At 68.2% G+C, this 112063-nt stretch carries 110 protein-coding genes and 8 pseudogenes (2 of these 118 running past the window's edge); 66 read left to right on the top strand and 52 right to left on the bottom strand.

The features are described from left to right. Together rnhA and BN118_RS01095 are read right to left on the bottom strand one after the other, a co-directional pair. Positions 1–225 carry the 5' end (the start) of a ribonuclease HI gene (rnhA, locus tag BN118_RS01090; RefSeq protein WP_010931354.1) on the bottom strand. 243 nt of this gene lie to the left of the window's left edge, so only the first 225 of its 468 coding nucleotides appear in the window; it begins with the start codon at positions 223–225; the stop codon falls past the left edge of the window. A gap of 42 nt (positions 226–267) precedes the next feature. Next, positions 268–1038, bottom strand: a complete 771-nt coding sequence (locus tag BN118_RS01095) for a methyltransferase domain-containing protein (protein ID WP_014905420.1) — start codon at positions 1036–1038, stop codon at positions 268–270. Between the two features lie 20 nt (positions 1039–1058). On the opposite strand from BN118_RS01095, the gene gloB reads away from it, so the two are divergent. From gloB to BN118_RS01115, 4 genes are all read left to right on the top strand, one after another. After that, entirely contained in the window at positions 1059–1859 is an 801-nt protein-coding gene (gene gloB, locus BN118_RS01100) for a hydroxyacylglutathione hydrolase (protein WP_010927090.1), read from the top strand. A 10-nt stretch (positions 1860–1869) separates the two neighbouring features. After that, complete coding sequence (locus BN118_RS01105) at positions 1870–3279, top strand: transglycosylase SLT domain-containing protein (protein WP_010931356.1); 1410 nt, start codon at positions 1870–1872, stop codon at positions 3277–3279. A gap of 94 nt (positions 3280–3373) precedes the next feature. Further along, entirely contained in the window at positions 3374–4159 is a 786-nt protein-coding gene (gene fabI / locus BN118_RS01110; protein ID WP_003814739.1) for an enoyl-ACP reductase FabI, read from the top strand. 239 nt (positions 4160–4398) lie between these two features. After that, positions 4399–5415: an IS110-like element IS1663 family transposase gene (locus BN118_RS01115; protein ID WP_014905421.1), complete on the top strand. Its 1017-nt coding sequence runs from the start codon at positions 4399–4401 to the stop codon at positions 5413–5415. A 107-nt stretch (positions 5416–5522) separates the two neighbouring features. Here BN118_RS01115 and BN118_RS01120 read toward each other — a convergent pair whose 3' ends face one another. Then, positions 5523–5915, bottom strand: coding sequence for an OsmC family protein (locus tag BN118_RS01120; RefSeq protein WP_003814742.1), 393 nt, complete (start codon positions 5913–5915; stop codon positions 5523–5525). A gap of 137 nt (positions 5916–6052) precedes the next feature. On the opposite strand from BN118_RS01120, the gene BN118_RS01125 reads away from it, so the two are divergent. Further along, the gene (locus tag BN118_RS01125) at positions 6053–6733 is read left to right on the top strand and encodes a tellurite resistance TerB family protein (protein WP_003814743.1); all 681 of its coding nucleotides are present in this window, start codon (positions 6053–6055) and stop codon (positions 6731–6733) included. A gap of 4 nt (positions 6734–6737) precedes the next feature. Here the strand turns inward: BN118_RS01125 and BN118_RS01130 are convergent, their stop codons facing one another. The 4 genes from BN118_RS01130 to BN118_RS01145 form a co-directional block, all read right to left on the bottom strand. Further along, positions 6738–7709 carry a tripartite tricarboxylate transporter substrate binding protein gene (locus BN118_RS01130; RefSeq protein WP_023994844.1) on the bottom strand — a complete coding sequence of 324 codons (972 nt, stop codon included), beginning with the start codon at positions 7707–7709 and terminating at the stop codon, positions 6738–6740. Between the two features lie 95 nt (positions 7710–7804). Continuing rightward, positions 7805–8755: an IS481-like element IS481 family transposase gene (locus BN118_RS01135; RefSeq protein WP_014905422.1), complete on the bottom strand. Its 951-nt coding sequence runs from the start codon at positions 8753–8755 to the stop codon at positions 7805–7807. 98 nt (positions 8756–8853) lie between these two features. After that, positions 8854–9759: a carboxylating nicotinate-nucleotide diphosphorylase gene (gene nadC / locus BN118_RS01140; protein WP_003814746.1), complete on the bottom strand. Its 906-nt coding sequence runs from the start codon at positions 9757–9759 to the stop codon at positions 8854–8856. A 101-nt stretch (positions 9760–9860) separates the two neighbouring features. Then, positions 9861–10829 (bottom strand): NUDIX hydrolase, encoded by a 969-nt coding sequence (locus tag BN118_RS01145; RefSeq protein WP_003814748.1) that lies wholly within the window; start codon positions 10827–10829, stop codon positions 9861–9863. Between the two features lie 304 nt (positions 10830–11133). Between BN118_RS01145 and BN118_RS01150 the strand changes: the two genes are divergently transcribed. From BN118_RS01150 to BN118_RS01185, 8 genes are all read left to right on the top strand, one after another. Further along, positions 11134–11367 (top strand): hypothetical protein, encoded by a 234-nt coding sequence (locus BN118_RS01150; protein ID WP_003820674.1) that lies wholly within the window; start codon positions 11134–11136, stop codon positions 11365–11367. 227 nt (positions 11368–11594) lie between these two features. Further along, positions 11595–12956: an aromatic ring-hydroxylating dioxygenase subunit alpha gene (locus BN118_RS01155; protein WP_014905423.1), complete on the top strand. Its 1362-nt coding sequence runs from the start codon at positions 11595–11597 to the stop codon at positions 12954–12956. A gap of 58 nt (positions 12957–13014) precedes the next feature. Next, a complete protein-coding gene (locus tag BN118_RS01160) occupies positions 13015–13653 on the top strand; it encodes a hypothetical protein (protein WP_003814756.1) in 639 nt (212 codons plus the stop codon). Next, positions 13653–14522 (top strand): branched-chain amino acid ABC transporter permease, encoded by an 870-nt coding sequence (locus tag BN118_RS01165; protein WP_014905424.1) that lies wholly within the window; start codon positions 13653–13655, stop codon positions 14520–14522. The genes BN118_RS01160 and BN118_RS01165 overlap by 1 nt, the downstream gene beginning before the upstream one ends. Beyond that, on the top strand, positions 14519–15481 hold the full coding sequence (locus BN118_RS01170) for a branched-chain amino acid ABC transporter permease (RefSeq protein ID WP_010931615.1): 963 nt from the start codon (positions 14519–14521) through the stop codon (positions 15479–15481). The genes BN118_RS01165 and BN118_RS01170 overlap by 4 nt, the downstream gene beginning before the upstream one ends. After that, on the top strand, positions 15478–17076 hold the full coding sequence (locus tag BN118_RS19345; protein ID WP_014905425.1) for an ATP-binding cassette domain-containing protein: 1599 nt from the start codon (positions 15478–15480) through the stop codon (positions 17074–17076). The genes BN118_RS01170 and BN118_RS19345 overlap by 4 nt, the downstream gene beginning before the upstream one ends. Further along, positions 17073–18296: a YlbE family protein gene (locus tag BN118_RS01180; RefSeq protein ID WP_014905426.1), complete on the top strand. Its 1224-nt coding sequence runs from the start codon at positions 17073–17075 to the stop codon at positions 18294–18296. Before BN118_RS19345 ends, BN118_RS01180 begins: the two co-directional genes overlap by 4 nt. After that, entirely contained in the window at positions 18293–19438 is a 1146-nt protein-coding gene (locus BN118_RS01185; RefSeq protein ID WP_003814767.1) for an ABC transporter substrate-binding protein, read from the top strand. Before BN118_RS01180 ends, BN118_RS01185 begins: the two co-directional genes overlap by 4 nt. 15 nt (positions 19439–19453) lie before the next feature. Here BN118_RS01185 and BN118_RS01190 read toward each other — a convergent pair whose 3' ends face one another. After that, positions 19454–20368, bottom strand: a complete 915-nt coding sequence (locus tag BN118_RS01190; protein WP_010931613.1) for a LysR family transcriptional regulator — start codon at positions 20366–20368, stop codon at positions 19454–19456. A gap of 68 nt (positions 20369–20436) precedes the next feature. On the opposite strand from BN118_RS01190, the gene BN118_RS01195 reads away from it, so the two are divergent. The 4 genes from BN118_RS01195 (at position 20437) to nudC (ending at position 24372) form a co-directional block, all read left to right on the top strand. Further along, positions 20437–21282, top strand: a complete 846-nt coding sequence (locus BN118_RS01195; protein WP_010931612.1) for an MDR/zinc-dependent alcohol dehydrogenase-like family protein — start codon at positions 20437–20439, stop codon at positions 21280–21282. Continuing rightward, positions 21279–22583 carry an amidase gene (locus BN118_RS01200; protein WP_014905427.1) on the top strand — a complete coding sequence of 435 codons (1305 nt, stop codon included), beginning with the start codon at positions 21279–21281 and terminating at the stop codon, positions 22581–22583. The genes BN118_RS01195 and BN118_RS01200 overlap by 4 nt, the downstream gene beginning before the upstream one ends. Next, entirely contained in the window at positions 22580–23524 is a 945-nt protein-coding gene (locus BN118_RS01205) for a PDR/VanB family oxidoreductase (protein WP_003814776.1), read from the top strand. Before BN118_RS01200 ends, BN118_RS01205 begins: the two co-directional genes overlap by 4 nt. An 80-nt stretch (positions 23525–23604) precedes the next feature. Then, positions 23605–24372, top strand: coding sequence for an NAD(+) diphosphatase (gene nudC / locus BN118_RS01210; RefSeq protein WP_014905428.1), 768 nt, complete (start codon positions 23605–23607; stop codon positions 24370–24372). 24 nt (positions 24373–24396) lie between these two features. Here the strand turns inward: nudC and BN118_RS01215 are convergent, their stop codons facing one another. Continuing rightward, positions 24397–25101, bottom strand: a complete 705-nt coding sequence (locus BN118_RS01215) for a TetR/AcrR family transcriptional regulator (protein ID WP_014905429.1) — start codon at positions 25099–25101, stop codon at positions 24397–24399. Between the two features lie 290 nt (positions 25102–25391). Here BN118_RS01215 and BN118_RS01220 point away from each other — a divergent pair, with 290 nt between their 5' ends. From BN118_RS01220 to BN118_RS01265, 10 genes and pseudogenes are all read left to right on the top strand, one after another. Next, the gene (locus BN118_RS01220; protein WP_010931607.1) at positions 25392–26585 is read left to right on the top strand and encodes a CaiB/BaiF CoA transferase family protein; all 1194 of its coding nucleotides are present in this window, start codon (positions 25392–25394) and stop codon (positions 26583–26585) included. After that, the gene (locus BN118_RS01225; protein ID WP_010931606.1) at positions 26582–27586 is read left to right on the top strand and encodes an NADPH:quinone oxidoreductase family protein; all 1005 of its coding nucleotides are present in this window, start codon (positions 26582–26584) and stop codon (positions 27584–27586) included. The genes BN118_RS01220 and BN118_RS01225 overlap by 4 nt, the downstream gene beginning before the upstream one ends. Before the next feature lie 52 nt (positions 27587–27638). Further along, on the top strand, positions 27639–28604 hold the full coding sequence (locus BN118_RS01230; protein WP_010931605.1) for a Bug family tripartite tricarboxylate transporter substrate binding protein: 966 nt from the start codon (positions 27639–27641) through the stop codon (positions 28602–28604). A gap of 1 nt (position 28605) precedes the next feature. After that, positions 28606–29379, top strand: coding sequence for an enoyl-CoA hydratase/isomerase family protein (locus tag BN118_RS01235; protein ID WP_010931604.1), 774 nt, complete (start codon positions 28606–28608; stop codon positions 29377–29379). Between the two features lie 586 nt (positions 29380–29965). After that, a pseudogene (locus tag BN118_RS01240) lies at positions 29966–30875 on the top strand (ABC transporter ATP-binding protein). A 27-nt stretch (positions 30876–30902) separates the two neighbouring features. Continuing rightward, the gene (locus BN118_RS01245) at positions 30903–31955 is read left to right on the top strand and encodes an ABC transporter substrate-binding protein (RefSeq protein ID WP_003814795.1); all 1053 of its coding nucleotides are present in this window, start codon (positions 30903–30905) and stop codon (positions 31953–31955) included. Then, complete coding sequence (locus tag BN118_RS01250; protein WP_010931601.1) at positions 31952–32749, top strand: ABC transporter permease; 798 nt, start codon at positions 31952–31954, stop codon at positions 32747–32749. Before BN118_RS01245 ends, BN118_RS01250 begins: the two co-directional genes overlap by 4 nt. Before the next feature lie 61 nt (positions 32750–32810). Next, the gene (locus BN118_RS01255; protein WP_003814799.1) at positions 32811–33602 is read left to right on the top strand and encodes a GntR family transcriptional regulator; all 792 of its coding nucleotides are present in this window, start codon (positions 32811–32813) and stop codon (positions 33600–33602) included. 53 nt (positions 33603–33655) lie between these two features. Continuing rightward, positions 33656–34705, top strand: a complete 1050-nt coding sequence (locus tag BN118_RS01260; protein ID WP_014905430.1) for an ABC transporter substrate-binding protein — start codon at positions 33656–33658, stop codon at positions 34703–34705. 180 nt (positions 34706–34885) lie between these two features. After that, positions 34886–35878, top strand: a complete 993-nt coding sequence (locus BN118_RS01265) for a Bug family tripartite tricarboxylate transporter substrate binding protein (protein ID WP_010931599.1) — start codon at positions 34886–34888, stop codon at positions 35876–35878. A 12-nt stretch (positions 35879–35890) separates the two neighbouring features. Here the strand turns inward: BN118_RS01265 and BN118_RS01270 are convergent, their stop codons facing one another. Next, a complete protein-coding gene (locus BN118_RS01270) occupies positions 35891–36721 on the bottom strand; it encodes a GntR family transcriptional regulator (protein WP_010931598.1) in 831 nt (276 codons plus the stop codon). A 138-nt stretch (positions 36722–36859) separates the two neighbouring features. Here BN118_RS01270 and BN118_RS01275 point away from each other — a divergent pair, with 138 nt between their 5' ends. From BN118_RS01275 to BN118_RS01335, 14 genes and pseudogenes are all read left to right on the top strand, one after another. Next, positions 36860–37810, top strand: a complete 951-nt coding sequence (locus tag BN118_RS01275; protein WP_005012808.1) for an IS481-like element IS481 family transposase — start codon at positions 36860–36862, stop codon at positions 37808–37810. Positions 37811–37941: 131 nt separating this feature from the next. Continuing rightward, on the top strand, positions 37942–38943 hold the full coding sequence (locus tag BN118_RS01280) for a Bug family tripartite tricarboxylate transporter substrate binding protein (protein ID WP_227914924.1): 1002 nt from the start codon (positions 37942–37944) through the stop codon (positions 38941–38943). Positions 38944–39012: 69 nt separating this feature from the next. Continuing rightward, positions 39013–40353 carry an acetate--CoA ligase family protein gene (locus BN118_RS20605; protein WP_227914921.1) on the top strand — a complete coding sequence of 447 codons (1341 nt, stop codon included), beginning with the start codon at positions 39013–39015 and terminating at the stop codon, positions 40351–40353. A 69-nt stretch (positions 40354–40422) separates the two neighbouring features. Next, complete coding sequence (locus BN118_RS20610; RefSeq protein ID WP_257792206.1) at positions 40423–41073, top strand: acetate--CoA ligase family protein; 651 nt, start codon at positions 40423–40425, stop codon at positions 41071–41073. Positions 41074–41119: 46 nt separating this feature from the next. Beyond that, positions 41120–41854 (top strand): enoyl-CoA hydratase/isomerase family protein, encoded by a 735-nt coding sequence (locus BN118_RS01290; protein WP_014905432.1) that lies wholly within the window; start codon positions 41120–41122, stop codon positions 41852–41854. Positions 41855–41929: 75 nt separating this feature from the next. After that, complete coding sequence (locus tag BN118_RS01295) at positions 41930–42910, top strand: tripartite tricarboxylate transporter substrate binding protein (RefSeq protein WP_014486055.1); 981 nt, start codon at positions 41930–41932, stop codon at positions 42908–42910. A gap of 460 nt (positions 42911–43370) precedes the next feature. Next, positions 43371–43970 carry a cupin domain-containing protein gene (locus tag BN118_RS01300; RefSeq protein WP_003807865.1) on the top strand — a complete coding sequence of 200 codons (600 nt, stop codon included), beginning with the start codon at positions 43371–43373 and terminating at the stop codon, positions 43968–43970. Between the two features lie 68 nt (positions 43971–44038). After that, a complete protein-coding gene (locus tag BN118_RS01305) occupies positions 44039–45031 on the top strand; it encodes a Bug family tripartite tricarboxylate transporter substrate binding protein (RefSeq protein WP_003807867.1) in 993 nt (330 codons plus the stop codon). A 49-nt stretch (positions 45032–45080) separates the two neighbouring features. Continuing rightward, positions 45081–46670: a rhodanese homology domain-containing protein gene (locus tag BN118_RS01310; RefSeq protein WP_014486054.1), complete on the top strand. Its 1590-nt coding sequence runs from the start codon at positions 45081–45083 to the stop codon at positions 46668–46670. Positions 46671–46710: 40 nt separating this feature from the next. After that, positions 46711–47607: a LysR family transcriptional regulator gene (locus tag BN118_RS01315; RefSeq protein ID WP_014486053.1), complete on the top strand. Its 897-nt coding sequence runs from the start codon at positions 46711–46713 to the stop codon at positions 47605–47607. Beyond that, a complete protein-coding gene (locus tag BN118_RS01320; RefSeq protein WP_014905433.1) occupies positions 47604–49310 on the top strand; it encodes a thiamine pyrophosphate-requiring protein in 1707 nt (568 codons plus the stop codon). Before BN118_RS01315 ends, BN118_RS01320 begins: the two co-directional genes overlap by 4 nt. 167 nt (positions 49311–49477) lie before the next feature. Next, positions 49478–50656 carry a CaiB/BaiF CoA transferase family protein gene (locus BN118_RS01325; protein WP_019247259.1) on the top strand — a complete coding sequence of 393 codons (1179 nt, stop codon included), beginning with the start codon at positions 49478–49480 and terminating at the stop codon, positions 50654–50656. A gap of 77 nt (positions 50657–50733) precedes the next feature. Continuing rightward, positions 50734–51300, top strand: a pseudogene (locus BN118_RS19350) (enoyl-CoA hydratase/isomerase family protein); the annotation flags it as partial. Between the two features lie 169 nt (positions 51301–51469). Beyond that, positions 51470–52171, top strand: a complete 702-nt coding sequence (locus BN118_RS01335) for a Bug family tripartite tricarboxylate transporter substrate binding protein (RefSeq protein ID WP_014486050.1) — start codon at positions 51470–51472, stop codon at positions 52169–52171. On the opposite strand, the gene BN118_RS01340 is transcribed toward BN118_RS01335, so the two are convergent. Both BN118_RS01340 and BN118_RS01345 read right to left on the bottom strand, forming a co-directional pair. Next, positions 52098–53081 carry an IS481-like element IS481 family transposase gene (locus tag BN118_RS01340; RefSeq protein ID WP_014486049.1) on the bottom strand — a complete coding sequence of 328 codons (984 nt, stop codon included), beginning with the start codon at positions 53079–53081 and terminating at the stop codon, positions 52098–52100. The genes BN118_RS01335 and BN118_RS01340 overlap by 74 nt on opposite strands. A gap of 87 nt (positions 53082–53168) precedes the next feature. After that, positions 53169–53417 (bottom strand): annotated as a pseudogene (locus BN118_RS01345) (NAD(P)H-dependent oxidoreductase); the annotation flags it as partial. A gap of 121 nt (positions 53418–53538) precedes the next feature. Between BN118_RS01345 and BN118_RS01350 the strand changes: the two are divergent. Next, positions 53539–54462: a LysR family transcriptional regulator gene (locus tag BN118_RS01350; RefSeq protein ID WP_010929840.1), complete on the top strand. Its 924-nt coding sequence runs from the start codon at positions 53539–53541 to the stop codon at positions 54460–54462. 8 nt (positions 54463–54470) lie between these two features. On the opposite strand, the gene BN118_RS01355 is transcribed toward BN118_RS01350, so the two are convergent. Continuing rightward, positions 54471–54869, bottom strand: a complete 399-nt coding sequence (locus tag BN118_RS01355; protein ID WP_003814626.1) for a type III secretion system chaperone family protein — start codon at positions 54867–54869, stop codon at positions 54471–54473. Positions 54870–55110: 241 nt separating this feature from the next. Here BN118_RS01355 and bopC point away from each other — a divergent pair, with 241 nt between their 5' ends. Further along, positions 55111–57090: a type III secretion system effector BopC gene (gene bopC / locus BN118_RS01360; protein WP_014905434.1), complete on the top strand. Its 1980-nt coding sequence runs from the start codon at positions 55111–55113 to the stop codon at positions 57088–57090. A 25-nt stretch (positions 57091–57115) separates the two neighbouring features. Here bopC and BN118_RS01365 read toward each other — a convergent pair. Then, positions 57116–58405, bottom strand: a pseudogene (locus BN118_RS01365) (sensor histidine kinase); the annotation flags it as partial. Positions 58406–59002: 597 nt separating this feature from the next. Between BN118_RS01365 and BN118_RS20615 the strand changes: the two are divergent. Next, on the top strand, positions 59003–59566 hold the full coding sequence (locus BN118_RS20615) for a site-specific integrase (protein WP_227914919.1): 564 nt from the start codon (positions 59003–59005) through the stop codon (positions 59564–59566). Here BN118_RS20615 and BN118_RS01375 read toward each other — a convergent pair. The 10 genes from BN118_RS01375 to BN118_RS01425 form a co-directional block, all read right to left on the bottom strand. Beyond that, positions 59563–59763 (bottom strand): helix-turn-helix transcriptional regulator, encoded by a 201-nt coding sequence (locus BN118_RS01375; RefSeq protein ID WP_010926403.1) that lies wholly within the window; start codon positions 59761–59763, stop codon positions 59563–59565. The genes BN118_RS20615 and BN118_RS01375 overlap by 4 nt on opposite strands. Positions 59764–59875: 112 nt before the next feature. After that, the gene (locus BN118_RS01385; protein WP_023853043.1) at positions 59876–60238 is read right to left on the bottom strand and encodes a hypothetical protein; all 363 of its coding nucleotides are present in this window, start codon (positions 60236–60238) and stop codon (positions 59876–59878) included. Beyond that, positions 60228–61412: a hypothetical protein gene (locus BN118_RS01390; RefSeq protein ID WP_041166122.1), complete on the bottom strand. Its 1185-nt coding sequence runs from the start codon at positions 61410–61412 to the stop codon at positions 60228–60230. Before BN118_RS01390 ends, BN118_RS01385 begins: the two co-directional genes overlap by 11 nt. 36 nt (positions 61413–61448) lie before the next feature. Then, positions 61449–61976, bottom strand: coding sequence for a hypothetical protein (locus tag BN118_RS01395; protein WP_010929847.1), 528 nt, complete (start codon positions 61974–61976; stop codon positions 61449–61451). Positions 61977–62033: 57 nt separating this feature from the next. Further along, positions 62034–62681: a YqaJ viral recombinase family protein gene (locus tag BN118_RS01400; RefSeq protein WP_010929848.1), complete on the bottom strand. Its 648-nt coding sequence runs from the start codon at positions 62679–62681 to the stop codon at positions 62034–62036. Beyond that, entirely contained in the window at positions 62678–63664 is a 987-nt protein-coding gene (locus BN118_RS01405) for a recombinase RecT (protein ID WP_014905436.1), read from the bottom strand. The genes BN118_RS01400 and BN118_RS01405 overlap by 4 nt, the downstream gene beginning before the upstream one ends. A 3-nt stretch (positions 63665–63667) precedes the next feature. Then, entirely contained in the window at positions 63668–63850 is a 183-nt protein-coding gene (locus tag BN118_RS01410) for a hypothetical protein (protein ID WP_010926410.1), read from the bottom strand. Further along, positions 63847–64224, bottom strand: a complete 378-nt coding sequence (locus BN118_RS01415; protein WP_010926411.1) for a hypothetical protein — start codon at positions 64222–64224, stop codon at positions 63847–63849. The genes BN118_RS01410 and BN118_RS01415 overlap by 4 nt, the downstream gene beginning before the upstream one ends. A gap of 67 nt (positions 64225–64291) precedes the next feature. After that, positions 64292–64417, bottom strand: coding sequence for a hypothetical protein (locus BN118_RS21000; protein WP_019247982.1), 126 nt, complete (start codon positions 64415–64417; stop codon positions 64292–64294). A 40-nt stretch (positions 64418–64457) separates the two neighbouring features. Beyond that, entirely contained in the window at positions 64458–64937 is a 480-nt protein-coding gene (locus BN118_RS01425) for a hypothetical protein (RefSeq protein WP_014905437.1), read from the bottom strand. 137 nt (positions 64938–65074) lie between these two features. Here BN118_RS01425 and BN118_RS01430 point away from each other — a divergent pair, with 137 nt between their 5' ends. Then, positions 65075–66025: an IS481-like element IS481 family transposase gene (locus BN118_RS01430; RefSeq protein WP_010929577.1), complete on the top strand. Its 951-nt coding sequence runs from the start codon at positions 65075–65077 to the stop codon at positions 66023–66025. A 45-nt stretch (positions 66026–66070) separates the two neighbouring features. Here the strand turns inward: BN118_RS01430 and BN118_RS01435 are convergent, their stop codons facing one another. Next, positions 66071–69442, bottom strand: coding sequence for a molybdopterin-dependent oxidoreductase (locus BN118_RS01435; protein WP_227914916.1), 3372 nt, complete (start codon positions 69440–69442; stop codon positions 66071–66073). A gap of 156 nt (positions 69443–69598) precedes the next feature. Continuing rightward, complete coding sequence (locus tag BN118_RS01440; RefSeq protein WP_010929801.1) at positions 69599–70003, bottom strand: RidA family protein; 405 nt, start codon at positions 70001–70003, stop codon at positions 69599–69601. A gap of 143 nt (positions 70004–70146) precedes the next feature. Here BN118_RS01440 and BN118_RS01445 point away from each other — a divergent pair, with 143 nt between their 5' ends. Next, positions 70147–71133 carry a LysR family transcriptional regulator gene (locus BN118_RS01445; RefSeq protein ID WP_010929802.1) on the top strand — a complete coding sequence of 329 codons (987 nt, stop codon included), beginning with the start codon at positions 70147–70149 and terminating at the stop codon, positions 71131–71133. Here BN118_RS01445 and BN118_RS21300 read toward each other — a convergent pair. The 3 genes and pseudogenes from BN118_RS21300 to BN118_RS01470 form a co-directional block, all read right to left on the bottom strand. Further along, positions 71120–72083: pseudogene (locus BN118_RS21300) on the bottom strand (Bug family tripartite tricarboxylate transporter substrate binding protein). The gene BN118_RS01445 and the pseudogene BN118_RS21300 overlap by 14 nt on opposite strands. A gap of 63 nt (positions 72084–72146) precedes the next feature. Further along, positions 72147–73379, bottom strand: a complete 1233-nt coding sequence (locus tag BN118_RS01465; protein ID WP_010929803.1) for a CoA transferase — start codon at positions 73377–73379, stop codon at positions 72147–72149. Further along, positions 73379–73873, bottom strand: a complete 495-nt coding sequence (locus tag BN118_RS01470; RefSeq protein ID WP_010929804.1) for a MaoC family dehydratase — start codon at positions 73871–73873, stop codon at positions 73379–73381. The genes BN118_RS01465 and BN118_RS01470 overlap by 1 nt, the downstream gene beginning before the upstream one ends. 131 nt (positions 73874–74004) lie before the next feature. On the opposite strand from BN118_RS01470, the gene BN118_RS01475 reads away from it, so the two are divergent. Continuing rightward, a complete protein-coding gene (locus tag BN118_RS01475; protein ID WP_014905439.1) occupies positions 74005–74967 on the top strand; it encodes a LysR family transcriptional regulator in 963 nt (320 codons plus the stop codon). On the opposite strand, the gene BN118_RS01480 is transcribed toward BN118_RS01475, so the two are convergent. After that, positions 74945–76198, bottom strand: a complete 1254-nt coding sequence (locus tag BN118_RS01480; protein WP_010929806.1) for a CaiB/BaiF CoA transferase family protein — start codon at positions 76196–76198, stop codon at positions 74945–74947. The genes BN118_RS01475 and BN118_RS01480 overlap by 23 nt on opposite strands. A 121-nt stretch (positions 76199–76319) precedes the next feature. On the opposite strand from BN118_RS01480, the gene BN118_RS01485 reads away from it, so the two are divergent. Then, the gene (locus BN118_RS01485; RefSeq protein WP_005012067.1) at positions 76320–77270 is read left to right on the top strand and encodes an IS481-like element IS481 family transposase; all 951 of its coding nucleotides are present in this window, start codon (positions 76320–76322) and stop codon (positions 77268–77270) included. A 12-nt stretch (positions 77271–77282) separates the two neighbouring features. On the opposite strand, the pseudogene BN118_RS01490 reads toward BN118_RS01485, so the two are convergent. From BN118_RS01490 to apaG, 5 genes and pseudogenes are all read right to left on the bottom strand, one after another. After that, positions 77283–78250: pseudogene (locus tag BN118_RS01490) on the bottom strand (D-2-hydroxyacid dehydrogenase family protein). Between the two features lie 27 nt (positions 78251–78277). After that, the gene (gene dsbC / locus BN118_RS01495; protein WP_010931379.1) at positions 78278–79117 is read right to left on the bottom strand and encodes a thiol:disulfide interchange protein DsbC; all 840 of its coding nucleotides are present in this window, start codon (positions 79115–79117) and stop codon (positions 78278–78280) included. Next, entirely contained in the window at positions 79114–80283 is a 1170-nt protein-coding gene (locus BN118_RS01500; RefSeq protein ID WP_010931378.1) for a UbiH/UbiF family hydroxylase, read from the bottom strand. Before BN118_RS01500 ends, dsbC begins: the two co-directional genes overlap by 4 nt. After that, positions 80280–81569: a murein transglycosylase A gene (gene mltA, locus BN118_RS01505; RefSeq protein ID WP_003815379.1), complete on the bottom strand. Its 1290-nt coding sequence runs from the start codon at positions 81567–81569 to the stop codon at positions 80280–80282. The genes BN118_RS01500 and mltA overlap by 4 nt, the downstream gene beginning before the upstream one ends. Before the next feature lie 42 nt (positions 81570–81611). Next, positions 81612–81986, bottom strand: a complete 375-nt coding sequence (gene apaG / locus BN118_RS01510; RefSeq protein ID WP_003815381.1) for a Co2+/Mg2+ efflux protein ApaG — start codon at positions 81984–81986, stop codon at positions 81612–81614. Between the two features lie 114 nt (positions 81987–82100). On the opposite strand from apaG, the gene rpe reads away from it, so the two are divergent. The 6 genes from rpe to trpC all read left to right on the top strand — a co-directional run bounded on the left by rpe (position 82101) and on the right by trpC (position 87779). Next, positions 82101–82829: a ribulose-phosphate 3-epimerase gene (rpe, locus tag BN118_RS01515; RefSeq protein ID WP_023852620.1), complete on the top strand. Its 729-nt coding sequence runs from the start codon at positions 82101–82103 to the stop codon at positions 82827–82829. Between the two features lie 7 nt (positions 82830–82836). Then, positions 82837–83541 carry a phosphoglycolate phosphatase gene (locus BN118_RS01520; RefSeq protein ID WP_010931377.1) on the top strand — a complete coding sequence of 235 codons (705 nt, stop codon included), beginning with the start codon at positions 82837–82839 and terminating at the stop codon, positions 83539–83541. 263 nt (positions 83542–83804) lie between these two features. Further along, on the top strand, positions 83805–85325 hold the full coding sequence (gene trpE, locus BN118_RS01525; RefSeq protein WP_014905440.1) for an anthranilate synthase component I: 1521 nt from the start codon (positions 83805–83807) through the stop codon (positions 85323–85325). Positions 85326–85380: 55 nt separating this feature from the next. Then, a complete protein-coding gene (locus tag BN118_RS01530) occupies positions 85381–85944 on the top strand; it encodes an aminodeoxychorismate/anthranilate synthase component II (RefSeq protein ID WP_003815390.1) in 564 nt (187 codons plus the stop codon). An 18-nt stretch (positions 85945–85962) separates the two neighbouring features. Continuing rightward, positions 85963–86994, top strand: a complete 1032-nt coding sequence (gene trpD / locus BN118_RS01535) for an anthranilate phosphoribosyltransferase (protein WP_003817833.1) — start codon at positions 85963–85965, stop codon at positions 86992–86994. After that, the gene (gene trpC, locus BN118_RS01540) at positions 86991–87779 is read left to right on the top strand and encodes an indole-3-glycerol phosphate synthase TrpC (RefSeq protein WP_010931375.1); all 789 of its coding nucleotides are present in this window, start codon (positions 86991–86993) and stop codon (positions 87777–87779) included. Before trpD ends, trpC begins: the two co-directional genes overlap by 4 nt. A gap of 20 nt (positions 87780–87799) precedes the next feature. Here trpC and BN118_RS20450 read toward each other — a convergent pair whose 3' ends face one another. The 5 genes from BN118_RS20450 to BN118_RS01560 all read right to left on the bottom strand — a co-directional run bounded on the left by BN118_RS20450 (position 87800) and on the right by BN118_RS01560 (position 90697). After that, complete coding sequence (locus tag BN118_RS20450; RefSeq protein WP_019247413.1) at positions 87800–87958, bottom strand: hypothetical protein; 159 nt, start codon at positions 87956–87958, stop codon at positions 87800–87802. Next, on the bottom strand, positions 87955–88944 hold the full coding sequence (locus BN118_RS01545) for an IS481-like element IS481 family transposase (protein WP_014905441.1): 990 nt from the start codon (positions 88942–88944) through the stop codon (positions 87955–87957). The genes BN118_RS20450 and BN118_RS01545 overlap by 4 nt, the downstream gene beginning before the upstream one ends. Positions 88945–89036: 92 nt before the next feature. Next, positions 89037–89768, bottom strand: a complete 732-nt coding sequence (locus BN118_RS01550) for an SDR family oxidoreductase (RefSeq protein ID WP_014905442.1) — start codon at positions 89766–89768, stop codon at positions 89037–89039. Positions 89769–89804: 36 nt separating this feature from the next. Continuing rightward, positions 89805–90434, bottom strand: a complete 630-nt coding sequence (locus BN118_RS01555; protein WP_003815398.1) for a 2-hydroxychromene-2-carboxylate isomerase — start codon at positions 90432–90434, stop codon at positions 89805–89807. Then, on the bottom strand, positions 90431–90697 hold the full coding sequence (locus BN118_RS01560; protein WP_014905443.1) for a DUF2917 domain-containing protein: 267 nt from the start codon (positions 90695–90697) through the stop codon (positions 90431–90433). The genes BN118_RS01555 and BN118_RS01560 overlap by 4 nt, the downstream gene beginning before the upstream one ends. Positions 90698–90825: 128 nt before the next feature. Here BN118_RS01560 and BN118_RS01565 point away from each other — a divergent pair, with 128 nt between their 5' ends. The 5 genes from BN118_RS01565 to BN118_RS01585 all read left to right on the top strand — a co-directional run bounded on the left by BN118_RS01565 (position 90826) and on the right by BN118_RS01585 (position 95385). Then, positions 90826–91740: a LysR substrate-binding domain-containing protein gene (locus tag BN118_RS01565; protein WP_014905444.1), complete on the top strand. Its 915-nt coding sequence runs from the start codon at positions 90826–90828 to the stop codon at positions 91738–91740. A 41-nt stretch (positions 91741–91781) separates the two neighbouring features. Further along, positions 91782–92768 (top strand): MBL fold metallo-hydrolase, encoded by a 987-nt coding sequence (locus BN118_RS01570; RefSeq protein ID WP_014905445.1) that lies wholly within the window; start codon positions 91782–91784, stop codon positions 92766–92768. Positions 92769–92917: 149 nt separating this feature from the next. After that, a complete protein-coding gene (locus BN118_RS20620; protein WP_019248386.1) occupies positions 92918–93166 on the top strand; it encodes a hypothetical protein in 249 nt (82 codons plus the stop codon). Between the two features lie 15 nt (positions 93167–93181). Next, on the top strand, positions 93182–94336 hold the full coding sequence (locus tag BN118_RS01580) for a DUF1254 domain-containing protein (RefSeq protein ID WP_224019514.1): 1155 nt from the start codon (positions 93182–93184) through the stop codon (positions 94334–94336). 98 nt (positions 94337–94434) lie between these two features. After that, positions 94435–95385, top strand: a complete 951-nt coding sequence (locus BN118_RS01585; RefSeq protein WP_005013747.1) for an IS481-like element IS481 family transposase — start codon at positions 94435–94437, stop codon at positions 95383–95385. Here BN118_RS01585 and BN118_RS01590 read toward each other — a convergent pair. Then, complete coding sequence (locus BN118_RS01590) at positions 95382–96116, bottom strand: GntR family transcriptional regulator (protein WP_010930006.1); 735 nt, start codon at positions 96114–96116, stop codon at positions 95382–95384. The genes BN118_RS01585 and BN118_RS01590 overlap by 4 nt on opposite strands. Positions 96117–96200: 84 nt before the next feature. Between BN118_RS01590 and BN118_RS01595 the strand changes: the two genes are divergently transcribed. From BN118_RS01595 to BN118_RS01610, 4 genes are all read left to right on the top strand, one after another. Then, positions 96201–97946 (top strand): acetolactate synthase catalytic subunit, encoded by a 1746-nt coding sequence (locus BN118_RS01595; RefSeq protein ID WP_010930005.1) that lies wholly within the window; start codon positions 96201–96203, stop codon positions 97944–97946. Then, on the top strand, positions 97943–98695 hold the full coding sequence (locus BN118_RS01600) for an SDR family oxidoreductase (RefSeq protein ID WP_010930004.1): 753 nt from the start codon (positions 97943–97945) through the stop codon (positions 98693–98695). The genes BN118_RS01595 and BN118_RS01600 overlap by 4 nt, the downstream gene beginning before the upstream one ends. A gap of 44 nt (positions 98696–98739) precedes the next feature. Continuing rightward, positions 98740–99696 carry a tripartite tricarboxylate transporter substrate binding protein gene (locus BN118_RS01605; protein ID WP_010930003.1) on the top strand — a complete coding sequence of 319 codons (957 nt, stop codon included), beginning with the start codon at positions 98740–98742 and terminating at the stop codon, positions 99694–99696. An 88-nt stretch (positions 99697–99784) separates the two neighbouring features. Next, positions 99785–100351 (top strand): membrane protein, encoded by a 567-nt coding sequence (locus BN118_RS01610; RefSeq protein ID WP_003818983.1) that lies wholly within the window; start codon positions 99785–99787, stop codon positions 100349–100351. Positions 100352–100358: 7 nt separating this feature from the next. Here BN118_RS01610 and BN118_RS01615 read toward each other — a convergent pair whose 3' ends face one another. From BN118_RS01615 to BN118_RS01640, 6 genes and pseudogenes are all read right to left on the bottom strand, one after another. Continuing rightward, on the bottom strand, positions 100359–101219 hold the full coding sequence (locus BN118_RS01615) for a D-amino acid aminotransferase (RefSeq protein WP_010930002.1): 861 nt from the start codon (positions 101217–101219) through the stop codon (positions 100359–100361). A 29-nt stretch (positions 101220–101248) separates the two neighbouring features. Continuing rightward, entirely contained in the window at positions 101249–101992 is a 744-nt protein-coding gene (locus BN118_RS01620) for an amino acid ABC transporter ATP-binding protein (protein ID WP_010930001.1), read from the bottom strand. Positions 101993–102008: 16 nt separating this feature from the next. After that, the gene (locus BN118_RS01625) at positions 102009–102692 is read right to left on the bottom strand and encodes an amino acid ABC transporter permease (protein WP_003807497.1); all 684 of its coding nucleotides are present in this window, start codon (positions 102690–102692) and stop codon (positions 102009–102011) included. Positions 102693–102699: 7 nt separating this feature from the next. Continuing rightward, positions 102700–103452 (bottom strand): annotated as a pseudogene (locus tag BN118_RS19360) (amino acid ABC transporter permease); the annotation flags it as partial. A gap of 77 nt (positions 103453–103529) precedes the next feature. Further along, on the bottom strand, positions 103530–104444 hold the full coding sequence (locus tag BN118_RS01635) for an amino acid ABC transporter substrate-binding protein (protein WP_014905446.1): 915 nt from the start codon (positions 104442–104444) through the stop codon (positions 103530–103532). 64 nt (positions 104445–104508) lie between these two features. Beyond that, complete coding sequence (locus tag BN118_RS01640; RefSeq protein ID WP_005012067.1) at positions 104509–105459, bottom strand: IS481-like element IS481 family transposase; 951 nt, start codon at positions 105457–105459, stop codon at positions 104509–104511. 122 nt (positions 105460–105581) lie between these two features. On the opposite strand from BN118_RS01640, the gene mtgA reads away from it, so the two are divergent. From mtgA to BN118_RS01655, 3 genes are all read left to right on the top strand, one after another. Next, positions 105582–106310 (top strand): monofunctional biosynthetic peptidoglycan transglycosylase, encoded by a 729-nt coding sequence (gene mtgA, locus BN118_RS01645; RefSeq protein WP_003814960.1) that lies wholly within the window; start codon positions 105582–105584, stop codon positions 106308–106310. Between the two features lie 96 nt (positions 106311–106406). Further along, entirely contained in the window at positions 106407–107585 is a 1179-nt protein-coding gene (gene lptG, locus BN118_RS01650; RefSeq protein WP_010929739.1) for an LPS export ABC transporter permease LptG, read from the top strand. Then, positions 107582–108415: a symmetrical bis(5'-nucleosyl)-tetraphosphatase gene (locus BN118_RS01655; RefSeq protein ID WP_010929738.1), complete on the top strand. Its 834-nt coding sequence runs from the start codon at positions 107582–107584 to the stop codon at positions 108413–108415. The genes lptG and BN118_RS01655 overlap by 4 nt, the downstream gene beginning before the upstream one ends. A gap of 36 nt (positions 108416–108451) precedes the next feature. Here the strand turns inward: BN118_RS01655 and BN118_RS01660 are convergent, their stop codons facing one another. The 5 genes and pseudogenes from BN118_RS01660 to BN118_RS01680 all read right to left on the bottom strand — a co-directional run. Next, positions 108452–109192, bottom strand: coding sequence for a lysophospholipid acyltransferase family protein (locus tag BN118_RS01660; RefSeq protein WP_010929737.1), 741 nt, complete (start codon positions 109190–109192; stop codon positions 108452–108454). After that, positions 109189–110487 (bottom strand): annotated as a pseudogene (locus BN118_RS01665) (dihydroorotase). Before BN118_RS01665 ends, BN118_RS01660 begins: the two are co-directional and overlap by 4 nt. Then, the gene (locus tag BN118_RS01670) at positions 110484–111437 is read right to left on the bottom strand and encodes an aspartate carbamoyltransferase catalytic subunit (RefSeq protein ID WP_003820560.1); all 954 of its coding nucleotides are present in this window, start codon (positions 111435–111437) and stop codon (positions 110484–110486) included. Before BN118_RS01670 ends, BN118_RS01665 begins: the two are co-directional and overlap by 4 nt. 13 nt (positions 111438–111450) lie before the next feature. Beyond that, complete coding sequence (gene ruvX / locus BN118_RS01675) at positions 111451–111852, bottom strand: Holliday junction resolvase RuvX (protein WP_014905447.1); 402 nt, start codon at positions 111850–111852, stop codon at positions 111451–111453. Further along, positions 111845–112063, bottom strand: partial view of a YqgE/AlgH family protein gene (locus BN118_RS01680; protein ID WP_010927118.1) — the 3' portion only. Its footprint extends 387 nt past the window's final position; only the last 219 of its 606 coding nucleotides appear in the window; its start codon lies off the right edge, out of view; the stop codon is at positions 111845–111847. Before BN118_RS01680 ends, ruvX begins: the two co-directional genes overlap by 8 nt.

Here is a 112063-nt window from a genome sequence, read left to right on the forward strand (position 1 = left end):
GATGGTGACGCGGCACGGCCGTTTCAGCGCCCGCAGGCCCTCGATGACGGCCATCAGCTCCATGCGGTTGTTGGTGGTCTGGCGTTCGCCGCCGTGCATGGTTTTCTCGTGCTGGCCGGCGCGCATCAGCACGCCCCATCCGCCCGGGCCGGGATTGCCCTTGCATGCGCCGTCGGTCCACATTTCCACCTGCTGGCCATCGCCGCTACCTTCTAGATTCTGCATAGTGTCCGTATCGGGGCGCGCCGGAATGAAAGTACGGCATTATCACCGGCCCGGATCGTCGGCCTGGCGATTGACCACCACCGAGGCGGCCTGGGCGCGCTTGCGGCGCGTCTTCCAGGCCGGGCCGATCAGGCGCATGGCGGCGACCTTCTTGGTGGCGGTCACCACGTACACGGCGCCGCCCAGGCCCCACCAGCGCTGGCCGTAGCGCTCCATGAAGCGCCAGCGGCGCAGCCACTTGTCGGTGCGGCAGGCGGGCGCGTAGCAGCCGAACCGCCCGCGCTCGACCTCGAACGACAGCAGCTTGAACCAGTCCTTCAGGCGCGGCAGCGCGACCTGCGCCGACAGGGGCAGCGGCAGCCAGGCCTCCATGCCGGGCATGAGATTGCGCGCCCCCCACAGGCTCCAGAGGTTGAAGCCGGAAATCACCACCCGCCCTTCGGGCACCAGCACGCGCTCGACCTCGCGCAGCACCAGATGGGGCGCCTCGGCGCATTCGAAGGCGTGCGGCAGCACCAGCAGATCCACGCTCTGCGACTCGAACGGCAGCGCCTCGGGCGCGGCCGCCACGCAGGCCTGCCAGCCTTGCGCCAGCTCGGGCGGCGGCACGCCGGCCCCCACCCAGGCCTTGAACGGCATGCGGTTGGCGCGCAGCAGGTTGGGCTCGGCCAGCCCCACCTGCCAAGCGTAATATCCGAAGATGTCAGCCACCGCCTCGTCGAACTGGGCCTGCTCCCAGGCCAGGACGTACTGCCCCGGCGGCGTCTGGAACCATTCGGCCAGTTCTACAATCGGCGGAGTTTCTTCTGCCACGCTGTCGATCCCTTTCCAATATGCAAACCGCGCCCCCCCTGTCCGCCGTCGTGCCCTTGCCGGCCTTTTCCGATAACTATATCTGGGCCCTGGCCCATGAGGGCCAGGCCGCCGTGGTCGATCCCGGCGACGCCGCGCCGGTGCTGCGCTGGCTGCGCGCAACCGGCGCCACGCTGCGCGCCATTCTACTCACGCATCATCACCCCGACCACGTGGGCGGCGTGCTAGAATTGGTGCAGGCCACCGGCGCGACGGTGTACGGCCCGGCCGGCGAAACCCTGCCGCACTGCGACGTGCGGCTGGCCGAGGGCGACCGCGTGACGCTGCCCGAACTGGCGCTGGCGCTGGAGGTCCTGGACGTGCCCGGCCACACGGCCGGCCACATCGCCTACACCGGCCGCGCGGCCGGCGTCGAGCGCGTGCTTTTCTGTGGCGACACCCTGTTTGCCGGCGGCTGTGGCCGGCTGTTCGAGGGAACCCCGGCGCAAATGCTTGATTCATTGGAGAAATTATCTGCCTTACCGGCAGATACACAGGTTTGCTGTGCGCACGAGTACACTCTAGCGAACTTGCGCTGGGCGCTGGCGGTCGAACCCGCCAACCGCACCCTGCAACAGTGGTACCAGCGGGCCCAGGAGCTGCGCAACGAAGGGACGCCCACCTTGCCGTCGACGATCGGCCAGGAGCGCGAGACCAATCCTTTCCTGCGCACACCGCATGCCGCCGTTGCTCACGCTGCTGCTGTCTGGTCCGGACGTTCCCTGGCAACGCCCGTGGAAGTCTTTGCGGCTTTGCGCCAATGGAAGAACAATTTCAAGTGATCCACCGCCCATGAGATTTCTCCGCCTCCTGCTACCCCTGTTCCTCGCCGTACTTGCCGGCTGCGCCGGCACCGCAAAACAGAACCAGGCCGCCGGTCCCTCCAGCAACCGCTACATCGCCCAAGACACCTCCCGCACCGTCGATCTCACCAGCCCCCCCAGCGACGCCTGGGACCGCATCCGCCGCGGCTTCGCCATCCCCAACCTGAACACCGACCTGGCCCAGGAGTGGACCGACTACTACGCGTCGCACCCCGAGTCGGTGCAGCGCATGGCCGAGCGGGCCGGCAAGTACCTGTACTTCATCGTCGACGAAATCAACCGCCGCGGCCTGCCCACCGAGCTGGCGCTGCTGCCCTTCGTCGAAAGCGCCTACAACCCCACCGCCCTGTCGCGCTCGCAAGCCTCGGGCCTGTGGCAGTTCATTCCCACCACCGGCCAGCATTTCAACCTCAAGCAGGACTGGTGGCGCGACGAGCGCCGCGACCCGATCGCCTCGACCTACGCCGCGCTCGACTACCTGGAAAAGCTGTTCGAGATGCAGGGCGACTGGTACCTGGCGCTGGCCTCGTACAACTGGGGCGAGGGCTCGGTGCAACGCGCCATGGCCAAGAACGAGGCGGCCGGCCTGAGCACCGACTACCTGTCGCTGAACATGCCCGACGAGACCCGCAACTACGTGCCCAAGCTGCAGGCCATCAAGAACATCATCGCCAACCCGCGCAAGTTCGCGGTGGTATTGCCGCCGGTCGAGAACACCCCGTATTTCGTCGCGGTGCAGAAGAACCGCGACATCGACATCGAGCTGGCGGCCAGGCTGGCCGAAATGCCGCTGGACGAATTCAAGGCGCTCAACCCCGCGTTCAACCGTCCCCTGATCCGCGGCGAGCATGCCCCCACCCTGCTGCTGCCGGCCGACCGGGCCGACCGCTTCAACGCCAACCTGCAGAACTACAAGGGCGACCTCAGTTCCTGGAAGGTCTACCATACGCGCCGCGGCGAAAGCTATGCCGCCATCGCCAAGCGCTTCGGCATCAGCGAGGCCAAGCTGCGCGCCAGCAACGACATCGGCTCGAAACGGAAGGTGGCCGCCGACCAGGCGCTGCTGATCCCGGGCGTGCCCAGCGGAGACGGCGCCGCCAATATCCAGCTGGCGTCGCTGTCGCCGCCGGTGGGCGCGCTGGACAACGTGGGCGAACCGCGCGCCGCTGCGGCGCCGCGCGGCAAGGCGCCGGCGCGCGTGGCCAGCGCGCGCCCCAACGTGCGCACCCACAAGGTCAGCTCGGGCGACACCCTGTTCGGCCTGGCGCGCAAATACGGCACCTCGGTCGGTGCGCTGCGCGCCCTGAACAACCTCAAGGGCAACAACCTGAAGCTGGGCTCGCAATTGCGCATCCCGGGCACCGGCACGCGCGGCTGACCAGGCGCGCCGGCCCCGCGCCGGCGCCCGTCCGCCAAGCCGCTAAAATTCCTACAATAGCGGCCTTTCCGCAAGGCAATCAAAGGACATCAACATGGGCTTTCTCGCCGGCAAGCGCATCCTCATGACCGGGGTGCTTTCCAACCGATCCATCGCCTACGGCATCGCGCGCGCCTGCCGCGACCAGGGCGCCGACCTGGCGTTCACCTACGTGGGCGACCGCTTCAAGGAACGCATCACCGAATTCGCCGCCTCGTTCGGCAGCGACATCGTGCTGCCCTGCGACGTGGCCGAGGACAGCCAGATCGACGCCGCCTTCGCCGAACTGGGCAAGCGCTGGGACGGCCTGGACGGCCTGGTGCACGCCATCGGCTTCGCGCCGCGCGAAGCGATCGCCGGCGACTTCCTCGACGGCCTGTCGCGCGAGAACTTTCGTATCGCGCACGATATCTCGGCCTACAGCTTCCCAGCCATGGCCAAGGCGGCGCTGCCGCTGATGGAAGGCCGCAAGGGCTCGGTCCTGACCCTGAGCTACCTGGGCTCCGAGCGCGTGGTCGCCAACTACAACACCATGGGCCTGGCCAAGGCCTCGCTGGAAGCCAGCGTGCGCTACCTGGCCACCGCCCTCGGCCCGCGCGGCATCCGCGCCAACGCCATCTCGGCCGGCCCCATCAAGACGCTGGCCGCCAGCGGCATCAAGGACTTCTCGTCGATCCTGAAGTTCGTCGAAGCCAACGCCCCGCTGCGCCGCAACGTCACCATCGAAGACGTCGGCAACGTCGCCGCCTTCATGCTGTCCGACCTCGCCGCCGGCATCACCGGCGAAATCACCCACGTCGACGCCGGCTTCTCGACCGTCGTCCCGGGAATGGAAAACTGATCCCTCCGGTGCCTGTCCCCGTAGGGGGACTGGCACCGGCCAAATCCGACCTCCGGTGCCTTGTATCTTTCCTCCGGTGGTGATTAGCTATCACCACCGCGCGCCGATGACCGCGAGTTGGTGCCCAAAGCGAGGACTTTGTGGGACAGATAGCGGCTCGGCAGCGCACTGCTGGGCCGGCGAGACACTGGACGGTATCGTAGGGCGAGGACCCTGTATGTACAAGGCAAGTGGGCGCAGTGGCTGACAGCAGTTTGTTATCTGCAGGAGGCCAAGTCCATGTTTTCATAGGTATTGATGTATCAAAGGCCAAGCTGGATTGCACGTTGCTGACGGCTGAGGCTGACAAGCATAAGACTAAGGTGGTGGTCAACACCGCCGCGGGCGTACAAGCCCTGCTGGCGTGGTGCGCCAAACACGGCGCACAGCCGGCGCAGTTGCACGCCATCCTGGAGCCTACGGGTCTGTATCACGAGCAAGCGGCCACGGCGCTGCCCCAGGTCCGGGTCTCTTTGGTCAATCCCGCCCAGGCCCGGGACTTTGCCAAGGCCTTGGCGCTGCGCTCCAAAAATGATGCGCTCGACAGCTACGTGCTGGCTCGCTATGGACAGACGCTGAGCCCGGCGCTGTGGCACCCGGCGCCCTTGCATGCGCGTCAACTGCGCGCCTTGTTGACGCGACGCGAGGCGCTGAGCAAGGATCTGTTGCGTGAGCTCAATCGCAAAGAGAAGAGCCAGTTCAGCCCCTCGGCGCCCTTGGTCGATGGTTCCATCGACAAGGCCATCGCGTTCTTGCGCGAACAGATCAAACAAATCGAGCGGGCGATCGATCAGCACATCGACAACCACCCCGACCTCAAGCAAGACTGCGAGCTGCTGAACTCCATCCCCGCCATCGGGCCTCAGGCCGGCAACGCCATCCTGGCCGTCATGCACAATCGGCATATCGACTCCGCCCAGAGCCTGGCCGCCTATCTCGGGGTGGTCCCTGTGCAGCGCCAATCCGGCAGCAGTCTGAACAGCTGCGCACGCCTGTCCAAAGCCGGCCCCTCCCAGGTGCGCGCCACGTTATACATGGCGGCCCTGGTTGGGACCCGCCACAACCCCCACATCCGCGCCCTTTACCAGCGCCTGCTCAAAGCAGGAAAAAGCAAAAAGGCCGCGCTGGGCGCGGCCATGAGAAAACTGGTGCATCTGTGCTTCGGGGTCCTCAAAAACCGCATCCCCTACCAGCCCAATTACGCCATGAATGGTTGACTGCCAAGACGGTATCTGTCCCCGCAGGGAGGGTGCCTGTCCCCGCCGGGACAGGCACACTGCTGTACGCCATCGACGCTTGACGGCCAAGACGGTATCTGTCCCCCCTACTCCACCACGATCGTCGACACCTGGATGTCGGTGGCGGTCATGAGTTTGTGCAGGGGGCACTTGTCGGCCACCTTGAGCAGTTCGTCGATCTGCGCGTCGTCCAGGTCGCCATGCAGTTTCAGCTTGGCGGTCAGGCGGTAGATGCCCTTGCGCTCTTCGCTGGCGTCGCGCACCACATCCACGTCCACCGCTTGCAGCGGCAGTCCCTTGCGCTGGGCGTACACCATCAGCGTCAACGCCTTGCAGCCGCCCAGCGCGGTGTCGAAATAGTCGTGCGGGTCCGGCCCTTCGCCCTGCGGTTGCGGCATGGCCAGCGGCAGTTCGTGGCCTTCGGCGGTGGCGGTGTACTGCAGTCCGCCGGGGGTGTTGGCGCGCACTTGGATCGTCATGGGATGTCTCCGTTCAGGCGCGGCCCCGCTGGCTGCGCGTCCAGGTTTTGTACCATGGGCGCCGCCTGACAACCGGCTGAACTATTTGGCAGACCGCCAGTCAGACGGTAATTCCACGCAAGACACAGGAGTCCACATTGAGCGCCCGTCAATTACTCGATCAGTTGTTGCAGTCCGGCCAGAGCCTGATGCAGGGCGCCGGCGCGCAAGCGCAGCAGGCCACCCAGGGCGGCAAGGGTACGTTCCTGGCCGGCCTGGGCGGCGGCGCGCTGGGCGCGGGCGCCCTGGGCCTGCTGCTGGGCAGCAAGAAGGCCCGCAAGATCGGCGGCAAGGTCGCCATGTACGGCGGCATGGCGGCGCTGGGCGCACTGGCCTATCGCGCCTACGACCAGTACCAGCGCAACCAGGCCGGCGGCGCGGCTGCCCCGGCGCCGCAGACCCTGGACCGCCTGCCGCCCGCCCAGGCCGAGCAGCACAGCAACGCCGTGCTGGTGGCCATGATAGGCGCGGCCAAGGCCGACGGCCACATCGGCCCCGACGAGCGCCAGTTGCTCGAAACCGAACTGGCCAAGCTGTCCGGCGACGCCGGCGACCGTGCCTGGCTGGAGGCCGAACTGGCCCGCCCGCTCGACCCGGCCGTCATCGCCCAGCAGGCGCGCACGCCGGAAATGGGGGCCGAAATGTACCTGGCCAGCCTGCTGGTGGCCGACGAGCAGAGCTTCATGGAGCGCGCCTACCTGGACGAGCTGGCGCGCCAGCTCAAGCTGCCCGCCGAACTCAAGCAGCAGCTCGAGGCGCAGGTACCGGCCGCGGCCTGAGCCTTCAGTCGGCGCGCAGCCCCATGCGCGCCGTCAAGGCGGCGAAGCGGGCGATGTCGGCCTGCACCAGCGCCTCGAAGCGTTCCGGGCCTTCGCTGACCGGGTTGAAGCCCAGCGATTCGAGCTCCCGGCGCATGGCGGGTTCGGCCACGATGGCCGACAGCGCCTCGTACAGGCGCTGGATCACCGCCGGCGGCGTGCCGGCCGGCGCCAGCAGGCCATGCCACTGGTCCAGCTCATAGCCCGGCGCGCCCTGCTCGGCCACGGTGGGCACGTCCGGCAGCAGCGGCGAGCGCTGCGCCGAGGTCACCGCCAGCGCGCGCAACTTGCCCGCATGAATGAACGGCGCCGCGCTGGACGCGGTCACGATGCCCAGCGGCACCTGCCGCGACAGCACGTCCGTCAGCGCCGGGCCGCAACCTCGATACGGCACGTGCTGCAACCAGGCGCCGCTGGCCTGGCGCAGCATTTCGCCGGCCAGGTGCTGCGGCGTGCCGTTGCCGCACGAGGCGAACGCCAGCGTGCGGCTCTGCGTGTCCGCCTGGCGCAGCCGCTCCGGCAGGCCGGCATCGCCGGCCGGCTCGGCGGTCACGATCACCGAGGGCACATATGCGACGTTGATCACCGCCGTGAAATCGCGCGTGGGCGAGAAATCCAGGTTGCGGAACACCCCGGGGTTGACGGCGAACGAGCTGTTGACCATCAGCAGCGTATAGCCGTCGGGCCGCGCCTCGGCCACGGCGCGCGCGCCGATATTGCCGCTGGCGCCCGGACGGTTTTCCACCACCACCGGCTGGCCCAGCCGCTGCTGCATGGCGGCGCCCAGCTTGCGGGCCAGCAGGTCGGTGCCACCGCCGGGCGGGAAGGTCACGACAATGGTGATGGCGTGGTCGGGATAGGTGGCCGGCGCTTGCGCCGCGGCCGCGCCGGCGCCGAGCAGGCAGCCGGCCAACAGGATCGAGACTTGTGATTTCATGGTCGTCATGGGTGCAACGGGTCGCAACGCCCCGCATGGCGGGGCGCCGTGGTTGAGAAAACGGAACAGGAAAGGGCCGCGGCCCCGGGAACTGGCTAGCTGCGAACTGTCAATAGGTTGTATTCGTCCAGGTTGAGTCTGGAGATGGGTACAGCGCGCCCGATGCCTTGGTGGGGTCGATGCCAGTTGTAGTGGTGTAGCCAGGATTTCATGGCATCGGCTCGGTGTTGGGAGTTCTGGTAGGTGTGAGCGTAAGCCCACTCACGCAAGGCCGACTGGATGAAGCGTTCGGCCTTGCCATTGGTCTGTGGGCGGTAAGGTCGGGTAAAGCGGTGCTTGATGCCCAGCTCATGGCACAGCGCGGCGAAGGCGCGGCTGCGAAAGGCCGAGCCATTGTCGGTGAGCAAGCGCTGGATGGTCACGCCCAGGCGCTGGTAGTAGGCCACTGCGTCCTTGAGGAACTGGACGGCGCTGGGGAAGCGCTCGTCGGGGTGGATGTCGGTGAAGGCCACGCGGGCGTGGTCATCGATGGCCACGAAGACGAAGTCCCAGCCGGCCCCCTCAACGGTATCGCGTCGGTTGCCCGTGACCCGGTGGCCAGGGCGCTGGATACGTCCCAGCTTCTTGATGTCGATGTGCAGCAGATCGCCGGGGGCCTGATGCTCGTAGCGCACCACCGGCTCGGCCGGCTCCAGGTCGGCCAGGTGCGACAGACCGGCGCGGGCCAGGACGCGGCTGACGGTGCTGGCTGACACGCCCAGCGCCTGGGCGATGCGCGCTTGGGTCAGCCGCTTGCGGCGCAGCTCCACGATAGCCAGCGCCTTGGCCGGCGCAATCGCTCGGGGCGAGACCGTCGGGCGCGAGGACGCATCGGCCAAGCCCGCCTGGCCCTGAGCCAGGAAGCGGCCCAGCCATTTGCGCACAGTCGGCGCGGTGACCCCATAGGCGCGGGCCGCTTCAGGCACACAAACTTGATGGGCGATCAATTGCTGGACCATTTCGAGTCGACGTAGGAAGGTCAATCGGGCATGCTTATGGGTGTTCATCCGGCCGGGCTCCTTGAGTGAACTGGGGGATCGGCGATTTCCAGTTTCTCAAATCCGGTTCGGATGAACCATGCATACAACCTATTGAATCTTCACAGCTAGCTGTCCAGGCCGATATCCAGCACCCGGGCGCTATGGGTCAGCCAGCCGATCGCCATCAGGTCCACCCCGGTGGCGGCCACCGCCGGCGCGGTCTCGGGCGTGATGCGGCCCGATGCCTCGGTGACCGCGCGCCCGTCGACCAGCGCCACCGCTTCGCGCAAGGTGTCCAGGTCCATGTTGTCCAGCAGGACCACATCCACGCCCAGGCGCAGCGCGACGCGCAATTGCTCCAGCGTGTCGACCTCGACCTCGATCTTGACCATGTGGCCGATGGCCGCCCGCGCGCGCTGCACGGCGGCGTCGATGCCGCCAGCGATCGCCACGTGGTTGTCCTTGATCAGCACGGCATCGTCCAGCCCGTAGCGGTGGTTGCTGCCGCCGCCCACGCGCACGGCGTATTTCTGCACCGCGCGCAGGCCCGGCATGGTCTTGCGGGTGCAGGTCACCTTGGTATGGCCGGCGCCGATGGCCGCCACGATGGACGCGGTGGCCGAGGCCACGCCGCTGAGGTGGCAGAGAAAATTCAGGGCCGTGCGCTCGGCCGTCAGCATGCCGCGCGCCGGGCCGCGGATCAGCGCGATCTCGGCGCCGGGCTGCAACTGCGCGCCGTCGGGCAGCAAGGCATGGAATTCGATTTCCGGGTCGACCAGGCGAAACGCCAGGCGCGCCAGGTCCAGCCCCGCCAGCACCCCGGCCTGGCGCGCCACCAGGCGGGTCTGCGCGCGCGCCTGCGCCGGCACGATGGCGTCGGTCGTGATGTCGCCGGCACGGCCCAGGTCCTCCAGCAGCGCCGCGCGCACCAGCGGCTCGAGCATGACCTGCGGCAAGGGAGCGGGCGCCGTACGGAGCGTCGGCGCGGCGTCGATGGCGAGAGGGGCCGCCTGCCCGATATTTATGCTCATAATGAGTATTTAAGGGTCAAAAAAATGGCCACAGGGGCTGTGTTTAATTATGCTATTCCTGAGTATAAAGCGCTGTCAAGCATTTTTCGCCCCCCCGCCGCCTAGAATTGCCGCGCCAGCGGCAGTTTGCTGCCGGCGATGGCGCGCTCGAGCAGCACGTCGCGGCGGAACCGGAACAGCTTGGCCGGGCGCCCCGCCGCGCCGCTGGCCATGCCGCCGGTTTCCTCGACCAGTTCCTGCTGTTCGATGAGGCGGCGGAAGTTCTGCTTGTGCAGGCCGCGGCCGGCCAGGGCCTCGACGGCCATCTGCAGCTGCAGCAGCGTGAATTCGGGCGGCATCAGTTCGAACACCACCGGCCGGTACTTGATCTTGGCGCGCAGGCGCGCAATGCCGGTGGCCAGGATGCGGCGATGGTCGTGCCGCATCGACTGCCCCGCCACCGGCAGGCCCGAGGCGTCCGGGTGGCGCGACTCGGGCACCAGCCCGGCCTCGAACAGCAGCTCGTAGCGCTGCAGGACCATGTCCTCGTTCCAGCCCGCGCCATCCAGCCCGAAGGTCAGGGCGACGCGCTGGCGGCGCTGCGCCCGGGCCGCGGCGTCGGCGCCCGCCCCGGCCCAGGCCAGCAGGCGGGGCGCGATCTCGTCGGCGATGATGGCCGGCCGGCCGGCGCGCCAGTCTTCCCATGGAAAGTAGCGATACCAGTGCTGCCAGCCCACCTGCGCCACGCCGGTGGCGCCGGCCTCGCGCGTCAGGCCCAGGTAGCTGACCGAAATGACGCGCGCTCCGGCCTCGTTGGAACGGTCGCTGTCGGCAAAGGTGTAAAGCTGTTCGACATAGCCCAGCGGGTGATGCGTCTGGGTCTCCACCCAGGCGCGCAGGCCGGCCTGCAGCGAACGGTGCGCCAGTTCGAACGGGCCGGCCGGCAGCGCGCGGGCGTCCTCGGTGGTGAGCACGCGCGGCTCTCCTTGCGTCACCGCCACCAGGACGGCTACCAATTCGGCGGAAACGGATCTGTCGAGTGCGTCGGTCAAGGCGATGGGAATGGGATACGGGAGGCGTGGCGCCGCCACGGCGCAGGCGGCGGGCGACCGGAAGCGTCGCGCCCCGATTATAGGCGGCACAAGCTGCAACAGCCGCTTGCAAAACGCTTGGATACGGGCGGGCGCGCCGGCCTAAGATGGGATGTATGCAGAACCGGCTCGGCTCCTCGCGGCGCCTGTCCCCGCAGGAACCGGGTGCCTGTCCCCACTGGGACAGGCACACCGCTCTACGCCATGACCGGTTGACGGCCAAGACGGTATCTGTCTCAGCGGGGACAGGCACCCGATACAGCCCGCATGACTCGATGACGCACCTGTTTCTGGAGCAGCCATCATGACCAAGACCGCACGCGATTCCCAACCCGCAGACCCGCACGCGCAATCCTGGCCACACCGTCCGGTGAACGCGCGCAAGGGCACGGACGTCATGCCCATGCCCGAGGAAGCCCCCCAGGTGGCCGGCATGCCCCGGCGCGGCCGGGCCATTGCCGAACCCGGCGATCCCGGCGTCATTACGCCCGAAGACGATGTGCTCGACACCTCGCACTTGAGCAACCCGCAACGCTGACGCAAATTCGTGGCTGGATGCGGCGCCGCCGTGCGCGCGCGCCGGCGACCGGCCATCCCCGGGGCACCGCGGCGGTGCTGCTGCGCACCAATATCCGGCGCGCAATCCCCCTTTTCGTGCTGCTTTAAAAAAACGGATCTGGTTGGTTCGTTTTAATTATTTTCGCGCGCCGCGCTTTTTTCCTAGAGTGCATTCCATGTTCCTGCAACCTTCCTATGGCGCGAAACATGGAAAAGAAAATCGTACTCGTCAAACCGTATTCCGCATATGAACGGGACAAGACGCCGGCCGAGAACGCCGACCTGACCCGTGTCGAAAAAGGCTCGCCGATGGGCGAGTACCTGCGGCGCTTCTGGCAGCCCGTGGCGCTATCCGAGGAACTGGGCGAACTGCCCACGGCGGTGCGCATGTTCGGCGAAAACCTGGTGCTGTTTCGCGCTCGCAACGGCAAGCCCGGCCTGCTCGAAAAGCACTGCAGCCACCGCGGCACGTCGCTGGAGTTCGGCATCTGCGAGGAAAACGGCCTGCGCTGCTGCTACCACGGCTGGCTGTTCGGCGTGGACGGGCAGATCCTCGAAACCCCGGGAGACCCGCCCGACTCGCAGCTGCGCTTCAATGTCTGCCACGGCGCGTATCCGCTGCATGAGTACCGGGGCATCATCTTCGGGTATTTCGGCCCGCCGGCGGACAAGCCCGAGTTCCCGGTCTACGACACGTACGACATCCCCGGCGACCGCCTGGTGCCCTACTGTATTACGTACCCGTGCAACTGGCTGCAGGTCCACGAAAACGTGATGGACCCGGCGCACGCCGTGTTCCTGCATACGCGCATCAGCTTCACGCAATTCGCCGAGGCCTGGGGCGAGCTGCCCGAAATGGACTTCGTGCCCACGCCCACCAGCATGATCTACGTCACGTCGCGCCGCTGGGAAGACAAGGTGTGGGTGCGCTCCAACGACATCGTGCTGCCCAACCTGGCGCAGGTCGGCCACATCTGGGAAGACGGGCTGACGCCCAAGGAATTCGCCCGCGTGGCGATCACGCGCTGGACCACGCCGATCGACGACCACACCTGCCGCATCATAGGCTGGCGCCATATGCACCCGGATGCCGACCCGCGCGGCCTGGCCGACGAAAGCCTGTGCGGCGTGGAGACGGTAGATTTCTTCGGCCAGAACGGCGAGCGGCCCTACGCCGACCGCCAGCGCATGCCGGGCGATTACGACGCGCAGATTTCGCAGCGCCCGATCGCCGTGCACGCGATGGAAAACCTCACCCGCTGCGACCGCGGCGTGGCCATGCTGCGGCAGCTGCTGCGGCGCGAGTCGCGCAAGATCGCCAACGGCGAGGCGCCCGCCATCTCGCCGCTGCGCGCCAACGGCGCCACGCCCACCTACGCCCACGACACGGTGGTCAGCATCCCGCCCGCCGACACCGACGACGCGGCCTGCGTGCGCGAGATCGGCAAGGCCATCACCGCCATCGTCGTCAAGGGCGACCACCACGAACAGGCCGATCGCCCGGAACAGGTGCGCGAACGCATCCGCGCCTACGCCGCCGAACAGGCCAGCACCGCCACCTCCGAATGAGGGCCGGCCGCCACGGCGGCCCTCGCATCCCTTCGTCACCCACTACAGGACACCCAAGATGAGCTCACCCGTACATCCCGGCAAAGTGGCATGGACCGGCGACAACCCCGGCATCTACCTGAAGGAGCAGGACGACGGTCCATGGACCGGCCTGGCGACGTATTTCCACATCAATTATTCGCCCTATGGCATGGGCCGCGGCGTGCTGTTGCTGGAGCAGCCCGATATCGCCGCGACCCTGCCGCAGGCCTGCAATGTCTGCATCACCGACAACGAGCCGCTGGCGCGCTATCTGATGAAGGAGTTCTTCGCGCGCTTCAATTCGTTCCGCGTCTCGGCCGGCACCGAGGCGATCAGCTACCTGCCGCTGACCGAGGCGCGCTCGGCCGGCGATACGCGATCGCGCTACCAGGAGATCCTGCGCTCGCGCGATATCGAAGTGGTGCTGACCTGGGACGGCCTGACCGAGCCCTACGCGGTGGACATGCCGCCCGAGAAAGGACCCACCGGCCGCCATGAGATGTACAGCCTGTTCATCGACGCGACCGACGCCAGCATCACCCTCAACGGCAAGCCGCTGCGCGGCCGCGTCACCACACGCAACTTCGACGGCGGCAAGAAGAGCTCCGCATTCCTGGCGTTCTCGGAATCGTGGATGGAGACGCCGTCCGACGGCACCGACAAAAGGACCACATGATGACCGAGTTCCTGCAGTACCTCGTCTCGGGCCTGGTGGTGGGCTGCATCTACGGCCTGGTCGCCATCGGCTTTACCGCCGTCTACAACGTGACCAACATCGTCAATTTCGCGCAGGGCGAGGTCTCGATGCTGGGCGCGCTGGCAACCGCCTCGATGCTGGCGGCCGGCGTTCCCCTGCCGCTGGCCGTGGTCGCCTGCGTGCTGCTGGTCGGCGCGCTGGGCGTGGTGCTGGAGCGCTTTGCGCTGCGCCCGGTGGGCAGCCACGCGATCCGCGGCATCATCATCACCATAGGCATCAGCGTGGTACTGCAGGGACTCGCCGTGGTGACCTGGGGCACCGACGCCCAGTCGCTGCCCGCCTTCTCCGGCTCGACGCCGATCAGCGTGTACGGCGTGTCGATGCAGCCCCAGGCATTCTGGGTGCTGGGCACCAGCGTGGTGCTGATGGCGGTGCTGTACGTCTTTCTCACCCGCACGTACCTGGGCCGCAGCTTCCGCGCCTGTGCGATGAATCCGCAGGCCGCGGCGCTGATGGGCATTCCCTCGTCGGTGATGCGCGGCCTGGGCTTCTTCCTGTCGGGCGCGGTCGGCGCCATCGCCGGCATCATCATCGCGCCCATCGCGCTGATGCAGTACGACAGCGGCGCGGCGCTGGGCATCAAGGGCTTCGTCGCCTGCATCATGGGCGGCTTCGGCAACCCGGTGGGCGCGGCCGCCGGCGGCCTGCTGCTGGGGCTGCTGGAGGCCTTCTCGGCCGGCTACATCAGTTCGGGGTTCAAGAACGCCATCGCGTTCGTCCTGCTGCTGGCCTTCCTGCTGGTGCGCCCCGGCGGACTGTTCGGCGAATTCGACAAGGTGAAGCGATGAAGAAACTTCCACTGGTGCTCACGCTGGCCCTGCTGGCCGCGGTCTACTCCACCGGCAACGCCTATCTGATCAACCTGTTCGTCGTCTGTGCGATCTATGCGCTGCCGGCCATCGGCCTGTCGCTGCTGGTCGGGCATTGCGGACAGATCTCGCTGGGACACGCCGCCTTCGTGGGCATAGGCGCCTACGCCGCGGCCATCGCCTCGCAGCGCTGGGACATGGATCCATGGCTGGCCGTGCTGTTCGCCGCGGCGCTGGCGTGCGCGGCAGCATGGGCGGTGGGCAAGCTGGTGTTCCGGCTGCGCGGCCACCACCTGGCCATGGCGACGCTGGCGCTGGGCATGATCGTCCACACCGTGCTGGTCGAATGGCACGACGTCACCGGCGGCCCCGACGGCATCAGCGTGGCGGGCGTGCTCAAGGTGGGCAGCCTGGAACTGGCCTCGGACCCGGCCTTTTTCGTGCTGGGCTGGCTGGCCGTCATCGTCGCGCTGATCCTGGCCGACAACCTGATCCGCTCGCCCTTCGGGCTGGCCCTGCGCGTGGTGGGCGAAAGCGAGCTGGTGGCCGGTTCCATCGGCATCGCGCCGGCGCGCGTCAAGCAGCTCATCATGATGGCCAGCGGGGCGCTGGCCGGACTGTCGGGGGGCCTCTACACATTCTGGACGGGCTACATCAGTCCGGATCCGTTCAACGTGGCGCTGTCGATCAAGCTGCTGCTGATCGTGGCCCTGAGCGGCTTCACCGGCACCTGGCGCACGCTGGTCGGCGTGTTCTTCGTGGTGCTGGTCAGCGAGGGCATGAAATCGTTCGGCCACCTGGACGTCATCCTGTACGGCCTGCTGCTGATCCTGACCATGCTGTTCCCGGTGCAAAGGCTGGGCAACGCGCTGCGCCACCTGCTCGCCCGCCGGGCCAACCGCGCCAAGGCGCCCGTCATCAAGGCCAATGTCCTATGAATAGCTCCGCAATCATGCTGGACGTCCAGCGCGTGGGTATCCGGTTCGGCGGGCTGCAGGCCCTGGACGATGTGTCGTTCCAGGTCCGCCGCGGCGAAATCCTAGCCCTGATCGGCCCCAACGGCGCCGGCAAGTCGACCCTGCTGAACATCGTCTCGGGCGCGCTTGCGCCCGGCCAGGGCAAGGTCTGTTTCGAGAACGAGGACGTGACCGGCCTGCCCGCTCACGAGGTGAACGTGCGCGGCCTGGCGCGCACTTTCCAGGCCGCCGAGATCCTGACCGCGCTGACGGTGCGCGAGAACGTCATGGCCGCCGGCGTGCGGCGCAGCGGCAGCGGCTTTCTGGCCGGGCTGGCCGGCCTGGGCTGGAAGACGGGCACGGCGCAGACGCTGTCCGAGCAGGCCATGATGCATCTGAAGACGATCGGCATGGCGGCGCTGGCCGATACCTCGGCCGCCCAGCTGACGGCCGGCCAGCAACGACTGCTGGCCGCCGCGCGCGCCCTGGCCTCGGGCGCGCGGCTGCTGTACCTGGACGAGCCCGGCGCGGGCCTGAACAGCGTCGAGAAGGACATGCTGGCGGGCGCGATCGAGCAGATCCGCGCCAACGGCGCCACGGTAGTTTTCGTCGAGCATAATCTCGCCTTCGTGGGCCGGCTGGCCGACCGCATCGTGGTCCTGAACCATGGCCGCATCCTGGCGCAGGGCGAAGCGGCGGCGGTACGCGCCGATCCCGCCGTCATCGCCGCCTACCTCGGCAACACGGAGATCCGCCCGGGCCTGCGCCCCGAGGCCGCCAACGCCGAGGCCGCCACGGTGCTGGAGATCGACCGGCTGTCGGTGCGCTATGGCGCGCTGCAGGCGCTGTCCGATGTATCGCTGCAGGTACGCCAGGGCGAGATCGTGTCGCTGATCGGCGCCAACGGCGCCGGCAAGTCGACCCTGCTCAAGGCGGTGGCCGGACTGCTGCGCCCGCAGGCGGGCCGGATCGCCTTTCGCGGCGCGGACCTGGCCAGCGTGCCGGCCGAGGCCCGCACCGGCGCCGGCATCGCGCTGGCGCCGGAGGGGCGCTCGCTGTTTCCCAGCCTCACGGTGCGGGAGAACCTGATGATGGGCCACTACGCCTGCGTGCGCCGCGGCGGCGTCATGCAGCTGCTGGCGCCGCGGCGCGAGACCGTGGCGGCGATGAACCAGGTCATGGAGGAAATCACCGCGCTGTTTCCGCGCCTGGCCGAGCGCATGCACCAGCAGGCCGGCACGCTGTCCGGCGGCGAGGGCCAGATGCTGGCGATCGGACGCGCGCTCATGAGCCGCCCGCAGCTGCTGATGCTGGACGAGCCGTCGTTCGGCCTGGCGCCGCAGATCGCGCGCGAAATCCTCGAATCGCTGCCGCGCCTGACCGAGCGCGGCCTGACGGTGCTGCTGATCGAACAGAACGCGCGCGCCGCGCTGCAAGTGTCCGACCGCGGCTATGTGCTGGTCAACGGCCGGCTGGTGGCGCAGGACACCAGCGCCAGCCTGCTGGCGCGCAGCGACATCGGCGAGGCCTTCCTGGGCTGGGAAGGCGCCGACACCCCGACCCGGAGGCAGGCATGAATTCCCCCGACACCCTCGATCCGCGCGACGCGGCCGCCTGGCGCGCCGTGACGGCGATGCGCCCCGTGCTGGCGGGGCTGCTGCCGGCGCGCGAGGCCTTCGCGTACCCGCAGCGCACGCTGCTGCACGCCGGCCCGCCCTTGCCCGGCGACGGCGAGATCCCGTGGCCGATGCTCAACTCCATCGTCAACGCGGCGCTGTACGAAGGCTGGGCCGTCGACCGGGCCGACGCGCTGTACGGCGTGCGCACCGGCGCCATCCGGCTGGCGCCGGCGCAGGACCACCGCTGCGTCGTGCCGCTGGCGGCCATCCTGTCGCCCAGCCAGCACGTGCAGGTGGTGCGCGACGCGGCGGGCCGCGCCGCGCCCTGCCATGCCGTGCTCAACGGCGGCAACCGATGGCCGATCCGGCTGGGCCGCCCGGAGACGGAAGTGGCCGAACACCTGCGCTGGCTCAACGGGCCCTTTGCCGAGCAGCTGAGGGCCGGCTGCGAGGCCGGCATCGACCTGGTCGAACTGGCCGACCAGGCCCTGGCCGCGGGCGACGACTGCCATGGACGCACCCTGGCCGGCACGCAGGCGCTGGCGGCCAGCCTGCGCGCGCTCGGCCATGCGCCCGAGGACGGCGCGGTGGCGGACTACCTGGCGCAATCGCCGGGCTTTTTCCTCAACCTCTGGATGGCCGCGTCCAAATGCATGCTGTCGGCGGCCGAAGGCATGGCCGGCAGCAGCCTGGTGACCGCGATGGGCGGCAATGGACGCGAGGCCGGCATCCAGCTGGCCGCGCTGCCGGGACGCTGGTTCAGCCGGCGTTGCGGCGCGCCGCGCGGCGCGCTGGAGCCTGGCCTGTCCGGCGCGCAGCCCTTGCCGGCCATCGGCGACAGCGCCGTGGTCGAGGCCCTGGGCCTGGGCGCCATGGCGATGGCGCATTCACCGGCGCAGCAACAGGCCCTGGGCGCCTACATGCCCGAGCCGGCCGCCGCGCTGGGCGCCGCCCTGCTCGGCCCGGCCCACCCCGCATTCGAACGCAGCCATCCCCGCATGGGGCTGGCCGCGCGCGCCGTCGCCGCCACCGGCAAGGCGCCGGTGGTGGCGCTGGGCATGCTCGACAGCCTGGGCACGGCCGGGCGCATCGGCGGCGGTATCTGGACGGCCGACCCCGGCCTGTTCGCTCACGCACTCGAATTCATGGCGCAGCACCAACAAGGGGAATCACGATGAAACTGTGGAAAATCATGGCGGTCGCGGCGCTGGCCGCCGGCCCCGCGCACGTCGCGCTGGGCCAGGACATCAAGATCGGCGCGCTGCTCGAAACCTCGGGCGCCATCGCCTCGCTGGGGCAGCCCACGCTGGAAGGCGCCCAGCTGGCCATCGACCAGGCCAACGCCGCGGGCGGCATACAGGGCCGCAAGATCGTGCTGGTCAACGTCAACAGCGAAAGCGACAACACCAAGACCGTCTCCGGCGCGCGCCGGCTGCTGTCGCAGGAAAAGGTGTCCGCCGTCATCGGCCCGGTAAGCTCGGGCTCCAATTTCGCCGTGGCCGACGTCATCGAGCGCGCCAAGGTGCCGATGATCGCCAACGGCGCCAGCCGCGGCATCGTGCTGCCGCCCGAGAAGCGGCGCTATACCTTCATCGCGCCGCTGACCGACGAGATCGTGCAGACAGTGATGCTGCGCGACATGCAGGCGCGCCACATCACCAAAGTGGCGATGCTGCACTCGGACGTCGCGTTCGGCACCAACGGCCGCGATACGCTCAACCGCCTGGCGGCCCAATACGGCGTGCAGGTGGTGGCCACCGAGACCTTCGGCCACGCCGATACCGACATGACGCCGCAGTTGACCAAGCTGCGCGGCAGCCCGGCCCAGGCCATCGTGATCTGGGCCACCGGCCCCGGCCTGGCCATCGCCACCCGCAACCATCGCGCGCTGGCCATCGATACGCCGCTTTACCTTACCCACGCCGCCAACGACTTCAACTACCTGCGGCTGGCCGGGGAAGCCGCCAACGACATCCTGCTGCCATCGTCCAAGCTGTACGTCGCCGGGTCGTTGCCGTCCGATGACGCGCAGAAGGCCGGGCTGCAATCGTTCGTGGCCGCCTACACCAAGAAATACGGCAAGCCGCCGGCCACGTTCTCGGGCAATGGCTACGACTCGGCCAACCTGCTGCTGCAGGCCATGCGCGCGGCCGGCAGCGACCCGGCGGCGCTGCGCGCGCAGCTGGAGAAAGGCGAGCGCTACGTGGGCGTGACCGCCATCTACGCCTACGGCCCCGAAGACCACTTCGGCGCCAAGGCGGAAAGCGTGCGCATGCTCACGGTCAGCAACGGCGCGTTCGAACTGGCCGCGGCGCCCTGAGCGCCGGCCGCCGGCTCAGTGGGCCTGGATGACGAGTTCGTCGACCAGCTCCGAGATGTGCTCCACGATCGCGGCGGCGGCGCGCGGATAGTGATAGCGGAACGAATACGCCGCCACGATATTGGGTTGACGCACATGCGATTCGAATGCGCGCGACACGATGCCGCCCATGCCCGGCAGGGCATTGGGCGGACAGAAATTCAGGAGCGAGAAGCCATGGCCGGCCGCCACCATGCCCAGCAGCATATTGATCGACAGCACCGAATGGGCAATGCGCGGAATCGCGCCGTTGGAGCTGAAGGCCGTCAGCATGTATTCGCGCGTGCGCGGCAGGTCGAGCAGGATCAGCGGCTCGGTGTTGAGGTCGCTGGTGGCCAGCGTTTCCTTGGCCGCCAGCGCATGGGACGCGGGCAGCACCACCTGCAGCGGCGCGGCGCGCAAGGCCACCAGCTTGATGCCGGACGGGATCTCGAAGTCGTACAGCACCGCGATGTCGAGCGTGCCCGTGCGCAGGCCCTCCAGCAGGTACTCGTGGTGGCCCTCGAACCAGGCCAGGCGCACGCCGGGCAGATGCTGTTGCACGCGCGTGAGCAAGGGGGGAATCACGAACGGCGCAAAGGTGGTGAGGCAGCCGACGCGCACCTGCCCGTGCAGTTCGCCGCGCCCTTGCAGGCTGCCCAGCCCCCAGGCTTCCTGGAGGATGCCGCAGCACTGCACGGCGAAGGCGCTGCCCTGCTCGGTGAGGATCAGCCCGCGCGCATGGCGGCGGCGAAACAGCTGTACGCCCAGCAGGGCTTCGAGATGCGCGATAGCGGTCGATACCGCGGGCGCCGACACATGCAATGCCTGCGCAGCCTGCTGCACGGACTCGCATTCGGCGGCCGCCAGGAAATACGACAACTGCCGCAACGAAAAATCGGGCGCGCGCAATGCCGTGTCCTACGTGTGCGAAGCAGTCGAAGCCACGTTTCTTCCCCGTTGGATTTCCGGCTGCCGTCATGCGGCGCGTTCCGGAAAATTTGTTTGCCACAAGGTATAGAGGAAGCGCGGCCATGACTATTGGTATTGCCCCGATGCCATCGCCGCGCCTGCGCGTGCGCGTCCAGGCGTGCCTGGGCGATGCCGGCGGGCTGCGGCTGCCCGGCGTTGCGTTCATCGGCAGCGCCGGCCCGGGCCGGCGCGTCGCGGCGCTGGCCACGCAGGCGGCCGCGCCCGGCGCCGATATCGAGATCGATGCCGGCCAGGCCTGGACCGTGGCCGACGGACTGGACGAGCAATCGGCCTTGCTGCTGGCCGTGCTCTGGCCCAGCGCATGGATCGCGCTGGTGGAGATCGGCGGCCTGCGGGCTGGACAGCAGGTGCTGGTGCACGAAGCCGATACGCCGCTGGGCCTGCTGGCCACCGTGCTGGCGCGCCAGGCCGACGCCAGCGTGATCGCAGCCGCGCGCACCGCCGGCGGCATAGCCGCCGCCTTGCGGGCAGGCGCGGCCGAAGGCGTGCTGTACGGCGACCCGTGGCCCGAGCTGGCGCGCGAGCACGGCGGCGCCGACCTGGTCTTCGACCCCGGCGCGGGCCGTTACGCCGTCGCCTCGCTGCCCTGCGCACGGCGCCGCGCGCGCATGCTGGCGCTGGACATGCACGACGGCCCGGCCGGCCCGCCCATCGGCGCCGCGCAATTGCTGCGCCGGCAGACCAGCCTGGCCGCCGCCGGCTGGGACCTCGTGCGCGACGCGCCGGCGCTGCAACGCGCCTGCCGCGCGCTGCCGCCGCACTGGCCGCGCATCGCGGCGCTGCTGCCGCTGCGCCCGCTCTCCCTTTCCACCAGCCAGGAAGCCCTTCCATGACATCCCTGCATCGCGCGCCGCCGCTGTCGGCGCATACCACCCGCGCGGCCGTTCTCGACGGCCACGCCAGCGCCGAACTGCTGGAGCCCTGCCTGGCGGCGATCCGCGCCCACGAACCGGTGGTGCGCGCCTGGCGCGAGCTCGACGTCGACGCCGCCCGCGCGCAGGCGCGCCGCCTGGATACGCACGCCGCGCGCGGGCTGCTGGCCGGCGTACCCATCGCGGTCAAGGACATCTTCCTGACCGAGCAGTTTCCCACCCGCTATGGCTCGCCGATCTACGAGCATGGCATCGCCGGCACCGACGCCGATTGCGTGGCACGCGCGCGCGCCGCCGGCGCGCTGGTGCTGGGCAAGACAGTCACCACCGAGTTCGCCTATTTCACGCCCGGCCCCACCGCCAACCCGCGCGATCCCTCGCGCACCCCCGGCGATTCGTCCAGCGGCTCGGCCGCCGCGGTGGCGGCCGGGATGGTGCCGCTGGCCTTCGGCTCGCAGACGGCCGGGTCGCTGATCCGGCCCGCCTCCTATTGCGGGGTGTTCGCCCTCAAGCCCACGCACGGACTGCACAGCCTGGCCGGCGCCAAGGCCATGGCGCCCTCGCTCGATACGCTGGGTTGGCTGGCGCGCGACGCCGGCGACCTGGAACTGATGCGCTGCGCGCTGGCCGGCGAGGACTACCGGCCGCTGCCGGCCGCGCGGCCGGCCGCGCTGCGCCTAGGCATCTGCCTCACGCACGAATGGCATGCCATCGAACCCGACGGCGCCCAGGCGTTCGCGCATGCGCAAGTCCTGTGCACGGCGGCCGGCGCGCAGCTCGCCCCGCTGGTGCTGCCCGATGCGCTGCAAGGCCTGATGCAGGCCCAGCAGACCATCATGGCCTACGAAGCCGCGCGCAGCCTGGCCGCCGAATGGCGCGACGCGCGCGCCCGGCTGAGCCCGGCCATGCAGGCCCTGATCGAAGCCGGCCTGGGCTGCGACGCGCAGTCCTATGCGCAAGCGCTTGCGCTGGCCGCGCGCGGCCGCGCCCATCTCGAGCACGCCATGCGCGACCTGGACGCCGTGATCGCTCCGGCCGCCCCCGGCGAGGCGCCGCCAGGCCTGGCGCGCACCGGCGACCCCATCTTCAGCCGCGTCTGGACCCTGCTGGGCCTGCCCTGCGTCAACGTTCCCGGCCTGGCCGGCCCCCATGGCATGCCCATCGGCGTGCAACTGATCGGCCGGCCGGGCGACGAACGCCGCCTGCTGGCCGTCGCCGCCGCCCTGCACCGCGTGTTCCATCCGACAGGAGCCCCACAATGAAACTCGTCGTCCGTGCCGTCACTCCCCTGACCGCCGAAATCCGCCACTTCGAGCTGGCCGCGCCCGACGGCGCCGCCCTGCCCGCCTACACCCCCGGCGCCCACCTGAGCGTGCATGTCGTGCTGCCCGACGGCACGCCCGCGCGGCGCGAATATTCGCTGCTGGGCGACGGCTCGGCCACCGCCAGCTACGAGATCGCCGTGCAATGCCGCGAGCCCGCGGCGGGGTCGGCCTGGATGCACCGGCTGGCCCCCGGCGACCGGATCGAGGCCGAGGCGCCCGTCAATGCCTTCGCGCTGGCGGCCGACGCCGCCGAGCACGTGCTGATCGCCGGCGGCATCGGCATCACCCCCATTCTCAGCATGGCGCGCCATCTGCGCGGCGCCGGCGCCGCGTTCACGCTGCATTACGCCGGCCGCGCCCGCGCCGCCATGGCGTTCGCCGAGGAAGCCGCGGCCATGGGCGCTGCCTGCCGCCTGTACCACGACGACGGCGCGCCGCTGCACGAGGCGCTGCCGAACATCCTGGCCGCGCCGGCGCCGGGCCGCCACCTGTATGTGTGCGGCCCGCGCGCACTGATCGCCGATACCGTGGACGGCGCGGCCGCGGCGGGCTGGCCGCCCGCCAGCGTGCACTACGAACTGTTCCAGGGCGCCCTGGCCCTGCGCGGCGACCAGCCCTTCGACCTGGTGCTGCGCCAGTCCGGCATCACCGTGAGCGTGCCGGCCGGCCAGACCATGCTCGACGCCTTGCTGCAGGCGGGCGTCGAACCCCTCTACGACTGCCGGCGCGGCGAATGCGGCATGTGCCTGACCCCGGTGCTGGAGGGCAAGCCGGACCACCGCGACCACTACCTGTCGCCGCGCGAGCGCGAGGCCGGCGACGCGGTGTGCGTATGCGTCTCGCGCGCCTGCGGCGCCAGCCTCACGCTGGACCTGTGAGCCGATCGCGCAGCCCTGTAAACTAGCGCGCACGGCGGCTGCGCGCTCCAGCGCCCGGGCCTGCATGAACGAGGTGTTTCGTGATTTTCATCTTCCGCGGCGATGAGCTGCTGGTGCGCGAAAGCGGTGTGGACCTGCCCGACGGCGATACCTGTGCGCAGGTGGGCGTGCGCTTCGAGCTGATGCAACAGATCTGGCTGACGCACGACCCGCAGCTGCGCACCACGCACGTGGCGCGCGATACCGTCGCGCCGCCCGGCTATGCCTTCCGCAAGCTGCGCGCGCTGCTGTCCGAGCTGGGCGAGCGGGCGCCGCTGGCCGGCCGGGCCTTCCAGATCGCCGAATGGGTGCGCACCCATCGCTACTGCGGCGTCTGCGCCACCCCCATGCAACATGCCCGGCACGAGCTGTGCCTGCAATGCCCCGCGTGCGGGCTGCACGCCTACCCCCGCGTCTCGCCGGCCATGATGGTGCTGATCAAGCGCGGCGAGCACATCCTGCTGGCTCGCCATGCGCGCTACGCCACGGCCCGCTATACGGCGCTGGCCGGCTTCGTCGAAGCCGGCGAAAGCATCGAGGACGCGGTGCACCGCGAGGTGGAGGAGGAAGTCGGCCTGCGCGTGCGCGACCTGCGCTATTTCGGCAGCCAGTCCTGGCCTTTCCCCCATTCGCTGATGATTGCCTTCACGGCCGAATACGCGGGCGGCGACCTGCGCGTCCAGGAAGACGAGATCACCGAGGCGCGCTGGTTCGGCCCGGGCGAGCCCTTGCCGGACATCCCCATGCGCGAGTCCATCGCCGGCCGGCTGGTGCGGGCCAACCTGCCCCCCGGCATGGCGTCCGACTGAGCGCGGCCGCCGGCGGCGCCGGCCTCAACCGCGCGTATCGGCGCGAGCGATGCCCTGGATGGCCTGGGTGGCCAGCTGCGTGGCGACGCGCTGCCGGAAACCCGGGCTTTCGGTCTCGCGCGGCCGGTACCAGACGGTAATCCAGTTGAGAATGCCCAGGATGCCCTTGGCGGCGATCGAATGGTCGGCCTCGGCGAAGTGCCCGCTGGCCATGCCGTCGCGCACCACCTGGCTGAACAGGCCTTCGTAAACATCGCGCATGGCGATGACCTCGGCGAGCGCCTCGCGCTCCATGGGCGTGGTGCTGACGGACTGGTGCAACTCCACGCCCTGCACCGTCACGCGCTGGTAGTAGAGCGAATCCATCATCAGCATGGCGTGCAGGTACGCCATGCGATACAGCTTGGCGCGCGGATCCAGCGAGGCATCGAAGGCGACCGGCACCTGGGCCTTCAGGTTCATGACCATCGCGCACTTGTGGACCGCGAAGAACAGGTCGGTCTTGCTGCGATAGTGGTAGTAGACGCTGCCCTTGGTGGCGCCGATCTGGCTGGCGATCACATCGATCGATGTCGCGGCGAACCCGTAGGTGGTGAACGCCTTGGCCGCCGCATCCAGCAGCTTGCGTTGGACGGCGGGCATGTCGTCATAGTCGATGCCCACCCAATTTTCGAGTTCGGGGGTAAGGAGCACGGCGTCTGCAGGTAGGGTGGTCCGGACCGGGTGCACAGTATAGCGGCAAACTATCGCCGGGCCGGGACGCGCCGATCCTTCCCCGATTCCATTCTATCAGAATACTACCAAGTATCATCTAACCATCATGACCTATCGATAACCATTAGATGACGTACTCGCTTCCATCGATTTTTGTTTTAACTATTTGAATTTAAATATTAATTTTTCACAGGACTGAAACCCGCCAACGCTCTTGCCAAAAATACCCGGAACTAGAATACTAAGTAGTATGTTGATTTTACCCAGGCCGAAACCGGCTCAGGCAACCGGAGAGGGGCAGAGGAATGGACGGACCGTTGAGCGGCGTACGGGTGCTGGACATGACGGCGGCGCTGTCGGGCCCGGTGGCCACCCAGATCCTGGGGGACATGGGCGCCGAGGTGATCAAGATCGAGCCGCCCGAGGGCGACAGCATCCGCGACCTGGGCCCGGCCCGGCATCGCGGCATGGGCGCCATGTTCCTGCACACCAACCGCAGCAAGCGCAGCATCATGCTGGACCTCAATCTGGAAGGCGGACGCGACGCGTTCAGGCGCCTGGCCGGCGCGGCCGACGTATTCGTCTGCAATACCCGCCCCAAGGCCATGGCGCGCCTGGGGCTGGCCTATGCGGATATCGCCGCGCTCAACCCCGCGCTGGTGTACCTGAACATCGTCGGCTACGGCAGCGCGGGAACCCATGCCGACAAGCCGGCCTATGACGATCTGATCCAGGCCGCCGCGGGCATCGCGTCGCTGCGCGCCGACGGCGATCCGGCGCGCTACGCCCCCATCGCCCTGGCCGACCGGGTCACCGGCATCCTGGCGGCCAACGCGGTGCTGGGCGCGCTGTACCACCGCGCCCGCACGGGCGCCGGCCAGCACATCGAAGTCCCGATGTTCGAGTCGATCGCCTCGCTGGTGCTGGCCGACCATATGGCCGGCCTCAGCTTCGAGCCGCCGATCGGCCCGCCGGTATTCGACCGCTACGCGTCCATACGGCGGCCGTTCCAGACCCGCGACGGCTTTCTCTGCATGATGGTGCTGACCGACCGGCAGTGGCGCGAATTCTTCCGCGCGGTCGGCCGCCCCGAAGTCATGGACGATGACCGCTTCGGCACCATGGCCCAGCGCACCCGCAATCTGGAAGCCCTGTACGCCATCGTCTCGGCAATCATGGCCACGCGCGACACCGACGCCTGGGTGGCGCATCTGGAAGCGGCCGATATCCCGGTGGCGCGGATCGAGAGCGTGGCGTCGCTCACCGCGCACCCCCATCTGGCGCAGGCTGGCTTCTTCCAGACGGTGGAGCACCCGACCGAAGGGCCGATACGCAGCATGGCGTGCGCCAGCACCTGGTCGGCCACCCAGCCGGCGCCGACCCGGCCCGCGCCGCGGCTGGGCGAGCACAACCTGGAGATATTGCGGGAAGCCGGCTTCAGCGAGGAACAGACGCAGGCGATGTTCGCCAGCGGCGCGGCACGAGGATACGAATCATGAAGGCAGTCGTGTGCAGGGAGTATGGCGGCCCGGACGTCGCCGCGTACGAAGAGGTGCCGGCGCCGGCGCTCGCGCCGGGCGCGGTGCGCATCCAGGTGCAGGCGTGCAGCGCCAGCTTCGCCAGCCTGCTGGTGATGGAGGGCAAGCACCAGAACCGCGCGCCGCTGCCCCTGATACCGGGCACCGAGGTCGCCGGCGTGGTCACCGAACTCGGCGCGGGCGCCACGCGCTTTCGCGTCGGCGACCGGGTGATCGCCGGCGTGCAATCCGGCTGCTACGCCCAGGAAGTGGTGGCCCCCGAGGCCACGGTGTTCGAGCTGCCCGCCGACGTGCCGTTCGAGACCGGCGCCCAGTTCCCCACCATCTACGGCACGGCCTACGGGGCCCTGCAATGGCGCGCCCAGGTCGAGCCCGGCGAGGTCGTGCTGGTGCATGGGGCGGCCGGCGGCAGCGGGCTGGCCGCGGTGGAAGTGGCCAAGGCGCTGGGCGCCACCGTCATCTCCACGGTGGGCTCGGACGCCAAGCAGGCCATCGTGCGCGAGCATGGCGCCGACCACGCCATCAACTACCGCACGCAGGACTGGCGCGCCGAAGTGCTGCGCCTGACGGGACAGCGCGGCGCCGACGTCATCTACGACCCGGTCGGCGGCGAGACCTTCGACGCCTCGCTGCGGTGCATCGCGCCGGACGGACGCATCATCCCGATGGGGTTCGCCAGCGGCGCCATCCCGACCGTGCCGGCCAACATCGTGCTGGTGAAGAACATCAGCATCCTGGGCGTGTATTGGGGCTACTACTTCGGCTGGGGACGCCACCCGGTCAGGCCCGGCAACGACGCCCGGTTGCGGGCCGCCTACGCCCGGCTCTTCGAATGGACCCGCCAGGGCAGGATCCGGCCGCGCGCGCACGCGGTCGTGCCCCTGGCGGACTTCCGCACCGCACTGCGCATGATCGCCTCCCGCGAAGCGATCGGCAGGATCGTCATGCAACCGCAGCAATAGCGCCCGCGGCCGCCCGCCCGCCGCGGCATCGACAAAACCAGAGGAGACAAACATGTTCAAACGCATCGCCCTGATGGGCGCGGCCGCCATGCTGGCCGCCGCCCCCGCCGTCCACGCGCAGGACAAGTACCCCAGCCGGCCGATCACGCTGGTCTCGCCCTACCAGGCAGGCGGCACGACGGAAACCTTCGCGCGGCTGATCATCGACGACGTGGCGGCCATCCTGGGCCAGCCCATCGTGGTCGAGCAAAAGCCCGGCGCCGCCGGCACCATCGGCGCGCGCTTCGTGGCCACCAGCAAGGGCGACGGCTATACGCTGCTGGCCAACACGTCGCAGCACGTCATGTACGAAGGCATGTTCAAGAACCTGCCGTTCCGGCCCATGGAGGGCTTCCGCCCGGTCGGCGTGCTGGGGTCGGCGCCCATCATCGTGGTGACGGGCGAGAACTCGCCGTACAAGACCTTCAAGGACGTGCTCGAGGCCGCCAGGACGCGCAATCTCACCTTCGCCTCCGGCGCCCAGGGCTCGCTGCCCCACCTGACCGGCGAGCGGGTCGCCGTGCAGGGCAAGCTGAACATGACCCACGTCCCGTTCAGCGGCACCGCTCCCGCGCTGACCAATGTCATGGGCGGCCATGTGGACCTGCTCTATTCCACCGCGGCGAGCGTGATGTCGCAGATCCGCGCCGACAAGCTGCGGGCGCTGGCCGTCTCGACCAAGGAGCGCATGCCGGAACTGCCCGACGTGCCCAGCATCGCCGAGATGGGCATGCCCGGCTTCGACGTGACCGCCTGGTATGCCGTGTGGGCGCCCAGGGACACCCGCCCCGAGGTCGTGGACGCCATCAACCAGGCCATGCGCGAAGCCTCGGCGCGCCCGAAAGCGAAAAAGCGCATGGCCGCGCTCAGCGTCACGCCCAGCACGCTGACCGCCGCGCAGTTCGCCGCCTTCGCCGAGAGCGAGCGCAAGACCTGGCTCGACGTCATGCGCCGCGCCAACATGCAGCCGGCCAACTGACATGGCGCGGGCGGACGACATCGAGGTACGCGTGGCCGACCAGGTGGCCTGGGTCACCATCAACCGGCCGCAGCGCATGAACGCGCTGGCCCGCGCCACCTTCGCGCAACTGGTCGAGGTCTCGCTCGAACTGGACCAGGACCCTGGCGTCAAGGTGGTGGTCTATACCGGCGCGGGCGAGCGCGCCTTCTCGGCCGGCGTGGACCTCAAGGAGCTGGACGCGGCCGGCCGCATGACCCATCCCATGGGCGGCCTGGCACGCAATCTCAACGAGGTCGTGCTGGAAATGGCCACGCCGACCATCGCGGCCATCAATGGCGTGGCCGCCGGCGGCGGGTGCGAGCTGGCCCTGGCCTGCGACATCCGCGTGGCCGCGTCCACCGCGCGCATCGGCCTGCCGGAAGCCCGGGTCGGCATGGGCGCCAATTTCGGCAGCGTGGTGCTGCCCCAGCTGATACCGCGCGGCGTGGCGCTGGAACTGCTTTATACCGGCGAGCTGATCGACATGGCGCTGGCGCACCGGTTGGGGCTGGTCAACCACGTGTTCGAGCCGGCCGAGCTGATGGCGCAGACCGCCGGCCTGGCGCGCCGCATCGCCGACAACGCCCCGCTGTCGGTGCAGCGCATGAAGGCCATGGCGTTCAAGAGCATCGGCCTGCCCACCGCGGCGGCCCTGCGGCTGTCGGTCGGCCCCGACCCCTACAACAGCGAAGACAGGCTGGAAGGCGCGCGCGCCTTCGTGGAAAAGCGCAAGCCGCGCTTCCAGGGCCGATAGCCCCTCGATGCGCGGGTGTCCGTCCCGGCATGGGGACTGACATCCGCGGCAGAGTGTGCCTGTCCCCGCCGGGACAGGCACACCGCCGTACGCCATGAACGCTGGCCGGCCAGGACGGCATCTTTCCCCGCACGGGACCCGACATCCTCGGCAGGGTGTGCCTGTCCCCGCCGGGACAGGCACGCCGCCGTACGCCATGGACGCTGGCCGGCCAAGACGGTATGTCTCCCTGCACGGGACCCGACATCCGCGGCAGGGTGTGCCTGTCCCCGCCGGGACAGGCACACCGCCGTACGCCATGAACGCTGGCCGGCCAAGACGGCATCTTTCCCCGCACGGGACCCGACATCCGCGGCAGGGTGTGCCTGTCCCCGCCGGGACAGGCACGCCGCCGTACGCCATGAACGCTGGCCGGCCAAGACGGCATCTTTCCCCGCACGGGACCGACATCCGCGGCAGGGCGTGCTGGCCCGTTTCTTCGGGTAAATACTATATAGGAGCATAGTGTATGCCGGCACTAAACTATATAGGACTAGAGTAGCACCCGGACAACCCCGCTCGCTTCGGCGTCATCAAGGACGACCCTATGAATGCTCAAGTAAACACCTTCACGCCCTTGCCATGCACGGAACCCGGCAAGTCCGGCGCTCCGCCCAGGCCAGGCCAGGCCAGGCGCCAGCCAGGACAACCAGGTCAAGATCTCGTTCCAGGGCGTCAGCAAGACGTATGGCGGCCGGGGCCGCTCGGGCAACCGGACGCTGGCGCTGGACCGCATGGACGTGGACATCAAGGCCGCCGAGATCGTCACGGTGCTCGGCCCCACCGGTTGCGGCAAGTCCTCCACGCTCAACCTGATCGCGGGCTTCGAACAGACCAGCACCGGCTCGCTGCTCATCGACGGCAAGCCCATCGACGGCCCCGGCCCCGACCGGGCGGTGGTGTTCCAGCAGCCTTCGCTGTTCCCGTGGCTGACGGTCATGGAAAACATCACGCTGGGCGTGAAGTGCCGCGGCGTCCCCAAGGACACCTACGAGCCGCGCGCCCAGATGCTGCTGCGCGAAGTCGGCCTGTCGGGCTTCGAGAAACATTACCCCTATCAACTGTCGGGCGGGATGCAGCAACGCGTGCAGATCGCCCGCGCGCTGATCTCGGAACCGAAGGTGCTGCTGCTGGACGAGCCCTTCGGCGCGCTGGACTACCAGACCCGCATCCTGATGCAGGAACTGCTGCTGCAGCTGTGGCAGGAGCACAAGCCCACGATTTTCTTCATCACCCACGACGTATCCGAAGCCATCTTCGTGGCCGACCGGGTGCTGGTCATGAGCCATCGCCCGGGACGGATCAAGCTGGCGGTCAATGTCGACGCCGACAAGCCGCGCAACGCCGACTTCCTCTCCACGCCCGAGTTCATCAGCCTGCAGCGCGACCTGCTGCACGCCGTGCAGGAAGAAGTGCACGCCAACAAGAACCGTCCTCCCATGGCCAAGGCCGCCTGACTTCCCCCCCGCAGAAGGAGTACGACCATGCAATCCTGTCTACGCCTGGCGGCGTCCCTGCTGTCCGCCGCCCTGCTCTGCCTGCCCGCGCCCGGCGCCGCGCAGACCGCTTCCCCCGCCAAGAAGGAACTGCTCAAGTTCAACTGGGGCGCCCCCACGGCGGACTACTACGCCCTGTACGTCGCCAAGGACCAGAAGCTGTTCGAGGAAGTGGGCCTGGAGCCCAACTTCTACTTCTTCCCGTCCGGCGCCCCCTTGCTGGCCGGCTTGAAGAGCAAGAGCCTGGACGTGATCACGACCGGCCTGGCCACCGTGTTCGCGCTGGGGCAGAACGTACCCCTGAAGCTGATCTACTGGGAGCTGGACCACGCCGCGGCCGAAGGCCTGGTGGTCGACCCGGCCGCCGGCATCAAGAGCTACAAGGACATCGCCAAGGCCAAGGCGATCGGCGCGCCCTCGGGCACCTGCGCCCAGGTTTCGCTGGTGCTGATGGCCAAGGAACTGAATCTCAAGTATTCGGACCTCAACATCATCAATATCGCGCCGCCGCTGTACGGCAATGCTTTCAAGAGCAAGTCGATCCAGGCCGCGGTGGCATGGTCGCCCTACTCCAGCATTCTCAACGCCGACCAGCTGCCGGTGGTGAACTGGGCCAGCGACTACACGCCGGACCAGGGCGTGTGCCCCGGCCTGACCGGCGTGCGCACCGAGTTCATGCAGCAGCATCCGGACATCGGCCTGAAACTCGTGCAGGTGCAGGCCAAGGCCATGGACATGATCCGCAAGGACCCCGAGCTGGGCATCGGCGTGCTGATGAAGTACCTGTCGGTCTCGCGCGAAGTGGCCAAGCACATCTACGACCGCGAGTTTTCGCGCATCCCGACCTACGCGCAGCAGATCGATCCCGCCTCGCCCTATTCGCTGGCCGCCAAGGACGCGGGCCTGGCGCGCAAGCTGCTGATCGCCAGCCAGGCGCTGGCCGAAGTGGGCACCATTCCCGCGCCCCTGACGCCGCAGGCCATCGCAGAGGCGATCGATCCGAGCGCGATTCAACGCTACATGAAAGGAGAGCGCAAATGAGCGAGCGCGTTGCCGTGGAAGGCCGCCAGCCGGCCATTTCCCCCACAGTTTTCTCGGTGGCCTCGGTCGTCGGGCTGCTGGCCATCTGGACCCTGGTCACCAACCTGGGCCTCGTGGGGCCGGGCTACCTGCCCAGTCCGCAGGCCATGTTCGCCCAGCTCGTCACCCTGGTCGAGCAGGGCTACGGCGGCAAGCCGCTCTGGGACCACGTCGGCGCCAGCCTGTTCTGCGCCCTGGTCGGATTCGCGATCGGCGTGCTGGCGGGCGTGCCGTTCGGGCTGTTCAGCGGCTACCACAAGGCCGTCGGCGCCATGATGTCGCCCATCATGGCGTTCATCCGCCCGATTCCGCCGATCGCCTTCATTCCCATGGCGGTGCTGTATTTCGGCCTGGGCGAGATGGGCAAGGTGGTGCTGATCGTCTTCACCGCCTTCAACTACTCGTTCGTCAGCGCCCAGGCGGGCGCCCTGTCGGTGCCCATGTCGTACTACCGGGCTGCCGAGTCCATCGGCATGACCAGGCTGCAGATCTTCTGGCGCGTGGTGTTCCCGTCGTCGATTCCCCATATCTTCACCGGGCTGAAGGTGGCCATGGCCCTGAGCTGGGCGGTGGTGGTGGCCGCCGAACTGGTGGGCGCGCAGAAAGGACTGGGTTTCATGATCTCGGACGCGGCGCAGCTGTTCCAGATTCCGGTGGTGTTCATCGGCATTGCGCTGATCGGCCTGATCGGCCTGGTGCTCAACGTGATGCTGACCGTCGCCGAGGAAAAGATCGTGCACTGGAAAGGGAGGTGACCGCGCGCATTGCCCGGCATACCCACTGTGTTGTGACGCCATGACAAGGAGCAGCAAGGCCATGGATACGGACGCCATTCGCAGCGAAATCTTCGGCCAGTTGGCCCGGCCGGACAACAGCGGCATACCCAAGTATCGCCGCCTGTCCAACATCCTGGTGGAAGCCATCAGGCGCGGCGTCTGGCAGCCGGGCGACCGGCTGCCAGCCGAGGAGCAGCTCACCGAGATGACGCCGTTCAGCCTGGGCACGGTGCAGCGCGCCCTGCGCGCGCTGACCGACGAGGGATTGGTGATCCGCATGCAGGGGCACGGCAACTTCGTCGCCGACCAGCAACGGCAGATGGCCGACCCCTGGCACTGCCGCTTCCTCGACGACGAATCCGACGGCATCGTGCCCATCTATTCGAAGGCGGTGCAGCGCGCCGTGGTCACGCCGTCCGAGACCGGCCCCTGGCAACGCTACCTGCACAGCGGCAGCGTCATGCGATTGGACCGCATCATCAACGTCAACGACGAGTTCCGGATATTCAGCCGCTTCTACGCCGACCGCGAGCTGCTGCAGCCGCTGTGGCATGTACCGCTCGAAGAGCTGGACGGCGCCAATTTCAAGGACATCATCATGCGGCAGGTCGGCCTGCCGATCACCGAGATCGACCGCAGCGTGCGCATCCGGCGCATCGATGCGCAGGCTGCGCGGCTGATCGGCGTCGCGCCCGAAGCCACGGTGCTGTTCATGCAGGCCGTCGCCCGCGCCGGCCGCGACGCGTGCATCTACTACCAGGAGTTCTACATCCCCGAGACCGGCCGGGCGCTGCAGCTGCCCGAACAACGGCCCCGGGTCCACGGGCGCTGAACCCGGGGCGCCCCCTCATTGCAGACAGAGCCCCGAGACGGGCGGAGACAAGCATGACATCGAAGCAAGGCCGACACACCGCTTTCCTCACCAAGGCCGCCGCGACCGCCGTCCTGGCCGCGGGCAGCGCCGCCAGCCTGGCAGCCGATCCGCCCAAGCCGCTGAAGATCAACTACGGCGCGCCGACGGCCGACTACTACACCCTGTACGTCGCCAAGGACCACGGCCTGTTCGAGAAACATGGCCTGGAGCCCAACTTCTTCTGGTTCGCCTCGGGCGCCCCCCTGCTGGCCGGCCTCAAGAGCGAAAGCCTGGATGTCTTCACCACCGGCCTGGCCTCGGCGTTCGCGCTGGGCCAGAACCTGCCCGTCAAGCTGCTGTTCTGGCAGCTCGACGACGCGCCGGGACAGGGCCTGGTGGTCTCGAAGGACTCGGGTATCGACAGCTACCGCGACCTGAAGAAGGCCAAGGCCATCGGCACGCCGTCGGGCACCTGCGCCCAGGTGGCGCTGGGCCTGATGGCGCGCAAGGCGGGCATCGCCATGAAGGAGCTGAACGTCGTCAACATTGCCCCGCCGCTGTACGCCAATGCCTTCACCAGCAACTCCATCGACGCCGGCGTGACCTGGGCGCCCTACCTGCAGTCGGTGGCCGAGCGCGGCTACAAGATCGTCAACTACGACACCGACTACGACGGGATCTGCCCCGTGATGACGGGCGCGCGCACCAAGTTCCTGCAGGAGCACCCCGACGTCGGCCTGAAGCTGGTGCAGATCTCGGCCGAGGCGCAACGAATGGTGGCCGACAACCCGCAACTGGCCATCGACGTGCTGGAGAAATACCTGAAGGTCTCGCCGGCCGTCGCCAAGGCAACCTACGAGCGCCTGTGCTGCGGGAATTTCCCCACCTTCAGGCAGCAGGCCGACCCCGAATCGCCCTATTCGCTGGTGTCCGACAAGGGCATCGTCGCCAAGCTGCATACTGCCACGCAGATCCTGGCCGAGGCCGGCACCATCCCGCAAGCCATCTCCCGGGAAACCGTCGCCGCATCGATCGACGCCTCGTACGTGCGCCAGTACCTGGCCACGCAACCCGGGCAATAGCCGAGGCCCGCCCTCGGTGGCGGTGCCCGTCCCCGGACGGGAGCTGACATCCGCGGCGAGGTGTGCCTGTCCCCACTGGGACAGGCACACCGCTCTACGCCATGAACGGTTGACGGCCAAGACGGTATCTGTCCCCAGGGGGGCAGGCACCCCATTCATCCTATATAGGTATATATCACCATGCGATCCATTTCCCTGCACCTGCGGCGTGCCCTCGCCGTCCTCGGCCTGGCCGGCATCGCCGCCGCCGCGCCACTGCACGCCGCCGAAACCTGGCCCGACCGTCCGGTCCGGCTGATCGTGCCCTACCCCGCCGGCGGCGGCGTCGACTTCGCCGCCCGGCTGATCGCGTCGGACCTGAGCAAGCAGACCGGACAGAACTTCATCGTGGAAAACCGCACCGGCGCGGCCGGCACCATAGGCGCGCAGGCCGTGGTGCAAAGCACCGCCGACGGCAACACCGTGCTGTTCGCCTCGCCCGCCGAAGTCCTGGTCAGCCGCATCGCCGGCCAGAAAACCTCGTACGACGCCGGCAAAGACCTGCAGCCGGTCACATTGGCCGGCGAAACGCCGCTGGCCGTCGTGGTCAACCCGGCGGTGCCGGCCCGCACGCTGGCCGAACTGGTCGCGCTGGCCAGGAAAGACCCGTCCGCCATCTCCTACGGCACGCCGGGCACCGGCAGCACCATGCAGTTCGCCGGCGAGGCCCTGAACCTCGCGGCCGGCATCAAGATGCTGCACGTCCCGTACCGGGGCGCGGCGCCCGCCATCGCCGACCTGCTGGGCAACCAGATCCCGGTGGCCATCGTCGGCGTCCCGCCGCTGGTGGCGCACCACAAGAGCGGCAAGCTGAGGATTCTCGCGGTCACCGGCAGCCAGCGCATCGCCGCCTTGCCGGACGTACCCACCGTGGCCGAGGAGCTGGGCGTGGCGGACTACCGCTACACCAACTGGTTCGGCGTCTATGTGCCCGGCAATACGCCCGCGGCCGTCGGGGACAGGCTCGCGGCGCTGATCCACGCGTCGGTGCACCGCGATGCCATCAAGGCCCAGCTGGCCGAGCAGGGCGTGGAGCCGATCGGCAACACCACGCCCGAGTTCGTCCGGTTCCTTGCCGACGAGAAGGCGCGCTACGAGACCGTGCAGCGCAAGAGCGGGATACAGATGGACTGAGCGCGCCGGCGCTCAGTCGGTCAGCTGGTCGGGGATGCTGAGCACCCGCTTGGTCGGCGGGATGAAGAACTTCTGGTAGTAGATGCAGCGTTCCTGCCCCATGCAGGCCACCACCTGCAGGGCGATGCCCGCCGCGTAGGGCGGCGTCTTGGTGTAGCCCGCCACGGTGGGGTCGAACGGCTCCATCGCGACGAAGTGGTCGATCTTGGTGACCGGGACGTTCAGTTCCTGCGTGATCTGCTTCTTGAAGTTCAGGCCGTTGAGCTTCTCCATCGGCGTATCCCACAGCGACGGGAAAACGTTGCGGTCGACATAGAAGCGCGTGAACACCTCGAACTCGTTGCCGACGTTGATGGTGCGCTCGATCAGGATCACCTGCGCGCCGGCCGCGGTATCGAAATAACGCTGCCATTCGCCCTCGCCGCTGGCGTAGTCGCGGCTGATGATGGTGGAGTAGACCGGCAGGAAACCGACGCCGTCATCGGCCAGGAAGCGGCAATGCCAGGGATCCTGGATGCGCAGCAGCTGCTGCGCGACGAAGGTGCCCAGGCCATGCTCGCGCACCACCAGCCCCTGGTCGACCAGGATGCGCAGGGCGCGCTGCACCGTCCCCAGGCTGTAGGAGGTCATCTGGACCAGGTCGTCCTCGGTGGGCAGGCGCTCGCCCGGCTTCCAGTGCCCGGATTCGATGCCTTCGGCAATCGCATTCAGGACCAGCCGGTACTTGGGTATGCCGCTGTAGTTGGGGCGGTGCAACTGGTCGAACACCGCGGGCCGCTCGGCATTCACCACGATCTGCCCGCCGGCCGGCGTAGAACGTCGAAGACTCGTATTCATAAGCACATATCTGGATATCCCCGACGAAAGGGCGTCGGACGGCTAGGTGTGAAGATTCAATAGGTTGTATGCATGGTTCATCCGAACCGGATTTGAGAAACTGGAAATCGCCGACCCCCCAGTTCACTCAAGGAGCCCGGCCGGATGAACACCCATAAGCATGCCCGATTGACCTTCCTACGTCGACTCGAAATGGTCCAGCAATTGATCGCCCATCAAGTTTGTGTGCCTGAAGCGGCCCGCGCCTATGGGGTCACCGCGCCGACTGTGCGCAAATGGCTGGGCCGCTTCCTGGCTCAGGGCCAGGCGGGCTTGGCCGATGCGTCCTCGCGCCCGACGGTCTCGCCCCGAGCGATTGCGCCGGCCAAGGCGCTGGCTATCGTGGAGCTGCGCCGCAAGCGGCTGACCCAAGCGCGCATCGCCCAGGCGCTGGGCGTGTCAGCCAGCACCGTCAGCCGCGTCCTGGCCCGCGCCGGTCTGTCGCACCTGGCCGACCTGGAGCCGGCCGAGCCGGTGGTGCGCTACGAGCATCAGGCCCCCGGCGATCTGCTGCACATCGACATCAAGAAGCTGGGACGTATCCAGCGCCCTGGCCACCGGGTCACGGGCAACCGACGCGATACCGTTGAGGGGGCCGGCTGGGACTTCGTCTTCGTGGCCATCGATGACCACGCCCGCGTGGCCTTCACCGACATCCACCCCGACGAGCGCTTCCCCAGCGCCGTCCAGTTCCTCAAGGACGCAGTGGCCTACTACCAGCGCCTGGGCGTGACCATCCAGCGCTTGCTCACCGACAATGGCTCGGCCTTTCGCAGCCGCGCCTTCGCCGCGCTGTGCCATGAGCTGGGCATCAAGCACCGCTTTACCCGACCTTACCGCCCACAGACCAATGGCAAGGCCGAACGCTTCATCCAGTCGGCCTTGCGTGAGTGGGCTTACGCTCACACCTACCAGAACTCCCAACACCGAGCCGATGCCATGAAATCCTGGCTACACCACTACAACTGGCATCGACCCCACCAAGGCATCGGGCGCGCTGTACCCATCTCCAGACTCAACCTGGACGAATACAACCTATTGACAGTTCACAACTAGCCGGTTGAGGTCGGGATCGAGGAGGTCCATCGCGATAACAAGGAGTTTTCACACGATAAGAAGATATTACTTCAGCAAATCGCCGATGCCTCCTAAGATTTGCCCAATCAATGCACTGCTCAGGAGCTGCAATGCCGCATGCGAAGCGAGTGTTTCCGGCACGGCGGGCGTTTGTTGCCGCGCTGGCCGTTCTGATGCTTTGCGCCGGGGCTGGCGCGGATGCGCAGGGGGATTGGCCGGCGCGGCCGATCCGGGTGGTGACGCCGTTTCCCGCCGGGGGGATCAACGATACGGTGATCCGCATCGTGTGCGACAAGATCGCGCCGGCGCTGGGGCAGCCGATCATCGTCGAGGTGAAGGCGGGCGCGGCGGGGGCCATCGGCACGGATTTCGTGGCCAAGAGCGAGCCGGATGGATATACCTGGCTGGCCTCGTCGGGGCCGGTGTTCACGGCGGCGCCGGCGCTTTTCAGCAGCCTGCCTTTCGATCCGCTCAAGGATTTCCGCGCGGCGGCGATGCTGGCGACGGCGCCGAACACCCTGGTGGTGCCGCCGCAGCTGCCGGTGTCGAATCTGCGTGAGCTGGTCGCCTATGCCAGGCAGGCGCCGGGCGGCATTTCGTATGCGACGCCGGGCGCGGGCAGTTCGGCGCACCTGGGGACCGAGGCGTTCATGCGCGACGCGGGTTTCAGCGCCACGCAGGTGGCGTACCGGGGCGCGCCGCCGGCCCTGCTGGACCTGATCGGCGGGCGGGTGCAGTTCATGATGGTGAGCGCGAGCCTGGCGGCGGCGCAGATCGGCGCGGGCAAGCTCAAGGGCTTGGCCGTGATGGACACGCGCCGATTCCCGGGCGCGACGGATATTCCGACGGTTGCCGAGGCAGGGTTCAACGTCGAGCCGGTGGTGCCGTGGTTTGCGATTCACGTCCCGGCGCGTACGCCCGAGGCGATCGTCGCGCGCATCAATCGCGAGGTCGCCGCGGCGCTGGCGGATCCAGAGGTCCGGGCCAGGTTGCGCAAGGCCGGCGCGGCGGCGGCCGAGCCGGCGGCGCCGCCGCGGATCGATGCCGCGATGCAGGTCGAGGCGGCGCGTTTCCAGGCGCTGGCGCGCGAGCAGAATCTAAAGCAGCAATGATGAGGGGGCGATGCAGTCATGGCGTCGATTGAAGGGAAGGCGGGTGGGTCCGCATCGGTTTTCGAGTTGATGAACCCCGCTTCCGTGGCGGTGGTCGGGGCGTCCGAGGATCGTCGCAAGTTTGGCGGCCGCATCCTGCATTTGTTGAACAACCAGGGGTACCAGGGCCGGATTCTGCCGGTCAATCCGGTGCGCGCGGAGATACTGGGGCACCAGGCCTACCGTTGCATCATGGACCTGCCGCACGCGCCGGACCTGGTGATCCTGGCGATTCCGCGGGACCTGGTCGTCCAGGCCGTGTCCGACTGCGGCGATATCGGCGCCAAGGGGGTGATCGTCGTCGCGTCCGGGTTCTCGGAATCGGGCGATGACGGGGCGCGGCTGGAGCAGCAACTGCTTGCCGTCGCGCGCGAGAAGGCGGTGCGCCTCATCGGGCCGAATTGCGTGGGCGTCGTCAGCCCCGCCAACGGGTTTTCGTTGGCGACCACGGTGTCCCTGGTGGACCGCGCCCCGGTGAAGGGGCACATCGGTCTGATCAGCCAGAGCGGGGCGGTCATGGGGACGATGATCGATCGCGGCATCAGCCAGAACGTCGGCTTTTCCCATTGCATTTCCGTGGGCAACCAGGCGGACGTGGATTTCTGCGATTTCGTCGATTTCATGATCGACGATCCGGGCACGCACGTGATCTGCACTTATGTCGAAGGCATCAGGCGTGCGGATCTGTTCCTGCGCGCGGCCGAGCGCGCCCAGGCGGCGAACAAGCCGTGGCTGCTGATGAAGTCGGGCAGGACCGAGGCCGGCGCCGCTTCGGCGTTCTCGCATACGGCGAGTCTTGCGTCGAACCAGGCGATCTTCGATGGCGTGTGCCGCCAGTTCGGCATTGTGCAGGTCGACGACGTCGAGGGCATGCTGGTCGCGGCGTCCGGCTGGAACAAGTATCCGGACATGCGGGTCCGTTCGGTGGCGGTCCTGTCGCCGTCCGGCGGCGGCTGCACGATTGCCGCGGACCGGCTCAGCGATATCGATGTGCCCCTGGCCTGCTTCTCCGATAGCGCCACGGCGGCGCTCGCGCCGCTTTTCGATGGCCCGGTGCGCAATCCGGTGGACATCGGCGCGGCCAACGACGGCGCCGCGATGGGCTACGTCGAGACCATCCACCGGGCCGCGCTGCAGGACGAACAGGCGGACCTTGTGCTGTCCGTCGTGACCAACGCGCCGGTGCTTACCGAGGTCGGGAAAATGATAGGCGATGCGGCCAGGGCGGTGGACCGGCCGCTGCTGGCGGTCGTCATGCCCGGCGGCTATGCCGAGGGGGCGCGCGAGCATCTGGCCGCGGCGGGCGTGCTTTGCACCGATTCGCTGGACGCGGCGATGCGCGCCATCGACGCCTGGCATGCGTGGGCGTAGCGGCCGGCGGCCAGCAGTGCGGTCCGGCCGCAGGGGCTGCCCGTCCCGCAGCCGGGCGGCGCCGGCCGCCTGGACGAGGCCGGGGTCAAGCGGCTGCTGGGGCGCTACGGCATTCGCGTCAACGAAGGGCGAGTCGCCTCGACGCCCGATGAGGCAGCGGCCGCGGCCCAGGCGCTGCGCGCGCCGTACGTGGTCAAGGTGATCAGCGACGACATCAGCCACAAGACGGAGGTGGGCGGCGTCAAGCTGGGCCTGGCGGACGGCCCCGCGGTGCGGGCGGCGGTCGTGGAAATGGCGGCGCAGGTGCGGCGAAAACGGCCCGACGCGCGGGTCGATGGCTTCCTGGTGCAGGAGTTCGTGCGCGGCGAGCTGGAGTTGCTGCTTGGGCTGAAGCAGGACGCGCAGTTCGGCGTGACCCTGGCCGTCGGCGCCGGCGGCACGCTTGCCGAGATCCTGCGCGACGTGGTGTTCGCGCCGTGTCCGATCTCCAGGGAGAGCGCCGGGCGGCTGCTGGAGCGGCTCAAGCTGGCGCCGCTGTTCGGCGGCGTGCGCGGGGGGCCGCCGCTGGATGTGGCGGCGGTGGCGGACGCGATGGTCCGCCTGAGCTGGCTCGGCCACGACCTGCGCGACAGCCTGCAGGAGCTGGACATCAACCCGTTGCTGGTTCTTGCCGACGGGGCGGGATGCGTCGCGGTGGACGGGCGCGCATTGTCGAGCTGAGACAGACCGCGCCCGACGCTTTATTCAAGTTCGACAGGGGGAAAACATGGAAGTCACTTACCAGTCGCTCGACGGGATTGCGCTGATCACGATCAACAGGCCGCAGCGGGGGAATTCGATGAACCCGGCGGTGGTCCGGGAACTGGCCCGGGCCTGGGAGCGATTCTCCGACGGGGATGAGCTGGTCGCGGTGATCACGGGCGCGGGCGACGATGCGTTCTGCACCGGGGCGGACCTCAAGGAGTTGCCGGGCGAGGTATGGCGCGCGCTGCCCAACTTCGCCGTGCCCACCGACAAGCCCATCATCGCCGCGGTCAGCGGCCATGCCGTGGGAGGAGGCTGCACCCTGGCGCTCTACGTGGACATGATCGTCGCCAGCGAGTCGGCGAAGTTCGTCTATCCGGAGGCGAAGCTGGGCATCTTCCAGGGAATCATGGGGGGCTTTCCCAGAAAGCTGCCTTACGCGGCCGGATTGGAGTGGATCACGACCGGCGACCCCATGTCCGCGCAGCGCGCATACGAACTGGGTTTCGTGAACAAGGTGTGCAAGGTGGGCGAGCAGGTCGAGGTGGCGCTGGAGATGGCGCGCAAGATCGCCGGCAGCGCGCCGCTGGTCGTGCAGGCCATGAAGCACCTGGCGCTCAAGACCTTGCCGGCCAACCCCATGGAAACCTTCTATCCGCAAAAGCGCATGCTCGAGGCGATCGCCAGGAGCCAGGATGCCGAGGAGGGTCTCCAGGCGCTGCGCGACAAGCGCGCTCCGGTATTCAAGGGCTGCTAGGCAGCGGCGGTTCGCGGGACGGCGCGCGCAGACGGGCCTGCCCATTTCGATCAGGATGTGCACAGGAGACAAATCATGATTCGTTCTTCGTTGGTCCATTGGTCGGCTGCCCTGGCGATGCTGGGCTGCCTGTCGGGCGTCAGCGCCGCGGGTGCGGCCGCCGGGTTTCCGGCGCAGCCGATCACGCTCGTCGTTCCCTACCCGCCGGGCGGCACGGCCGACAGCCTGGCCCGGGTGCTGGCCAAAAGCATGGGCGCGCGACTGGGCGTGAACATGATCGTGTTGAACAAGGGCGGGGCGGGCACGGTGGTCGGCACGCAGTTCGTGGCCAATAGCGCCGCGGACGGGTACACGCTGCTGTTTACCGCCACGCCGTTCGCGATCAATCCCTCGCTGTTCGAAAAGCTGCCCTATGACACGTTGAAGGATTTCACGGTCGTGTCCGATATCGCCGAGACGCCCCTGGTCGTGGCGGTCGGTTCCGGCACGTCCATCAATACCCTGGGCGAGCTGGTGGGCCGGCTGAAAACCGGCAAGGACAATTCATATGGCTCCGCGGGGCCGGGCAGTTCGCCGCACCTGGTCAGCGAATTGCTGCTGCACGAGGTGCAGGGGGAGGCGACGCACATTCCGTATCAGGGCAGCATGCCGGCGGTGATGGACCTGGTCGCCAATCGCACGACGTTCATGTTCGATACGCCGCTGTTGATGCTGCCGCTGGCCAGGGAGGGCAGGCTGAAGCTGCTTGCGCAAACCTCCACGCAGCGCTCGCCCCTGCTGCCCTCGGTGCCCACGCTGCAGGAAAGCGGGTATCCGAACCTGAGCGTGACGTCATGGTTCGTGGTTGCCGCGCGCTCGGGCACGCCGAGGGAGGTGCTCGAAAAGCTGAATTCGGCGATCAATTTCGCGCTGGCCGACCCGGTTGTCGCGGGCGCCTACGAGGCGCAGGGGATGATCAAGACCGGCGGGACGCTCGACAAGGCGCAGGCCAAGCTGCGGCAGGAAGTGAAGAACTGGGCGCTGGCGGTGCAGGTGTCCGGGGCCAAGGTGCGCTGATCCGGGCGGGCCATGGCCCGCCCGCAATCCGCGGCGCCGGATGCAATATGGGCCGGGTGCCGCGGATTATGGTTCCAATATTGAATTTAAATATTCATTATTAATATTTGTGGTGCGATTCCTGAATAAGAAAATTCAATAATAAATAATAAAAAGAAGCAGTTTCTTATTCCTCCAGGCACAGGTTGCGCCGGCAGGCGGCGTTGCGCCCCATGCATCCCGGCTTGCCGGCAAGGCCGCGCCGGCGCGTGATCTCCAGCGCGCGCGCGGCCGGTTTCCATCGCGTTTCCCCCGCCGCCGCGCGCCTCCAGGCATGGCCATGATGCATTGATTGCATTATGACTTTATGGAATATCCGGCAGGCAAATCGGAAATTGACAGAATAATTGCCGTGCCCCAACCTAGCCGCACGCTGTTTTCGTGATGTTTTGTTTTTTCACTGCGTGTACTGGAGGCATTTATGCGTGAGCCCACTCCTGAATTGGTGGCGCGCCGTCGCGAACTGGTCGAGGCAACGATGACGCGGGTGCGCGCCATCGAAAAGCAGCACGGCCCGACCCGCGAGGCGCTGGAGGCGATCAAGAATGAATTGCTGGCGCTGGCCCGTGAACGGGATGTTTTCCTTACCACGGAATTCAAGCCGGCCAAGCGGGGGACCTTCAAGGACTTCGTTGCCTATCGCTTGAACGAAGAGGACGGCACGGGGCGGGCGATGTATCTGTCGCTGGCGCTGCCCGGCAAGTCGAGCCCGCCGCACAATCACAAGAACTGGGCGGTGCTGGTCGGTCTGGTCGGCGCCGAGGAAAACCGGCTTTACGAGGTGGACGAGAGCGGCAGCTTTCGCCAGCGCGACGCGATCATGGTCGGCCAGGGCGTGGGCGTGGCATTGATGGGCGACGACATCCACAGTATCCACGTGCAGGGCGTGGGCGACGAGCCGGTCTGGCAACTGCGCTTCTACGAGCGTCCGCTGGAAGACCAGGTGGACCGCGAGCAATTCGATCCCGGCACGGGCAAGCGCGAGATGTTCCCGCCCAATCCCAATGTGAAGCCATCCTGAAGGGAAGGCGCCGTCCATGGGGCGGGAGCGTAGCGGGTCGTGGTCCTGACAATAATCCGGCAGGGGAGATGGCGATGAAGCGACGTGAAATGTTGAGTCTTTGCGGCAAGTCCGTGATCGCGCTGGGCTGTGGCGGTCTTCCGGCGATCTTGCGGGCCCAGGGGCGTTTCCCCTCCAAGGCGTTGACGTACGTGGTGGCCTACACGCCAGGGTCGGCCAATGACATCCTGGTGCGGATCCTGGCGCCGGAGCTGGGCACCCAGCTCGGGCAGAGCATCATCGTGGACAACAAGCCCGGGGCGGGCGGCAGCATCGGGATGGCGGCCGTCGCGCAATCGAAGGCGGACGGCTACACGCTGGGCCTGGGCTCGACGGCGACGATGGCGATCAATCGCGCGCTGTACAAGAACCTGCCTTATGACCCCTTGCGGGACTTCGAGTCGGTGGTGAAGTTCGCCTCGACGGCCAACGTGCTGGTGGTGCCGGCCGGCGGCCCGGCGAAGACCCTGGCGGACCTCAAGCCGCGCGACGGCAAGTCGCTGATGTTCAGTTCTCCCGGCAATGGGACGACGCAGCATCTGGCGGGGGTGTTGTTCAGCAGTACGACGAAGCTGCCGACCGAGCATGTGCCGTATCGCGGTCCGGCCGAATCGGTGATGGCGGTGGCGTCGGGCGAGGTGGATTTCTCGCTGGCGTCCCTGCCGTCGGCGCTGGCGCAGATCCGCGCCGGCCGGCTGCGGGTGCTGGGCTGTACCTCGCTCAAGCCGCCGTCCAGCCTGCCGCAGGCGGTGTCGCTGGCGGAGCAGGGCTTGCCGGGCTTCGAGCGTACCGAGGTGTGGTTCGGGCTGGTGGTGCCGTCGGGTACGCCCGACCAGGCGAGGCTGGCCCTGGAACAGGCGTCGGTCCAGGTGCTGGGCAAGCAGGACGTGCGCGAAAAGCTGGAACAGGCGGGGTATCAGCCCGCGAATCCGCAGTCGGAGGGCAAGTTCGATCCGTTCGTGCGCGAGCAGGTGGCGTTCTGGGCCGATCTGGTGAAGCAGGCGGGCGCTTCGATCGATTGAACGCTGGCCGGGCCGGATGGGCGGGCGGCATGCATGCATGGGGGTGGGGATGTCCGAGGTCGTGAGCGCGCAATGGTTGAGGCAGCGCCTGGAAAGCGGGGCGGAGTGCGCGGTGGTGGATCCGCGCGAAGAGGGGGCGCATTCGGTGTCGCCGCACTTGTTCCATGCGGTCAACCTGCCGCTGTCGCAGTTGGAGCTGCGGGTGGAGCGCCTGTTTCCGCGCCGCGACGTGCCGATCGTGGTGGCGGGCGCGGGCGACGCGCTGGACGAGCGCGCGCGGCGCCGGCTGCAGGAACTGGGGTACGCGGGCGCCGTGCGGCTGGAGGGCGGCTCGCCCGCCTGGGCCGGCCTGGGGCTGCCGTTGTTCACGGGGTTCAACACGGCCAGCAAGGCGTTTGGCGAGTATGTGGAGCATGGTTGCGCGACGCCGTCGATTTCGGCCGACGAGTTGCGGGAGATGGTGGCGTCGGGCCGTCCGCTGGTGATCATGGACAGCCGTACGCCGGCCGAGCACCGCCGGGCGACGATTCCGGGTTCGGTAAGCGCGCCGGGCGCGGAACTGGTATTGCGCTACGCGGAACTCGCGCCGGATCCGCACACCACCCTGGTGGTCAACTGCGCGGGCCGTACGCGCAGCATCATCGGGGCGCAGTCGCTGATCAATGCCGGGGTGCCGAATCCGGTGTTCGCGTTGCGCAACGGCACGATGGGCTGGGCGCTGGCCGGCCACAAGGTCGAAACGCAGTCCGCGCGCCAGGCCCCGGAGCCGGGCGCGGCGACGCTGGCGTTGGCGCAGCAGCGCGCGGCGGCGGTGCGGCGCCGTTTCGGGATCGGCGCGATCGGCGCGGCCGAATTGCAGCGTCTGCGCGCCGGCGGCGAGCGAACGGTTTACCTGTTCGATGTGCGCACGCAGCAGGAGTACGAGCGCGGGCACGTGCCCGGCGCCGTGCATGCCCCGGGCGGCCAGCTGGTGCAGGCGACCGATTCTTATGTGGCGGTGCGCAATGCGCGCATCGTCCTGTATGACCATCATGGGGTGCGCGATGTCATGACCGGATCGTGGTTGCGCCAGATGGGGCATGAGGATGTGGTGACGTTGCGGGCCGATGCGGTGTCCGCGGCGCAACTAGCCGCGGGCCCGCAGGCGGTGCGGGTGGCCGGGCTCGATGGCGCGCGGGCGCGCCGGCTGGCGCCGGCCGAGGCGGCCGGGAGCCTGGCGCAATACACGGTGGTGGACGTCGGCGCTTATCGCGATTACCAGGCTGGCCACCTGCCGCAGGCGTATTGGGTGACGCGGGCGCGCCTGGCCGAGGCGCTGGACGGGTTGCCGGCCGACTGGCCGTTGCTGCTGGTGTCGCCGGACGCCTTGCTCGCGCAACTTGCCTGCGCCGATGTGACGGCCTCGGCCGCCAGGCCGGTATATGTGCTGGAGGGCGGCATGGCGCGCTGGCGCGCAGAGGGCCGGCCGGTCGAGGAGGGCGACGGGCGGCCCTTGCACGAGCCCGACGATGCCTTCGTCAAGCCCTTCGAGGCCAGGGATCGCGAGTCGTCGATGCAGGCCTACCTGGATTGGGAGGTGGGCCTGCTTGACGCGGTGCAGCGCCATCCCGCCATACGCTTCGACTTGTACAAGGAATGAGCCTCTGGTAGAGCTTTCTCCATCCAGGGAGGAAGACGATATGAATCTGAGGCAAATCGAGGCGTTTCTGGCGGTGGTCGACCTGGGCACCGTGACCCGGGCGGCGGAAACCATGTATGTGACGCAGTCGGCGGTAAGCCGGCTGATCTCCCGGCTCGAGCGCGAGGTGGGCTTTACGCTGTTCGATCGCCGCCAGGGCCTGATGGCCCCGACGGCCGAGGCCAAGGCGCTGCACGCGGAGGCCATGCGTTCGTATATCGGGCTGAAGGAGATCCAGTTCGCGGCGCAGCGGATTGCGCAGATCGGCAGCGGCATGCTGAAGGTATGCGTGATGAGTTCGCTGCAGCAGGGAGCGCTGCCCAGGCTGGTGACGGAGTTCATGCGCAAGCATCCCGGGATTTCGGTGATGTTCGACGTGCAGCGCCACTACGACGTGGTGTACGCGGTGTCGCGCGGCAGCGCCGAGATCGGTTTCGCGACGCTGCCGGTGGACCATCCCAATATCGAGTCGCTGCCGATCGCGCGCACGCCGGTGGTGTGCCTGCTGCCGACCGGGCATCCCCTGGCCGAGCTGGAAGCGATACGGCCCATGGATTTGCACGGCGTGGATTTCCTCAGCGTGCCGCGCATGCGTTTCAACGATCGCATTACCCGCATTCTCGAAGCGCATGGGGCGAGGCCCCGCACGCGTATCGAGGCGGGCACGATGCTCGCGGCCATGGCGCTGGTGGAGGCCGGGGCCGGGGCCGGGGCTTTTGTCGTCGATGCCTTTACGTTGGGGGCGGTGCGCGATGCGCAGGTCGTGCTCCGGCCGTTCCATCCGGAAGTCATCGTCGAGGTTGGGGCCTTGTATTCGAATTCCCAGCCGCTTTCCATCCTGGCATCCAGGTTCCTGGAGCATTGCCGGGCATTCCAACATGAGATGGAGACAACATGAATGCTTGCCTGCCCGCCGAGGCGCCCTTGGCCGACCCCGATCCGCTCGACCCCGATCGCAAGGCGGTGGATGAGGTGGCCCGGATACTGAAGGCCGAACACACCGAGCTGCTGTTCTGCTTTCCGATCAACTCCCTGATCGACGCCGCGACGGCGGCAGGCATCCGGCCCGTGGTGGCGCGGACCGAACGCGCCGTCGTGGGGATGGCCGACGGCTATGTGCGCGCCAGCCTGGGCGAGCGGGTAGGGGTATGTGCGGTGCAGTATGGGCCCGGCTGCGAGAACGCGTTCGGCGCGATGGCGCAGGCGTATTCGGATTCGTCGCCGGTGCTGATGCTGCCGGGCGGCGTGAACGAGTCGCGTACGGACGTGCGGCCGAATTTCGAGACGGCCAAGCACTATGGGAACATCACCAAATGGGTGGCGCGCGTCAACCGGCCCGATCGCGTGGGCGAGATGATGCGGCGCGCCTACACCGGGCTGCGCAACGGCCGGCGCGGGCCCGTGGCGCTGGAGCTGCCCATGGACGTGATGGAGCAGCCGGTCGGCCGCTCGGCGTCGCGCCACGCGCCCAGCCAGGCCATCCGCACGCTGTGCGATCCGGACACGGTGCGCGCGGCGTGCAGGCTGCTGCTGGCGGCTGAGCGGCCGGTGCTGCACGCGGGGGCGGGGGTATTGCAGTCGGGCGCCACGCCGGAGCTGGTGGAGCTGGCCGAGTTGCTGTCGATTCCGACAATGACGACGTTGTCCGGCAAGAGCGGTTTCCCCGAGCGGCATCCGCTGGCGCTGGGCAGCGGCGGCATGGCATGGCCGGCGACGGTGGCGCATGGGCTGCGCACGGCAGACCTGCTGTTCGGCGTCGGCGCGAGCCTGACCAAATCGGTGTTCGCCGCGCCCCTGCCCGCCGGGCGGCGCGCCATGCAGCTGGCGGTGGACGATTCGGACCTGAACAAGGACTATCCGCTGGACCATGCCTTGCTGGGCGATGCCAGGCTGGTGCTGCGGCAGATGATAGACATGCTCAAGAACGAGTTCGGCGTGCAGCCGGATCCGGCCCGCACCGCGCGCACAGGCGGCGAACTCGAGGCAATACGGCAGGCCTGGCTGCGCCAGTGGCACGACAAGCTGACGTCGGCGTCGCGGCCCATCAATCCGTACCGGGTGGTGCATGACCTGCAGATCGCCTGGGCGGATCGGGACGTGATCATCACGCACGATGCCGGCAGCCCGCGCGACCAGCTCAGTCCGTTCTACCGCTGCCGCCGGCCGGGCGAATACCTGGGCTGGGAGCGGTCGACCCATCTGGGCTACAGCCTGCCCCTGGCGCTGGGCGCCAAGATGGCGCGCCCCGACGCGCTGGTGGCGCACTTGCTGGGCGACGCGGCGTTCGGCGAATGCGCGATGGACCTGGAGACGGCAGTGCGCAACCGGATCGGCACCGTGACGGTCCTGATGAACAATGGCTGCATGGGCGGCTACGACAAGCACATGCCTTTGTCGAGCACCACGCATCGCACGCGCTTTCTGTCCGGCGACTACGAGATGATCGCGCGCGGCCTGGGCGCGTGGACCGAGCGGGTGGAGGATCCGGCCCGCTTGGTCGAGGCCTTGCGCGAGGCGGCGCGCGTCGCCGATACCGGCCGGCCCGCGGTGCTGGAAATCATGACCGCCGAGGAGAAGGCCTTGTCCCAGGAAGCGCCGTAGCGGGCGGCAGGCCGCAAGAAGCCGGCGCCCGTCCCTGGGTGTTCACATCGTGAACACCCTGCTTCTGTTTCACGCGTCTCCGATCCTACGATGGCTGCGCACTGATGGGTGCGTTGCCAAGCATCGGAGACAGACGGGTGACATCAACTATTCCTGGCAGCCCTGCGTTGGATGGGCTGGTCGTACTGGACATATCGCGCGTGCTGGCGGGCCCCCTGGCTGGCCAGATCCTGGGGGACCACGGTGCCAATGTCATCAAGGTCGAATCGTTCAACGGCGACGACACGCGGGGATACGGCCCGCCGTTCGTCGGCGAGGACGCGGCCTATTTCCTGGGCCTGAATCGAAACAAGCGCAGCATTGCCGTCGACCTGTCCCGGCCGCAGGGCCGGGACCTGTTGCTGGATATGGTGCTGGGCGCCGACGTGCTGATCGAGAACTTCAAGCGCAGCACGTGGCGCAAGTGGGGCATCACGGATTTCGGCCAGCTCAGCGCGCGCAACCCGCGGCTGGTCCATTGCCGCATTTCCGGTTTCGGCGACGATGGCCAGCTCGGCGGCATGCCGGGCTATGACGCGGCGGTCCAGGCGCTGACCGGGTTCATGACGATCAACGGGCCCGCCGAGGCGGACCCGACCAAGCTGGGCGTGCCCATCATCGACGTCAGCACGGGCTTGAATGCGGCGATCGCGATTTCGCTGGCGCTGTTCGAGCGGTCGAAATCCGGCAAGGGGCAGTTGGTGGAGGTCAGCCTGTTCGATACGGCGCTGGCCATCCTGCACCCGCATGCGGCCAATGTGCTGGCCGGCGGGAAGGCCGAGCGCAGCGGCAACCTGCATCCGAACATCTATCCCTATGACTTGTTCCCGACCCGCACGGCGGATATCTATCTGGCCGTGGGCAACGACGGCCAGTTCCGCTACCTGTGCAAGTCGCTCGGCTGCCCGCAGCTCGCCGACGACGGCCGCTTCTCGTCCAACCGGCTGCGGGTCGCCAACCGCGCGGCCTTGCGCGAGATCCTGACGCAGCGCCTGCAGGACGTGGATGGCTCCGAGCTGTTCCAGGGCTTGCTGAACAACGGGGTGCCGTGCGCGCCGGTGCATTCGGTGCAGGAGGCGCTCGAGCTCGAGCATCTGCGGCAGCGCGACGGCCTGGTGCGGGTGGGGGAATACCAGGGGCTGCGCTCGCCCATCCGGATGCAGCGCACGCCGCCTTCGGTGCGGGCCCGTCCGCCCGGCATCGGAGAGCATACGGACGAGCTGCTGGGCGAGCTGGGCTTGCCGCCGGGGCAGATCGCCAGGCTGGTGGACGAGGGCGTGGTCAAGGTTTCCAAGGAGCGAGCATGAACCATATCAGTATCAGGTACGAGGACTCGGTGGCGGTGGTGACTTACGACCGGGGAGAGAAGAAGAATGCGATGTCGATGCAGATCATCCGGGACCTCACCGCGACGGCCGAGGCGCTGAAGGATCGCCACGACATCACGTGCGTGGTGCTCGGCGGCAGCCGCGCGGCGTTCAGCGCCGGGGTGGACCTGACCGACCCGGAGCGTTTCGACCTGGCCGGCAAGAGCCTGAGCGAGCAACGCCAGATCCTTACCCTCGGCACGCGCATGTGCCGGGCCTGGGAGGAACTGCCGCAGATCACCGTCGCGGCCATCGAGGGCATGAATGTGGGCGGCGGCGTGGCGCTGACGCTGTGCTGCGACTGGCGCGTGATGGCCGACGACGCGTATCTGTTCGTGCCCGAGGCCCAGATCGGGATCAACCTGAGCTGGAACGCGATCCCGCGGCTGGTGAACATGGTCGGCGCCTCCATGGCCAAGCAGATCGTGCTGCTCGGCGAGAAGATGCCCAGCGCCCAGGCCAGGGAACTGGGCCTGGTCGATTGGGTGGTGCCGGGCGGCAGCGCCGAGGCGCGCGCCATCGAGGTCGCCGGCCGCGTATCGCAGTGTCCGGCGCATGTGGTGAGAATGAGCAAGCAGAGCATCAACGCCCACGCGAACGCGCTGAATCATCTCGGCACGTATATGGATGTCGATCAGGCCATGGTGTGCGGCGCCTCGCCCGAGGCGGCGCGCGCGCGGCCAGTTCAACAAGGCGCGGGCCTAGCGGCCGCGCGCGGCCGGCTGGACAAGAAAAACGACCAGGAGACAAAAGATGAATACCAATATCGCGAAGTGGCTGGGGCGGCTGGTGGTGGCCGGCGTGGCGTTCGGATCCGGCGCGCCGGCCGCGCCGGCCGCGACGGCCGCCGATCAGCCATCGTCCTGGCCGCGCAAGTCGGTGACGATCGTGGTTCCCTTCTCGCCGGGCGGGTCCACCGACCAGATCGCCAGGCTGTTCAGCGCCAAGCTGGCCGAGAAGCTGGGACAGCCGTTCGTGGTCGTCAACCGCCCCGGCGCCGGCACGATCGTGGGCATGCAGGAGGTGGTGCGCGCCAGGCCCGACGGCTACACGCTGCTGCTGGCGGTGCCTCCCCTGGTAGTCAACCCGGCCCTGTACCCGCAGCTCAGCTACCAACCGCTGCGCGATACGCAGGCGGTGGGCCTGGTGGCGCTCAATCCGAACGTGCTGGTGGTGCCGGCCGACTCGCCATGGCGCACGCCGCAGCAATTGTTCGAAGCCGCCCAGGCCAAGCCGGACACGATCACGATCGGCTCGCCCGGCATCGGCACCGTGCCGCACCTGGTCAGCCTGCTGATCGGACAGGAGCTGAACGTGCGCGTGGTGCCGGTGCCCTACAAGGGCAGCGCCGCGCTCATGCCCGACCTGGTCAGCGGCCGGGTCAACGCGGCGATGGACAATCTGTTCGCGCAAGTGGCTTGTGAACTGTCAATAGGTTGTATTCGTCCAGGTTGAGTCTGGAGATGGGTACAGCGCGCCCGATGCCTTGGTGGGGTCGATGCCAGTTGTAGTGGTGTAGCCAGGATTTCATGGCATCGGCTCGGTGTTGGGAGTTCTGGTAGGTGTGAGCGTAAGCCCACTCACGCAAGGCCGACTGGATGAAGCGTTCGGCCTTGCCATTGGTCTGTGGGCGGTAAGGTCGGGTAAAGCGGTGCTTGATGCCCAGCTCATGGCACAGCGCGGCGAAGGCGCGGCTGCGAAAGGCCGAGCCATTGTCGGTGAGCAAGCGCTGGATGGTCACGCCCAGGCGCTGGTAGTAGGCCACTGCGTCCTTGAGGAACTGGACGGCGCTGGGGAAGCGCTCGTCGGGGTGGATGTCGGTGAAGGCCACGCGGGCGTGGTCATCGATGGCCACGAAGACGAAGTCCCAGCCGGCCCCCTCAACGGTATCGCGTCGGTTGCCCGTGACCCGGTGGCCAGGGCGCTGGATACGTCCCAGCTTCTTGATGTCGATGTGCAGCAGATCGCCGGGGGCCTGATGCTCGTAGCGCACCACCGGCTCGGCCGGCTCCAGGTCGGCCAGGTGCGACAGACCGGCGCGGGCCAGGACGCGGCTGACGGTGCTGGCTGACACGCCCAGCGCCTGGGCGATGCGCGCTTGGGTCAGCCGCTTGCGGCGCAGCTCCACGATAGCCAGCGCCTTGGCCGGCGCAATCGCTCGGGGCGAGACCGTCGGGCGCGAGGACGCATCGGCCAAGCCCGCCTGGCCCTGAGCCAGGAAGCGGCCCAGCCATTTGCGCACAGTCGGCGCGGTGACCCCATAGGCGCGGGCCGCTTCAGGCACACAAACTTGATGGGCGATCAATTGCTGGACCATTTCGAGTCGACGTAGGAAGGTCAATCGGGCATGCTTATGGGTGTTCATCCGGCCGGGCTCCTTGAGTGAACTGGGGGGGTGGCGATTTCCAGTTTCTCAAATCCGGTTCGGATGAACCATGCATACAACCTATTGAATCTTCACAACTAGGTCATCGCTGAGCGCGGCGATGCGCTGCTGCTGCGCGTTGCGCGCCTCGGCGGGCGTGAACAGCGCCCCGACCGTCGCGCCGTCGAAATACGGCACGGGATCGGCGGCCAGATCGCGGATCTTGACCATACCGCCGGGTTCGGACTGCTTCAGGCGGGCCAGCAGATGGTCGGCCAGTTGCTTGGAATTCGAACGATCGCCAAGGATCGAGGACAGGATGACGAGGGTTTTCATAAGGTGGGCCTCCAGTGGTACGGCGTCGTGCCGTGTAGCCATGGCGTTACTTTAAGAGGCTTCATTGTTTACATAAACCCAGTTAAGATGAACTGTTCGTTCTGAATTTAGAACAATTTTCATGCAAGATCTCAACGACCTCTACTACTTCGCCCAAGTCGTCGAGCAAGGCGGCTTCAGTGCGGCATCGCGGGTGCTCGATGTCCCGAAATCCCGCCTGTCGCGCCGCATCTCGCAACTGGAGGACCGGCTGGGGGTGCGCCTGCTGCAACGCACGACGCGCCGCCTGCGCCTGACCACGGCCGGCGAACGCTACCTGCACTACTGCCAGGAAATGACGGCGTCCGCGCGTGCGGCCGAGGACGCCATGCGGCAGTTGCAATCCGCGCCCGCGGGCCCGGTGGTGGTCAGTTGCCCGGTGTCGATTGCCCAGCAGATGCTGGCGCCGCTGCTGCCGGAATTCCTCGACGCCTGGCCGTCGGTATCGGTGCAGCTGCTGGTCACCAACCGGCGGGTGGACGTGATCCGGGAGGGGGTGGACCTGGCCTTGCGCGTGCGCACCAAGCTGGATACCGATGCCGAGCTGGTGGTCAAGCATCTGGGCATAGCCAGCGGCACCCTGGTGGCAAGCCCCGCCTACCTGCAACGCCATGGCACGCCCGAAACGCCGCAGGAACTGGCCTCGCATCGCACGCTCAGCTTCAACGACCCGCAGAACGAAGTGCGCTGGCCGCTGACCAACCAGCGCGGGGAATCGGTCGAAGTCGCCGTGCAGCCGGTGCTGGCCAGCAATGACTTCATCGTGCTGACCCAGGCCGCGGTGCGCGGGCGCGGCATCGCGCTGCTGCCGTCGATGGCCAGCGAAGCGGAGCTGCGGCGCGGCGAGCTGGTGCGGGTACTGCCGGACTGGCGCTCGCCGGAAGGCATCGTGCATTGCATCTACCCGTCGCGGCGCGGCATGATGCCCGCCGTGCGCGCTTTCCTGGACTTTCTTGCCAAGCGCGTGCCCCCGCTGGTGCGCCAGAGCGACACGGCCCGGCCGTAGGGCCGGCCTCAGGCCTTGCGGCCGGCGACCTCGGCCGTGTCCTGCGGCGCCGGCGGCGCGGCGGCCGGGGCCATGAGGGCCGCGGCGCGCGCCGCGACCCGCACCAGCAACGCGTGCAATTGCTCGGCCGTCAGGCGGCCGACATGCTCGCGCGCCCACAGGATGGCCTCGCCCTGCTCGGACAGGTCCAGCAGCACGGGCGGCCACTGCGCCAGGCTGTTGACCAGCGCCGCGCCCGGCAGCGGATCGGGCGCCGGACCAAGCGGCAGCAGCACGGTCACCATGTCGTCCTCGCATCCGATATGGACCGCCCATTGCTCATCGATGGCCAGGGAGGTGACCGGCTCGTCGGCGCCAACGGGCAGCCCCAGCAGGTGGCGCAGGTTGCGGATGAGCAAAGGGAACATGGCATCTCCTGAGCATACGTACGGATGGGGTCACATATGCTGACCTCCCCGGCGCCCGGCCCAAATCAGGCAAACGCTGCCCGCCATGGGGGAAAGCGGCCTAACGAGCACGGACTTCTCCGCGCCACGCGGGACGCGAAGAACGCCGGACAGGCCGCGGTTACCAACATGGCATCCGGCGGGCTGGCTGTCGCCCGCGCCGCATCCGGCCATCGCCGCCCCAACCACGGAGGACCCGCACATGTTGAGCAACAACGTCAATCCGGTCGTCGGCCTGTCGTACCGCCCCCTGCCCGAGACGCCGCCCAGCGGCCAGGCCGCCGCACACCCCTCCATGCGCCTGCTCGAGCCGAACAACGACGAATTCGTGCGCAGCGTGGCCAGCCCGCGCCTGCACCACAGCAGCGAGGCGCTGCGCGAAGTCAAGCACGATGTCAGGCAGTTCCAGGCCAGCGGCGACCGCTCGCTGCAGCAACTGCGCGACCTGGAAGTGGCGCTCAATCACTGGGAGGCCAGCCAGCCCAGGGAGTTCGCCAAGCGCGGCGGCCTGGTGGCCGAATTGCGCACCGCCATCGACGCCTACAAGCAGCAGCTGCACGAGCAGGCGCCCAGCCATGCCAATCTGGACGTGAAATGGCTGGATGGGCTGCGCGCCGGGTCGATGGCGCTGCAAGGCGACGTCAAGGTCTGGATGCAGAACCTCGAAGACCTGCATACGCGGCGTCCCGACGAATTCGCCGCCCGCCTGCAGCAATCCACCGACGCGCTGTACAGCCACCTGGAGGCCCAATGGGCGAAGCAGCACGGAACGCCGCCCACGGCGAGCGACGTCGCGGGCATGCCGCAATGGCAGGAATACACCGCCATGCTGCGCGAGCGCTTCGCGGGCCTGGACACCATACGCCCCAACCTGACGGCCGAGGAAAACGGCGTCGCCATCCTCAAGACGCAGACGCAGCTGCTGGCTTTGCAGCGGGCGCAGGAAGCGCTGCAGGCCAGCCTGGCCGACGGCGTGTCGCACCAGGGCGACGTCGGCCTGCTGCGCACCCAGTTGCTGGCCGGCATGGTCGAAGGATTGATCGCCCTGCAGCAGGCCGACGACGACAGCGCGCTATGGAGCCGCCCTTCCGCCGCCGATAGCGGCGGCCGCCTGTCCGTCGAAGCCGGTGCCAAGGCCAGCACCGATTTCGAGGCGCCGGCCAGCAAGGGCGAGCTGCTCAGGGGCAAGGGCATCAGCGGCGAAGCCGTGCTGGAGGCGTTCGCCAACATCGAGATGAGCGTAAGCGGCTCGCGCGCCGGCGCCGCCGGCGAGGCGGAAGGCTCGCTGCGGCTGTACGGCGAGTCCACGGCACGCGCCGAGGTGTCCGGGTCGTTCGAGCCTTTCGCCCTGTCGGGCAGCATCGGGCGCGAGGAAGCCGACGGCGACACCGCGGCCAGCGCCAACCCCGTGCTGTCGCTGAACGTGAGCGCCGAGCTGTCGAGCAAGCTGGGGCTGGAAGCCCAGGGCTCGGTGACGCTGGGCAGTTTGCTCAAGCTGGATGCCGAAGGACGCGCGGAAGTCGGCGCCAGCGCCGAGGTCTCGGGCGCGGCGGCGATCGACAAGCGCAGCGACGGCCTCAGCGTGCGCCTGGAGGCCCAGGCCGAGGCCTTCGCGGGCCTGAAGGCCGAAGGAACGTTGACGGCCAACCTGCTGCACAGCAAATATGCCGACGCGCACGGGCTGACCGCCTCGGTCACCGGTAGCGCCGCCAATGTCGGACTGGGAGCCACGGCCGAGGGCAAGCTGGTGGCCAGCCCCGGCCAGTTCGAAATGGGCGGCGAGGTCGGCACCACGCTCGGCGTGGGCGGCAATATCGGCTGGAACAGCAAGGTCGACGTCAACGCTTCGACCGCCTACGCCTACGAACTGGCCTCGGCGGCCATGGCGCGCTTTGACGCCTTACGCGCCAGCCAGCTCGACCATGACGCCAAGACCAGCGGCAACGAAAGCCAGCTCAACCGCCTGGCGGCCAACCTGCAATCGCACATCGACGCGACCAGCCAAAAACTGGATGCACTGAACAGCGCCGGGGTCGAAAGCCGGATCCGCAAGGTGGACGGGTTTGCCGCCGGCGACGGCGCCCAGGCGGCGGCCGGCCTGGCGGCACAAATGGCCTTGGTGGAAACGGGCGCGGACCTCAGCCACGACATCAAGATCACGGCGCTGAATCTACGCGCATGACGGCGAGGCGTTCGAGGCGAGGCGCTCAGCCGCTGCGCCGGAACGCCTCGGCCTCGTCGGCCGGCGCGCTCTGGTCGTACAGGGGAATCCAGAACACGGCGCACAATCCGATCCCGCCCTGGGCGTTGGGCTCGCCGTCGCGCAATTCGATATCGCCATCGTTGCGCCGCGCATAGGCACGGGCAATCGACAGCCCCAGCCCCGATCCCGACGACGACGCATGGCGGTCGCCCGCCATGCGGTCGAACCGGGCAAACGCCCGGGCGCGCAATAGCGGCTCGATGCCGGGGCCATCGTCGGCGACCTGCACCTCGGCGCGGCCGGGGTAGCGCACGACCGATACCGTGATGTGCGCCCCCGCCGGGGCATAGTTGATGGCGTTGTGCACCAGGTTGGACAGGGCCTCGTGCAGTTCGACCTCGCTGCCCCAGACCGGCACCACGGCGGTGTCGCTGGCGCCTTCGGCCTCGTCGCCGCGCGCGTCGACCCAGCCCAGATCCTGCTGCTTCTCGTGGGCCAGCGGCAGATACTGCAGCACGACGTCGCGCGCCACGTCGTTGAGGTCGAGCTCCTGGCGCGGTGGCGCATCGGCCTGGCTGGCATGCGCCAGCGACAGCAGCTGCTCGGTCAGGCAGCGGGTGCGGCCAAGCTGGTCGACGATGGCGCGCAACCCCTCCTGGGCGCGCACCGGATCGCGCTCGCGCAAGGCGTATTGCGCCTGGGTCAGCATGATGGCCAAGGGCGTGCGCAACTGGTGCGACGCGTCGGCCAGGAACTGCGACTGTTCGTCCAGCACGCGGCGATGACGGGCAATGTGGTGATTGACGGCCTCGACCAGCGGCGCGACCTCGCTGGGCACCCGCGTGGCGTCCAGCGGCGTCAGGTCGTCGGGCCGGCGGGTGCGGATATCGTTGCGCAGGCGCACCAGCGGCCGCAGGGCCCAGTTCACCCCCCACCAGACCAGCAAGGCCACCAGCGCCAGCATGCGGGTATCGCGCAAGACCTCCTGGCGCTGCGCGCTGGCCTCGGCCTCGACGCGCTTGCCGATGCTTTCGGCCACCACGACCAACACCTGGCGATGCTGGTTGCGGTAGTAGAGGTCGCGCACCACGGCCACGGCGCGCACCGGATCGTTGCGATACACCGCGTCGAAGAAGACCGGCTGCCCGTTGCTGCGCGGCCAGTACGGAGGACGCGGCATCTCCGGCATGCCCGACAGCGCCCGGCCGGGCTCGCGCGGCATGCCGGGCAGGTTTTCAGGCCAGGGGGGGTCGATTTCCTCGATGCGGTAATACTTTCGCATCCCGGCCTTCGCACCAACCCTTTTCGGCGCATTTTTGGCGTAACGCCAACAATGCCATACATTACTCAGAAATTCGAGTGCCTGGGGATTTGCCATCCCCCACCGCTTTGACTTAGGCCCACAAAATCGCCTACTTTTCTACGCCAGATCCACGCCAGGATTTACGCCAAGGGAGAGTAGAGGATGGGGACGTACCGCAAACGCGGGGACACATGGCGGGCTGAAATAAATAAGGCCGGCGTCCGAGAGAGCAAGACGTTTCCCACGAAGCGCGAGGCCCAGGAGTGGGCCGCGGCCCGGGAAACGGAGCTGGCGACCATCGCCGTGGGGGAATCACCCCGAAATCTGTTGCGCAAGTGCTACAGCGGTACTGCGACGAGATATCCCCTCGGAACAAGGGGCACCGCTGGGAGCGGGTCCGGATCGCGCGCTTCTTGAAAGAAGAGGCGGATCTTTGCGCCAAGCTCATCCACACCATCAGTACCGCGGACCTCGGCGCATGGCGTGATCGCCGGCTGGCGCAGGTGCAGCCCGTCTCGGTACGGCGTGATATTGCCCTCCTGCGGGCCGCCTGGGGTTACGCCAGGCGCGAATGGAGGAACCTGAAGGATGAACCCCTGGCTGGACCTGACGATGCCGCCAGAGGGCCGTCATCGTGAGCGAATTTACACCCAGGACGAAGTAGACCGCCTCGTATTGGCGCTCGGCTGGGAAGAAGGGCAGAAGGTGGTGACCGCCCGCCAGCAGACAGCCGTTTGTTTCCTGCTATCCCTCGAAACCGCCATGCGGTCAGGCGAGCTGCTGTCGCTGGAGCACTCGCAGGTAGACCTGAAAAAGCGGGTAGCGCAACTGGACCAGACGAAGAATGGTGACCGCCGGGCGGTGCCTCTGTCCTCGCGGGCCGTTGCGCTGTTCAAGAGCCTGGCCGGCCTGAACGATGTCAAGGTCTTCACGATCACGCCGGCGCTGCGTGATGTGTATTTCCGGCAGGGTAAGGCCATCGCTGAAGTCGACGGGGCCACGTTCCACGACGCCCGCGCTACAGCACTCACGAGGCTATCGAAGAAGCTGTCCATCCTGGAACTGGCCAGGATGGTCGGGCACCGGGATCCGCGCAGCCTCATGATCTATTACCGCGAGAGCGCCGCGGATATCGCCAAGAAACTGGATTAAGCCGCGCGCCTGCCATCGGGAGCCTGGCGCCGGCCATCAATCCAGTCCTCGACCTCGCTGTACTTCCAGCGGCGCGCGCCGCCGAAAATGAAGGGGCGGGGAAAGTCCTTCCGCTTGGTCAGCCTGTCACGCACATGCGCGGGATTCAGCTGCAGGAGGCTGGCGATTTCGGTGTGTGTGATAAAGCGGTCTTCCATCTATTCCTCCCGTTCTTCCTTTTCGATTTCTCGGTTCAGCCAGCGGTGCAGTGCCAGGGCGAGCACCACTACGGCGCCCACGGCGATTCCCAGCAGGGCGAGGTAGGGCAGGTCAGGCATGGGCGGCCTCCTGCATCTTGGCGCCGATCTCGGCAGCGGCACGGACGATGGCGCGGCGGGTGGCGGCCTCAATCCCGCCGTACTTGTGGGCCGCACATCCAAACCAGGTATCGCCGGGGCGCCGTGCAGAGCCACCATAGTCATCGACATGGACCCACAGGCGCAGCTTCACAGCCAGCCGCAGCGCATCGCCGTCGTCGGTGAGCGGGTTCCATTCGATGCCCGCCACCTTCCCGTCTGGGTCGGCCTTGGCCGGCCGCGTGAACAGCATGTGCGCCTGGAAGCCGGTGCCGGGCCATACCCCCATGCCGGCTGCCTTTGCCGCCAGCTCCAACAGTTCGCGGTCAGTTCGCATTGCCGTCCCCCTCCTTGCGCGCGGCCAGGACAGCGGTTTCGTCATCGTCGGCCGCTTCGCCAACGGCAATTCGCAGTGCGTCAAACGCGGCGTCAAACCGGGCGACGTTCTCGGGGAACACCACCAGACCGCCGTCAGTGCGGTCCCAGACGTGCGGATACAGCTTGGTCATGCCCTTGACGGCGGCTACCAGTTGAACGAGCGATGCCGGTATATCGGCATCACGCACCGCCTCGCTGGCCTGGCTGTCCTCTGCCGCCGTGGGCGCGGGGGTGGACTTGAGGGTGCGGACGGCGTTCGCCGCCTGACGGAATTTGGTGTGGTACCGTCGATTCTCATAATGCAGACGATCAAGCACCTGCGCCGCTTCCTCCAGTGCCGCATTGCGCACGTCCTCGGCGCTGTCCCGGGCCGCCGCTGCCGCGTACACATCAGGATGCAGCCCTGCCGGGTGCAGCGTCCAACGCCATCCAGCAGGGGCCTGGGGCGCGCTATGTCCAGGGCTTGTGTCCAGAGGCTCAGGCTTATGTCCATAGGCGCTGGCCTGGGGCGCGGCATTCTCGATGGCATCCAGCGCACGCATCCAGGGGCAATTGCTGCTGCTGTGTTCGCCGATTTCCACCAGCAGATGGTGAGCAATGGCGTTCGCCAGCTTGTCGGCCATGTCGTGGTACTCGTCGCGCTCGGTCATTACCTCTTCGAGTTGCTTGTCCAGCGATTCGTTGATAGCCCGCAGTCTCTGGTTGTCGGCCGCGAAGCCGTGCTGGTGAATAACCGGCTGCGCCTCCCCGGCTACAGGGGCGCTTGCCAGGGCCCGATCGGCGTGGTCCAGAATATCGCCAACGGTGCGCGTTTCACCATCCAGCGTGATCTTGTCAGCTTCGATATTGAGCGCTTGCAACGCGCCGGCTGACCAGCGTAAGGCAGTGATGGCGGCGTCAAGGGCTGCGAGCTTCGCATCGCCGTCCTCCATGCAGTGCTGGTCCATTTCTACGCCCAGGCGTAGATCCTGTAGCGCCTTGATGTGGGGCGCCCGCTCATCGGCTACAGGGGCGCGCAACTTCTGCACGAGCGCGCCGCATTGCTCGGCCAGTGCCTTGGCTTCGTTCATGGCGTCGATTTCGGCCTGCGACAGATCGCGATAGCCCTTGATCTTCTGGTGCTGGTTTTCCATCACTGCTCCTATGGGGTACTGCGTTGGGGGGAATCGTTACGCCGCTTCCGGCTCCAGGTTCAGGCCCAGCGCGCCCTGCTTTTCGATCGCCGGCGTCACGCTGATGGTGATTTCGTTGCCCAGCACCTCGTGCAGCTTCTTCACCTGCTCGCCCGTGGGGTGGCACTTCACGCGGAACGTGAGCGTCACGCTGCCGCCTTCGTGCAGTTCCGCCTGGAAACCGTCGACGTCTACAGGGTCCATCTGGATGTCGGACGAACCGCCCAGGCCGAAGCCGATGAGCACCTTGGCGCCCTTTAGGTCGTGCTTGAGGCGCACGCGGTCGATCAGGTCGGCGTAGATCCGTTCGGTCAATGCTTCGCCGACGGCCATTTCGGCCTGGTTCGGCGCTTCCTCGGCCTTGTAGAGGCCATGGCGCAGCCGCGGATGGAACTCCGACAGGATGCCGTTGCCGGTCGTGAAGCTGATCTTCAGGTCGGCGCCGCCGGCCGGCTCGTCGCCGTGGCGCTCGGTGCGCACATTCAGGTGCGCGAGGATCGCGGTTTGCTCTTGCAGGGAGAACATAGGGCAGGGCTCCAAGTGGTGCTACGTGGGTAATAGGGCGGGCGCCGCCCAGGGAGATCAGGCGGCCAGGCGCTTCAGCTGAACAACCAGCTCATCGCGCTCGGCCAGAAACTGGAGAACGGCCTTTTCGTGGTCGGCCAGCTCTTTGGCGGTTGGGATGAAGCGGCAGACGAACAGCTGCAGCTCTTCCGGGAACCGTGGATCGAACGACACGAAGTCGGCGAACTCCGCACCGGTGACCCAGACGTTGTGCAGGCACTGCGGGCGATATTGGTCCGGCAGCGTGCCCGCTTCCAGATAGCGGATGTGCGTGGTGCTTTTCGGGCACTTCGTCTCGAGCACGCCGCGCCGGCCGTCTTCCACGAACAGGCCGTCAACGCTGCATCCGGCCGCCACGTCGGGCAGGTACATGAAGCCGCTTTCGATGGCGACATTGCCGGACGCTTCTTCGTAGGCCATGCGGGCGAACGGCTCCTGATCGATGCCCCACTGCATTTCCTTGCTGGTGTAATCGCTGCCTTGGGGCATGCCCGTCAGTACTTCGATGGCCAGCTCGAACTTGTAGTCGGCGCGCTTGGTCGACCATTCCTTCTTGGCCGTCATCGCCAGCATGTCGGCGGCGCGCGACCCGGTGACGCGGCCGCAGCGGTCCGGCAGCCAGCCGTCGCTGCCCTGCTCATGGGGGGAGAGGATGTAGCGGTTCATTCCTGGATACCTCCTTGGTCATCGCGGCCGAAGCCGTCGTCGGACGGGTCGCGGGGCGGCTCGTCGATGGTCTTGCCGCCATCTGGCGGGGGTTCGGTGGGTACCGCCTCGCCGCGCAGCACGGCGCCTCGCGCCGCCACCGCGGACTTGAAGGCGTTGTAGATGGCCATGTCCCGCGTGGCGCGCACCTCGGCCAAGCCGTCTTTCCAGACCTTCTCCAGGGCGGCGGCATCCCGGGCCGCATCCACGGCCTTGCGCAGGCGCGGCAGCAGGTCGGGATCGACCGGCGCGCTGGCGGTGGTGGCCAGGCCTTCGCCGCCGTCTGTGTTCAGGTGGTGGATCGCCTCCGACAGGCGGTCGTTCTTCGGCCAGTATTTGTAGGCGCGCTTCACCACCGTCTTTTTGGCCATCTCGCCGTAGTCGGTCTTCCAGGGCGACGACTTTCCGGACTTCACCGACTGGGACCGGTTCATGATCCCGTCGATTTCGTCCCGGCTCATTGGCGTGGTCAGGTAGTCGCCGTCGGCGGTCTTGACCACCACATAGGCCCCGATGATTTCGCCCCGTTCTTTGCTGAAGGGATTGAAGACGTGCGTGGGCGGGGCATCGAAGCCATTCAGGGCGAACGTGTCGGCGGAACGCACCAGCTCGGCCTGGGCCCAGCGGATGGAGCCGGTAGCCACGGCCGGGTCGATTAGGCCCATGTAGCTGATGTCCAGGCAGATCCGGCCGTCGCGCGGCACCAGGTACGCCTGGCGCTTCGCGGGGTTCAGGCTGATGCCAATCGCGGCCACGTTCGTCACCGCGTTGATCACAGACTGGCGGTTGCCCGTCGCGACCTTCAGGGTGTAGTCATTGTTCTGCAGCACCTGGATGGCGAAGCCCGCTTCCTTCTCGAAGCTGATGCTCTGATCGGTCAGCACGGCCGCGAAGGACTCGCGGGCGTTGTAAATGTCCTGGGTGATGACGGCGAGGTTGTTCAAGGGTTATTCCTTCGCGGCGACTGCGGTCTTGCCGCAGCCTTCGCAGGCGGTGAGGGTGGATCGGGCGTCGAGGGTCGGGCCGATCAGGCCGGTGGCTACCGCCAGCGCGGCGACCATGGCGGCGTATCCGGCCAGGTCCAGGTCAAGGCGCGTGGCGCGCAGGTAGGCGATGAGGCGGCGGCTCATTGCCGGCTCCCGAAGGTGACGCGCTGGCCGTCCTCGGTCAGCTCGACCAGCGTGTCCAGCAGTCGGGCGCGGGCCAGCTTGGTCCACTCGACAAACAGCGTGCCGACCGACACCGCGGACTCTCCGCGCGCCGCGGCACGGACCAGCAGCGAGAACGCCGCTTCGGATTGCGCATCGCCGATCGTGGCCGCGTACAGCGCTTCGGCGACCAGCTCCGGATCGCCATAGGGCCAGCGCACGCAGCGCTGCGCCACCAGGGCGTAATGCAGGTCGGCATCGAGGTCGCGCCGCAGCTCGGCCAGCCGCTCGGCGTCGGTCAGCGGGCGCACGACCGCAGCCGTGCCGCACTCGGTGGGGTAGGTGAGGGGAAGCATGGTCAGGCCTCGTCCGACCGTGCAGCCATGTCGCGGTAACGGTCGAAGTCGTCGCGGAACGCCTCTTTCAGGCGCGCGCGCGCCGCAGCGGGTCGGCCGTCATCCAAAGCCGGGCAAGCTGCTTCATGAACGAACCGCCGAGCTGGGCCATTACCTGCACCGCCTGCTCATCGCTGATGTAAGTGGTTTCCATGGTGTCTCCTGTCCCCGGCACCCGGGGCGGGTGGGGAAGGTCAAGTGGTCTGCTGCCAGGGCGCACGGCCCTCGCACATGGCAATGAACATCTCTTTTTGAGCGGCCCAGGCAGCGTCCCTGGCAGCGGCCCTGGCAGCGGCCCGCTCTTCCTCGGTGGCTTCGCCGTTGGCGAAACGCTCGGCCACGTCCAGCGCGTCCTTGCTTCGCTGATCCGTCATCAGATGTTCAACTTGGCGAGCGCACCAGACGGCGAACAGGCGCGCATCGCGATCAACACCGGGCACGCAGCGAAGCGCCCACAGCGCGTCATCCAGGCCGTTGCTTGCGAGGATGGCCGTCAACGCGACCGGCTCGGCATGTGAAAACTTGATATAGCTTTCGCGCTCGCTGTCATCGCCGGAAAACTCACGGCCCTGAACGGCACGGACGACCTTGTTGTAGCCCTCGAAACATGCACCATCGCGGCGCAGATCAGCGAGCGTGACTTCGAATTTGAGGGTGGCCTTGGTATCGGACACAGTTATCTCCTAGCCCCTACCGGGGCGGGTGGGGGTTAGGTGTGAAGATTCAATAGGTTGTATGCATGGTTCATCCGAACCGGATTTGAGAAACTGGAAATCGCCAACTCCCCAGTTCACTCAAGGAGCCCGGCCGGATGAACACCCATAAGCATGCCCGATTGACCTTCCTACGTCGACTCGAAATGGTCCAGCAATTGATCGCCCATCAAGTTTGTGTGCCTGAAGCGGCCCGCGCCTATGGGGTCACCGCGCCGACTGTGCGCAAATGGCTGGGCCGCTTCCTGGCTCAGGGCCAGGCGGGCTTGGCCGATGCGTCCTCGCGCCCGACGGTCTCGCCCCGAGCGATTGCGCCGGCCAAGGCGCTGGCTATCGTGGAGCTGCGCCGCAAGCGGCTGACCCAAGCGCGCATCGCCCAGGCGCTGGGCGTGTCAGCCAGCACCGTCAGCCGCGTCCTGGCCCGCGCCGGTCTGTCGCACCTGGCCGACCTGGAGCCGGCCGAGCCGGTGGTGCGCTACGAGCATCAGGCCCCCGGCGATCTGCTGCACATCGACATCAAGAAGCTGGGACGTATCCAGCGCCCTGGCCACCGGGTCACGGGCAACCGACGCGATACCGTTGAGGGGGCCGGCTGGGACTTCGTCTTCGTGGCCATCGATGACCACGCCCGCGTGGCCTTCACCGACATCCACCCCGACGAGCGCTTCCCCAGCGCCGTCCAGTTCCTCAAGGACGCAGTGGCCTACTACCAGCGCCTGGGCGTGACCATCCAGCGCTTGCTCACCGACAATGGCTCGGCCTTTCGCAGCCGCGCCTTCGCCGCGCTGTGCCATGAGCTGGGCATCAAGCACCGCTTTACCCGACCTTACCGCCCACAGACCAATGGCAAGGCCGAACGCTTCATCCAGTCGGCCTTGCGTGAGTGGGCTTACGCTCACACCTACCAGAACTCCCAACACCGAGCCGATGCCATGAAATCCTGGCTACACCACTACAACTGGCATCGACCCCACCAAGGCATCGGGCGCGCTGTACCCATCTCCAGACTCAACCTGGACAAATACAACCTATTGACAGTTCACAGCTAGATGATTGTTGGGCATGGCAAACTCCTGAGGAAGGCAAGAATAGGATTACCTGCGCAGCGTCAAAGGCGTGATCGGAACCGCCTGGCAGGTCAGGCAGGTGTCCGCGGAACCATCGAAGTCAATGAGGTGGGCCACCTGCCCGGAAACGATGTGCATGGCGCAGCTCTCGCATTGGCCGACGCGGCACCCGCTCGGCAGGGACAGGCCGGCGCGCTCGGCGGCGTCGAGCAAGGTGCCGGCCGAGGGGTCCCAGGTGAAGCCGCCCTGCTCTGCCTCGATCTCGATCGGCTGGGGCGCCAGGGTGGCCGGCACGCGTTTTTCGCTGGTGAACGTTTCCGAGAAAATGTCGAAACGCGGGATGCCGCGCGCCGCCAGCGCGTCGGTGCAGAACGCCAGGAAACCCGGCGAGCCGCACAGGTAGACCAGCGGCCGCGCCGCCACCGTCGCCGGCGGCAGCCACGCGAAATCCAGCCGGCCGCGCTGCTGGTAATCGCGGCCCGGCGCGTCGTCGCTTGCCGGCTCGGCATACACGGTCAGCGTGCACACCGAGCCGATGCGCTGCGCCAGCCGCTTGAGCTCGGCCCCGTACGGGTGCGACGAACCATCGCGGCAGGCGTGCACCAGCAGCACCGACGGGGCAGGCCCGGCATCCTGCGCCAGCGCCTCGAGGTAGCCATGAAAAGGGGTAATGCCGATGCCGCTGGCCATCAGTATCACGGGCCGCGCCGTGCGCAAGGGCGGCGTGAAGACGCCCGCCGGCGCGGACAGCAGCACGCGCGCGCCCTCGGCCAGCTCATGCAGCGCATTGGACATCACCCCGGCGGGGCCATCGCCGTCGCGTACGCGCCGCACGGCGATCGACAGGTGGGCGGGTTCGCGATTGGGGCCGGTAAGCGAGTACGCGCGCCGGGCAGCGCCGCCGGGCATGGACACGATGACGTGCTGCCCCGGCAGGAAATCGGGCAACGCCTGCGCGTCGCAGGGAAGCAGGCGAAACTCCGCCACGTCGTGCGCGATGCCGCGCTTTTGCGCCAGCACGAATTCGCGCGCGCCGCTCCAGCTGCCGCGGTTGCGCGCGTCGTCGCGCACGATGTCGCACACCGTGGCGCGCAGGGGCACCGAGCCGCTGACCGGATCGCGGTGGCGATCCGTCATGATGGCGTTGATATTGCTGGACGCGGGCCCGACGATGGCGCCGTCGACGCGCCCCAGTCCCTCGCAGCCCTGCCACCAGCCGAATTCGGCGATCGCCACGTTCTCGTGCAGATCGGCGTTGATTTTCGCGCGCAGGGCGACTTCGCCGTAGGGCGTGCGCACGCGCACCCAATCCCCGCTGGCTATGCCGCGGGCCCGCGCGGCCTGGACGCTCAGGTACACCTGGGGCTCGGGCGACTTGCGCCGCAACGAAGCGACGTACCGGTGCGACGAATGCACGAACCAGCCGCTCTTGGCCGTGCTCATGACCAGCGGGTATGCGCCGGCGTGCCGCGCCGGCGTATCGGCCGGCTCGACATGGACGGGCAGCGCGGGCTGGCCGATGTCGCGCAGGGCCGCGCAGTGGATTTGCACCCTACCGTCCTGCGTGGGAAAGCCGACGGGCTGCCCGTCGCGCACGGCCTTGTACTTCTCATGGACAAACGGCTGCGGAAAGCGGATGCCCTCGGGCTGCCTGCGCAAGGCCTGCACATCGATACCCAACGGCGCCAGCTGGTGGTTCCAGCACGCATCCATGTCCGCGCCAAAGAACGCATCGCGCAGCCCCAGGCGGCGCGCCAGCTCCAGCACGATCTCGTAGTCCGCGCGCGACTCGCCGGCGGGCTCCACCATCCTGGGGCGCAGCTGCACGTGCTCCACGGCCGCCTGCGTGATCTCGAAACCCAGCTTCAGCGCTTCGCGCTCCCAGGGCATGTTGGCCGGCAGGACGATGTCCGCGTTCATGGCGGTCGGGTTCATGCTCATGTCGACGTGCACGTGGAAGTCCAGGGCCTGCAGCGCCTCCAGATTGCGGGCGGTCTCGGCCTGCGAGACCAGCAGGTTCGACCCGAAGCTGACCAGCGTGCGCACCGGATAGGGGTCCTGTTGCAGGACGGCCCGGCAGAAGTCGCGCGCCGTGATCCATCCCAGGCTGGGCGGCCCGAGGGGCAGTTCGTCCAGCCCCAGCGCCTTGGCGCGTTGCACCGGCGACAGCAGCTCCCGATACCCGTTGACGGCGCGATACGGCGGCGCCACGGTCCACAGGTTGCCGCCCTTTCTGTCGCATGCGCCCGTCAAGGCGTATAGCGTGGCGATGGCGCGGTCGGTCTGGGTGGCGTTGGTATACTGGCCGACGCCGGTCCAGGAGTGATAGGACAGCCGGGGCGCGTTCTCGAAGATGGCGTTGAATTGCGCCAGCTCGGCCTCGTCCAGCCAGGCCAGCCTGGCGACCTCGTCCGGCGTGTAGCGCTCCACCGCTACCCGCAAGGCGTGCATGACCGTCACGGCCTCGCACGCGCGGCCGTCGTGCAGGCGCAAGGTCCAGGATCCGAACAGCTCGGCCCGCGCGGTATCCGCGCCGCGGCCGCTGGCGGCCGGGCTGCCGTCCTGCATCACCACCCGCGCGGCCGGGTCGGCGTCGGGCCACAAATCCACGGCGCGCAGCAAGGCGCCGCTTGCGCCGTCCACCAGGTACGGCCCGTTGCTCCAGCGCGCCACGAAGTCGTGGTCGAAGCGGCCGGTATGCAGCAGGTGGCGTATGGCGCCCAGCGCGAGCGCGCCATCGGCGCCGGGGCGCACCCGCAGCCACAAGTCCGCCTGCTGGCTGGATCCCTCCCGATTCGGATCCACCACCACCACCCTTGCCCCGCGCTGGCGCGCCGCCGCGATCCGCGCGGCCTGCGCCAGCCAGGTCCGCGCGGGGTTGTGGCCCCACAGCAGCATGGTGTCGGTGTGCTCCAGGTCCGGCACGCCGATGCCGCGCCCGAAGGTCAGCGCATGGGCATAGTCCTTGTGCCAGCCACAGACCTCGACCGCGTAGATCAGGTTGGGGCTGCCGAACACCCGCACGAATCGCTCGACCCACTCGAAGCTGTCCACCATGGGCGTGCCGCTGGGCGTGGTGACGGCGAACGCAACGCTTTCGGCGCCATCGCGCCGGCGCGCGACCGCCAGCCGCGCGGCCACTTCGTCCAGGGCTTCGGACCACTCGATTTCCCGCCAGCCGGGGTCGGCCGCGCCGCGCGGATTGGTCCGCCTGAGCGGGCGCAGCAGGCGATGGCTTTCGGCCATCATTTCCGGCGCCGCGCGACCCTTGGCGCACAGGGCGCCGCCCGTCGGATGGCCGGCAAGCGGCGTCACGGCGACCAGCCGGCCGTTCTCAACGTGGTTGACGGATCCGCAGCGCGACCGGCACAGCGTGCAGTACCCCGTGACTTGCTTCATGTTGCCCTTGCCCATGTAATGCGTGACGCGCTACTTAACTTGGGCGAATAGTAGCGCGTGACGCATTACATAAGAATGAGGGGAAACACGGATATGGGTAAGGGCCGCCAGAGGCAGCGCGGCCGGTCCAGAAAGGCGCTGCCTCCAACGGCCGCCTCAGCCCTCGCCGGCCCGCGGCAGTTTCGCGATCACCTTGATCTCGAAATCGAAGCCATACAGCCAGGTCACGCCCACGGCGGTCAGGGTGGGATGCGGCGCCTGGCCCCAGTACTCGGGCACCACTTCCCAGATCTGCTCGAACCGGGATTGGGGGTCGACCATGAACACGGTGACGTCGACGACGTCTTCGAAGCTGCACCCGGCGGCGGCCAGGATGGCATTGAGGTTGTCGAATGCCTGGCGGACCTGTTCCTGCAGCCCCTGTTTCGGCGAGCCGTCTTCCTGGCTGCCGACCTGGCCGGAAACGAACAGAAAGCCGTTGGACCGGATGGCCGGCGAATAGCGGTTGCGGTCGTACAAGGCCTGGCGGCCGGCCGGGAAAACCACGTTGCGTGCGGACATTGAAGCCTCTCCATCATGGGTGATTGAAACGTGCCCGTCTGGGCAGTGCGATCCACTTTAATGAGCGCGGCCGGACCGATAAACAAGCGATCGCACCCAACATTGTTTGTAGAATCCAAACAATCGGACAGCCTGGAACAACGATGGATCGTTTCGATGCAATGCGGGCATTCGCCCGTGTAGTGGAGACCGGCAGCTTTACCAAGGCGGCGGACACCCTGCACATGAGCAAGACCAGCGTGACGCAACTGGTGCAGCAACTGGAGGCGCGCCTGCGCGTGCGGCTGCTCAATCGCACCACGCGCAAGGTCAACGCCACCGCCGACGGCGCCGCCTACTACGAGCGGGTGCAGCAGCTGCTGGCCGACCTGGAGGACGCCGAGACCAGCCTGTCCGGCGCGTCGGCCACGCCAAGGGGCAGGCTGCGGGTCGATGTGCCCAGCCCGTTCGCCAGCACGATCCTGGTCCCGGCGCTGCCGGCCTTCCAGGCGCGGTATCCGGACATCCTGCTGCATCTGGGCGTCAGCGACCGGGAGGTGGACCTGATCGACGAGAACGTGGATTGCGTCATCCGGGGCGGCCAGATCAGCAACCTGTCGCTGGCGGCACGCCACGTGGGCGACCTGCAGCTGGGCGTCTACGCCGCGCCCGGCTATCTGGCGCGCGCCGGCGTGCCCGCCCATCCGGGCGAGCTGCAAGACGCCCGGCACCGCATCGTCGGCTTCTCGTGGTCGCGCGCGCGCCGTCTGTTTCCCTGCGCCATGCAGCGGGCGGACGAGCGCATCGAGGTGGCGGGCCGCCATGCCCTGCTGCTGGACGAAGGCAATGCCTATCTTGCCGCGGGCCTGGCCGGCATGGGGGTGATCGGGGTGCCGACTTACATGGCCGAGGCGCACGTCGAGCGCGGCGCGTTGATACGGCTGTTCGGCGACTGGCGGCTCGACCCCATGCCCCTGTATATCGCGTATCCGCAGAACCGGCATGTCAGCGCGAAGCTGCGGGCGTTCATCGACTGGATCGTGGAGCTGATGGCGCGGCATGCGCCCGTGACGGACGCGCCGCCGCCACGCCGGTCCGCCAGGCTGCCAGGCGGACCGGACGCTGCGCCGCCCGATATCACTGGGGCGTGATGCCGAGGCGCTGGATCATCTCGCTGACGCGCTGGTTTTCGACGGCCAGTACTTTCCTGGCTTCCTGGCGCGATGCGGGATAGGGGTCGATGCCCAGGGTGACGAACTGGCTGGCGACATCGCTGGCGCGCAAGGACTCGAGCAAGGCCTGGTTGATCCGCTCCAGGCGGTCCTCGGGAGTGCCCTTGGGCGCCATCAGCCCGACCCAGGCAACCATGTCGAAGCCCTTGATCTCGCTGACTTCGGCCAGCACCGGCGCATCCGGCATGCTGGCCGAGCGCTGGGCGGAAGAGACGGCGTAGGCGCGCGCGTCCGGATTTCACGTGCGGGGCCACCGACGCGACCGAGTCCCACATGAACGAGACCTGCCCGCTCAGGACATCGGTAAGCGCCGCGGCGCTGCCCTTGTACGGAATGTGCTGGGCCTTGATGCCCGCGCTGTCCATGAAGACTTCCGCGGTGAGGTGTCCGATGGATCCGTTGCCCGACGAGGCGAACGTGTACTTTTCCGGACTCTTGCGCAGCAGGTCGATCAATTCCTGCGCGCTCTTGGCCGGGAAGCTGGACGAGGTCACCAGCACATAGGGCACCTTCGCGACCAGTCCGGCCGGTTCGAGATCGGACGGCGAGAAGCCGCTTTTCATGAGCAGCGGGTTGACCGTCACCGAACCGGACGAGCCGGCCAGCAAGGTGTATCCGTCCGCCTCCGATTTGGCCACCGCCGTCGCGCCGATGGTGCCGCCGGCCCCTGCCCTGTTTTCCACGATAAACGGCTGGCCCAGCGCCGCGGCCAGCTTTTCGCCCGCGGCGCGGGCGGCCACGTCGGTGGCCTGGCCGGGCGTCCACGGCACGATGATGCGCACCGGCTTGTCAGGGTAGGACTGGGTCGCGTGCGCCTGGGGCGCCAGTATGCAAAGTGCCGCGGCCAGCGAAGCAAAGCGCAATGTCATGACAGTCTCCTTGTTGTAAAAGCCTTTTTGCTAGCTGATCCGGGCAAGCGCCCGCCCAGCTGCCTAATGGGCGCCCCGTGGGTCGCCGGATGGTCCCGCCACCACGCCGGCGGCATGCAGGTCCGATAGTTGCCGGGCGCTCAGGCCAAGCAGCTCGCCCAGCACCTGGTCGGTGTGCTGGCCCAGCCGGCTGGCGCCCTGGGTAGGCCGGCGCATGGCGCGCGGCTCGCGCACCGACGTGCCGAGCGCCCAGTGTTCGCCGGCGCCGGCCGTCGCGATCCGCTCGAAAAGCGGGTTGGCGCTGCCCGCCCGGCCATCCCGGGCCAGCATCTGGGTGGCTGTCTGGTAGAGGCCCCAGCAGACGCCGCCCGCGTCGAGCGCGGTTCTGACCTGCGCCAGCATGCGGGCCCGAAACCAGGGCTCGCAGGCGGCGGCGATGGCGTCCCGGTGCGCGAAGCGCTGCGCCTCCTCGGCCAGCTTGGCGCCGGTGCGCGCTTCGATGGCGGCCACCGCCTCGGCCAGGCCGCATGTCCGCACCAGGCTTTGCCACTGCCCTTTCGAAATGGCCGCGACCATGACCCGGTTTCCGTCGCGGGTGACGAAGTCCCTGCCGAAGGCGCCGTAGAGATGATTGCCCAAGGGCTCGCGGTCCTCGCCCAGCAGCTCGGCCTGCGCCAGCGTGCCAAGGTGCGACATCAGCGCAAACGCCACGTCCGACAGCGCCAGCCGCAGCTCCGCGCCCTGGCCTGTCTGGCGCCGCCTGAGCACCACCGACACCACCGCCATCGCGGCCTGATAGCCGCAGCACGCGTCCCAGGCCGGCAGCGGGCTGTTGACCGGCTCGCGTCCGTCGCCGGTGGCATGCGGATAGCCGGTGGCGCAATTGACCGTATAGTCGACCGCGCTCGAGCCGTCCGCGTTGCCTTCGATGGTGCAGGTGATGACGTCCGGGCGGCCCTCGGCCAGCGCGGCGTGGGACAGCCAGGACACGCCGATGTTGGTAAGCAGGATGCCGGCGTCCGGCCCCGGCGCGCACACCAGCTTTCTGGCCAGGTCGCGGCCTTCGGGCTTGCGCAGGTCCAGCGCCACGGAACGCTTCTGCTTGTTCAGGCCCGTCCAGTACAGGCTTGTTCCGCCGGGCATGCGGGGCATGCGCTCGTAGTCGATGCCTCCGCCTGTCATGTCCAGCCGGATCACCTCGGCGCCGAACTGCGCCAGGGTCAGGCCGGCCAGGGGGGCGGCGATGAAGGCGGAGCTTTCGATGACCCGCACCCCTTTGAGGAAATCCAGGTTCACTACCGCGCCCCTGCGAGCGAGGCCCGCGACGGAACCAGGCAGCTGCGGACAAAGCGCATGAAGACGACCCCGTCGGCGCGCACGCCTTCGGTGCGCACGGTCACCACACCCTGGCCGGGACGGGACTTGCTCTCGCGGACCGACAGCACCTCGGAGCGCGCGTACACGGTGTCGCCGGGATGCACGGGCGCCAGCAATTCGATCTCCTGCCACCCGAGGTTGGCGACGGCGTTGGCGCTGATATCGTCGACGCTCATGCCCAGCACGATCGCCAGGGTCAGGCCGCTGTTGACCAGGGGCTTGCCGAATTCCGTCTGCGAGGCGTAGTGATGGTCGCAATGGGTCGGGTGGCGGTTCATCGTCAGCAGGCTGAACTGGATATTGTCCGCCTCGGTGATCGTCCGGCCGGGCCAGTGCGCGTACTGATCACCGGTCTTGAAATCCTCCAGCAACCGGCCCCGGGCCAGCAGCATACTCTTGGCGTCCATGCTCATGCTCTCCTGTGATGCACGGAAAGCATCATAGGAGGCTTGCGCAAAGTTATTATGTGATTAATCTTATCGATTATTCATCTATCGAAGTCCGCGGCCGCGCCAGCCGGCGCGCCGCGACCGGAGCTGGCCGCATGGGCAAAGAAAAGAGTCGACCGTTACCGAACATCAATCTGAAGCTGCTGCATACGTTCATGCTGGTGGCCGAGCATTGCAGCTTCCGGCAGGCCGCCGAGCTGTCGCACCGGTCCCAGGCCGCGGTGACGGGGCAGATCAAGCAGCTCGAAGCGCAGCTGGGCGTGGACCTTTTCCATCGGACCACGCGGCAGGTCAGGTTGACCGCCGAAGGCGCGCAATTGCTGGAGAGCGCGCGCCGGGCGGTCCACGAAATGGAAAACGGGCTGCGGCAGATCCAGGAAACGGTGGACCTCAAGCGCGGCCGTATTTTCCTCTCGTGCTCGACCACCGTGTCATCGACGCGGCTCGCGCCCATCCTGGCGGCGTTCGAGCGCGACTATCCCGGCGTGGAAGTGTTCGTGCGGGAGCTGACCTCGGGCGATATGTTCGAGACGGTGCGCCGCGAACAGGCGGACTTCGGCATAGGCCCCATCATGGAGCTGCCGGAATTCGATTTCGAACCCATCCTGACCGAGAACCTGTACGCGGTGGTGCCCAGGAATCTTTTCCCCGACACCGCCGAGCAGATCACCCTGGCGCGGCTGGCTTCGATGCCGCTGCTGCTGCTCAACCCCGGTACGGCGCTGCGCGCCCTGATCGACAATACGGCGCGCAGCCGCGGCTTGACGATCAACGCCAAGTTCCAGTTTTCGCAGGCGCAGACGCTGATATCGATGGCCACCGCCGGACTCGGCGCGGCAGTGCTGCCGGCCATGGTCCTGCCCGCGAAGCCGCACAAGGACGTGCAGGTGCTGCCCATCGCGAGCCCCCGGATGACCCGGGACGTGGCGATCGTCCGGTTGCGGCATAGAAAGCTGACGCCCGCGGCCGCCAGGCTGGCGCAGCTGGTGCGCGACCTGATCCACGGGCCGCTCGGGCGGCGAACCGCCCGGGCGACTACACGACGCCCGTCTGCCTGAGCGCCGCGAGCCGCTCGCCGCACACGCCCAGCAGCTCTTCGTACACCCCGGCGTTGTCCTGCCCCAGCGCGCCGCCGGCCCGCAGGAACCGGGCCGGCGTGCCGGACAGCCTGGGGACGGACGCCGGCAGCACCGTCTTGCCGATGCGCGGATCATCGACTTCCATCAGGTTCCCGCGCGCCCGGTATTGCTCGTCCTGGAAGATGTCCTCGATCGAGTACACCTTCGAACACGGCACGCCCTCGTTGCGGCAAAGATCGAGCAAGGCTTGCAGATCGAAGCGCGCGCTCCACGCCGCCACCAGCGCATTGATGGCCTGCCGGTTTTCCGCCCGGGCCGCGGCGGTGGCGAATCTGGCGTCGCCGGCCAGCCCGGGCGCGCCCATCGCGCTGGCCAGGCGCTCGAACATCCGGTCGTTGCTGCACGCAATCGCCACCCATTGGCCGCAGCGGGTCTGGTAATGGCTGTGCGGCGCGACGTTCGGAACGTCCGCGCCCAACCGGCGCCGCACGAAGCCGGTGGCCGCGTACACGGGCGCGAGTTCGTCCAGCAGGCGGAACACGGACTCGTACAGGCCGATATCGACGACCTGGCCCAGGCCGGTGTGGTTGCGCGCCTGCAGCGCCATCAGCACGCCGATGGCGCCCCACAGCCCCGAGATATAGTCCGCCAGCGAGGTCGAGCCCGGCACGACTGGCGGGCCGTCCGGCTCGCCGGCCAGGTGCGCCAGGCCGCCGAAGGCATGCGCGATGCGGGCGAACCCCGGCTCTTCGCGCTTGGGCCCATCCTGCCCATAGGCGCTTACGCGCAGCAGGATCAGGCCGGGGTTCAGTTCGGACAGGACGTCGTAGCCCAGCCCCCATTTCTCCAGGGTGCCGGGCCGGAAGTTCTCCAGCACCACATCGGACTCGCGCACCAGCTCCTTGAACAGCGCCGCGCCCTCCGGGGTGCGCAGGTCCAGCGTGACGAAGCGCTTGTTGCGCGCCTCGCTCATCCACATATACGTATCGCCGCACGGCGAGGGCGTGCCGAACTTGCGCAGCGAATCGCCGCCCCTGGGCTGCTCGATCTTGATGACGTCGGCGCCGAAGTCGGCCATGATGGTTCCGCAAAACGGCGCGGCGAGAAAGGTTGCGATATCCAATACCCGCAACCCCGACAAGGCCTTGGGCGGGTGCGGGGCTTCTTTGAGATCTGCTGCCACTGCTGGCTCCTGGTAGAACGACTGCATCTGCTGTCACTCTCGCAGGCTAGCTGTGAAGATTCAATAGGTTGTATGCATGGTTCATCCGAACCGGATTTGAGAAACTGGAAATCGCCACCCCCCCAGTTCACTCAAGGAGCCCGGCCGGATGAACACCCATAAGCATGCCCGATTGACCTTCCTACGTCGACTCGAAATGGTCCAGCAATTGATCGCCCATCAAGTTTGTGTGCCTGAAGCGGCCCGCGCCTATGGGGTCACCGCGCCGACTGTGCGCAAATGGCTGGGCCGCTTCCTGGCTCAGGGCCAGGCGGGCTTGGCCGATGCGTCCTCGCGCCCGACGGTCTCGCCCCGAGCGATTGCGCCGGCCAAGGCGCTGGCTATCGTGGAGCTGCGCCGCAAGCGGCTGACCCAAGCGCGCATCGCCCAGGCGCTGGGCGTGTCAGCCAGCACCGTCAGCCGCGTCCTGGCCCGCGCCGGTCTGTCGCACCTGGCCGACCTGGAGCCGGCCGAGCCGGTGGTGCGCTACGAGCATCAGGCCCCCGGCGATCTGCTGCACATCGACATCAAGAAGCTGGGACGTATCCAGCGCCCTGGCCACCGGGTCACGGGCAACCGACGCGATACCGTTGAGGGGGCCGGCTGGGACTTCGTCTTCGTGGCCATCGATGACCACGCCCGCGTGGCCTTCACCGACATCCACCCCGACGAGCGCTTCCCCAGCGCCGTCCAGTTCCTCAAGGACGCAGTGGCCTACTACCAGCGCCTGGGCGTGACCATCCAGCGCTTGCTCACCGACAATGGCTCGGCCTTTCGCAGCCGCGCCTTCGCCGCGCTGTGCCATGAGCTGGGCATCAAGCACCGCTTTACCCGACCTTACCGCCCACAGACCAATGGTAAGGCCGAACGCTTCATCCAGTCGGCCTTGCGTGAGTGGGCTTACGCTCACACCTACCAGAACTCCCAACACCGAGCCGATGCCATGAAATCCTGGCTACACCACTACAACTGGCATCGACCCCACCAAGGCATCGGGCGCGCTGTACCCATCTCCAGACTCAACCTGGACGAATACAACCTATTGACAGTTCACAGCTAGGGCGCCAGGGGCTCAGCCCCGGGCGCCGCCCAGCACGTGTACCGGCGCGCCCGCGGCCCAGGCGCGCACGGCCTCGAGCGCATTGGCATAGAACGCCTGGAAGTTCTCCGCGTTCACATAACCCAGGTGCGGCGTAAGCAGCACGTTGTCCAGCGTGCGCCAGACATCGGTGGGGGGCAGCGGCTCGCTCTCGTAGACGTCCAGCCCGGCGCCGGCCAGCCGGCCCTTGCGCAGCGCGTCCAGCAGCGCGTCCTGGTCGACCAGGCCGGCGCGCGAGGTGTTGACCAGGTAGGCGCTGGGCTTCATGGCCGACAGCGCGGCCGCGTCGACGATGTGGCGGGTGCTCTCGCCGAGGATCAGATGCAGGCTGACCACGTCGGCGGTGGAAAACAGGGTGTGCTTGTCCACCCGCGTCACGCCGGCCTGGGCGGCGCGCTCGTCGGTGAGGTTGGGACTCCAGGCCACCACCTCCATGCCGAACGCGCGCCCCACCTGCGCCACCGCGCTGCCCAGCTTGCCCAGGCCCAGCACGCCCAGCCGCCTGCGTGCCAGCGGCTGCGGCATGCCGGTCTGCCACAGGCCGCGGCGCATGGCGGCATCTTCCTGCGGCAGGCGCTTGAACAGCGCCAGGATGTGGGCCCAGGCCAGCTCGGCCGTGGCGGCGCCGGCCTCGGCGCTGCCGGGCGCGCCGCACACCAGGATGCCGCCCGCGGCGCAGGCCTGCATGTCGATGGCGTTGTTGCGCATGCCGGTCGTCACCAGCAGCCGCAGCGCGGGCAGCGCCTGGATCAGTTCGGCCGGAAACGGCGTGCGCTCGCGCATCGCCACGATGACATCGAAAGGCTGCAAGGCCACGGCGCGCGCGGGCCCCGAAGGCAGCGCGTCGCGAAATACCTGCACGCGCGCCTGCGCGCCCAGCGTGGTCCAGTCGGCATAGCGCTCGGCCACGCCGTGGTAGTCACCAGTATCGCAATATGCATCCCAGCCTCCTTGGGGCCGCCGGCGGGCTACAGACGCGCTTCGAGTTCGTCGCGCGGCAGCGCGCCGCTGACGCGGCCGCCGCTCTTGAAGAAAATCGCGGGCGTGCCGCGCACCATCAGCTGGCGGCCCAGCGCCAGCCATTGGTCGACCGGCGCATCGCACTCGGCGGTGGGCGGACGCTGGCCGCGCACCATCCAGTCTTTCCAGACCTTGGCAGGATCCGAAGCGCACCAGATGTCGCGCACCTTGGTCGTCGAGTCCGGCGAGAGGATCGGATACAGGAAGGTGTAGACCGTGATGTTGTCCATGTCCTCCAGCGTGCGGTGCAGTTGCTTGCAATAGCCGCAGTTCGGATCCTCGAATACGGCCATGACGCGCGAACCGTCGCCCTTGACCTGCTTGACCGCCAGGTCCAGCGGCAGCTCCTCGAACGGGACGCTGGACAGTTTTTCCTGGCGTTCGCGGGTGACATCGCGCCGGGTCAGGGCGTCGATGAGCGGCCCCTCCATGACCCAGGTGACCTTTTCATCGGTGTACAGCAAATCCGTTCCGATCTGCACCTCGAACAGCCCGTACGGGGTGCGTCGCACCGCCGTCACGTCGAACCCCTCGAAACGCTGCGCGAACCGCTCCTTGACGGCATCGGCCTGCGGATCGGGCGCCTGCGCCGAACGGGTGGAATACACCTTGTCGCCCGGCTTGGCGGGCGCGCTCCCGGTGGTCGAGTAGACCTTGTCCGGCGTGCCCGGGGCGGCCTGGCCGGCACCATCCTGCGCCAGGGCGCCCGAGCTCCACACCGCGGCGGCGGCGCACCAGACTGTGATCCGGAAATTCATACCTGCTCCTGAAAACGACGGCCCGCTCAATTGCGCGAGGCCCCTTCGATGAGTTGCCGCTTGATGAACGGCACGGCATCCACCCATTGCATGCCCGCGTTGCGCAGCCAGGCCAGCGGCGCGCCGCGCGCCCCGAACAGGCGATGCAGGCCGTCGGTGGCCATGCGCATGGCCAGCACGGGCTCGGCGCGGGCGCGCTGGTAGCGCCGCAATACCCGTAGATCGCCGGGACCGCGAAAGGGTTCCCGGTCGCCGACCGCGCAGGCCAGCGCCTCGACGTCGCCCAGGCCCAGGTTCAGCCCCTGGCCGGCCAGCGGGTGCAGCCGGTGCGCGGCGTCGCCGGCCAGCGCGATGCCCGGCGCCACCATCTGGGCGCGCTCCAGCGTAAGCGGGAAACCCAGCACCGGGCTGCGTACGCGCAGCCGCCCCAGCCGCCCCTGCGAGGCGCAAGCCAGCAGGCGCTCCAGCTCGGCCGCGCGGACGGCCGGCTCCATGGCCTGCAAGGCCTGCGCCTGCGGGGTGCGCATCGACCACACCATGAAAACCTGCGGCCCGTCGGCGGTATCCGGCATGGGCAGCAAGGCCAGCACGCCGTCGTCGCGAAACCATTGGAACGCCGTGCCGTGGTGGGCGCGCTCGGCGTCCAGGTGCGTCACCAGGCCGGTGTCGTCATACGGGGTGGCGTCGTGGCGCAGGCCGGCGGCCTTTCGCAGCGGCGAGGCGGCGCCGTCGGCGCCGACGAACAGCTCGGCGCGCAGGCGCTGGCCGCCATCGGTCTCGACCTCGCCGGCACGCCAGCCGACGCAGCGCTCGGCGATCCAGGGGATGCCGAACATCTGCACCGCCTGCATCAGCACCCGTTCGATCTCGCCGGATTCGACGATCCAGGCCAATTGCGGCTGCGCCGCCTGCCAGGCGTTCAGGCGTACCAGGCCGTCGCCGTCGCCATGGATTTCCATGGCCTGCACCGGCGTCAGGCGGGCCGCCGGCATGGCGTCCCACACGCCCAGCCCGGCCAGGAATTGCTGGCTGGCGGGCGAAATCGCGTAGACGCGCGGATGATAGCGATCGGGCTCGGCCGCCGGCACCGGCGCGCGCGGCGCCAGCACCGCCACCCGTTGCCCGCGGCGCGCCAGCGCCAGGGCGCTGGCCAGGCCGACGATGCCGGCGCCGCAAATCACGATCTGGGGTTTCATCGCGCCGACGGCTCCCCGGCCTGCTTGGGCCACAGCAGCCACATCTGGCCGCGCTGCTTCATGCGCCCGGCCTGCTGGCCGGCTTCCTCGCCGTAGCCCCAATAGAAGTCGGCGCGCGCCGCGCCGCGAATGGCCGTGCCGGTGTCCTGCGCGAACACGGTGCGCTGCAGGGGCCGGTCGGAGGCCGGCAGCGTGGTCGACAGGTAGACCGGCGTGCCCAGCGGCACGAAACCGGCGTCGACCGCGATCGAGCGCTGCGGCGCCAACGGGATGCCATAGGCCCCCTTGGGCCCTTGCTCCGGATCGACCACCGCCTCTTCGCGGAAGAAGACCACCGCCGGGTTGGCGTTGAGCATTTCCTGCACGCGCGAGGGATTGCGTTGGGCCCAGGCACGGATGTTCTGCATCGATGCCTGGTCGGCGCGCAGCTCGCCCTTGTCGATGAGCCAGCGGCCGATGGAGGCATAGGGCTGGCCGTTATGGTCGGCGTACGCGACGCGGATCGTGGTGCCGCGGTCGGGGCCATCGGTCAGCTGCACCCGGCCCGACCCCTGGACCTGCAGGAAGAAATTGTCGACCGGATCGTCCACCCAGACGATGGCCGGCGGCTTGCGGTCGCCCGCCTCGATCGCGGCGCGCGTGTCGTAGGGCACGACCCGGCGGCCGTCGAGCCGGCCGCGCACGCGCTTGCCGGTCAGGTCGGGATAGACCGAGCCCAGGTCGACGACGAGCAGGTCGGCCGGCACGGCATACAGCGGCCACTGGTAGCGGCCGCCCTGGCGGCGCGAGCCGCGCACCAGCGGCTCGTAGTAGCCGGTGACGGTATTGGTGGCGGGACGGCCGTCGGCGCCGGCGATGCGCCAGGGCTGCAGCCAGGTCTGCAGGAAGCGCCGCACCGCCGCGCTGTCGCCGGCGGCCGGCGCCTTGGACGGGTCGACCGCCGCCGCGCACACGGGCTGCCAGGCGCGCGGCGTGGCGCGTGCCGGCGCCGCCAGGTTACCGCTGGTCGGCCGCATCAGGCCTTTGCAATTGCGCAGGAACAGCGGCCACCAGCGCGACAGGTCGTCGCTCTCCCAGTTGGGCAGCTCGGTCCAGGCAACGCGCTGGTAGCGCCCGGCCAGCGCGCGCGGCGGGGTGTCGGACAGCGCCGACAGCGGCGGCACGACCAGCGGACCTTCGGCCGCCGGCGGCACGCCGCCGGGCGCCGTCTCGGGCGGAATCTGCGATGGGGTCGTGCACGCCGCCAGCAATACGGACAGCAGGGACAGACAGAGAAGTCGCTTCATGGAATGCGGATCGGAAAATCACCGTGCCGGGAGGAGCCCGGCTCAGTGCAGTGTACGCGGCATGGCCAGCAGGAACTCCGCAATCGGCACCTCGAACGGAATGCCGTTTTCGCCCACGCAATGGTAGGTGCCCCGCATCGTGCCGATGGGAGTCGGAAGCGGACAGCCGCTGGTGTATTCGAAGGTTTCGCCCGGCGCCAGCAGCGGTTGCTGGCCCACCACGCCAAGGCCGCGCACTTCCTGCACGCGCTCCTCGCCGTCGGTGATGATCCAGTGGCGACTGATGACCTGGGCCGGGTGCGAACCGGTATTGGTGATGCGCACCGTGTAGGCAAACACGTATTGCTGCTGACTGGGATCGGACTGCTCCGGCACATAACGCGGGGTCACGGATACGGTCAGATCATAGGGTTTCACAGGCCTTTCCCGGTTCGACACATGGAAGGCGCCCGCAGGCGCGCACGAGGTTGACGCGGCTGGCCGGCGCCGAAAAAACCGGTTCGCCGCGCCAAGCTGCAATAATTGCACATTATGCCCCCGGAAATCGCGAACACCATGTCCACCCAGCCGGCCTCCACCCGCATCGCCCCCAGCATTCTATCCGCCGACTTCGCCCGCCTGGGCGAAGAGGTGCGCAACGTCGTCGCCGCGGGCGCCGACTGGATTCACTTCGACGTGATGGACAACCATTACGTGCCCAACCTGACCATCGGACCGATGGTCTGTGCCGCGATCCGTCCCCATGTGCAGGTGCCGATCGACGTGCACCTGATGGTCGAGCCGGTCGACGAAATCGTGCCGCAATTCGCCAAGGCCGGCGCCAACGTCATCACTTTCCATCCGGAAGCCTCGCGCCACGTCGACCGCACGCTGGCGCTGATCCGCGACCACGGCTGCAAGGCCGGCCTGGTGTTCAACCCGGCCACGCCGCTGCACTACATGGACTATGTGATGGACAAGCTGGACGTGGTGCTGCTGATGTCGGTGAACCCCGGCTTCGGCGGGCAGGCGTTCATCCCGGCCACGCTGGCCAAGCTGCGCGATGCGCGCGCCCGCATCGACCGCTGGCGCGCGGCCGGCGGCCAGCCCATCCTGCTGGAGGTGGACGGCGGGGTCAAGGTCGACAACATCGCCGAGATCCGCGCCGCCGGCGCCGACACCTTCGTGGCGGGCTCGGCCATTTTCGGCAAGCCCGACTACGCCCAGGTCATCGGCCAGCTGCGCGCCGAGATCGCGCGCGGCGAAACCATCGCCGTGTGAGGCCGCCATGCATACCATCAACGCCGTACTGCTCGACCTCGACGGCACCCTGCTCGATTCGGTGCCCGACCTGGCCATCGCCGCCAATGCCATACGCCGCGACCTGGGCATGGCCCAGTTGCCCGAAGCGCTGGTCGCGACGTTCGTCGGCAAGGGCGTGGACAATCTGGTGCGCCGCGCCCTGGCCGGCAGCCTGGATGGCGCAGCGCCCGACGAAGCGCTGTTCGCACGCGGACGCCTGTCGTTCTTCAAGCACTACCACGCGGTCAATGGCGCGCACGCCACCGTGTTCGACGGGGTGAAGGCCGGCCTGGCGGCGATGCGCGAACAGGGCCTGCCGCTGGCGGTGGTCACCAACAAACCGACCGAGTTCACCCTGCCGCTGCTCGAGCGCACCGGCCTGGCGGGGTTTTTCCGCCTGGTGGTGTGCGGCGACACCTGCGCGCGGCGCAAGCCCGATCCCGACCAGGTGCTGCATGCCTGCGACCGGCTCGGTGTCGCGCCGGCCCAGGCGGTCACCATCGGCGATTCGGTCAACGACGCCCTGGCCGGCCGCAGGGCCGGCACCGCGGTGCTGGCGGTGCCTTATGGCTACAACGAAGGAATGGACGTGCGTTCCCTGGATGTCGATGGTATAGTTGACACGCTTGTCGATGCGGCCCACTGGATTTCCCAGCGCAACGCCAAGCCGCAGCGCACCACCGCGGCCTGAAAGCCCGCCCGGTACGCCCGTCGTCACCCAACCAGACACTGCCAGCTACATGAACGCTCGCCCCTCGAACCAAATGCGCAACGCCTCGTGGCGTTGGTGGCGTTTGTCTTCCGGGTGGCGATGATTCCCTTCCCGGCCCTGGACGTATCTGTCGCCTAGAGCCGGAGCTGTGAAGTGCAGCGCCAAGCCCGGAACCCGTAACTGGACCGGGCTTTTTGCTGCATGCCCGGTCCGTACCAGAAAAACGCCGTACGAGACCCGACATGACTGAACTTGAATTCAAAGCGCTGGCCGCCCAAGGCTACAACCGCATTCCCCTGGTCGCGGAAACCTACGCCGACCTCGACACGCCGCTGGCGATCTACCTCAAGCTGGCCCACAGCGGCCCGCAAGGCGGCCGCATGAGCTGCCTGATGGAGTCGGTGGTGGGCGGCGAGCGCTTTGGCCGCTACTCGTTCATCGGCCTGCCGGCGCGCACCGTCATCCGCGCCAGCGGCTCGACCACCGAAGTGCTGCAGGACGGCCACGTCGCCGAAACCCACGAAGGCGACCCGCTGGCGTTCATCGAGTCGTACCAGGCCCGCTTCAAGGTGGCGCTGCGCCCCGGCATGCCGCGCTTTTGCGGCGGCCTGGCCGGGTACTTCGGCTACGACACCGTGCGCCACATCGAACAGCGCCTGGGCCCGGCGGTCAAGCCGTTTCCCGACGGCATGGAAGAAGGCACGCCCGACATCATGCTGCTGCACGTCGACGAACTGGTCATCGTCGACAACCTGGCCGGCCGCACCTACCTGATGGTGTATGCCGACCCGGCCCAGCCCGAAGCCTACAGCCGCGCCCAGCAGCGCCTGCTGGAGTTGCGCGCGCGGCTGCGCCGCCCGGTCGAGATCCCGTACAGCTACGCCAGCATGCAGACCGAAGAGCGGCGCGACTTCCAGAAGGCCGACTACCTGGCCGCGGTGGCGCGCGCCAAGGAATACATCGCCGCCGGCGACGTCATGCAGGTGCAGGTCGGCCAGGTCATCGCCAAGCCGTTTCGCGACGCGCCGCTGTCGCTGTACCGCGCGCTGCGTTCGCTGAACCCCTCGCCCTATATGTATTTCTGGAACTTCGGCGATTTCCAGGTGGTCGGCGCCTCGCCGGAAATCCTGGTGCGCCAGGAGCAGATCGACGACCAGGGCGAAACCCGCTCGCAGATCACCATCCGGCCGCTGGCCGGCACCCGCAAGCGCGGCGGCACGCCCGAAGAAGACCTGGCGCTGGCCGCCGAACTGCAGGCCGACCCCAAGGAGCGCGCCGAACACGTGATGCTGATCGACCTGGCGCGCAACGACGTGGGCCGGGTGGCGGAAATCGGCTCGGTGCGCGTCAGCGACACCATGGTCATCGAGCGCTACTCGCATGTCATGCACCTGGTCTCCAACGTGGCGGGCAAGCTGCTGCCCGGCATGAGCAGCATGGACGTGCTGCGCGCCGCCTTCCCGGCCGGCACGCTGACCGGCGCCCCCAAGGTACGGGCCATGGAAATCATCGACGAACTCGAGCCGGTGCGCCGCGGCATCTACGGCGGCGCCGCCGGCTACCTGAGCTACGGCGGCGAGATGGACGTGGCCATCGCGATCCGCACCGGGGTGATCAAGAACGGCACGCTGTACGTGCAGGCGGCCGCGGGCATCGTGGCCGACTCCAGCCCCGAAGCCGAATGGGCCGAGACCGAGGCCAAGGCGCGCGCCGTGCTGCGCGCGGCCGAGCAGGTCCAGCACGGCCTGGACGAACCCATCTGAGCCCCCCCATTGCGCAGACCTACGCCGGGCCGCGCGCCCGGCCGGAGAACCGAACATGCTATTGATGATCGACAACTACGATTCCTTCACCTACAACCTGGTGCAATATTTCGGCGAGCTGGGCGAAGAAGTGCGCGTGGCGCGCAACGACCAGATCACGCTGGACGAAATCGCCGCGATGCGGCCGGACCGCATCTGCGTCTCGCCCGGCCCCTGCTCGCCGGCCGAGGCGGGCATCTCGGTGCCGGTGATCCAGGCCTTCGCCGGCAAGCTGCCCATCCTGGGCGTGTGCCTGGGCCACCAGGCCATCGGCGCGGCCTATGGCGGCGACATCGTGCGGGCGCAGCAGATCATGCACGGCAAGACCATCGCCATCACGCATACGGGCACGGACATCTTCACCGGACTGCCCTCGCCCTGCACCGTCATCCGCTACAACTCGCTGACCATAGACCCGGCCACCCTGCCGGACTGCCTGGAAGTGACCGCGACCGCGCCCGACGGCGACATCATGGGCGTGCGCCACAAGACCCTGCCGCTGTACGGAGTACAGTTCCATCCCGAGTCCGTGCTGAGCGAGCACGGCCATGCGCTGATGCGCAACTTCCTGACCCGCTGAACCCCTAGGAGCATCGCCATGACCATTGCCGCCACCGAAGCACTGACCCGCTGCATCGAACACCGCGAGATCTTCCACGACGAAATGCTGCATCTAATGCGCCTGCTGATGCGCGGCGAGCTGTCGCCGCAGATCGCCAGCGCGCTGCTGATGGGACTGCGCGTCAAGAAGGAAACCGTGGGCGAGATCACCGCCGCCGCGCAAGTGATGCGCGAATTCGCCACCCCCGTCGTCACGCCCAACCCGCAGGACCTGCTGGACATGTGCGGCACGGGCGGCGACGGCAGCCATACCTTCAACATCTCCACCACCGCCATGTTCGTGGCCGCCGCGGCCGGCGTGCCGATCGCCAAGCATGGCAACCGCAGCGCATCCTCGTCGTCGGGCAGCGCCGACGTGCTGGAAGCCCTGGGCGCGAACCTGCAGCTCACGCCCGAGGAAGTGGCCGAGTGCGTGGCCGCCACCGGCATCGGCTTCATGTTCGCGCCGGCCCACCATGGGGCCATGAAGAACGTTGCCGCGGTGCGCAAGGAGTTGGGGGTGCGCACCATCTTCAACATCCTGGGGCCGCTGACCAACCCCGCCGGCGCCGCCAACCAGCTGATGGGCGTGTTCCACCCGGACCTGGTGGGCATCCAGGTGCGCGTGCTGGAGCGCCTGGGCTCGCGCCACGTGCTGGTGGTGCACGGCAAGGACGGCATGGACGAAGCCTCGCTCGGCGCGGCGACCATGGTGGGCGAACTCAAAGATGGGGTCGTACGCGAGTATGAGATCCATCCAGAGGATTACGGGCTATCCATGATGTCCAACCGCGGCATCAAGGTGTCCAATCGCGAGGAGTCTCGCGCACTTGTCATCGAAGCGTTGGATAATGTCGATGGCGTGGCCCGCGACATCGTGGCCCTGAATGCGGGCCTGGCCATCTACGCCGGCAACAAGGCGGATTCCATCCCCGAAGCGTTGGCCCTGGCATTTGAAACGATTTCTAACGGCTCGGCCCGTGCCAAGCTGGAAGAATTCTGCGCATATACCCGGAAATTCCAGAAATGAACGATATTCTTGCGAAAATCCTCGCCGTCAAGGCCGAGGAAGTGGCTACCGCACGGCAGATGCGCAGCGAGGCCGAATTGCTGCGCGAAGCCCAGGCGCGCCAGGATGTACGCGGCTTCGCCCAGGCCATCGAGGACAAGATCAGCCAGGGCAAGGCGGGCGTCATCGCGGAAATCAAGAAAGCCTCGCCTTCCAAGGGCGTGCTGCGCGAAAACTTCGACCCGGCCGAGATCGCGGCGTCCTATGCCATGCATGGCGCGGCCTGCCTGTCGGTGCTGACCGACGTGCAGTTCTTCCAGGGCTCGCACGACAACCTGCGCCGTGCGCGCGCGGCCTGCTCGCTGCCCGTGCTGCGCAAGGACTTCATCATCGATCCCTACCAGATCATTTCGGCGCGCGCCATGGGCGCGGACTGCGTCCTGCTCATCGTCGCGACGCTGGCGCCGGCGCAGTTGCGCGACCTGGAAACCCTGGCCATCGACCTGGGCATGGACGTGCTGGTGGAAGTACACGACGCCAAGGAACTGGACGCCGCGCTGGCGCTGCGCACCCCGCTCATCGGCATCAACAACCGCAACCTGCGCACCTTCGAGACCACGCTGCAGACGACGCTGGACCTGCTGCCGATGATTCCGGCCGGCAAGCGCGTGGTCACCGAAAGCGGCATCCTCAAGCCCGAGGATGTCAGGCTGATGCGCGAGCACGACGTACAGGCCTTCCTCGTCGGCGAGGCCTTCATGCGCGCCAACGACCCGGGCGTCGAACTGGCGCGGCTGGTGGCCTGAGCCGCCGCGCCAACCCGGCCTCAGCGGCCGCTGCCGCGCGCCGGCGCCGGCGCGCCGCCCGCTTCTTCCTTGCGATGCCAGTGAAACGCGACGCGCCGGATGCGCGTGGCGCGAAACTGCACTTGCGAACGGCCGCCCGGCATGGGCGTGCCGCGCTGGGCGCTGCTGCTGTTTTTCATTTGCCGCCTGAAACCTCGATGAACGACCCGGTCGTGTAGCTGTGAACTGTCAATAGGTTGTATTCGTCCAGGTTGAGTCTGGAGATGGGTACAGCGCGCCCGATGCCTTGGTGGGGTCGATGCCAGTTGTAGTGGTGTAGCCAGGATTTCATGGCATCGGCTCGGTGTTGGGAGTTCTGGTAGGTGTGAGCGTAAGCCCACTCACGCAAGGCCGACTGGATGAAGCGTTCGGCCTTGCCATTGGTCTGTGGGCGGTAAGGTCGGGTAAAGCGGTGCTTGATGCCCAGCTCATGGCACAGCGCGGCGAAGGCGCGGCTGCGAAAGGCCGAGCCATTGTCGGTGAGCAAGCGCTGGATGGTCACGCCCAGGCGCTGGTAGTAGGCCACTGCGTCCTTGAGGAACTGGACGGCGCTGGGGAAGCGCTCGTCGGGGTGGATGTCGGTGAAGGCCACGCGGGCGTGGTCATCGATGGCCACGAAGACGAAGTCCCAGCCGGCCCCCTCAACGGTATCGCGTCGGTTGCCCGTGACCCGGTGGCCAGGGCGCTGGATACGTCCCAGCTTCTTGATGTCGATGTGCAGCAGATCGCCGGGGGCCTGATGCTCGTAGCGCACCACCGGCTCGGCCGGCTCCAGGTCGGCCAGGTGCGACAGACCGGCGCGGGCCAGGACGCGGCTGACGGTGCTGGCTGACACGCCCAGCGCCTGGGCGATGCGCGCTTGGGTCAGCCGCTTGCGGCGCAGCTCCACGATAGCCAGCGCCTTGGCCGGCGCAATCGCTCGGGGCGAGACCGTCGGGCGCGAGGACGCATCGGCCAAGCCCGCCTGGCCCTGAGCCAGGAAGCGGCCCAGCCATTTGCGCACAGTCGGCGCGGTGACCCCATAGGCGCGGGCCGCTTCAGGCACACAAACTTGATGGGCGATCAATTGCTGGACCATTTCGAGTCGACGTAGGAAGGTCAATCGGGCATGCTTATGGGTGTTCATCCGGCCGGGCTCCTTGAGTGAACTGGGGGATCGGCGATTTCCAGTTTCTCAAATCCGGTTCGGATGAACCATGCATACAACCTATTGAATCTTCACATGTAGCCGGCCTCATCGGAAAAAAACCACATCACCGCGCCGGCTACTTCCTGCACGGTGCCGCCGCGCCGCAACGGAATGCCGCCCTTGAGCCGGTCGACGCGCCCCGGCTCGCCGCCGCTGGCGTGCATATCGGTGTAGATGGTGCCCGGACGCACCGCGTTGACGCGGATCTCGTCGGCGGCCACCTCGCGCGACAGGCCGATGGTCAGCGTATCCAGCGCGCCCTTGGAGGCGGCGTAATCGACATACTCGCCTGGCGAACCCAGCCGCGCGGCCACCGAAGACACGTTGACGATGGCGCCGCCGCGCCCGCCATGGCGCGGCGCCATGCGGCGCACGGCTTCGCGGCAGCAGACGAAGGCGCCCACCACGTTGGTGGCGAGTATGCGGGTGATGCGGGCCGCGTCCATCTCCTCGACGCGCATCTGCGCCTCGAGGACGCCGGCATTGTTGACCAGCGCGTCGACCCGGCCCAGCTCGCGGTCGACGGTTTCGAACATCCGCACGACCTGGGCCTCGTCGGCCACGTCGGCGGCCACGGCCAGGGCTCGTCCGCCTTCGTCGCGGATGGCCTGCACCACCTGCTCGGCGGCGTCGCCGCGCGACCGGTAGTTGACGCAGACGGCGTAGCCGCGGCGCGCCGCCAGCAGCGCCACGGCGGCGCCGATGCCGCGCGCCGCGCCCGTGACGATCATGACTTTGTTGGGAGACAAGTGGTCGATCATGCGAGGGTTCTCCGTCGGCAGGAAAAGCGGATGGGATCAGGCGCCGGCCGGCTGCGGGCGGGCGGCCCAGGCCAATGCGTCTTCGAGCCGGTCGTTGCCCCAGAACATCTCGCCATCGACCATGAAGGTCGGCGCGCCGAAAATGCCCAGCGCGCGGGCCCGATCGACCTGCTTGCGCAACGCCTCCTTGGTGGACTCCTGGCGCGCCTGCGCGATCAGCGCATCGGCGTCCAGGTCCTGGGCCCGCAGCAGATCGCGCACCACGTCCTCGGACTGGATCTCGCGATCCTCGGCGAAATTGGCGCGAAACACATTCAGGCAGAAATCGACGCCCCAATGCTGGCCCTGGCCCAGCAGCGCGACGCGCGCCGGCAGCACACCCATGCGCGGAAATACCGCCGGGCGGCTGTACGGCACGCCGTACTTGTCGGCCAGGCGGGCGATATCGCGCATCATGTACGCGCCCTTGCCCGGAAACAGCCGGAACGGCGAATCGTTCCATCCCTGCGCCTGGAAGATGGGCCCCAGCAGGAAAGGCCGTAGCGCCAGGCGCACGCCCGCCTCGCGCGCCAGCCCGCCTACCCTGGCCATGGCCAGGTAGCTGTAGGGGCTGGCGAAGTCGAACCACATCTCGACGGGGGATGCGTTGGGCGGCGGGGCATTCATCGGTCTGACTCCGTGGAAGGAATTAGCGCGACCTGCCCGTACGGCAGGCCGCTGAGTACGACGTCGTGATCGCTCTGTACCACCACCGAAGCGCCCGGCGCCAGGATGCTGTCCTGCGCGCAACGGTACTCCGACAGCCACACCGTGCCCGACAGGCAGGCAATGCGCAGGCCGGCGGCGCGCCTCAACAGCATAGTCGAGCCGGCGCCCAGCGCAAATGACATTCCTTCGGTGCAAGAGAGTTCGATGCTGGGGCAAACCATGTCCGATACGCCATCGCTACGGGCGTGCCTGGAAAAAACAGGATACACAGCCGTCGTCATGCTATTGGACGCCCATCGCGGTATATTGTTCAAGCGACTTCTACGCGGTTTTCGCATGAGCTACAGTCATGTCATTACCCTTGGCGAAACTTCCCCCGCTGGACCTGGTGCGCGGCTTCGTGGCGGTCGGCCGACGCATGAGCATCACCCTGGCCGCGCAGGACCTGCACCTCACCCAATCGGCCGTCAGCCGCCAAATCCGCGCCCTCGAGGCGCACCTGGGCGTGGCGCTGCTGTCGCGCGGGTTCCGCTCGGTCTCGTTCACCGCCGAAGGCGCGCAGCTGTTCCGCATGGCCGACCGCTGGCTGATCGAACTGGGCGAGCTGGCCGCGCAATGGCGCACGCCCGTCACGGTGACGTCCACCATCGGCGTGGCGTCGCTGTGGCTGTTGCCGCGGCTGGGCCGGTTCCAGGAGGCGCACCCCAGCATCGACGTGCGGGTGGCGGCCGACAACCGCGTGCTGGACCTGGACCGCGAGCAGGTCGATATCGCCATCCGCTACTGTCCGCGCGACGCCGCGCCCGAAGGCGCGGCCTGGATGTTCGGCGAGACCGTCGTTCCGGTTGCCCATCCCGCGCTGGGCGTGGCCCGCCTGGATGCCGCGGCGCTGGCCGGCCAGGTGCTGCTGGAGTTCGACGATCCCACCCGGCCATGGCTGCAATGGGCCGATTGGCTGGGCGCGCAGGGCCTGGGGCGGGCGCGTCCCAAGGGCATGCTGCGCTTCAACCAGTACGACCAGATCGTGCAGGCCGCGCTGGCCGGCCACGGCGTCGCGCTGGGCCGGCTGGCGCTGATCGCGCCCATGCTGGCCGACGGCAGGCTGGTGCCGCTGGGCGCCCAGCAGGCCAGCGCGTCCCAGCTGGGCTATTGGCTGGTCGTCAATGCGCGGCGCCCTTCGTCCGATGTCGGGACCGTGGCGCACTGGCTGCGGGAGCAGGCCGGCCAGACGGCGCGCGACCTGCCCGTATCCGCGCTATCCTGACCCCCCCCGGCGCCCGCGCCCTACTTTCTCCGGAGATTTCCATGTCGACCCCGGTCCGCCTCCTCCGCCGCCTCGCCCTGGCCGCCGCGCTGACCGCCGCCGGCGCACAGCCCGCCCTCGCCACCGCCCCGGTGCTGACCGAGCAGGCCCCCGGCTTCCACCGCATGCAGGTCGGCGACTATGTCGTCACCGCCCTGTACGACGGCTATGTCGACCTGGACCCCAAAATACTCAAGGGCGCCAGCGCCCAGGATATCCAGACGCTGCTGGCCAGCATGTTCGCGTACCGCGCCAGCGGCATGCAGACGGCCGTCAACGGCTATCTGGTCCATACCGGCAAGCAGCTGGTGCTGGTGGACACCGGCGCGGGCGCCTGCTTCGGGCCCACGCTGGGACGCCTGGACGCCAACCTGCGCGCGGCCGGCTACCGCGCGGACCAGGTCGACCTGGTGCTGCTGACCCACCTGCATCCGGACCATGCCTGCGGCCTGCTCGACGCCCAGGGCGGCAAGCTGTTTCCCAATGCCGACGTGTACGCGGCCCGCGCCGAAGCCGATTTCTGGCTGAGCGCGGCAGCCGCCGCGCAGGCCCCCGCCGATGCGCAGCCTTTCTTCAAGATGGCGCGCGATGCGGTGGCGCCCTACCAGGTCGAAGGCCGCTTCCTGACCTACGCCAACGGCGACGCGCTGCCGGCCGGCATCCAGGTCGTGCCCAGCCCTGGCCACACGCCCGGCCACACCTCGTACCTGTTCGAATCGTCGCAGCACAGCCTGCTGGTCTGGAGCGATATCGTGCACAACCATGCGGTGCAGCTGGCCCGTCCGGAAATCGCCATCGAGTTCGACGTCGATGGCGCGCAGGCCGTGACCACGCGCAAGAAGATCTTCGCCGACGCGGCGCGCGACCGCCTGTGGGTGGCCGGCGCGCACATGCCGTTTCCGGGCCTGGGCCACGTCAACGTGGATGGCCAGGGTTATGCGTGGGTGCCGGCCGAGTACGGTCCCCTGCGCACGCCGCCGCGGCCCTGAGGCCTGCCCTAGCGGCGGATTAGGCGGCCGGAACTTCGCCTGTTCGGCGCTTGGGCCGCGGCGCGCCGCTGCTACGATGGCCGCCTTGTCCATCGTCCGCGCGGCGCGCCCTCACCGTACGGCGCCGCGCCGCCCTCGTGGAGCGCCCCATGCGCCGCAACCGATTCCTGGCCCCCCTGCTGGTGGCCGCCAGCCTGCTGGCCACCGCGCCGGCGCACGGCCAGCCCGCGCCCGCCGCCGTCCTGGCCAGCGATGAAGCGCAGCGCATCGCGCTCGATGCCTACGTGTACTTCTACCCCCTGGTCGTGATGGACCTGAGCCGGCGCCAGGACACCGGCGGCAAGGGCCCCGGCCACGCCCCCGCCAACACCTTCGCGCACGAGCGCCGCCTGCCGTAGGCCGACTTCCGCCGCCTGCCGCGGCCCAACTTCGACATGCTGCGTTCGTCGGCCTGGCTGGACCTGTCGACCGGCCCCGTGGTGATCTCGACGCCCGATACCCATGGCCGCCTGTACACACTGTCCGTGCTGGACATGTGGACCGACATATTCGCGGTGCTGGGCAAGCGCACCACCGGCACGGCGCGCGGCAATCACGCCATCGTGCCGCCGGGCTGGACGGGCGCCCTGCCGCGCGGCATGCACCGCATCGACGCCCCCACCGCGCAGGTCCAGGCCCGGCTGTACGTGCAGACCGGAGGCTCGTCCGAGTACCCAGGCGTGCACGCCGTGCAGGACGGTTTCATCCTGACCCCGCTGGCCGAATGGAACCAGCAGGCCCAGTCGGTGCGGCTGCGCTCCGACCCGGACCTCGACGCGCTCACGCCGGCGCAGCGGCAAGTGGAAGGCATGAACGCCGAAGACTACTTTGGCTACGCCGCCGAACTGCTGCGCAAGCATGCGCCGCACGCCACCGACCAGCCCATGCTGGCGCGGCTGCGCCGCCTGGGGATCGCGCCCGGCCAGCAACTGGCTTTCGCCCGACTGCCCACCACCGTCCAGCAGGCGCTGCGCCATGCCGTGCGCAACGGCCCCCAGGCGTTGCGCGACAGCCTGCCGGCGACGGGATCGCTGGCCAATGGCTGGCAGGCCGATGCCGACGGCGCCGGCGTCTACGGCAACGCCTACCTGCGCCGCGCCATGACGGCGCAGGCCCGCCTGGGCGCCAGCCTGCCGGAGGACGTGACCGCCATGCTGCTGCTGGCCGACGCCGCCGGCCGCCCGCTCGAGGGCGGGCAGCGCTACGTGCTGCGTTTCGAGGCCGACCAGTTGCCGCCCGCCGGCGCGCTGTGGTCGCTGAACGCGTACGACGCCCAGGGCTACCCGGTCGGCAACGGTTTCAACCGCTACGCGCTGGGCGACCGCGACCCGGTGCGCTACAACCCGGACGGATCGCTGGAGCTGTACCTGCAGCGCGATCCGCCTGGCCCCGATGACCAGGCCAACTGGCTGCCCACCGGCGAAGGCGCGCCCGGCGTGATCCTGCGCATCTACCTGCCGCAAGCCAGCGTGCTCGCCGGCCGCTGGGTGCCGCCCGCGGCGCGCCGCGTCGAGGCGGCGGACGACTAGCTGTGAAGATTCAATAGGTTGTATGCATGGTTCATCCGAACCGGATTTGAGAAACTGGAAATCGCCACCCCCCCAGTTCACTCAAGGAGCCCGGCCGGATGAACACCCATAAGCATGCCCGATTGACCTTCCTACGTCGACTCGAAATGGTCCAGCAATTGATCGCCCATCAAGTTTGTGTGCCTGAAGCGGCCCGCGCCTATGGGGTCACCGCGCCGACTGTGCGCAAATGGCTGGGCCGCTTCCTGGCTCAGGGCCAGGCGGGCTTGGCCGATGCGTCCTCGCGCCCGACGGTCTCGCCCCGAGCGATTGCGCCGGCCAAGGCGCTGGCTATCGTGGAGCTGCGCCGCAAGCGGCTGACCCAAGCGCGCATCGCCCAGGCGCTGGGCGTGTCAGCCAGCACCGTCAGCCGCGTCCTGGCCCGCGCCGGTCTGTCGCACCTGGCCGACCTGGAGCCGGCCGAGCCGGTGGTGCGCTACGAGCATCAGGCCCCCGGCGATCTGCTGCACATCGACATCAAGAAGCTGGGACGTATCCAGCGCCCTGGCCACCGGGTCACGGGCAACCGACGCGATACCGTTGAGGGGGCCGGCTGGGACTTCGTCTTCGTGGCCATCGATGACCACGCCCGCGTGGCCTTCACCGACATCCACCCCGACGAGCGCTTCCCCAGCGCCGTCCAGTTCCTCAAGGACGCAGTGGCCTACTACCAGCGCCTGGGCGTGACCATCCAGCGCTTGCTCACCGACAATGGCTCGGCCTTTCGCAGCCGCGCCTTCGCCGCGCTGTGCCATGAGCTGGGCATCAAGCACCGCTTTACCCGACCTTACCGCCCACAGACCAATGGCAAGGCCGAACGCTTCATCCAGTCGGCCTTGCGTGAGTGGGCTTACGCTCACACCTACCAGAACTCCCAACACCGAGCCGATGCCATGAAATCCTGGCTACACCACTACAACTGGCATCGACCCCACCAAGGCATCGGGCGCGCTGTACCCATCTCCAGACTCAACCTGGACGAATACAACCTATTGACAGTTCACACCTAGCCGCCGGCCGGCTGGCCGGCTTCGGCGGGCAGGCGCTCCATCAGGGCGGCGCCGTAGCCCGCCACATCGCGGCGGATCGCCGCGACAGCCGCCTCCACATCGTGCCGGCGCAGCGCCTCGATCAGCGGCAGATGCGGATGCGCGTCGTACAGATGGGCAAACGGCTTCTGGTACAGGTAGGTCAGCGAGGGGCCGGTCTGCGCCCACAGCCCCTCGATGATGGCCACCAGGTCCGGCATGCCGGAGGCGTTGTACAGCGTGAAGTGGAACTCGTAGTTGGTCTTGAGCACGCCCTCGCGCTGCTCGCTGTTCTTGTAGCGGACCATTTCGCGGTGCAGGCGCTCCAGCGTCTTGATCTCGGCATCCGAAATGCGCGGCGTGGCCCGTTCGGTAGCCAGCACTTCCAGCGTCAGGCGGATATCGCGCAGCTCCTGCAGCTTCTCGCGCGTGGGCGCCGGCACGCTGACGGACTTGCCGCGCGACATGGCCAGCGCGCGCTCGGACACCAGTTGCAGCAAGGCCTCGCGCACCGGCGTCTGGCTCACGCCCAGGCGTTCGGTCAGCATGCGCAGCGTGAGGATCTCGCCGGGCTTGAGCTCGCCCATCATCAGCAGCTGCTTGAGCTGGCGATAGATGACGGCGGCAATGTTTTCGCGCGCCATGGGCGCGAGCGGCATGTTCATGGAAGGTGGAATCGGCGCAAAAAGGGGGCGGTTGGCCAATGTTGCCATATTCCTCGGCAACCCGCTATACTTTATAAAATATAAATTACTAAATAGCCGCGACGGCGCGGCCATCATTCAGGACGAGGCCTCATGAGCACCCTACCCAAGCCCCTTTCCGCCCCGGGGTTCACGCTGGACGGCACCGTGGCCCACGCAATCGTGCGTGCGCTGGCGCGCCACGGCGTGGACACCCTGTTCGGGCAAAGCCTGCCCAGCCTGCTGCATCTGGCCGCCGAACAGGCCGGCATGCGCCAGGTCGCCTACCGCACCGAAAACGCCGGGGGCTACATGGCCGACGCCTACGCCCGCGTCAGCGGCAAGCCGGCCATCGTGACCGCCCAGAACGGCCCGGCCGCCACCCTGCTGGTGGCCCCGCTGGCCGAGGCCATGAAAGTCTCGGTGCCGGTGATCGCGCTGGTGCAGGACGTCAACCGCGACCAGACCGACCGCAACGCCTTCCAGGAACTCGACCACATCGCGCTGTTCCAGCCGGTCACCAAATGGGTGCGCCGCGTCACCGAAGCCTCGCGCATCGAGGACTACGTCGACCAGGCCTTCGCCGCCGCCTGCAGCGGCCGCCCCGGTCCGGTCGCCCTGCTGCTGCCGGCCGACCTGCTGGCCGCCGCCGCCCCCGCGCCGGCCCTGCCGCGCAACAATTCGCTGGGCCACTTCCCGCTGGACCGCAGCGTCGCCGCGCCGCAGGCCATCGCCCGCGCCGCCAGCCTGCTGGCGCAGGCGCAGCGCCCGGTCGTCGTCGCCGGCGGCGGGGTGCACATCTCCGACGCCAGCGCCGCCATGGCGGCGCTGCAGGAAACCGCCCACCTGCCGGTCGCCACCACGGTCATGGGCAAGGGCGCGGTCGACGAGCGCCACCCGCTGTCGATCGGCGTGGTCGGCAGCAACATGGGCCCCAACGGCCCCACGCGCTTCCAGCGCCGCCTGATCGCCGAGGCCGACGTGGTGCTGCTGGTGGGCAACCGCACCAACCAGAACGGCACCGACTCCTGGCAGCTCTATCCGAAAAATGCCCAGTACATCCACATCGACGTGGATGGCCTGGAAGTGGGCCGCAACTACGAAGCGCTGCGCCTGGTCGGCGACGCGCGCCTGACGCTGGAAGCCCTGACCGCCGCCCTGGCCGGCCAGGACCTGGCCGCGCGCCGCCAGGCCCGCGCCGGCGTCGAGCAGGCCATCGCGCTGGGCCACGAAAAGCACCTGGAAGACTCGGCGGCAGTGCGCCTGTCGGACGCCTCGCCGATCCGGCCCGAACGCATCATGCACGAACTGCAGCAACAGCTCGACGAGCAGTCCATCGTCGTGGCCGACGCCAGCTATTCGTCGATCTGGATCACGCACTTCCTGACGGCGCTGCGCCCGGGCATGCGCTTTCTGACCCCGCGCGGCCTGGCCGGGCTGGGCTGGGGCTTTCCCATGGCCATGGGCGCCAAGCTGGCCAATCCGGCGGCCGAGGTCTACGCCCTGGTGGGCGACGGCGGCTTCGGCCACGTCTGGTCCGAACTGGAGACCGCCGCGCGCATGGGCGTGAAAGTCACGCTCATCGTCATCAACAACGGCATCCTGGGCTTCCAGAAGCACGCCGAGAACGTCAAATTCGGCGCCCATACCTCGGCCGTGGCCTTCGCGCCGGTGAACCACACCGCCATCGCGCGCGCCTGCGGCTGCACCGGCATCCGCGTCGAGGACCCGGCCCAGCTGGCCGACGCGCTGGCGCAGGCCCGCGCCGCCTCGGGCTCGGCGCTGATCGAAGTCATCTGCGACGAAAACGCCTTCCCGCCCATCACCTTCTTCACGCCCGACGCCGGGGTGCAGGCATGAGCGAGCCCCGCATCGCCGTCGTCACCGGCGCCGGCCGCGGCATCGGCCTGGCCAGCGCGCGCGCCCTGCTCGCCGCGGGCAACCATGTCGTGACCATCGATCGCGGCGCCATCGATACGCAGGCGCTGTTCGGCGCGCAGCACGACCGCGTCACCGCCGCCAGCGCCGACGTGCAGGACCTGCCCGCCCTGCAGGCGCTGAAGGCGCGCGTCGAGGCCGAGCTGGGTCCGGTGTCCATCCTGGTCAACAACGCCGGCGTCTCGCCCAAGCGTCCCGACGGCCGCTCGTCGGGCATCCTCGAAGTCAGCGAGGAGGAATGGGCGCAGGTACTGGGCATCAACCTGACCTGCGTGATGCGCCTGTGCCAGCTGTTCCTGCCGGCCATGCGCGACCAGGGCTACGGCCGCATCGTCAACGTCGCCTCGCTGGCCGGGCGCGCCCGATCCATCGTGGCGGGCCCCAGCTACATGGCCTCAAAGGCGGGGGTCATCGGCCTGACCCGCGCCATCGCCTCGGAGATGGGCCCCTACGGCATCACCGCCAACTGCGTGGCGCCCGGCCGCATCCTGACCGAAATGGCGCAGCAGGCCGGCCCCGAGGTGAACCAGCGCTACGCGGAGCAGATCCCGGTGCGCCGCCTGGGCACGCCCGAGGAGGTCGGCACCTCGATCGCCTTCCTGTGCGGCCCGGACGCCGGCTTCGTCAACGGCGCCATCATCGACATCAACGGCGGCTTCTACATGCCCTGAGGCATGTTCAAGCCAACACGACACGGACTTCCCTAGGAGGAGCAATGAAAAGCATAAACAAGTACCTGGCCGCCACCCTGGCCAGCCTGGGCCTGGCCGCCGGCGCGGCCGCGACCGATTTCCCGAAGAACGAAGTGCGCCTGGTGGTGAACTACGGCGCGGGCGGCAACACCGACGTGGCCTCGCGCGCCCTGGCCAAGGGCATGGAAAAGCCGCTGGGCAAGCCGGTGATCGTCGAGAACAAGCCCGGCGCGCTGGGCACCATCGGCCCCGGCTATGTCGCCCGCCAGGCTCCCGACGGCTACACGGTCGGCGTGGTCACGTACTCCACGCAGGCCATCATGCCGCACCTGATGAAACTGCCCTACACCATGGACGACTTCGATTTCGTCGCCGGCGTGGGCCGCTACCGCTACGGCATCACGGTACGCGCCGACTCCCCGTACAAGACGCTGCAGGACCTGGTCGAGGCCGCCAAGAAACCCAACGGCATGTTCTTCGGCGCGCCGTCCTCGCCCAACAACCTGGCGCTGCTGGAACTGGGCCGCCTGACCGGCGGCAAGTTCGAGCAGGTGTCGTACAAGTCCGGCAGCGAAACCGTGACCGCGCTGCTGGGCGGGCAGGTCGACGTGATCGTGCAGAACCCCTCCGACGTGCTGCCGCACATCCGCGACGGCAAGCTGCGCATGATCGCCTCGGCCAGTCCGATGCGCTGGCCCGAGCTGCCCGAGGTACCGACCATCCAGGAAAGCGGCTGGCCGGTGCAGATCGACTCCTGGATCGGCCTGGCCACGCCGCGCGGCGCGCCGGCCGACGTGCTGGCCAAGCTGCAGCAGGCGGCCCTGGCGGCGGTGGCCGATCCCGTCACGCGCGATTCGTTCGAGAAACTGGGGGTGGATCCCGCCTCGCTCAAGGGCTCCGAGTACGCCGAGCTGCTGAAGCAGGGCCACGAAGAAATGGGCCGCATGATCCGCGACGCCAATCTGCCGCGCATCAACTGACCGGCCACGGCGCTGGCGCCCGCCGGGCGCCGGCGCTACGATCAAGGCATGTCAATCTGCCCGCGCGCGCGGGCGCAAGGAGATTGCCATGTCACTGATCGTCGCCGCCCGCTTCGACACGTTTCCCGACGTCGAAAACGCCGCCCAGCGGCTGTTCTCCGAGGGCTTCACCAAACAGGACGTCCACGTCTTCTACGTCAACAGCGCCGGCGAGCACAGCCGCTATGCCTACGGCGGAGACCGACGCTCCGATCCCGACTCCGGCAGGGCCGACATGGGCGCCATTCTCGGCGCCGCCCTGTTCGGCCTGGCCTTCGCGATTGCCGGCGGCTTCATCGTCGCCGGCCTGAACGAATCGACCATCGCCATGCTGGCGGCCGCCGGCGTGGGCGCCTATATCGGCTCGCTGTTCGGCGCGCTGTGGGTCACCGGACACCTGGCGCGCAAGCGCGGCGAAGCTGCCCCCGTGGATCACCCCGAAGTGCGGCCGGCCGGCCTGCTGCTGGCGCTGCACACCGACCCCACGCGCGAGACCCTGGCCTGCCAGGTGCTGCGCGCGGCCAACGGCCATGACGTGGAGCACGCCGAAGGCGTGTGGCGCGACAACCGCTGGCAGGACTTCGATCCGCTCAAGCCGCCGCAGCGCGAACCGTAACGCGCGCTCAGAGCGCCGTGGCCAGGGTGTGGCGCAGGTACAGCTCGCGCAGCGCGGCGCACACCGGCCCCGGCCGTCCATCGGCCACCGGCTCGCCGTCGACGGCGATGACCGGCAGCACGAACTGCAGCGCCGAAGTCAGGATGACTTCGCGCGCCTGGCGGCATTCGTCCAGCGTGAACGGGCGCTCGACCATCGCCATGTCGCGCTCGCGCGCCAGCTCCAGCACGGCCGCGCGCGTGCAGCCGGGCAGGATGTCCTGCGACAGCGGACGCACCACGATCTCGCCGGCCGCGTTGACCAGCAGCACGCTCGACGACGAGCCTTCGGTCACCACGCCCTGCGCGTCCACCATCACCGCCTCGAAGGCGCCGCGCGCCTGCGCGGCCTGCTTGGCCAGCACCTGGGCCAGCAGCGACACGCTCTTGATGTCGCGGCGCTGCCAGCGCAGGTCGGGCACGGTGGCCACCTGCACGCCGCTTTGCGCCAGCGGATTGACCCGCAGGTCTTTCTCGCTGGTGAACAGCATGACGGTCGGTTCGACGCCGGACGGAAACGCGAAATCGCGCCTGGCGTCGGCGCCGCGCGTCACCTGCACGTAGACCGACCCTTCGCGCAGTCCGGCGCGGCTGACCAGCTCGCGGCATACGGCCAGCAGGCGCTCGCGCGGCAGCGGGTTGGCGATCCCGATCTCGCCCAGGCTGCGCGCCAGGCGGGCGGCATGCCGCTCGAACTCGAGCAGCATGCCATCGATGACCGCCATGACCTCATAGACGCCGTCGCCGAACAGGAACCCCCGGTCCATGGCCGGGACGCGCGCCTGCTCGGCAGGCACGAAACTGCCGTTGATGTAGAAAAGGGAAGACATGCGGCTACCGCCTGAGTATTGGATAACGGTTAATGGCTGATGATGCGCGAGAGGAATTCGCGCGAACGCGGCGACGCGGCGCTGCCGAAGAACTCGGCCGACGCGACGTCGTCGATGATCTCGCCGGCTTCCATGAAGACGATGCGGTCGGCCACCCGGCGCGCGAATCCCATTTCGTGGGTGACCACCATCATGGTCATGCCGTCGCGCGCCAGGCCAGTCATGACGTCGAGCACTTCACCGATCATTTCCGGGTCGAGCGCGGAGGTCGGCTCGTCGAACAGCATGACCACCGGGTCCATCGCCAGGGCGCGCGCGATCGCCACGCGCTGCTGCTGGCCGCCGGACAATTGCCCGGGATGCTTGTCGCGGTGCGCGGCCACCCCCACGCGCTCGAGCAGCGCATCCGCCTTGGCCCGCGCCTGGGCGCGGCTGCGTCCCAGCACGCTCATCTGGCCCAGGCAGACGTTCTCCAATACGCTCAGGTGCGGAAACAGCTCGAAATGCTGGAACACCATGCCCACGCGCGCGCGCAGCGCCGGCAGGTCGGTGCCCGGCGCGCCCACATCGGTGCCATCGACCACGATGCGGCCGGACTCGAACGGTTCGAGCCGATTGACGCACTTGATCAGCGTCGACTTGCCCGAGCCGGACGGGCCGCACACCACCACCACCTCGCCGCGCGCCACGGCGAGCGAGCAATCCTTGAGCACCGGCAGATCGCCGTAGCACTTGCCGAGCCGTTCGATTTCTATCATGGACAACAACTCCATCGGGATACGCCCGTCCTCAGGCGCCCAGGCGCGCGCGCAGGGCGCGCACCCCGCGCGAGGCGGTAAAGGAAAGCACGAAGAACACCACCGCCACCAGCACGTACATCTCGACCAGGCGGTTGTCGCGCTGCGCGATCTTGGTGGCCGCGCCCAGGAAGTCGGGCAGCGACAGCACGTACACCAGCGCCGTTTCCTGGAAAATGACGATCACCTGGGTCAGCAGCACCGGCAGCATGTTGCGCACGGCCTGCGGCAGGATCACCTTGCGCAGCACCTGGCCGTGCGTCAGGCCCAGGGCGCTGCCGGCGGCATACTGGCCCGGCCCCACGCTGCCGATGCCGGCGCGGATGATCTCCGAGAAGTACGCGGCCTCGAACAGGATGAAGGTCACGAAGGCCGAACCGGTGGCGCCCAGCACGATGGGCCGCTCGGCCTGGGTGATCCACTGCAGCAGATAGGGCAGGATGAAATAGATCAGGAAAATCACCAGCACCAGCGGCAGCGAACGGAACAGGTTCACGTAGATGGCGGCCGGCCACGCCACCCAGCGCCGGCCGTACAGGCGCGCGATGGCCAGCAGCGCGCCCAGCACCACCCCGCCGGCCGCCGAAGACAGGGTCAGCAGCAGGCTGAAGCGCAAGCCGGTGAGAAACAGGTACGGCAACGCGTCGATGATGGCCTGATAGTCGAAGCTGCTCATGCCCTTCCCCCTTGGCCGCCTGCGCGCGGCGCGGCGACTGCCCGGGGATGCTCACCCAGCGCTCCAGCGCGCGCATCGCCACGATCACGATCAGGTTCAGCGCCAGGTAGGCCACGGTCGCGGTCAGGAAGGCCTCGAAAACCTGGAACGAGTACTCCTGCATGGCATGCGCCTGCGCGGTCAGGTCGGCCAGGCCGATGGTCAGCGCCACCGAGGTATTCTTGATGGTGTTCAGGCAATCGGACGTCATGGTCGGCAGCACCATGCGCAAGGCATTGGGCAGCAGCACATGGCGGTACAGCTGCGGCAGGGTCAGGCCCAGCGCCAGGCCGGCCTGGCGCTGGCCCGGCGGCAACGCCTCGATGCCGGCACGCAACTGCTCGCCGATACGCGCCGACATGTACACCCCGATGGACAGCGCCGCCGTATAGAACGACCCCTCAGGCAGCTGCTTGATCCAGTCGCCCAACGCCTTGGGCAACAGCTCGGGCAACACGAAATACCAGAGGAACATCTGGACAATCAGCGGGATGTTGCGAAACACCTCCACGTAGACGGCCGCCAGCCGCTTGACGAGCGGGTACGGCAGGGTGCGCGCCACGCCGACGGCGATGCCCAGGCCCAGCGCCAGCGCCCAGGCCAGCGCGGCGGTCTGCACCGTGACCGCCAGGCCAGCGAGCAGCGTCTGCAGATAGGTCTGCCCGCCATCCGGGGAAAGGGCGAACAGCACGCCCCAGTTCCATTGATATCCCGTGGTGATTCTCTGTATTCAGGCCGCATGCGGCCGCCGGCCCTCGCGGGGCCGGCGCCGCGCCTGCATGGCGGCCTTGCTTCTTCTTACTTGTAGGCGACCGGATCGCCCGAGTCGGTCGGCGTGGCGACCACGCGCTTGAGCACCTCGCTCATGGTCACGTTCAGGTTGATGCCCTTGGGCGGCAACGGACTCTGGTACCAGCGCTTGTACAAGGCCTCGAAATCGCCGCTGGCATACAACGACTTGATGGTGTCGTCGACCAGGGCCTTGAACTGGGGATCGTCGCGGCGCAGCATGATGGCGTAGGGCTCGATCGACAGCGAGTCGCCGGACACCTGATAGCGGTCCGGCTCCTTGGCGTTGGCGGCCAGGCCGTAGAGCAGGATGTCGTCCATGATGAATGCGGCGGCGCGGCCGGTCTCGACCATCAGGAAGCCTTCGGCGTGCTCCTTGACCGGCACCACCTTCATGCCCAGGCTGCGCGCCTCGTTGATCTCATTGGCCTGGCGGATGTTGGCCGTGCCCGAGGTCGAGGCCACCGTCTTGCCCTTGAGGTCGTCGATGGTCTTCAGGTTGGCGGATTTCAGGCTGATGAAGCGGTTGCCGGTCACGAAGGTCGTCACCGAGAAAGCCACCTGCTTCTGGCAGTCCAGCGTATTGGACGTCGAGGCGCACTCCAGGTCGATGGTGCCGTTGCCCATCAGCGGAATGCGCGTGGCCGAGGTCACCGGCAGGTACTTGACCTGGATATCGTCGCGCTTGATGCGCGTCTTCACCGCGTCGACGATGCGCGTGCAGATGTCGATCGAATAGCCCACCGGCTTCTGGTTGGCGTCATAGTACGAGAACGGGATCGAAGTCTCGCGGTGCCCGATGGTGATGACGCCGGTATCGGAGATTTTCTTCAGGGTTCCGTCGAGGTCGGCCGCATGGGCCTGGCCGGCGGCCGCCGCGCCGATGGCCAGCGCTGCCGTCAGCGCATTGAGAAGGCGTTTCATGGTGGTGTCTCCTATAAGGGCTGTTGTTATGGACTGCGATGCCGGCCGCGCCGGCGATCAGGCGCTAGCTGTGAACTGTCAATAGGTTGTATTCGTCCAGGTTGAGTCTGGAGATGGGTACAGCGCGCCCGATGCCTTGGTGGGGTCGATGCCAGTTGTAGTGGTGTAGCCAGGATTTCATGGCATCGGCTCGGTGTTGGGAGTTCTGGTAGGTGTGAGCGTAAGCCCACTCACGCAAGGCCGACTGGATGAAGCGTTCGGCCTTGCCATTGGTCTGTGGGCGGTAAGGTCGGGTAAAGCGGTGCTTGATGCCCAGCTCATGGCACAGCGCGGCGAAGGCGCGGCTGCGAAAGGCCGAGCCATTGTCGGTGAGCAAGCGCTGGATGGTCACGCCCAGGCGCTGGTAGTAGGCCACTGCGTCCTTGAGGAACTGGACGGCGCTGGGGAAGCGCTCGTCGGGGTGGATGTCGGTGAAGGCCACGCGGGCGTGGTCATCGATGGCCACGAAGACGAAGTCCCAGCCGGCCCCCTCAACGGTATCGCGTCGGTTGCCCGTGACCCGGTGGCCAGGGCGCTGGATACGTCCCAGCTTCTTGATGTCGATGTGCAGCAGATCGCCGGGGGCCTGATGCTCGTAGCGCACCACCGGCTCGGCCGGCTCCAGGTCGGCCAGGTGCGACAGACCGGCGCGGGCCAGGACGCGGCTGACGGTGCTGGCTGACACGCCCAGCGCCTGGGCGATGCGCGCTTGGGTCAGCCGCTTGCGGCGCAGCTCCACGATAGCCAGCGCCTTGGCCGGCGCAATCGCTCGGGGCGAGACCGTCGGGCGCGAGGACGCATCGGCCAAGCCCGCCTGGCCCTGAGCCAGGAAGCGGCCCAGCCATTTGCGCACAGTCGGCGCGGTGACCCCATAGGCGCGGGCCGCTTCAGGCACACAAACTTGATGGGCGATCAATTGCTGGACCATTTCGAGTCGACGTAGGAAGGTCAATCGGGCATGCTTATGGGTGTTCATCCGGCCGGGCTCCTTGAGTGAACTGGGGGGGTGGCGATTTCCAGTTTCTCAAATCCGGTTCGGATGAACCATGCATACAACCTATTGAATCTTCACACCTAGCCGCAATCCGCCGCCCGCCCATGCCCAAGCCCACCGCGCGCCGCCTGAACTGGTTCCGGGTCATCACCGCCGTCATCATGGCGGTGCTGTGCATCGCCATCCTGTACCAATTGTGGATGTTCTCCCTGGTGGTCTGGTACGCCTACCGCGACCCGGGCAGCAGCGCCATCATGCGGCAGGAGCTGGCGCGCCTGCGCGAACGCGACCCCGAGGCCGAGCTGAAGTACCAGTGGGTGCCCTACGACCGCATCAGCAATACGCTCAAGCAGGCGGTCGTGGCGTCCGAGGACGCCAACTTCACCGAGCACGACGGCGTCGAGTGGGATGCCATCCGCAAGGCCTGGGAATACAACCAGCGGCAGGCCGAACGCGGCCGCACCAAGATGCGCGGCGGCTCGACCATCACCCAGCAACTGGCCAAGAACCTGTTCCTGTCCGGGTCGCGCAGCTACCTGCGCAAGGGCCAGGAACTGGTGCTTGCCTACATGATCGAGCATGTCATGCCCAAGGAGCGCATCCTGGAGCTGTACCTGAATGTCGCGGAATGGGGCGTGGGGGTGTTCGGCGCCGAGGCGGCGGCCCGGCATTATTACAATACCAGCGCGGCGCGGCTGGGCGCAGGCCAGGCGGCCAGGCTGGCTGCCATGCTGCCCAATCCCCGCTACTATGACCGCCACCGCAACACCGGTTACCTGAACTCGCGCACCGCCACGCTGACACGCCGCATGCGCATGGTCGAGATTCCCTGACCAGGAGTGCGGGCCCCGGTTACCCGGGGCTGCGCCAACCGCCGCGTTTTTGTTAACCTGTCACGTTTCCGCGCTTTATCTGCCGCATCACCCACCATGCGTACCGCACGCCGCTATCTGGCTCGTGAAATTTACCGCTCCTGTGCAGTGGTCCTGCTGGCCCTGCTGGGGCTGTTCACGTTTTTCGCGCTGGTCGACGACCTGGACAACGTGGGCGACAAGTTCAGCATGCTGGCGCTGTTCTACATGCAGGCGCTGGCCCTGCCCACCCGGCTGTACGATCTGCTGCCCATCGGCCTGCTGATCGGCGCGATCCTGGCGCTGGCCGGCCTGGCGCAGCGCAACGAGCTGGTCATCCTGCGCGTCTCGGGGGTCAGCGGCATGCGGCTGCTGGGCATGCTGTGGGTCATTACCATTCCGCTGATGATAGGCGCGACGCTGCTGTCCGAATTCGTCACGCCGGCGGCCGAGATCAAGAGCGGCGAGGCCGACCTGACGTTCCGCGGCAAGACCGGCGGCGGGCGCCTCAACAGCGGCTACTGGTTCAAGGAACCCACCCCGCAGAACGGCACCCGCATTATCAATATCAAGACCCTGCTGGCCGACGGCCAGGTCAAGGACGTCACGCTGTACGAGTTCCGCTCCGACCTGGAAATGACCGCGCTGTGGACCGCGCCCAACGGCCGGTTCAGCCGCGGCGACCTGGTGCTCACCGACGTCAGCGAAACCCGCATCGACGAGCACGCCCCGTCGGCCCTGGCCGACGCCAAGCAGCCCAAGGAGCCGCCGGCGCGGGTCACCAAGGTGCCCGAACTCAAGCTGGACACGACGCTCAGCCCCGAGCGCCTGCTGGCGCGGGTGCTCACGCCCGAACGCATGTCGGCGCTGACCCTGGTCGACTACATCGAATACCTGCGCCACAACCAGCTGCAATACGACCGCCAGGTCGTGGCGCTGTGGCGCAAGCTGGTCTATCCGTTTACCCTGTTGGTAATGATCACCATCGCGGCGCCCATCGGCTTCATGCAGACCCGCCGCGGCGGCGTGGGCGCCAAGGTCTTCATCGGCATCCTGCTGGGCGTGGGCTTCTTCATGCTGAACCAGCTCGCGCTGAACGTCGGCATGCTCAGCCGCTGGCCGCCCTGGATCACGGCGCTGGGACCGAACCTCGGCGCCCTGCTGCTGGCTTTCGGCGCGCTGTCGATGATGGAATACCGTCACGCCATAGCGCGTTTCATGCAACACCGCTGGCCTTGGAGAAAAGTTCCTGCATGAAAGGCAATATCTGGACCATAGGCGACGTGCAGGGCTGCTGCGCGCCGCTCGCAGAATTGCTGGCGCACCCCGAGATCGCCGGCGATACCGACAGTCGTTTCTGGTTTGCCGGCGACCTGGTCAACCGCGGCCCGCAATCGCTGGCCGTGCTGCGGCGCATCATGGCCATGGGCGAGCGCTGCACGGCCGTGCTGGGCAATCACGACCTGCATTTGCTGGCGGCCTACGCGGGCGTGCGCAAACCCTCCAAGTCCGACACGCTGGACGAGGTGCTGCAGGCGCCCGATGCCGTCGACCTGATCGACTGGCTGCGGTTCCGGCCGCTGGCCCACTACGAAGCGGGCCACCTGATGGTGCACGCGGGCGTGCTGGCCAAATGGGACGTCGCCAAGACCCTGGCGCTGGCCGGCGAGGTCGAGCAGGCCTTGCGCGGCCCGAACTGGCGCAAGGCGCTGCAGAAGATGTACGGCAACGAGCCCGCCACCTGGAAGGACGACCACACGGGCGGCAAGCGCATGCGCGTCATCATCAATGCCCTGACCCGCATCCGCCTGTGCACCCCGTCCGGCCACATGGAGTTCGCCACCAAGGTGGCGCCGGGCGCCTGGCCGGCCGGCCTGGTGCCCTGGTTCGACGTGCCCAACCGCGCCACCCGCGACGTCACGGTCGTGTTCGGCCACTGGTCGACGCTGGGCCTGCTGATGCGCCCCGACGTCATCTGCCTGGATACCGGTTGCGTATGGGGCGGCGCGCTGAGCGCCCTGCGCCTGCATGACCGCAAACTCGTGCAGGTGAAATGCAAACGTTTTCAGGATCCCAACGGCGACTGAACGCCGCCGCGGGCGGCCACGCGCCGCCCGGGCCGGCTACAGCTCGCCGGCGATGGCGTTGCGCACCATGTGCGAGAGCTCCAGCCGGGTCGGCTGATGCCCTTCGGCATGCTGCGTAGGCAGGGGCTCCAGGAACACCACCTCCACCGCCAGCCCGGTCGTCCCCAATACCCGCCACAGATTGGCCACCAGGGTTTCCTCGCCGACGAAAGCGGCAAAGCCGCTGCGCTGGCCGCGATGCATGAACCGCAGCGCCACCGGCTGGATATCCACGCCTTCGGCGCGCGCCGGCTCGAACAGGCTGGCATGGAACGGGCGGGTCGTGAAGCCTTCGGTCGTCGTGCCCTCGGGAAACAGGCCCACGGCATCGCCGCGGGCGAAGCAGTCATGGATCGACTGCCCCATGGCATGCACCGCGTGGCGCTGCGTCCGGTCGATGAACAAGGTACCCGCGCCGGCGGCAAGGTAGCCGATGACCGGCCAGGCGCGGATCTCGCTCTTGGCCACGAACGACGTCGCGCGCACCGAGTTGACCACGAAGATGTCGATCCACGAGACATGGTTGGCGACCCACAGCACGCCGCCTCGCAGGCGCGGCGCGCCGCGCACATGCACGGCAATGCCGCACAGCCGCATCAGGCACGCCGACCAGCACCGGTTCAGCCGGGCCCGCTGGTCCTGGCGCAGCCCCCGGTACACCAGGGTCACGCACAGCAGGCCGAACAGCACCCAGGGCACCACCAGGAACACGCGGAAAACGAAGCGCAGCAGTTTCAAGCAGGGGTCTCCCAGACCGTACGCCCCGCCATCAGGGTCGCCCGTACACGGCCGGGCAGCATCATACCCGCGAACGGCGTGTGCACGCTGCGGCTGCGCATGGCGGCCGGCGCGGCGGTTCAGTCGGCGTCCAGGTCGACCAGGCACAGGTCGGCCGGCGCGCCCGCCGCCAGTTCGCCGCAGGGCGGCGGCGCCGCCGTGGCGGCGCGCAGGATGGCCGCCGGCGCGCTGGTGACCAGGGCCAGCGCCCGCGCCAGGGGCACGCGTTCGCGCTGCGCCCATTTCAGCGTCAGCGACAACAGCAGCTCCAGGCCGCTGGCGCCCGCCTCGGCCTCGGCGAAGGGCAGCAGCTTGCCGGTATCGCCGACCGGCCTGTGGTCGGAGCAGATGGCATCGATGGTGTCATCCGCCAGCCCGGCGACGATCGCATCGCGGTCGCGCTGGCCGCGCAGCGGCGGGTCGAGGCGAAAGCGGCTGTCGAAAAAGCCGATGTCCACATCGGTCAGGTGGATCTGGTGGGCGGCCACGTCGCAGGTGAGCGGCAGGCCCTCGCGGCGCGCGGCGCGCACCAGCGCCACGCCGGCTGCGCTGGACAGGCGCATCAGGTGCACGCGCGCGCCGGTGGCGCGCTGCAGTTCGAAAATCGTGTGCAGCGCCAGCGTCTCGGCCTGCACCGGCACCTCGGCCAGGCCCAGCCGCGACGCATAGGCGCCGGCCGCGGCCACGCCGTCGCGGCCCATCCAGGGGTCCAGGGGCCGCAGCCACAATGCCAGCCCGAAGGTGCGCGCGTATTGCATGGCGCGCCACAGCACCCGGGTATCGGCCACCGGCAAGCCGGCCTGGGAAAAGGCCACGCAGCCGGCCTCGGCCAGGGCGGCCATCTCGCTGAGCCGTTCGCCGCGCAGGCCCTCGGTCAGGGCGCCCAGCGGGTGCAGCTGTGCCTGGCCGGCCTGGTGCGCGCGGTGGCGCAGCATTTCCACCCGGCCCGGCTCGTCCAGCGGCGGGTCGGTATCCGGCGGCACGACCAGCCGGGTCACGCCGCCGGCCAGCGCAGCCTGCATTTCGCAGGCCAGCGGCGCGAGCCCGGCGCCGTGCACGCGCGCCGACAGGTCCACCAGGCCCGGCAGCACGGCCAGCCCGCGCGCGTCGATGTGCTGCTGCGCCTGGAAGCCCGCCGGCGCCTGGCCGATGGCGGCGATGCGGCCGTCCGCCAGGTAAAGGTCGGCGCGGGCGTCGGCGCCGCTGGCAGGATCGATCAGCCGGCCGCCGGCGATGCGTACCGTGCGCACCGTCATGGCCGTACTCCCGCGACCAGGCTCATGGCGGCCATGCGCACCGCGATGCCGAATGTCACCTGGTCCAGTATCACGGCCTGGCCGCTGTCGGCCACCTCGGAGGCGATCTCGACGCCGCGGTTCATCGGCCCCGGGTGCATCACGATGGCGTCAGGCCGGGCCAGCGCCAGGCGGGCCTGCGTCAGGCCATAGTGCTTGAAGTATTCGTGCGCCGACGGCAGCAGCGCGCCGCGCATGCGTTCGTTCTGCAGGCGCAGCATGATGACGACGTCGGCGTCGCGCAGCCCTTCTTCCATGTCGGTACAGACGCGCACGCCCATCTGCGCCAGCCCCTCGGGCAGCAGCGTGGCCGGCGCCACCACGCGCACTTCGGGCACGCCCAGCGTGGTCAGGGCGTGGATGTCGGAGCGCGCCACGCGCGAATGCAGTACGTCGCCGACGATGGCCACCGTCAGCTGGTTGAAATCGCCCTTGTGGTGACGGATGGTGTACATGTCCAGCAAGGCCTGCGTGGGATGCGCATGGCGGCCGTCGCCGGCGTTGATGACATGGACATGGGGCGCCACGTGCTGCGCGATCAGATACGGCGCGCCGCTGGCGCCGTGGCGCACCACGAACAGGTCGGCCTGCATGGCCGACAGGTTGGCGATGGTATCGAGCAGGGATTCGCCCTTGGACGTGGACGAGGCGGCGATGTTCAGGTTGACCACGTCGGCCGACAGGCGCTTGGCGGCGATCTCGAAGGTGGTGCGCGTGCGGGTGGAGTTCTCGAAGAACAGGTTGAACACGCTTTTGCCGTGCAGCAGGGGCAGCTTGGGGAATTCCTGTCCGGGCGCCGGCACGAAGGTGGCGGCCAGGTCGAGGATCTGCTCGATGATGCGGCGCGGCAGGCCTTCGGTGGACAGCAGGTGGATCAGCTCGCCGTGGCGATTGAGTTGGGGATTGAGCATGGGCAGCGGCAGGTCAGGGCTGCGACAGGGTATCCAGGTAACGTTGCAATATGACGGCCGCGGCGACCGCGTCGTCGGCGGCATGCGTGCCCAGCAGTTGCTGGGCCTCCATGCTGGAGCTGCGCTCGTCGACCAGCTCGACCGCCAGGCCGAAGTGGCCGTGCAACTGGTTGGCGAAGCGGCGCGCCCGCGCGCTGGCGGGCTGCTCCTGTCCGTCCAGGGTCAGCGGCAGGCCCACCACGGCGCGCTGCGGCTGCCATTCCTGCAGCAGCTGGCCGATGCGGCCGAAGCGCGCCGCGCGCGTCTCCGAGAAAATGATTTCCAGCGGGCGCGCCTGGCGGGTCAGGGTATTGCCGATGGCAATGCCGATCTTCTTTTCGCCGAAGTCGAACGCCAGCAGGGTTTCCTCAGGCATGGCCGGCGCCGCCCGCCAGCATCACCGGGTCGACGCCCAGCAGCTTGAGCGCGGCCGGGTAGCGGTCTTCGGGCGCGACATCGAAAATGATGTGCGAGTCGGCGCCCACGCTCAGCCAGGAGTTCTGCGCCATTTCGCTTTCCAGCTGCCCGGCGCCCCAGCCGGCATAGCCCAGCGTCACCAGCATGCGGGCCGGGCCGTTGCCGTCGGC

Origin of the sequence: Bordetella pertussis 18323, assembly GCF_000306945.1 — a bacterium.
Lineage (GTDB): Bacteria > Pseudomonadota > Gammaproteobacteria > Burkholderiales > Burkholderiaceae_B > Bordetella > Bordetella pertussis.

Coding starts and splice junctions, on each gene's coding strand:
- bopC (WP_014905434.1), top strand. CDS start 55,111: ATGTTGAGCAACAACGTCAATCCGGTCGTCGGCCTGTCGTACCGCCCC.
- BN118_RS01350 (WP_010929840.1), top strand. CDS start 53,539: ATGCAAGATCTCAACGACCTCTACTACTTCGCCCAAGTCGTCGAGCAA.
- BN118_RS01170 (WP_010931615.1), top strand. CDS start 14,519: ATGAAGAAACTTCCACTGGTGCTCACGCTGGCCCTGCTGGCCGCGGTC.
- BN118_RS01640 (WP_005012067.1), bottom strand. CDS start 105,459: ATGAACACCCATAAGCATGCCCGATTGACCTTCCTACGTCGACTCGAA.
- BN118_RS01520 (WP_010931377.1), top strand. CDS start 82,837: ATGCATACCATCAACGCCGTACTGCTCGACCTCGACGGCACCCTGCTC.
- BN118_RS01135 (WP_014905422.1), bottom strand. CDS start 8,755: ATGAACACCCATAAGCATGCCCGATTGACCTTCCTACGTCGACTCGAA.
- BN118_RS01385 (WP_023853043.1), bottom strand. CDS start 60,238: ATGCGAACTGACCGCGAACTGTTGGAGCTGGCGGCAAAGGCAGCCGGC.
- BN118_RS01530 (WP_003815390.1), top strand. CDS start 85,381: ATGCTATTGATGATCGACAACTACGATTCCTTCACCTACAACCTGGTG.
- BN118_RS01355 (WP_003814626.1), bottom strand. CDS start 54,869: ATGTTCCCTTTGCTCATCCGCAACCTGCGCCACCTGCTGGGGCTGCCC.
- BN118_RS20615 (WP_227914919.1), top strand. CDS start 59,003: ATGAACCCCTGGCTGGACCTGACGATGCCGCCAGAGGGCCGTCATCGT.
- BN118_RS01105 (WP_010931356.1), top strand. CDS start 1,870: ATGAGATTTCTCCGCCTCCTGCTACCCCTGTTCCTCGCCGTACTTGCC.
- BN118_RS01480 (WP_010929806.1), bottom strand. CDS start 76,198: ATGCAGTCGTTCTACCAGGAGCCAGCAGTGGCAGCAGATCTCAAAGAA.
- BN118_RS01320 (WP_014905433.1), top strand. CDS start 47,604: ATGAATGCTTGCCTGCCCGCCGAGGCGCCCTTGGCCGACCCCGATCCG.
- BN118_RS01400 (WP_010929848.1), bottom strand. CDS start 62,681: ATGAACCGCTACATCCTCTCCCCCCATGAGCAGGGCAGCGACGGCTGG.
- BN118_RS01235 (WP_010931604.1), top strand. CDS start 28,606: ATGGCGCGGGCGGACGACATCGAGGTACGCGTGGCCGACCAGGTGGCC.
- BN118_RS01605 (WP_010930003.1), top strand. CDS start 98,740: ATGAAAAGCATAAACAAGTACCTGGCCGCCACCCTGGCCAGCCTGGGC.
- BN118_RS01130 (WP_023994844.1), bottom strand. CDS start 7,709: ATGAAATCACAAGTCTCGATCCTGTTGGCCGGCTGCCTGCTCGGCGCC.
- BN118_RS01305 (WP_003807867.1), top strand. CDS start 44,039: ATGGCGATGAAGCGACGTGAAATGTTGAGTCTTTGCGGCAAGTCCGTG.
- BN118_RS01160 (WP_003814756.1), top strand. CDS start 13,015: ATGAGCTCACCCGTACATCCCGGCAAAGTGGCATGGACCGGCGACAAC.
- BN118_RS01415 (WP_010926411.1), bottom strand. CDS start 64,224: ATGCTTCCCCTCACCTACCCCACCGAGTGCGGCACGGCTGCGGTCGTG.
- trpE (WP_014905440.1), top strand. CDS start 83,805: ATGACTGAACTTGAATTCAAAGCGCTGGCCGCCCAAGGCTACAACCGC.
- BN118_RS01195 (WP_010931612.1), top strand. CDS start 20,437: ATGCGGCGCGTTCCGGAAAATTTGTTTGCCACAAGGTATAGAGGAAGC.
- BN118_RS01340 (WP_014486049.1), bottom strand. CDS start 53,081: ATGAACACCCATAAGCATGCCCGATTGACCTTCCTACGTCGACTCGAA.
- BN118_RS01390 (WP_041166122.1), bottom strand. CDS start 61,412: ATGGAAAACCAGCACCAGAAGATCAAGGGCTATCGCGATCTGTCGCAG.
- BN118_RS01435 (WP_227914916.1), bottom strand. CDS start 69,442: ATGAAGCAAGTCACGGGGTACTGCACGCTGTGCCGGTCGCGCTGCGGA.
- lptG (WP_010929739.1), top strand. CDS start 106,407: ATGCGTACCGCACGCCGCTATCTGGCTCGTGAAATTTACCGCTCCTGT.
- BN118_RS01620 (WP_010930001.1), bottom strand. CDS start 101,992: ATGGAGTTGTTGTCCATGATAGAAATCGAACGGCTCGGCAAGTGCTAC.
- BN118_RS19345 (WP_014905425.1), top strand. CDS start 15,478: ATGAATAGCTCCGCAATCATGCTGGACGTCCAGCGCGTGGGTATCCGG.
- BN118_RS01445 (WP_010929802.1), top strand. CDS start 70,147: ATGGATCGTTTCGATGCAATGCGGGCATTCGCCCGTGTAGTGGAGACC.
- trpD (WP_003817833.1), top strand. CDS start 85,963: ATGACCATTGCCGCCACCGAAGCACTGACCCGCTGCATCGAACACCGC.
- BN118_RS01120 (WP_003814742.1), bottom strand. CDS start 5,915: ATGACGATCCAAGTGCGCGCCAACACCCCCGGCGGACTGCAGTACACC.
- BN118_RS01275 (WP_005012808.1), top strand. CDS start 36,860: ATGAACACCCATAAGCATGCCCGATTGACCTTCCTACGTCGACTCGAA.
- BN118_RS01585 (WP_005013747.1), top strand. CDS start 94,435: ATGAACACCCATAAGCATGCCCGATTGACCTTCCTACGTCGACTCGAA.
- BN118_RS01545 (WP_014905441.1), bottom strand. CDS start 88,944: ATGAACACCCATAAGCATGCCCGATTGACCTTCCTACGTCGACTCGAA.
- BN118_RS01180 (WP_014905426.1), top strand. CDS start 17,073: ATGAATTCCCCCGACACCCTCGATCCGCGCGACGCGGCCGCCTGGCGC.
- BN118_RS01550 (WP_014905442.1), bottom strand. CDS start 89,768: ATGATCGACCACTTGTCTCCCAACAAAGTCATGATCGTCACGGGCGCG.
- ruvX (WP_014905447.1), bottom strand. CDS start 111,852: ATGCCTGAGGAAACCCTGCTGGCGTTCGACTTCGGCGAAAAGAAGATC.
- BN118_RS01185 (WP_003814767.1), top strand. CDS start 18,293: ATGAAACTGTGGAAAATCATGGCGGTCGCGGCGCTGGCCGCCGGCCCC.
- BN118_RS01310 (WP_014486054.1), top strand. CDS start 45,081: ATGTCCGAGGTCGTGAGCGCGCAATGGTTGAGGCAGCGCCTGGAAAGC.
- BN118_RS01610 (WP_003818983.1), top strand. CDS start 99,785: ATGTCACTGATCGTCGCCGCCCGCTTCGACACGTTTCCCGACGTCGAA.
- BN118_RS01200 (WP_014905427.1), top strand. CDS start 21,279: ATGACATCCCTGCATCGCGCGCCGCCGCTGTCGGCGCATACCACCCGC.
- BN118_RS01470 (WP_010929804.1), bottom strand. CDS start 73,873: ATGAGCATGGACGCCAAGAGTATGCTGCTGGCCCGGGGCCGGTTGCTG.
- BN118_RS01260 (WP_014905430.1), top strand. CDS start 33,656: ATGACATCGAAGCAAGGCCGACACACCGCTTTCCTCACCAAGGCCGCC.
- BN118_RS01590 (WP_010930006.1), bottom strand. CDS start 96,116: ATGGCAACATTGGCCAACCGCCCCCTTTTTGCGCCGATTCCACCTTCC.
- BN118_RS01375 (WP_010926403.1), bottom strand. CDS start 59,763: ATGGAAGACCGCTTTATCACACACACCGAAATCGCCAGCCTCCTGCAG.
- BN118_RS20605 (WP_227914921.1), top strand. CDS start 39,013: ATGAACCCCGCTTCCGTGGCGGTGGTCGGGGCGTCCGAGGATCGTCGC.
- BN118_RS01635 (WP_014905446.1), bottom strand. CDS start 104,444: ATGAAACGCCTTCTCAATGCGCTGACGGCAGCGCTGGCCATCGGCGCG.
- trpC (WP_010931375.1), top strand. CDS start 86,991: ATGAACGATATTCTTGCGAAAATCCTCGCCGTCAAGGCCGAGGAAGTG.
- BN118_RS01220 (WP_010931607.1), top strand. CDS start 25,392: ATGGACGGACCGTTGAGCGGCGTACGGGTGCTGGACATGACGGCGGCG.
- BN118_RS01335 (WP_014486050.1), top strand. CDS start 51,470: ATGAATACCAATATCGCGAAGTGGCTGGGGCGGCTGGTGGTGGCCGGC.
- BN118_RS01250 (WP_010931601.1), top strand. CDS start 31,952: ATGAGCGAGCGCGTTGCCGTGGAAGGCCGCCAGCCGGCCATTTCCCCC.
- BN118_RS01595 (WP_010930005.1), top strand. CDS start 96,201: ATGAGCACCCTACCCAAGCCCCTTTCCGCCCCGGGGTTCACGCTGGAC.
- BN118_RS01295 (WP_014486055.1), top strand. CDS start 41,930: ATGATTCGTTCTTCGTTGGTCCATTGGTCGGCTGCCCTGGCGATGCTG.
- BN118_RS01570 (WP_014905445.1), top strand. CDS start 91,782: ATGTCGACCCCGGTCCGCCTCCTCCGCCGCCTCGCCCTGGCCGCCGCG.
- BN118_RS01265 (WP_010931599.1), top strand. CDS start 34,886: ATGCGATCCATTTCCCTGCACCTGCGGCGTGCCCTCGCCGTCCTCGGC.
- BN118_RS01625 (WP_003807497.1), bottom strand. CDS start 102,692: ATGAGCAGCTTCGACTATCAGGCCATCATCGACGCGTTGCCGTACCTG.
- BN118_RS01230 (WP_010931605.1), top strand. CDS start 27,639: ATGTTCAAACGCATCGCCCTGATGGGCGCGGCCGCCATGCTGGCCGCC.
- BN118_RS01315 (WP_014486053.1), top strand. CDS start 46,711: ATGAATCTGAGGCAAATCGAGGCGTTTCTGGCGGTGGTCGACCTGGGC.
- BN118_RS01205 (WP_003814776.1), top strand. CDS start 22,580: ATGAAACTCGTCGTCCGTGCCGTCACTCCCCTGACCGCCGAAATCCGC.
- BN118_RS01560 (WP_014905443.1), bottom strand. CDS start 90,697: ATGGTTTGCCCCAGCATCGAACTCTCTTGCACCGAAGGAATGTCATTT.
- nadC (WP_003814746.1), bottom strand. CDS start 9,759: ATGAGCATAAATATCGGGCAGGCGGCCCCTCTCGCCATCGACGCCGCG.
- BN118_RS01245 (WP_003814795.1), top strand. CDS start 30,903: ATGCAATCCTGTCTACGCCTGGCGGCGTCCCTGCTGTCCGCCGCCCTG.
- BN118_RS01555 (WP_003815398.1), bottom strand. CDS start 90,434: ATGAATGCCCCGCCGCCCAACGCATCCCCCGTCGAGATGTGGTTCGAC.
- BN118_RS01655 (WP_010929738.1), top strand. CDS start 107,582: ATGAAAGGCAATATCTGGACCATAGGCGACGTGCAGGGCTGCTGCGCG.
- rpe (WP_023852620.1), top strand. CDS start 82,101: ATGCCCCCGGAAATCGCGAACACCATGTCCACCCAGCCGGCCTCCACC.
- BN118_RS20450 (WP_019247413.1), bottom strand. CDS start 87,958: ATGAAAAACAGCAGCAGCGCCCAGCGCGGCACGCCCATGCCGGGCGGC.
- BN118_RS01615 (WP_010930002.1), bottom strand. CDS start 101,219: ATGTCTTCCCTTTTCTACATCAACGGCAGTTTCGTGCCTGCCGAGCAG.
- BN118_RS01475 (WP_014905439.1), top strand. CDS start 74,005: ATGGGCAAAGAAAAGAGTCGACCGTTACCGAACATCAATCTGAAGCTG.
- BN118_RS21000 (WP_019247982.1), bottom strand. CDS start 64,417: ATGGAAACCACTTACATCAGCGATGAGCAGGCGGTGCAGGTAATGGCC.
- BN118_RS01280 (WP_227914924.1), top strand. CDS start 37,942: ATGCCGCATGCGAAGCGAGTGTTTCCGGCACGGCGGGCGTTTGTTGCC.
- mltA (WP_003815379.1), bottom strand. CDS start 81,569: ATGAAGCGACTTCTCTGTCTGTCCCTGCTGTCCGTATTGCTGGCGGCG.
- fabI (WP_003814739.1), top strand. CDS start 3,374: ATGGGCTTTCTCGCCGGCAAGCGCATCCTCATGACCGGGGTGCTTTCC.
- BN118_RS20620 (WP_019248386.1), top strand. CDS start 92,918: ATGCGCCGCAACCGATTCCTGGCCCCCCTGCTGGTGGCCGCCAGCCTG.
- BN118_RS01150 (WP_003820674.1), top strand. CDS start 11,134: ATGACCAAGACCGCACGCGATTCCCAACCCGCAGACCCGCACGCGCAA.
- BN118_RS01225 (WP_010931606.1), top strand. CDS start 26,582: ATGAAGGCAGTCGTGTGCAGGGAGTATGGCGGCCCGGACGTCGCCGCG.
- BN118_RS01155 (WP_014905423.1), top strand. CDS start 11,595: ATGGAAAAGAAAATCGTACTCGTCAAACCGTATTCCGCATATGAACGG.
- BN118_RS01300 (WP_003807865.1), top strand. CDS start 43,371: ATGCGTGAGCCCACTCCTGAATTGGTGGCGCGCCGTCGCGAACTGGTC.
- gloB (WP_010927090.1), top strand. CDS start 1,059: ATGCAAACCGCGCCCCCCCTGTCCGCCGTCGTGCCCTTGCCGGCCTTT.
- BN118_RS01500 (WP_010931378.1), bottom strand. CDS start 80,283: ATGAAACCCCAGATCGTGATTTGCGGCGCCGGCATCGTCGGCCTGGCC.
- BN118_RS01255 (WP_003814799.1), top strand. CDS start 32,811: ATGGATACGGACGCCATTCGCAGCGAAATCTTCGGCCAGTTGGCCCGG.
- BN118_RS01410 (WP_010926410.1), bottom strand. CDS start 63,850: ATGAGCCGCCGCCTCATCGCCTACCTGCGCGCCACGCGCCTTGACCTG.
- BN118_RS01395 (WP_010929847.1), bottom strand. CDS start 61,976: ATGTTCTCCCTGCAAGAGCAAACCGCGATCCTCGCGCACCTGAATGTG.
- BN118_RS01600 (WP_010930004.1), top strand. CDS start 97,943: ATGAGCGAGCCCCGCATCGCCGTCGTCACCGGCGCCGGCCGCGGCATC.
- BN118_RS01430 (WP_010929577.1), top strand. CDS start 65,075: ATGAACACCCATAAGCATGCCCGATTGACCTTCCTACGTCGACTCGAA.
- BN118_RS01485 (WP_005012067.1), top strand. CDS start 76,320: ATGAACACCCATAAGCATGCCCGATTGACCTTCCTACGTCGACTCGAA.
- mtgA (WP_003814960.1), top strand. CDS start 105,582: ATGCCCAAGCCCACCGCGCGCCGCCTGAACTGGTTCCGGGTCATCACC.
- BN118_RS01440 (WP_010929801.1), bottom strand. CDS start 70,003: ATGTCCGCACGCAACGTGGTTTTCCCGGCCGGCCGCCAGGCCTTGTAC.
- BN118_RS01290 (WP_014905432.1), top strand. CDS start 41,120: ATGGAAGTCACTTACCAGTCGCTCGACGGGATTGCGCTGATCACGATC.
- BN118_RS01165 (WP_014905424.1), top strand. CDS start 13,653: ATGACCGAGTTCCTGCAGTACCTCGTCTCGGGCCTGGTGGTGGGCTGC.
- BN118_RS01565 (WP_014905444.1), top strand. CDS start 90,826: ATGTCATTACCCTTGGCGAAACTTCCCCCGCTGGACCTGGTGCGCGGC.
- BN118_RS01670 (WP_003820560.1), bottom strand. CDS start 111,437: ATGCTCAATCCCCAACTCAATCGCCACGGCGAGCTGATCCACCTGCTG.